Annotated in this window: 91 protein-coding genes, 3 tRNA genes and 19 pseudogenes (2 of these 113 only partly in view); 72 read left to right on the top strand and 41 right to left on the bottom strand. The window is 70.7% G+C overall.

Annotated features, from left to right (window positions below):
• Positions 1-1,000, bottom strand: partial view of a class I adenylate-forming enzyme family protein gene (locus tag MTP03_RS15755; protein ID WP_248489051.1) — the 5' portion only. Its footprint begins 581 nt before the window's first position; only the first 1,000 of its 1,581 coding nucleotides appear in the window; it begins with the start codon at positions 998-1,000; its stop codon lies beyond the left edge, outside the window.
• Between the two features lie 174 nt (positions 1,001-1,174).
• Here MTP03_RS15755 and MTP03_RS15750 point away from each other — a divergent pair.
• Positions 1,175-1,842: pseudogene (locus MTP03_RS15750) on the top strand (TetR/AcrR family transcriptional regulator).
• A gap of 13 nt (positions 1,843-1,855) precedes the next feature.
• On the opposite strand, the pseudogene MTP03_RS15745 reads toward MTP03_RS15750, so the two are convergent.
• Positions 1,856-2,559: pseudogene (locus MTP03_RS15745) on the bottom strand (gamma-glutamyl-gamma-aminobutyrate hydrolase family protein).
• Positions 2,560-2,783: 224 nt separating this feature from the next.
• Here MTP03_RS15745 and MTP03_RS15740 point away from each other — a divergent pair.
• From MTP03_RS15740 to MTP03_RS15695, 10 genes and pseudogenes are all read left to right on the top strand, one after another.
• On the top strand, positions 2,784-4,160 hold the full coding sequence (locus MTP03_RS15740; RefSeq protein ID WP_248489050.1) for an NAD(P)/FAD-dependent oxidoreductase: 1,377 nt from the start codon (positions 2,784-2,786) through the stop codon (positions 4,158-4,160).
• A 49-nt stretch (positions 4,161-4,209) separates the two neighbouring features.
• Positions 4,210-5,133 (top strand): helix-turn-helix transcriptional regulator, encoded by a 924-nt coding sequence (locus MTP03_RS15735; protein WP_248489049.1) that lies wholly within the window; start codon positions 4,210-4,212, stop codon positions 5,131-5,133.
• A complete protein-coding gene (locus tag MTP03_RS15730; RefSeq protein WP_248489048.1) occupies positions 5,130-5,675 on the top strand; it encodes a dihydrofolate reductase family protein in 546 nt (181 codons plus the stop codon). The genes MTP03_RS15735 and MTP03_RS15730 overlap by 4 nt, the downstream gene beginning before the upstream one ends.
• 128 nt (positions 5,676-5,803) lie before the next feature.
• Positions 5,804-7,335, top strand: a pseudogene (locus MTP03_RS15725) (flavin-containing monooxygenase).
• The gene (locus tag MTP03_RS15720) at positions 7,328-8,227 is read left to right on the top strand and encodes an alpha/beta fold hydrolase (RefSeq protein ID WP_248489047.1); all 900 of its coding nucleotides are present in this window, start codon (positions 7,328-7,330) and stop codon (positions 8,225-8,227) included. The pseudogene MTP03_RS15725 and the gene MTP03_RS15720 overlap by 8 nt, the downstream one beginning before the upstream one ends.
• Entirely contained in the window at positions 8,224-8,805 is a 582-nt protein-coding gene (locus tag MTP03_RS15715; protein ID WP_248489046.1) for a hypothetical protein, read from the top strand. The genes MTP03_RS15720 and MTP03_RS15715 overlap by 4 nt, the downstream gene beginning before the upstream one ends.
• A gap of 41 nt (positions 8,806-8,846) precedes the next feature.
• The gene (locus MTP03_RS15710; RefSeq protein WP_248489045.1) at positions 8,847-9,641 is read left to right on the top strand and encodes an APC family permease; all 795 of its coding nucleotides are present in this window, start codon (positions 8,847-8,849) and stop codon (positions 9,639-9,641) included.
• Positions 9,642-9,691: 50 nt separating this feature from the next.
• Entirely contained in the window at positions 9,692-10,336 is a 645-nt protein-coding gene (locus MTP03_RS15705) for a hypothetical protein (RefSeq protein WP_248489044.1), read from the top strand.
• A gap of 138 nt (positions 10,337-10,474) precedes the next feature.
• The gene (locus MTP03_RS15700) at positions 10,475-11,668 is read left to right on the top strand and encodes a glutamine synthetase family protein (RefSeq protein WP_248489043.1); all 1,194 of its coding nucleotides are present in this window, start codon (positions 10,475-10,477) and stop codon (positions 11,666-11,668) included.
• Positions 11,669-11,711: 43 nt separating this feature from the next.
• Positions 11,712-13,175: an aldehyde dehydrogenase gene (locus MTP03_RS15695; RefSeq protein ID WP_248489042.1), complete on the top strand. Its 1,464-nt coding sequence runs from the start codon at positions 11,712-11,714 to the stop codon at positions 13,173-13,175.
• Positions 13,176-13,192: 17 nt separating this feature from the next.
• Here MTP03_RS15695 and MTP03_RS15690 read toward each other — a convergent pair whose 3' ends face one another.
• Positions 13,193-14,413 (bottom strand): helix-turn-helix domain-containing protein, encoded by a 1,221-nt coding sequence (locus tag MTP03_RS15690; protein ID WP_248489041.1) that lies wholly within the window; start codon positions 14,411-14,413, stop codon positions 13,193-13,195.
• Between the two features lie 96 nt (positions 14,414-14,509).
• On the opposite strand from MTP03_RS15690, the gene gatC reads away from it, so the two are divergent.
• Positions 14,510-14,818 (top strand): Asp-tRNA(Asn)/Glu-tRNA(Gln) amidotransferase subunit GatC, encoded by a 309-nt coding sequence (gene gatC / locus MTP03_RS15685; protein WP_248489040.1) that lies wholly within the window; start codon positions 14,510-14,512, stop codon positions 14,816-14,818.
• Between the two features lie 2 nt (positions 14,819-14,820).
• Positions 14,821-16,211 (top strand): annotated as a pseudogene (gene gatA, locus MTP03_RS15680) (Asp-tRNA(Asn)/Glu-tRNA(Gln) amidotransferase subunit GatA); the annotation flags it as partial.
• Positions 16,212-16,340: 129 nt separating this feature from the next.
• On the opposite strand, the gene MTP03_RS23895 reads toward gatA, so the two are convergent.
• From MTP03_RS23895 to MTP03_RS15655, 6 genes are all read right to left on the bottom strand, one after another.
• Positions 16,341-16,772, bottom strand: coding sequence for a carboxymuconolactone decarboxylase family protein (locus tag MTP03_RS23895; protein WP_371820981.1), 432 nt, complete (start codon positions 16,770-16,772; stop codon positions 16,341-16,343).
• A gap of 76 nt (positions 16,773-16,848) precedes the next feature.
• Positions 16,849-17,322, bottom strand: coding sequence for an Rrf2 family transcriptional regulator (locus tag MTP03_RS15675; protein ID WP_248489039.1), 474 nt, complete (start codon positions 17,320-17,322; stop codon positions 16,849-16,851).
• A 144-nt stretch (positions 17,323-17,466) separates the two neighbouring features.
• Positions 17,467-18,378, bottom strand: a complete 912-nt coding sequence (locus MTP03_RS15670) for a DUF559 domain-containing protein (protein WP_248489038.1) — start codon at positions 18,376-18,378, stop codon at positions 17,467-17,469.
• Between the two features lie 112 nt (positions 18,379-18,490).
• Positions 18,491-19,045, bottom strand: a complete 555-nt coding sequence (locus MTP03_RS15665; RefSeq protein ID WP_248489037.1) for an alpha/beta-hydrolase family protein — start codon at positions 19,043-19,045, stop codon at positions 18,491-18,493.
• 314 nt (positions 19,046-19,359) lie between these two features.
• Positions 19,360-20,319: an IS481 family transposase gene (locus MTP03_RS15660; protein ID WP_248489036.1), complete on the bottom strand. Its 960-nt coding sequence runs from the start codon at positions 20,317-20,319 to the stop codon at positions 19,360-19,362.
• Positions 20,320-20,398: 79 nt separating this feature from the next.
• Complete coding sequence (locus MTP03_RS15655) at positions 20,399-20,755, bottom strand: hypothetical protein (RefSeq protein ID WP_248489035.1); 357 nt, start codon at positions 20,753-20,755, stop codon at positions 20,399-20,401.
• 676 nt (positions 20,756-21,431) lie between these two features.
• Here MTP03_RS15655 and MTP03_RS15650 point away from each other — a divergent pair.
• The 6 genes and pseudogenes from MTP03_RS15650 (at position 21,432) to gatB (ending at position 27,279) form a co-directional block, all read left to right on the top strand.
• On the top strand, positions 21,432-21,839 hold the full coding sequence (locus MTP03_RS15650; RefSeq protein WP_248489034.1) for a hypothetical protein: 408 nt from the start codon (positions 21,432-21,434) through the stop codon (positions 21,837-21,839).
• Positions 21,743-22,705, top strand: coding sequence for a sensor histidine kinase (locus tag MTP03_RS15645; protein WP_248489033.1), 963 nt, complete (start codon positions 21,743-21,745; stop codon positions 22,703-22,705). The genes MTP03_RS15650 and MTP03_RS15645 overlap by 97 nt, the downstream gene beginning before the upstream one ends.
• Before the next feature lie 9 nt (positions 22,706-22,714).
• Complete coding sequence (locus tag MTP03_RS15640; protein ID WP_248489032.1) at positions 22,715-23,371, top strand: response regulator transcription factor; 657 nt, start codon at positions 22,715-22,717, stop codon at positions 23,369-23,371.
• Between the two features lie 69 nt (positions 23,372-23,440).
• On the top strand, positions 23,441-24,472 hold the full coding sequence (locus tag MTP03_RS15635; protein ID WP_248492234.1) for an ATP-dependent 6-phosphofructokinase: 1,032 nt from the start codon (positions 23,441-23,443) through the stop codon (positions 24,470-24,472).
• Positions 24,473-24,563: 91 nt separating this feature from the next.
• Complete coding sequence (locus MTP03_RS15630) at positions 24,564-25,736, top strand: hypothetical protein (RefSeq protein WP_248489031.1); 1,173 nt, start codon at positions 24,564-24,566, stop codon at positions 25,734-25,736.
• Positions 25,737-25,771: 35 nt separating this feature from the next.
• Positions 25,772-27,279 (top strand): annotated as a pseudogene (gene gatB / locus MTP03_RS15625) (Asp-tRNA(Asn)/Glu-tRNA(Gln) amidotransferase subunit GatB).
• Positions 27,280-27,374: 95 nt separating this feature from the next.
• On the opposite strand, the gene MTP03_RS15620 reads toward gatB, so the two are convergent.
• Positions 27,375-28,412, bottom strand: coding sequence for a sorbosone dehydrogenase family protein (locus tag MTP03_RS15620; protein WP_248489030.1), 1,038 nt, complete (start codon positions 28,410-28,412; stop codon positions 27,375-27,377).
• A 77-nt stretch (positions 28,413-28,489) separates the two neighbouring features.
• Between MTP03_RS15620 and MTP03_RS15615 the strand changes: the two genes are divergently transcribed.
• Entirely contained in the window at positions 28,490-29,626 is a 1,137-nt protein-coding gene (locus tag MTP03_RS15615) for a DoxX family protein (protein WP_248489029.1), read from the top strand.
• 69 nt (positions 29,627-29,695) lie between these two features.
• On the opposite strand, the gene ilvD is transcribed toward MTP03_RS15615, so the two are convergent.
• The gene (gene ilvD / locus MTP03_RS15610) at positions 29,696-31,537 is read right to left on the bottom strand and encodes a dihydroxy-acid dehydratase (protein ID WP_248489028.1); all 1,842 of its coding nucleotides are present in this window, start codon (positions 31,535-31,537) and stop codon (positions 29,696-29,698) included.
• 125 nt (positions 31,538-31,662) lie between these two features.
• A pseudogene (locus tag MTP03_RS23890) lies at positions 31,663-32,136 on the bottom strand (PH domain-containing protein); the annotation flags it as partial.
• 304 nt (positions 32,137-32,440) lie between these two features.
• Here MTP03_RS23890 and MTP03_RS15605 point away from each other — a divergent pair.
• The 6 genes and pseudogenes from MTP03_RS15605 to MTP03_RS15580 all read left to right on the top strand — a co-directional run bounded on the left by MTP03_RS15605 (position 32,441) and on the right by MTP03_RS15580 (position 38,122).
• Positions 32,441-34,389, top strand: a pseudogene (locus tag MTP03_RS15605) (acetolactate synthase large subunit).
• Positions 34,386-34,889, top strand: a complete 504-nt coding sequence (ilvN, locus tag MTP03_RS15600) for an acetolactate synthase small subunit (protein ID WP_248489027.1) — start codon at positions 34,386-34,388, stop codon at positions 34,887-34,889. Before MTP03_RS15605 ends, ilvN begins: the two are co-directional and overlap by 4 nt.
• Before the next feature lie 39 nt (positions 34,890-34,928).
• Positions 34,929-35,942 carry a ketol-acid reductoisomerase gene (gene ilvC, locus MTP03_RS15595; RefSeq protein WP_248489026.1) on the top strand — a complete coding sequence of 338 codons (1,014 nt, stop codon included), beginning with the start codon at positions 34,929-34,931 and terminating at the stop codon, positions 35,940-35,942.
• A gap of 86 nt (positions 35,943-36,028) precedes the next feature.
• Positions 36,029-36,139 (top strand): annotated as a pseudogene (locus MTP03_RS15590) (TetR/AcrR family transcriptional regulator); the annotation flags it as partial.
• 475 nt (positions 36,140-36,614) lie between these two features.
• Positions 36,615-36,969 (top strand): annotated as a pseudogene (locus tag MTP03_RS15585) (DoxX family protein).
• A 145-nt stretch (positions 36,970-37,114) separates the two neighbouring features.
• Entirely contained in the window at positions 37,115-38,122 is a 1,008-nt protein-coding gene (locus tag MTP03_RS15580; RefSeq protein ID WP_248489025.1) for a diiron oxygenase, read from the top strand.
• A 9-nt stretch (positions 38,123-38,131) separates the two neighbouring features.
• On the opposite strand, the gene MTP03_RS15575 is transcribed toward MTP03_RS15580, so the two are convergent.
• Genes MTP03_RS15575 through MTP03_RS15565 form a run of 3 tightly spaced genes read right to left on the bottom strand, consistent with a single transcriptional unit; the run spans position 38,132 to position 42,819 of the window.
• A complete protein-coding gene (locus MTP03_RS15575; RefSeq protein ID WP_248489024.1) occupies positions 38,132-39,538 on the bottom strand; it encodes an NAD(P)/FAD-dependent oxidoreductase in 1,407 nt (468 codons plus the stop codon).
• Positions 39,535-41,316: a DUF3556 domain-containing protein gene (locus tag MTP03_RS15570; RefSeq protein ID WP_248489023.1), complete on the bottom strand. Its 1,782-nt coding sequence runs from the start codon at positions 41,314-41,316 to the stop codon at positions 39,535-39,537. Before MTP03_RS15570 ends, MTP03_RS15575 begins: the two co-directional genes overlap by 4 nt.
• A gap of 27 nt (positions 41,317-41,343) precedes the next feature.
• Complete coding sequence (locus MTP03_RS15565; RefSeq protein WP_248489022.1) at positions 41,344-42,819, bottom strand: class I adenylate-forming enzyme family protein; 1,476 nt, start codon at positions 42,817-42,819, stop codon at positions 41,344-41,346.
• 148 nt (positions 42,820-42,967) lie between these two features.
• Here MTP03_RS15565 and MTP03_RS15560 point away from each other — a divergent pair, with 148 nt between their 5' ends.
• The 3 genes and pseudogenes from MTP03_RS15560 (at position 42,968) to MTP03_RS15550 (ending at position 46,868) form a co-directional block, all read left to right on the top strand.
• Complete coding sequence (locus MTP03_RS15560; RefSeq protein ID WP_248489021.1) at positions 42,968-44,254, top strand: helix-turn-helix domain-containing protein; 1,287 nt, start codon at positions 42,968-42,970, stop codon at positions 44,252-44,254.
• 13 nt (positions 44,255-44,267) lie between these two features.
• The gene (gene serA / locus MTP03_RS15555) at positions 44,268-45,854 is read left to right on the top strand and encodes a phosphoglycerate dehydrogenase (protein WP_248489020.1); all 1,587 of its coding nucleotides are present in this window, start codon (positions 44,268-44,270) and stop codon (positions 45,852-45,854) included.
• Positions 45,851-46,868 (top strand): annotated as a pseudogene (locus MTP03_RS15550) (3-isopropylmalate dehydrogenase). Before serA ends, MTP03_RS15550 begins: the two are co-directional and overlap by 4 nt.
• 116 nt (positions 46,869-46,984) lie before the next feature.
• Here the strand turns inward: MTP03_RS15550 and MTP03_RS23885 are convergent.
• Together MTP03_RS23885 and MTP03_RS23880 are read right to left on the bottom strand one after the other, a co-directional pair.
• Positions 46,985-47,713: an MFS transporter gene (locus MTP03_RS23885; RefSeq protein WP_371820778.1), complete on the bottom strand. Its 729-nt coding sequence runs from the start codon at positions 47,711-47,713 to the stop codon at positions 46,985-46,987.
• The gene (locus MTP03_RS23880; RefSeq protein WP_371820777.1) at positions 47,671-48,213 is read right to left on the bottom strand and encodes an MFS transporter; all 543 of its coding nucleotides are present in this window, start codon (positions 48,211-48,213) and stop codon (positions 47,671-47,673) included. The genes MTP03_RS23885 and MTP03_RS23880 overlap by 43 nt, the downstream gene beginning before the upstream one ends.
• Positions 48,214-48,303: 90 nt before the next feature.
• On the opposite strand from MTP03_RS23880, the gene MTP03_RS15540 reads away from it, so the two are divergent.
• Positions 48,304-49,077, top strand: a complete 774-nt coding sequence (locus tag MTP03_RS15540; protein WP_248489019.1) for a fumarylacetoacetate hydrolase family protein — start codon at positions 48,304-48,306, stop codon at positions 49,075-49,077.
• Positions 49,078-49,083: 6 nt separating this feature from the next.
• Here MTP03_RS15540 and MTP03_RS15535 read toward each other — a convergent pair whose 3' ends face one another.
• Positions 49,084-49,437, bottom strand: a complete 354-nt coding sequence (locus MTP03_RS15535; protein WP_248489018.1) for a universal stress protein — start codon at positions 49,435-49,437, stop codon at positions 49,084-49,086.
• Positions 49,438-49,465: 28 nt separating this feature from the next.
• Positions 49,466-50,920, bottom strand: a complete 1,455-nt coding sequence (locus MTP03_RS15530) for a sugar porter family MFS transporter (RefSeq protein WP_371820776.1) — start codon at positions 50,918-50,920, stop codon at positions 49,466-49,468.
• A gap of 161 nt (positions 50,921-51,081) precedes the next feature.
• Here MTP03_RS15530 and MTP03_RS15525 point away from each other — a divergent pair, with 161 nt between their 5' ends.
• A complete protein-coding gene (locus tag MTP03_RS15525; RefSeq protein WP_248489016.1) occupies positions 51,082-52,257 on the top strand; it encodes a Gfo/Idh/MocA family protein in 1,176 nt (391 codons plus the stop codon).
• 53 nt (positions 52,258-52,310) lie between these two features.
• Here the strand turns inward: MTP03_RS15525 and MTP03_RS15520 are convergent, their stop codons facing one another.
• Positions 52,311-53,339, bottom strand: coding sequence for a sugar phosphate isomerase/epimerase (locus tag MTP03_RS15520; RefSeq protein ID WP_248489015.1), 1,029 nt, complete (start codon positions 53,337-53,339; stop codon positions 52,311-52,313).
• 22 nt (positions 53,340-53,361) lie between these two features.
• Positions 53,362-54,576 (bottom strand): Gfo/Idh/MocA family protein, encoded by a 1,215-nt coding sequence (locus tag MTP03_RS15515; RefSeq protein ID WP_248489014.1) that lies wholly within the window; start codon positions 54,574-54,576, stop codon positions 53,362-53,364.
• Between the two features lie 114 nt (positions 54,577-54,690).
• Between MTP03_RS15515 and MTP03_RS15510 the strand changes: the two genes are divergently transcribed.
• A complete protein-coding gene (locus MTP03_RS15510) occupies positions 54,691-55,707 on the top strand; it encodes a LacI family DNA-binding transcriptional regulator (protein ID WP_248489013.1) in 1,017 nt (338 codons plus the stop codon).
• A gap of 90 nt (positions 55,708-55,797) precedes the next feature.
• Here MTP03_RS15510 and MTP03_RS22890 read toward each other — a convergent pair whose 3' ends face one another.
• Positions 55,798-55,926, bottom strand: coding sequence for a hypothetical protein (locus MTP03_RS22890; RefSeq protein WP_256465305.1), 129 nt, complete (start codon positions 55,924-55,926; stop codon positions 55,798-55,800).
• On the opposite strand from MTP03_RS22890, the pseudogene MTP03_RS15505 reads away from it, so the two are divergent.
• The 9 genes and pseudogenes from MTP03_RS15505 (at position 55,907) to MTP03_RS15465 (ending at position 64,041) form a co-directional block, all read left to right on the top strand.
• Positions 55,907-56,847, top strand: a pseudogene (locus tag MTP03_RS15505) (substrate-binding domain-containing protein). The gene MTP03_RS22890 and the pseudogene MTP03_RS15505 sit on opposite strands and share 20 nt — an antisense overlap.
• Entirely contained in the window at positions 56,847-57,905 is a 1,059-nt protein-coding gene (locus tag MTP03_RS15500) for an ABC transporter permease (protein WP_248489012.1), read from the top strand. Before MTP03_RS15505 ends, MTP03_RS15500 begins: the two are co-directional and overlap by 1 nt.
• A 4-nt stretch (positions 57,906-57,909) precedes the next feature.
• Complete coding sequence (locus MTP03_RS15495; RefSeq protein WP_248489011.1) at positions 57,910-58,722, top strand: ATP-binding cassette domain-containing protein; 813 nt, start codon at positions 57,910-57,912, stop codon at positions 58,720-58,722.
• A gap of 4 nt (positions 58,723-58,726) precedes the next feature.
• Positions 58,727-59,884, top strand: a complete 1,158-nt coding sequence (locus tag MTP03_RS15490) for a Gfo/Idh/MocA family protein (protein WP_248489010.1) — start codon at positions 58,727-58,729, stop codon at positions 59,882-59,884.
• A gap of 25 nt (positions 59,885-59,909) precedes the next feature.
• Positions 59,910-60,206, top strand: a pseudogene (locus MTP03_RS15485) (Gfo/Idh/MocA family protein); the annotation flags it as partial.
• 265 nt (positions 60,207-60,471) lie between these two features.
• Positions 60,472-61,050 carry a hypothetical protein gene (locus tag MTP03_RS15480; RefSeq protein ID WP_248492367.1) on the top strand — a complete coding sequence of 193 codons (579 nt, stop codon included), beginning with the start codon at positions 60,472-60,474 and terminating at the stop codon, positions 61,048-61,050.
• A gap of 33 nt (positions 61,051-61,083) precedes the next feature.
• Positions 61,084-62,034 carry a sugar phosphate isomerase/epimerase gene (locus MTP03_RS15475; RefSeq protein WP_248489009.1) on the top strand — a complete coding sequence of 317 codons (951 nt, stop codon included), beginning with the start codon at positions 61,084-61,086 and terminating at the stop codon, positions 62,032-62,034.
• A 43-nt stretch (positions 62,035-62,077) separates the two neighbouring features.
• Entirely contained in the window at positions 62,078-63,031 is a 954-nt protein-coding gene (gene iolG, locus MTP03_RS15470) for an inositol 2-dehydrogenase (protein ID WP_248489008.1), read from the top strand.
• Positions 63,028-64,041: a Gfo/Idh/MocA family protein gene (locus tag MTP03_RS15465; protein WP_248489007.1), complete on the top strand. Its 1,014-nt coding sequence runs from the start codon at positions 63,028-63,030 to the stop codon at positions 64,039-64,041. The genes iolG and MTP03_RS15465 overlap by 4 nt, the downstream gene beginning before the upstream one ends.
• Before the next feature lie 35 nt (positions 64,042-64,076).
• On the opposite strand, the gene MTP03_RS15460 is transcribed toward MTP03_RS15465, so the two are convergent.
• The 3 genes from MTP03_RS15460 to MTP03_RS15450 are packed head-to-tail and all read right to left on the bottom strand — an operon-like array spanning position 64,077 to position 67,504.
• On the bottom strand, positions 64,077-65,489 hold the full coding sequence (locus MTP03_RS15460; protein ID WP_248489006.1) for an MFS transporter: 1,413 nt from the start codon (positions 65,487-65,489) through the stop codon (positions 64,077-64,079).
• Positions 65,490-65,528: 39 nt separating this feature from the next.
• Positions 65,529-66,278 carry an SDR family oxidoreductase gene (locus MTP03_RS15455; RefSeq protein WP_248492232.1) on the bottom strand — a complete coding sequence of 250 codons (750 nt, stop codon included), beginning with the start codon at positions 66,276-66,278 and terminating at the stop codon, positions 65,529-65,531.
• Between the two features lie 35 nt (positions 66,279-66,313).
• Entirely contained in the window at positions 66,314-67,504 is a 1,191-nt protein-coding gene (locus MTP03_RS15450; RefSeq protein WP_248489005.1) for a phytanoyl-CoA dioxygenase family protein, read from the bottom strand.
• Positions 67,505-67,646: 142 nt separating this feature from the next.
• On the opposite strand from MTP03_RS15450, the gene MTP03_RS15445 reads away from it, so the two are divergent.
• Positions 67,647-68,675 carry a LacI family DNA-binding transcriptional regulator gene (locus tag MTP03_RS15445; protein ID WP_248489004.1) on the top strand — a complete coding sequence of 343 codons (1,029 nt, stop codon included), beginning with the start codon at positions 67,647-67,649 and terminating at the stop codon, positions 68,673-68,675.
• Here MTP03_RS15445 and MTP03_RS15440 read toward each other — a convergent pair.
• Positions 68,672-69,367 carry a GntR family transcriptional regulator gene (locus tag MTP03_RS15440; protein ID WP_371820775.1) on the bottom strand — a complete coding sequence of 232 codons (696 nt, stop codon included), beginning with the start codon at positions 69,365-69,367 and terminating at the stop codon, positions 68,672-68,674. The two genes, MTP03_RS15445 and MTP03_RS15440, sit on opposite strands and share 4 nt — an antisense overlap.
• A gap of 324 nt (positions 69,368-69,691) precedes the next feature.
• Between MTP03_RS15440 and iolC the strand changes: the two genes are divergently transcribed.
• The 14 genes and pseudogenes from iolC to MTP03_RS23875 form a co-directional block, all read left to right on the top strand.
• A complete protein-coding gene (gene iolC / locus MTP03_RS15435; protein WP_248489003.1) occupies positions 69,692-70,669 on the top strand; it encodes a 5-dehydro-2-deoxygluconokinase in 978 nt (325 codons plus the stop codon).
• Entirely contained in the window at positions 70,662-71,576 is a 915-nt protein-coding gene (locus MTP03_RS15430; RefSeq protein ID WP_248489002.1) for a deoxyribose-phosphate aldolase, read from the top strand. Before iolC ends, MTP03_RS15430 begins: the two co-directional genes overlap by 8 nt.
• A 35-nt stretch (positions 71,577-71,611) precedes the next feature.
• A complete protein-coding gene (locus MTP03_RS15425; RefSeq protein ID WP_248489001.1) occupies positions 71,612-73,120 on the top strand; it encodes a CoA-acylating methylmalonate-semialdehyde dehydrogenase in 1,509 nt (502 codons plus the stop codon).
• A gap of 58 nt (positions 73,121-73,178) precedes the next feature.
• On the top strand, positions 73,179-74,120 hold the full coding sequence (gene iolB / locus MTP03_RS15420; RefSeq protein WP_248489000.1) for a 5-deoxy-glucuronate isomerase: 942 nt from the start codon (positions 73,179-73,181) through the stop codon (positions 74,118-74,120).
• Positions 74,117-76,064: pseudogene (gene iolD / locus MTP03_RS15415) on the top strand (3D-(3,5/4)-trihydroxycyclohexane-1,2-dione acylhydrolase (decyclizing)). Before iolB ends, iolD begins: the two are co-directional and overlap by 4 nt.
• Positions 76,065-76,124: 60 nt before the next feature.
• Positions 76,125-77,069, top strand: coding sequence for a sugar phosphate isomerase/epimerase (locus tag MTP03_RS15410; RefSeq protein WP_248488999.1), 945 nt, complete (start codon positions 76,125-76,127; stop codon positions 77,067-77,069).
• A 55-nt stretch (positions 77,070-77,124) separates the two neighbouring features.
• Positions 77,125-78,147, top strand: a complete 1,023-nt coding sequence (locus MTP03_RS15405; RefSeq protein WP_248488998.1) for a Gfo/Idh/MocA family protein — start codon at positions 77,125-77,127, stop codon at positions 78,145-78,147.
• 8 nt (positions 78,148-78,155) lie between these two features.
• A complete protein-coding gene (locus MTP03_RS15400) occupies positions 78,156-79,031 on the top strand; it encodes a sugar phosphate isomerase/epimerase (RefSeq protein ID WP_248488997.1) in 876 nt (291 codons plus the stop codon).
• Positions 79,032-79,163: 132 nt separating this feature from the next.
• A pseudogene (gene gltX, locus MTP03_RS15395) lies at positions 79,164-80,593 on the top strand (glutamate--tRNA ligase).
• Between the two features lie 92 nt (positions 80,594-80,685).
• Positions 80,686-80,757 (top strand) — tRNA-Gln (locus MTP03_RS15390).
• 37 nt (positions 80,758-80,794) lie between these two features.
• Positions 80,795-80,867, top strand: a tRNA-Glu gene (locus MTP03_RS15385).
• A 68-nt stretch (positions 80,868-80,935) separates the two neighbouring features.
• Positions 80,936-81,011: transfer RNA gene (locus MTP03_RS15380), tRNA-Glu, on the top strand.
• A gap of 301 nt (positions 81,012-81,312) precedes the next feature.
• Complete coding sequence (locus MTP03_RS15375) at positions 81,313-81,534, top strand: hypothetical protein (RefSeq protein WP_248488996.1); 222 nt, start codon at positions 81,313-81,315, stop codon at positions 81,532-81,534.
• 254 nt (positions 81,535-81,788) lie between these two features.
• Positions 81,789-81,905, top strand: a pseudogene (locus MTP03_RS23875) (IS630 family transposase); the annotation flags it as partial.
• Between the two features lie 63 nt (positions 81,906-81,968).
• Here the strand turns inward: MTP03_RS23875 and MTP03_RS15370 are convergent.
• Entirely contained in the window at positions 81,969-82,520 is a 552-nt protein-coding gene (locus tag MTP03_RS15370; RefSeq protein WP_248488995.1) for an SMI1/KNR4 family protein, read from the bottom strand.
• A gap of 1,044 nt (positions 82,521-83,564) precedes the next feature.
• Here MTP03_RS15370 and MTP03_RS23870 point away from each other — a divergent pair.
• A complete protein-coding gene (locus MTP03_RS23870; protein ID WP_371820774.1) occupies positions 83,565-84,242 on the top strand; it encodes an MspA family porin in 678 nt (225 codons plus the stop codon).
• Positions 84,185-84,622 carry an MspA family porin gene (locus MTP03_RS15365; protein WP_371820980.1) on the top strand — a complete coding sequence of 146 codons (438 nt, stop codon included), beginning with the start codon at positions 84,185-84,187 and terminating at the stop codon, positions 84,620-84,622. The genes MTP03_RS23870 and MTP03_RS15365 overlap by 58 nt, the downstream gene beginning before the upstream one ends.
• A gap of 129 nt (positions 84,623-84,751) precedes the next feature.
• Here MTP03_RS15365 and MTP03_RS15360 read toward each other — a convergent pair whose 3' ends face one another.
• Positions 84,752-85,798 carry a substrate-binding domain-containing protein gene (locus MTP03_RS15360; protein ID WP_248488993.1) on the bottom strand — a complete coding sequence of 349 codons (1,047 nt, stop codon included), beginning with the start codon at positions 85,796-85,798 and terminating at the stop codon, positions 84,752-84,754.
• A gap of 142 nt (positions 85,799-85,940) precedes the next feature.
• Here MTP03_RS15360 and MTP03_RS15355 point away from each other — a divergent pair, with 142 nt between their 5' ends.
• From MTP03_RS15355 to MTP03_RS15340, 4 genes are all read left to right on the top strand, one after another.
• Positions 85,941-86,291 carry a MarR family transcriptional regulator gene (locus MTP03_RS15355; protein ID WP_248492229.1) on the top strand — a complete coding sequence of 117 codons (351 nt, stop codon included), beginning with the start codon at positions 85,941-85,943 and terminating at the stop codon, positions 86,289-86,291.
• A gap of 105 nt (positions 86,292-86,396) precedes the next feature.
• Positions 86,397-87,008 (top strand): AmiS/UreI family transporter, encoded by a 612-nt coding sequence (locus MTP03_RS15350; RefSeq protein WP_248488992.1) that lies wholly within the window; start codon positions 86,397-86,399, stop codon positions 87,006-87,008.
• 50 nt (positions 87,009-87,058) lie between these two features.
• The gene (locus MTP03_RS15345; protein WP_248488991.1) at positions 87,059-88,096 is read left to right on the top strand and encodes an aliphatic amidase; all 1,038 of its coding nucleotides are present in this window, start codon (positions 87,059-87,061) and stop codon (positions 88,094-88,096) included.
• Between the two features lie 3 nt (positions 88,097-88,099).
• Entirely contained in the window at positions 88,100-89,233 is a 1,134-nt protein-coding gene (locus tag MTP03_RS15340) for an AAA family ATPase (RefSeq protein ID WP_248488990.1), read from the top strand.
• 53 nt (positions 89,234-89,286) lie between these two features.
• Here the strand turns inward: MTP03_RS15340 and MTP03_RS15335 are convergent, their stop codons facing one another.
• Positions 89,287-90,015: an IclR family transcriptional regulator gene (locus MTP03_RS15335; protein WP_248488989.1), complete on the bottom strand. Its 729-nt coding sequence runs from the start codon at positions 90,013-90,015 to the stop codon at positions 89,287-89,289.
• An 87-nt stretch (positions 90,016-90,102) separates the two neighbouring features.
• Here MTP03_RS15335 and leuC point away from each other — a divergent pair.
• From leuC to MTP03_RS15320, 3 genes and pseudogenes are all read left to right on the top strand, one after another.
• Positions 90,103-91,535: pseudogene (gene leuC, locus MTP03_RS15330) on the top strand (3-isopropylmalate dehydratase large subunit).
• Positions 91,536-91,562: 27 nt separating this feature from the next.
• On the top strand, positions 91,563-92,150 hold the full coding sequence (gene leuD / locus MTP03_RS15325) for a 3-isopropylmalate dehydratase small subunit (RefSeq protein WP_248488988.1): 588 nt from the start codon (positions 91,563-91,565) through the stop codon (positions 92,148-92,150).
• A 168-nt stretch (positions 92,151-92,318) separates the two neighbouring features.
• Positions 92,319-93,038 (top strand): HU family DNA-binding protein, encoded by a 720-nt coding sequence (locus MTP03_RS15320; RefSeq protein ID WP_248488987.1) that lies wholly within the window; start codon positions 92,319-92,321, stop codon positions 93,036-93,038.
• A gap of 28 nt (positions 93,039-93,066) precedes the next feature.
• Here MTP03_RS15320 and MTP03_RS15315 read toward each other — a convergent pair whose 3' ends face one another.
• The 3 genes and pseudogenes from MTP03_RS15315 to cofC all read right to left on the bottom strand — a co-directional run bounded on the left by MTP03_RS15315 (position 93,067) and on the right by cofC (position 96,908).
• Entirely contained in the window at positions 93,067-94,053 is a 987-nt protein-coding gene (locus MTP03_RS15315; RefSeq protein WP_256465289.1) for an NUDIX hydrolase, read from the bottom strand.
• Positions 94,010-96,228 (bottom strand): annotated as a pseudogene (locus tag MTP03_RS15310) (RNA degradosome polyphosphate kinase). Before MTP03_RS15310 ends, MTP03_RS15315 begins: the two are co-directional and overlap by 44 nt.
• A complete protein-coding gene (cofC, locus tag MTP03_RS15305; protein WP_248488985.1) occupies positions 96,207-96,908 on the bottom strand; it encodes a 2-phospho-L-lactate guanylyltransferase in 702 nt (233 codons plus the stop codon). The pseudogene MTP03_RS15310 and the gene cofC overlap by 22 nt, the downstream one beginning before the upstream one ends.
• Before the next feature lie 108 nt (positions 96,909-97,016).
• Here cofC and MTP03_RS15300 point away from each other — a divergent pair, with 108 nt between their 5' ends.
• Positions 97,017-98,048: an NAD(P)H-dependent glycerol-3-phosphate dehydrogenase gene (locus MTP03_RS15300; RefSeq protein ID WP_248488984.1), complete on the top strand. Its 1,032-nt coding sequence runs from the start codon at positions 97,017-97,019 to the stop codon at positions 98,046-98,048.
• A 52-nt stretch (positions 98,049-98,100) separates the two neighbouring features.
• Positions 98,101-99,195 (top strand): D-alanine--D-alanine ligase family protein, encoded by a 1,095-nt coding sequence (locus MTP03_RS15295; RefSeq protein WP_248488983.1) that lies wholly within the window; start codon positions 98,101-98,103, stop codon positions 99,193-99,195.
• Here MTP03_RS15295 and MTP03_RS15290 read toward each other — a convergent pair.
• The gene (locus tag MTP03_RS15290) at positions 99,132-99,695 is read right to left on the bottom strand and encodes a DUF3515 domain-containing protein (RefSeq protein ID WP_248488982.1); all 564 of its coding nucleotides are present in this window, start codon (positions 99,693-99,695) and stop codon (positions 99,132-99,134) included. The genes MTP03_RS15295 and MTP03_RS15290 overlap by 64 nt on opposite strands.
• 111 nt (positions 99,696-99,806) lie before the next feature.
• Between MTP03_RS15290 and MTP03_RS15285 the strand changes: the two genes are divergently transcribed.
• Both MTP03_RS15285 and MTP03_RS15280 read left to right on the top strand, forming a co-directional pair.
• Complete coding sequence (locus MTP03_RS15285; RefSeq protein WP_248488981.1) at positions 99,807-100,820, top strand: thiamine-phosphate kinase; 1,014 nt, start codon at positions 99,807-99,809, stop codon at positions 100,818-100,820.
• Entirely contained in the window at positions 100,817-101,512 is a 696-nt protein-coding gene (locus MTP03_RS15280) for a uracil-DNA glycosylase (protein WP_248488980.1), read from the top strand. The genes MTP03_RS15285 and MTP03_RS15280 overlap by 4 nt, the downstream gene beginning before the upstream one ends.
• A gap of 58 nt (positions 101,513-101,570) precedes the next feature.
• Here the strand turns inward: MTP03_RS15280 and rpmB are convergent, their stop codons facing one another.
• Positions 101,571-101,762, bottom strand: a complete 192-nt coding sequence (rpmB, locus tag MTP03_RS15275; protein WP_248488979.1) for a 50S ribosomal protein L28 — start codon at positions 101,760-101,762, stop codon at positions 101,571-101,573.
• Positions 101,763-101,932: 170 nt separating this feature from the next.
• Between rpmB and MTP03_RS15270 the strand changes: the two genes are divergently transcribed.
• From MTP03_RS15270 to MTP03_RS23865, 3 genes and pseudogenes are all read left to right on the top strand, one after another.
• Positions 101,933-102,736 (top strand): DAK2 domain-containing protein, encoded by an 804-nt coding sequence (locus MTP03_RS15270; RefSeq protein WP_248488978.1) that lies wholly within the window; start codon positions 101,933-101,935, stop codon positions 102,734-102,736.
• Between the two features lie 57 nt (positions 102,737-102,793).
• Positions 102,794-103,597, top strand: coding sequence for a hypothetical protein (locus MTP03_RS15265; RefSeq protein WP_248488977.1), 804 nt, complete (start codon positions 102,794-102,796; stop codon positions 103,595-103,597).
• 56 nt (positions 103,598-103,653) lie between these two features.
• Positions 103,654-105,955, top strand: a pseudogene (locus MTP03_RS23865) (ATP-dependent DNA helicase RecG).
• 10 nt (positions 105,956-105,965) lie between these two features.
• Here MTP03_RS23865 and MTP03_RS15250 read toward each other — a convergent pair.
• The 7 genes and pseudogenes from MTP03_RS15250 to MTP03_RS15220 form a co-directional block, all read right to left on the bottom strand.
• Positions 105,966-106,589, bottom strand: coding sequence for a TetR/AcrR family transcriptional regulator (locus tag MTP03_RS15250; protein ID WP_248488976.1), 624 nt, complete (start codon positions 106,587-106,589; stop codon positions 105,966-105,968).
• An 11-nt stretch (positions 106,590-106,600) separates the two neighbouring features.
• Positions 106,601-107,385 (bottom strand): annotated as a pseudogene (locus MTP03_RS15245) (enoyl-CoA hydratase family protein).
• 8 nt (positions 107,386-107,393) lie between these two features.
• Positions 107,394-108,551 carry an acyl-CoA dehydrogenase family protein gene (locus MTP03_RS15240; protein ID WP_248492225.1) on the bottom strand — a complete coding sequence of 386 codons (1,158 nt, stop codon included), beginning with the start codon at positions 108,549-108,551 and terminating at the stop codon, positions 107,394-107,396.
• 20 nt (positions 108,552-108,571) lie between these two features.
• A complete protein-coding gene (locus MTP03_RS15235; RefSeq protein WP_248488975.1) occupies positions 108,572-110,527 on the bottom strand; it encodes a biotin carboxylase N-terminal domain-containing protein in 1,956 nt (651 codons plus the stop codon).
• Between the two features lie 7 nt (positions 110,528-110,534).
• Positions 110,535-112,124 (bottom strand): acyl-CoA carboxylase subunit beta, encoded by a 1,590-nt coding sequence (locus MTP03_RS15230; protein ID WP_248488974.1) that lies wholly within the window; start codon positions 112,122-112,124, stop codon positions 110,535-110,537.
• Between the two features lie 17 nt (positions 112,125-112,141).
• Positions 112,142-113,314 carry an acyl-CoA dehydrogenase family protein gene (locus MTP03_RS15225; RefSeq protein ID WP_248488973.1) on the bottom strand — a complete coding sequence of 391 codons (1,173 nt, stop codon included), beginning with the start codon at positions 113,312-113,314 and terminating at the stop codon, positions 112,142-112,144.
• On the bottom strand, positions 113,311-114,568 hold the 3' portion of the coding sequence (locus MTP03_RS15220) for an acyclic terpene utilization AtuA family protein (RefSeq protein WP_248488972.1). Its footprint extends 485 nt past the window's final position; 1,258 of the gene's 1,743 nt are visible here — the last part of the coding sequence; the start codon falls outside the window, past its right edge; its stop codon occupies positions 113,311-113,313. The genes MTP03_RS15225 and MTP03_RS15220 overlap by 4 nt, the downstream gene beginning before the upstream one ends.

Genomic DNA, 114,568 nt, shown 5'->3' with positions numbered 1-114,568 from the left:
TGCCCGGTACGGGCCGGCCGAGCCGTCCGGTGCCCACGTCCGCGGTGTCCTCGGGGAGGCTGGCGAGGTCCGCGCCGGACTCGGTCATCCCGAAGATCTCCCGCCACGGCGCGCCCCAACGCTCCTCGAGCTGGGCGTGCAGGCCGGCCGGGATGGCCGAGCACAGCACCAGGCGCAGCCGGTTATCGCGATCCTCGGCGGTGGCGGGCTGTTTGAACAGCAGGGTGGGCATGGAGCCGAGCACGTAGCAGAAGGTGGCGCCGTGCCGGCGCACGTCGGCCATGAATCCCGACGCCGAGAACTTCGGCAGCACCACCAGCGGCGCGCCGAGGGTCAGGCTCAGCGAGGTGTTCCACTGGGGGTCCATGTAGGAGAAGGGTTGCGAGGTGAGGATCACGTCGTCGGCGCCGAGGCCGGCTGTCTGCCTGCAGATCTCGCCGATGCGGGTCCAGTAGCCGTGGGTCAGCATGCAGGCCTTGGGGAACCCGGTGGTGCCCGAGGTGTACTGCAGGTTGGCGAGAGTGTCCGCCCCGACGGCGACCTCCGGTGCGGCAGCAGGGAAGCCGGCGAGGCCGGCGGGGTCGCCGTAGCCGACGACCCGCAGCTCCACGGAGCCGGCCCCGTCGCCGCCCGCGCGGACCTCGTCGACGAGCGGAGTGTGCTCGGCGTCGGTGACGATGACCCGCGCGCCGGAGTCGCGGACCACGAAGTCCAGGTCCGCGCGCCGGTATGCGGAGTTGACGGGCACGACCACGCCGCCCGCCTTGAGGATCGCGAGCCACGCGACGGGCCAGCCGATCACGTTCGGCAGCATGATCGCGACCCGGTCGCCGGGACGGACGCCGTCCTCGGTGATCAACCGGTGCGCGAGCCGCGACGTCCACTCGTCGATCTCGCCGAAGGTCCAGGATCCCTCTGCGAAGCGCAGGAACTCGCGGTCGTGCGAGTCGGTCGCGCGCCGGTGGAGCAGTCCGGTCAGGGTGTTCTCGGTGGGGTGCATCGCGGTCCTCGGATGTCGGGGAGGGGGCTGTGGCGTGGGTCATACGCTAGGCCATCATGGTCAAATGATCAAGACTGTCGACCTAATGAATGGGTGGGCGATGGGTGTAATGTCGCGGTTGACTGAGTCGCAGCGCGCACGAACGTTGGAACAGGTCGAACCAGGAGGTAGTCCATGGCCCGCATCCCCGCAGCTGAGCGGCGTTCGGAGCTGGTCGCCGCGGCCGTGCGCGTCATCGCCGCCCACGGCGTGGACGGTGCCACCACGCGGAAGATCGCGGACGAGGCGAAGGCGCCCCTGGCCACGCTGCACTACTGCTTCTCCTCCAAGGAGGTGCTGTTCGCCGATGTCTTCGAGTACGTCGCGGGCCAGTACCGGGAGGTCCTCGCGCGCAACGATTGTCACGGTGACGTGAAGACGACCGCGCGAACCCTGCTACGCGGCCTCATGGAGTGGTATCTCGACCACGAGGACTTCGGTCGCGCGATCATCGAACTGATCACCTGGGCGCGGAGGCAGGCGGGGAGCACGCCGTCATGGTCTACACCGAGGCGCACCGGACGCTCCGCGGCATCCTTGAGGCCGACGCCGCGGCCGCGGGGCAGACTCTGACCGACGAGGAGTTCGGCGGGCTCGCCTACGTCGTGACCGCGCTGTCCGACGGCTTCGCGCTGAACTGGCTGGTGTTCGCCGACCGCGCGGCCGCCGCCGCGCAGATCGATGTCACGGTCGGTGTGCTCGATACCTGGATGGATGCGAATCTCGTTCTGGATAAGGCGGAACCGACGGTGCCCGAGGGGCCGAGGGAGGGGCGCCTGGTCTCCTGGGTCACCGTCGGCTGAGCCGCCGGCGCGGTCAGCGTGCGCGGGCGGCCTCGCGCACGATCCAGGCGAGCGCCCCGTCATCGGACTCCATCCACTCCGGGTGCCACTGCACCCCGAGGACCCCGCGCCCGGCAGCTCGACCGCCTCAGCGACCCCGTCGGCGGTCCGGCCGGTGACCACGAGCCCGTCGCCGCACCGGTCGACGGCCTGGTGGTGCCAGGAATTGGTCCGGCGCCGGTCGCCGAAGATCTTCTGTGCGAGCGACCCCGGCTCGAACACCACCACGTGGTTCTCGTCGCCGTCGGAGAGGGGCCCCGTGGCCATGAGGTGACGGATCTCCCCCGAGGGCAGGTCGGGCACGAGGGTGCCGCCGAGCGTGACGTTGAGGACCTGCATGCCGCGGCACACGCCGAGCAGCGGTAGGCCCGCGTCGAGAGCGGACCGCACCAGCGCCGTCTCGAAGGCGTCCCGGTTCGCGTCGTGGGCGTTCGGGTCGGCCTCGGGATCGATGTCCCTGACCACGGATTCGTCTCCGCCCCAGTAGCTCGGGTGCACGTCCTGCCCGCCGGTGATCACCACGCCCGAGAGCCATCGGCACAGCTCGGCGGGCTCTGCGTCGTAGGGCAGCATCACCGGCACGCCGCCGGCGCGCGTGATCCGCCCGGCGAAGTCGGTGAAGAAGCTGTCGGTGAGCCGATGTCCGTAGCCGGGATGGGCACCCTCGATCAGGCCCATCCGGAAGCGCCGGCCGGTGAGGCCGATCAGGGGCTTGCGGTCGTCGTGTTCCGGCGCGCGCTGCCCGGTCACGAGGGCTCGGCCTCGGTGGTGGCGGTCATGGCGGCAATCCTTCCATCTTGGTCATTGTCAATCGACTAGATCATATGACTATAATGGTGAGGTGCGGGTCACATTGTCAACGGTCGCCGTACCCGCACGCCATTCGAGGAGAAGAGGACGCCATGACCACACCCCCGATCCGCGAGGAGAACACCCGCGTCGCCGTGATCGGCGCGGGCATGTCCGGCCTGATGGCCGCGACCACGCTGTCGCGGCACATCGACGACGTCGTCGTCCTCGAGGCCGCCGACCGCGCCGGCGGGCGGGTCGAGACTGTGCGCCGGGGCGACTATTGGATCAACGTCGGCACCCAGTTCACCGAGGGCACCGGCCCGCTCATCGAGGCGCTCGAGCGGCACGGCGTCGCCCGCGGCAGCCTCGCGGGCAAGGGCGTCGCCCTCGGGCTGAACGGCGAGGTGATCGACACGTCGAACCCGGTGCAGCTCATGTTCTCCCGGGGGATGAGCCTGAGGGACCGGGTCGGCATGGCGCTCGTCGGCGCTCGCGTCGTCTCCGGTGCGGTCGCGCTCGCGATGAATCCCGACGGTGCCGTCGGCCGTCGGGTCCGCGCCTGGCTCGACCGCAAGCCAGGAACCTCGCTCGTGACCGGCGTCCGCTCGGAGGTTGCCCGCGCGGTAGTCCGTGCATGGGCGGCTCAGTGGATGGGGTGCGAACCCGAGGAGACCGCTGCGACCCAGTTCGTCTTCTCCGTAGGCATCGCCATCGCGGATCCGGAGAAGGTACCGAACTTCTCCCTCCCCGTCGGCGGCAACCAGACCCTCACCGACATCCTCGCCCAGGACCTGGGGGAGAAGATCCGGCTCGGCGCCGCGGTGCGGAAGGTCGAGTGGGGCGACGACGGTGTCGTCATCGACTACGAGGACGCGGACGGACCGGTGCGGCTGCGCGCCGAACGGGCGGTCGTCACCGTGCCCGCCGACATCGCTACGCGGATCCTGCCCGGCCTCCCGACGTCGTACCGGGATGCCTACGACGACATCGACTACGGCCGCTACGTGGTGGTCGGCTTCTTCACCGAGGAGGACGGCGAGCCCCAGGCCTGGGACGACTTCTTCGCCGTCTCGACGCCGCTGCTGCAATTCCAGGCGGTGTTCAACCACGCCGCCGCGCTGCGCGGAGGAGGCCCGCGGAAGCCGGGCGGCGCGCTGGCCTGCTTCGCGGGTGGCGCGAAGGCGGACGCCCTGCTCGACCTGCCCGACGAGGAGATCGCCGAGCGGTTCAGCCGCGACCTCGTCTCGCTCTACCCGCAGCTCAAGGGCAAGCTCGGGACGCCGATCGTCCGCAAGCACCACCGCGTGGTGCCGTTCTGGGCGCCGCACAAGCGCGCCTCGCTGCCGGTGCTGCGGGAGCCGATCGGACCGATCCATCTCGCGGGCGACTTCCTCCTCGACGTGCCCTCGCTCGCGGACGCGGCGGCGTCCGGCGAACGGGCGGCGAAGGCCGTCCTCGCCGGGCTGGGGAGCGCCACAACGAACTGAGCAAGAACGGTCAAGCGGCGTGCAGGCCTGGCGGTCGATACTGGTCGGCATGACCGAAGATCCGCTGCGCCGCCTGCTCGACGCCGTGCTCGCCGATGAGTACGACAGCCTGGGCACCATGGCCTCCGGTGCGCACAGCTCGCCGTTCCACTTCGCCCGGCGAGTGAGCGCCGGCGCGGGCGAATCGCCCGTGGCGCTGCGCCGCCGCGTGCTCCTCGAGCGCGCCGCCTGGCAACTGCAGCGCGGAATGACGGTGACCGACGCCGCCTTCGCCGCTGGGTACGACTCCGTCGAGGGATTCATCCGGGCGTTCGCGCGGGCGTACGGGCACTCGCCCTCGCAACTGCCGCGGACCGTCGGGCATTGGTTGCCGGCGCCCAACGGCCTGCACTTCCACTCGCCGACGGTGCTGTATGTGGAAGGCGGGCAAGAGGATTCGACGGGAAACATCCTGGCGCTCCAGGTCCAGCATGACGCCGCCGACATAGCGGCGCTGCTCGATGCGGCGTCCGCGCTCCAGGGTGAGGAGTACCGCAGGGTGCGGCTGCCGGGCTCGCGGCCGAGGCGCTGGGACGGGCCGGACGAGTCCCTCGCGCAGGTGCTGTGGCACCTCGTGCACAGCACGACGCCGTGGCGCGCGACGATCGCCGGCGAACCCGCGCCGGAGATCGACCCCGACTCCGACCCGGAGGTGTTGCGGCGCGCGCACGAGGAGAACTCGCCGCGCTGGCTGGCGCTCGTCCGCGACGTCGAGCGGCGCGGCGCCTGGGGCGACCGGGTGGTCGATGCGCTGTGCGACCCACCCGAGTCCTTCCTACTCTCGCAGATCGTCGCGCACGAGCTCACCTTCTCCGCACACCGCCGCCTCCTGGCGCGCTGGATGCTCGCCGATGCGGGCGTCGACGTGAGCGTCCCCGCCCTCGACCCGGACCCGATCATCTGGCACCGACGCATCACCGGAGGAGAATCATGACCGCGTACTCGTACTACACCGCATCGACCCTCGACGGTTTCCTCGCCGACGAGAACGACAGCCTGGACTGGCTGCTCAGCCAGCCGATCGACGACGGTGGACCGATGAACATCGAGGAGTACATGACCGACATCGGCGCGATCGTGATGGGCTACACCACCTACCAGTGGGTGGTCGATCGGGTCGAGTCCGGCGACGAACCGTGGTACTACGCCGATTACGCGGTGTTCGTGTTCACCCACCGCGAGCTGGAGCCGATCCACCCCGGTGTGCGCTTCGTGGCGGGCCCGCCGTCCGAGCTCCGCGCGACGATCGAGGAGGCAGCGGGGGAGAAGGGCGTGTGGGTGGTCGGGGGCGGTGACCTCGCCGCCCAGTTCGCCGAGGCGGGAATGCTCGACGAGGTGATGATCAGCTACGCGCCGGCCACCGTCGGGTCGGGACGCCCGTTGTTCCCGCGCGCCTTCGACTTCGAACTCGTCGAGTGGGCGCGCAACAAGGCGTTCCTCTGCGGTCGGTACCGCGTGATCGGTAGCCGACCATGACGATCGGAGCGGGTGTGCACACTGCACCGGTGCCTCACAGAAGAGGGAGCACTGTGCGGTAGCTCACACACGGGCCGGGCGGGCATCGTCGAAGCATCACAGCTTCGCCCTCACGGAAGGCCCTCACGATGAACGCATCGACCACGCAGACCGACGATTTCGACCTTGTCATCATCGGTGCCGGTATCGCCGGCATCGGCGCCGCGAAGTACTTCACCGAGGCCTTCCCCGGCAAGCGGATCGCGATGCTCGAAGGGCGTGCGAACATCGGCGGAACGTGGGACCTGTTCAAGTACCCCGGGATCCGCTCCGACAACGGCCTGCACACCTACGGCTACGAGTTCAAGCCGTGGACGGACCCCGACGCCATCGCCGAGGCGCCGAAGATCCTGAACTATCTGCAGGAGACCGTCGACGAGTACGACCTGGGCGAGCTCATCCGGTTCGAGCACAGCGTGCAGCACGCGTCGTGGTCGTCCGCCGACGCCCGGTGGACCCTCGACGTGCGGACCCCTGAGGGGAGAAGCAGATCACCACGAAGTGGGTCTTCGCCGGCACCGGCTACTACCGCTACGACGAGGGCTACACCCCGCACTTCGAGGGGCGCGAGGACTTCCGCGGCGACATCATCCACCCGCAGCACTGGCCCGAGGACTACGACTACGCCGGCAAGAAGGTCGTGGTCATCGGCAGCGGCGCCACCGCCGTCACCGTGATCCCGTCCATGCTGGGACACGACGGCGCCGCCGCGCACGTCACCATGCTGCAGCGCACGCCGACCTACATCGTGCCGTGGCCCAAGGTCGACTCCACGGCGCTGCTGTTCACGAAGCTGTTGGGCGAGAGGCGCGGCTACGCGCTGACCCGGTTCACCAGCATCTGGGCCGAGCGCGGCCAGGTGAAGTTCATCCGCGCCTTCCCGAAGGCCGCCCGCAAGCTGATCCGCAAGGCCAACGCGTCCTCGCTGCCCGACGGCTACCCGGTGGACACGCATTTCAACCCGCCGTACAAGCCGTGGGACCAGCGCCTGTGCCTGTGCCCCGACGGAGACTTCTTCAAGGCACTCTCCGGCGGCGACGCCTCCGTCGTGACCGACAGGATCGAGCGGTTCACCGAGACCGGGATCGCGCTCGAGTCCGGCGAGCACCTCGACGCCGACGTCATCGTCACCGCGACGGGCCTGAACATGCGCCTGCTCGGCGGGATCGAGTTCGACGTCGATGGTGCGCCCGTCGCCATACCGGACACCGTCGCCTACCGCGGCACGCTGCTGACCGGCCTGCCGAACCTGTCCATCGCGATCGGCTACACAACGTCCGCGTGGACGCTGAAGATCGGCATCGTCGCCCGCTACATCTGCGACCTGATCAAGCACATGGACGCCTTCGGGTACGACAGCGTCCGGGTCGAGGCCGATCCCACGATGGAGCGCCGGCCGATCCTCGACCTCGACTCGGGCTACGCCCAGCGCGCCCGCGACGTGATCCCGAAGCAGGGCACCGGCATGTTCCAGATGTCGATGTCGTACCAGCAGGACGCGAAGATCCTGCGCGGCCCGCTGCTCGACGACGCCCTGCAGTTCGGTTCCACGCGTGACGAGGCCGCTGGGGAAGCGACCAGCGGCGCGGGCGCACCGTCGAAGGAGCGGGTCGATGCCTGAGGATCTCGACCGGTTCGTCGTCCTGCCCGGCGGCACCCGCGTCTGCTTCCGCGTCGACGGCCCCGGCGACGGCGTGCCCGTGCTCCTCGTCGCCGGTCTCGCCGAGGACCTGAGCACGTGGTCCGAGCGCTTCGTGTCGGCGCTCGTCGCGACCGGGCACCGCGTCGTCCGGATGGACAACCGCGACTGCGGGCGGTCCACGTACGCCACCACCCCACCGCCGAACACGCTGCGCCAGTTGCTCGCCCGGCCTCGTCGAGACGCCTACACGCTGGCGGACATGGCCCGCGATGCGGCTCAGCTGATCGAGCATCTGGACGTCGGCCCCGTGCACCTCGTCGGCCGGTCGATGGGAGGCATGATCGCGCAGACCGTCGCCGCCCGGTACCCGCACCTCGTCACGACGCTCACCTCGCTGTACTCGACGACGGGGAACCCGAAGGTGGGGCAACCCGCACCGTCGACCTGGGTCCTGATCTCGGCCCCGCCGGCGCGCGGCCGGGTCGGCGCGGTCCGCGACCACCTGCGGATGACCGCGCACCTGGCCGGTACCGCCTACCCGATCGACGAGGCCGAGGAGGCGGCGCACGCGGTCACCACGTTCGAGCGCACCGCCGGGGACGCGGTGGCCGGGACTTCGCGCCAGCTGCAAGCGATCCAGGCCTCGGGCGACCGCACCGCGGAACTCGCCCGGATCACCGCGCCCACGCTTGTCATCAACGGCGACCGCGACCTCATCGTCGCGCCGTCGGGCGGCGATGCCACCGCGGCCGCGATCCCCGGCGCCCGGCACGTCGTCATCGCCGGTATGGGCCATCACCTTCCGGACGCGCTCGCGCTGCGGATCGCCGACCTGGTGATCGGCCACATCGAGCCGGCGGTCGCGCGATGACCACCGCGGAGGTACCGTCGGCCGCAACCGGTCTGCAGCGGACCCTCGGGGTCCCCCAGATCGTCTTCATGGTCGTCGCGGTGGCGGCGCCCCTGACGGTGTTCGCCGGGTTGATCCCGCTGATGCTGGGCACCGGCAACGGCATCGGGACGCCCGTCGACTTCCTGATCGTGGGCGCGGTGCTGATGGTGTTCACCGTCGGCTACTCCGCGATGACGCCCGAGGTCCGCAGCGCGGGCGCCTTCTACTCCTACGTCCAGCGCGGCCTGGGCACCACCGCGGGGCTCGGCGCCGCGGCGCTGGCACTGGTCACCTACTCGGTCCTCATGATGGCCGTCACCGCCTATCTGGGCGCCGCCGCGGCCACCGTGATCGAGACCATCTTCGGCGTCGCGGTCCCGTGGTGGGTGCTCTCCGCGGTCGGCCTGGCCCTGATCGGCGTCCTCGGGTACCGCAACGTCGAGGTCAGCGCTCGAGTCCTCGGCGTCCTGCTCGTGGCGGAAGTCGGCATCGTCGCCGTGATCGACCTCGCGATCGTGCTGCGCGGCGGCGCGGACGGGTTGTCGGCGGAGCCCTGACCTGGAGCGCCTACACGAGCGGTGCCGCCGGCACCGGAATCATGTTCGCCGTCTTCGGATTCGTCGGCTTCGAGGCGACGGCGGTATTCCGCTCGGAGGCCAAGGATCCCGACCGCACCATCCCCCGCGCGACCTACATCGCGGTGCTCCTCATCGCGGCGATCTACGCCGCATCGTCGTGGGCGATGATCGTCGGTCTCGGCGTCGGCCGCGCCGCCGGCCTGGCCGCCGCCGATCCCGAGGGGCTCGCCGCCGGCCTCGCCACCCGGTACGTCTCGCACGTCGCCCACGACGTAGTGCAGGTCCTGCTCGTGACGAGCTTCTTCGCGTGCATCCTCACCGCGCACAACGTCGTCTCGCGGTACCTGTACGCTCTCGGCCGCCAGGGGGCGGTGTCCAGCCGGCTCGGGGCCGCGCACCGGGTGCACCGCTCCCCGCACGCCGCCTCGCTCCTCACCTCCGCGGTGATCGGGACGCTCGTCGCCCTGACCGCGGTCGCCGGCCTGCACCCCGTGACCCAGGTCTACGCCTGGTTCGGCGGCGTCGGGACGCTCGGCCTGATCGCCCTGCTGACCCTGACCTCCGCCGCGGTCGTCGTGCACTTCCGGCGCCACCGCACTGCGACCGTGTGGCGCGGCACCCTGGCACCGGCACTCGCGCTGATCGCGCTCGGCGCGATCCTCGTCCTCGTCGTCGCCAACTTCGACCTGCTCGTGGGCTCACGGGCGCTGGCGAACGCCTTCCTCGGCGTGATCGCCGCGTCCTTCCTCGCGGGCCTGGCCTGGGCCGCGGCCCTGCAGCGGCGCCGGCCCGGCGTGTACGCCGCCCTCGAGTGACCCACCCCGAGCAGACCCCGCCTCCCACCTCGCAATCCGAAGGAAGATCCATGAGTACCACCACACTTCCCAGTGACACCGCGGCCGCGGTGCGCGTCGAGATCGACGACGACGCCACCCCTGTCGTCCGGCTGATCGGCCGTACCCTGCGCGACGCGGTCCGCGTCGGCCACGCGCCCGACGTCCTCGGCCGCGAGGCCGGCACCGTCGCCGTGCGCTCGCACGCCACCCCGCAGGCCGCCACCGTCACCTTCGCCGACGGTGCCGTCCGTGTCACCGGCGGCGTCTTCGCGCCGACCGACGCGACGGTCACCGTCGACCTCGAATCCCGGTTCGCCGAGACGGCGACCGAAGGGGACGCGGAACTCGCCGACGCGCTCCTGCGGGCTCTGCACGTGCCGCTGCCCGACTGGCGCGAGGCGGCGGACGGGTTCTGGGCCGCGACGCGGGGAATCCGCGGCATCCCGGACGTTCTCGTCGCCGTGGCCGCCGGACCGGACGGTCGCGAGGAGGCCCGCTTCGGGGCGGGTGCGACGCAGTACCGCGTCGTCGGCACCCCCGACGCACTCGCCGGCGTGTTCACCGGCACCGACTATCTGTTCACCGCCCTGGAGCGCGGACTCGGCATCCAGGGCACCATGGCCCAGCTCTCGGCCATGACCGCCGCATCCTGGAAGGTCCGTTACGATGTCTGATCTCAACGCGCCCAAGGCGTACCGCGTGGAGGCCACCAACCACGACGGCAGCTTCATGGGCAAGAACGTGACCCCGCGAAGTTCGCCTCCGGCAAGACCTCCGGCTTCGCCTTCGCCGACGTCCTGTTCGCCATCGACATGGGTACCGACGTCGTCTTCGGCGACGCCTACCCGGAATGGCGCGGGAACCTCTACGACATCTCGCTCCTTCCGGACATGAACACGCTCGTCGAGTGGAAGCCCGGCGTGCACTCCGTGATCGGCGACTTCTGGCTGAAGGACGGCAGCCCCAACCCGATCTGCCCGCGGAACCTGGTGCGCCGGCAGATCGACCGGCTCGCCGACCTCGGGTACACCGCCACCGTCGCCGTCGAGATCGAGACCACGCTGTTCGAGGAGTCGATCCAGGAGGCCCGCGCCCGCGGCTACCGCGACCTGACGCCCCTCGGCGGCGAGACCGGCGCCACCTACAACCTCGCACGCTCGTCGGACTGGATCGAGTACATGGAGGCCGTCGCCGACCGGCTCGATGAGCTGGGCATCGTCTGGGAGGCGTGGACGGACGAGGCCGCGCCCGGCCAGACCGAGCTGAACATCGCCCCGAACGACCCGCTCACGCTGGCCGATTCCTGGGTGCGGACCAAGCAGGTGATGCGCGAGATCGCCTGTGAGAAGGGCAGGTCGGTGACATTCATGGCGAAGCCGACCGCGGGCTTCGGGCAGGGCGCGCACCTGAACGTCTCGCTGCAGCGGGACGGCGAGAATCAGTTCTACGCGCCGGACGGGCCGTCGGAGCTGATGCTCAACGCCGTGGGCGGGCTGATGGCGACGATGGCCGGCAGCACCCTGATCTCGCTGCCGCAGATCACGTCCTACCGGCGCCTCGTGGACGTATCGGGGCCGCCGACCACGATCAGCTGGGGCGTGAACAACAAGACCGCGGCGCTGCGCGCCATCGCCGGCCATCCCAAGTACTCGCGGCTCGAGTACCGGGTGCCGGGCTCGGACGTGAACCCGTACTACTCGCTCGCCGCGGTGCTCGCCGGGATCGTCGCCGGGATCGAGAAGAAGCTGCAGCCGCCGGCCCCGGTCGATGACATGGCCTGGTGCCTGCCCGACGACTGCGGCGTCGACCGGATCCCCGATTCGATGACCAAGGCGATCGCCGCGCTCGACGCCGACGTGTTGCTGCGCGAATACCTCGGCGACGAGTTCGTCGACTTCTGGACCGCCTCCCGGCGTTGGGAGTGGATGCAGTTCCACACCACCGGCGGCGACCCGTACGCGGAACTCTCCGAGTGGGAGTCCCGCCGCTACTTCGAGTTCTCCTGACCCGCACGGCCCCTGGCCCCGACCGACACCCGGAGGTGTACCGATGACCACCCTGAACACCACCCTCGCGCAGCCGCGCAGCTATATCGCCGGCGAGTGGGTCGACTGCACGACGCTCGACGCGTGGAACGTCGACCCGAACACGGGTGATCCCGTGCATCGCATGGTGACCACCACGCCGGCCGACCTCGAGCGCGCGCTGCAACTCGCGGAGCAGGTGTACGAGCGCACCGACTTCACCGCCGACGACTTCCGGCTCGAGCGCGCCGACGCGCTCGAGCGGGCCGCGGCGAAGGTGGAGGAGCGGATCGAGGAGATCGCTCGGATCGACGCGCTCACCAGCGGCACCGCCATCAGCGCCACCCGCAAGGTCGCGGCGTTCCTGCCGTACCGCCTGCGCGGGGCCGCGGCCGAGGCGCGCACCATCGCCCGCGTCACCCCGCTTGCGGCGGACGGCCGGGACGTCCGTCTGCACCGGATTCCGTGGGGCCCGGCGGCGATCCTCACCCCGTGGAACGGGCCCAGCTTCATCCCGGCCGCGAAGGTCGCCAGCGCGATCGCCGCCGGCTGCCCGGTGATCCTCAAGCCCTCCGAGCACGCGCCCGCCAGCGCGCAGATCATCGCCGAGTGCTTCGTCGACGCCGGATTGCCCGACGGCGCACTCCAGCTCGTGCACGGCACCGGCGAGATCGGCGCGGCGCTCACCGGCGACCACCGCGTCCAGGTGGTCTCGTTCACCGGCGGCCCCGGCGCCGGCCGGGCCATCGCCCGCGCGGCAGCGGAGGACTTCAAGGTGCTGCAGCTCGAACTCGGCGGCAACAACCCGGCGATCGTCCTGGACGACGCCGACGTGGACGTGGCCGCCGACGGGATCCTCACCGGCATGACCAACCTCAACGGCCAGTGGTGCGAGGGACCGGGCAAGGTCTTCGCGCCGCAGCGGCTGGTGCAGCCGCTGCGGGAGGCGCTGATCGCGCGGATCGCGAAGCTGCGGATCGGGCACTCGCTGGACGAGGCGACGGACATCGGCCCGATCTCCAACGAGCCGCACTACCGCACGCTGCTTCAGCGGATCGACGGCCTGCGCGCGCTCGGCGCCGAGATCGACCAGCCGGGCGAACTGCCGGGGCTCACGGGCTACTTCCTGTCCCCGACGATCGCCACCGGTTCGGACCCCGATCGCACCACCGCCGAGCTGTTCGGTCCCGTGATCTCGTTGCACGGGGTGGAATCGGACCAGGAAGCGCTGCGCGCCGCGAACGCGCACCCGTCGGGCCTGGACGCCTACGTCTTCGGCACCGATACCGGTCGTGCGATCGCCGTCGGGGCCCGCATCAAGTCCGGAGAGGTGCGCGTGAACGGCGCGAAGGTGGCCGACCTCGGCGACGACTCGGCGCAGAGCTTCTGGGGACCGTCCGGCATCGGCGGGCACGGCCCAGCCGAGTCGGTCCGCGTGTTCTGCGGCGATCGGGTGGTCGGCGTCGATTCGCCGGACCTGCCGATGTGAGTCCGCAGTGGCTGCCCTCAGTCCCGCAACTGCACGAGCATGAGGGCGGCCACGACGCTCGCCGCGTTGTCGGCGAGCGGCGCGGGCAGAAGCTGGTCCACCCGCGCCAGGCGCCGTTCCACGGTGTTGCGGTGCGTGTACAGCTTCTCCGCCGCGGCGGAGGCGTTGAACCGCTCCCGGATGTAGGTGAGCGCGGTGTCCCGGAGTGAGGCGTCCGCGGTGGCGAGATCGCCGAGGGTGTCGCTCACGAACTGGTCGGCCTGTGCCATGTCGGCCGTGATCACCGCGATCAGCGCGACGTCCTCGTACCGCACGACGGGCCTCGTCGAACCGACCCGCGCCAGCATGCGCTGCGCGTTGGCGGCGTCCAGATGGCTGCGCCGGAAGCCGTCGAGATCGTGCCCCGGGCGGCCGTAGGCCACCCGGACCCCGCGATGCGTGGCCACGGCGGCCTCCGTCTCCTCCACGGTCGGCGTCGCGTCGGCCGGAACCCACACCCACAGGGCGGAGGCGCTGGCGTTGAGCGTGAGCCGCCGTGGCGCGCCGCCGATCCGCATCACGGCCTCGGCGGCGGCGTCCAGCCCGCCGGCGTCGTCGGTGGCGTCGCTCCAGATGATCGCGGCGACATGGCTTCCCGTCAGGGCGTAGCCCAGCCGGGCCTCGGCGCGGGCGCGGGCGATCGGGGCGCCCTCGAGTAGTAGCTGGACCGTCGCGTGCCGCTCCGCGCTGGCGCCCCGGGCCAGCTCGGCGCGCTCGCGTTCGACGTATGCATCGAGCGCCGCGATGGAGTCGTCGATGAAGGTCGTCATCGACCGCTCGGAGACCTTCATCAACTCCCGCAGCTCGTCGAGGTCGCTCGTCACCGCGAAGCACTGGTCGACCCACGCCGACCACGCGCCGTGCTGAGCACCTCGCCAGGAGCCGAGGTCGTGCATGTCGAGTCCGCGCCGCACCATGTCGCGGGCCAACTGCAGGATGTCCGGGTCGTTGCTGGGCGCCACCCGCGCGCCCGGGTCCTGCAGATTGGCCGACAGCCAGTGCATCATGTTCGTCTTGTTCATCCGGCGGTCCGCGGCCTCGAGCTGCGGGTCGTCGAGTACGACGCGATAGTCGGCCGATTCGTGGGCGGCTGCGGTGAGCTCGTCGACGGCGGTGTCCGAGTACGCGAGGAAGCGTTCCGCGGCCTCCCGGATCAGCGCGGCGATGCGCCGGTCGGGGCGTGGCCATGACGAGTCCATCGTCGCACTGTAGCGCCGACGGCCGGCTGCGTCGGCCGAGACGGCTCGCGTGACGCCGTGTGCGGACCGCGAACGGCGCCGCCTAGGATTGTTCCCATGTCTGCCATCTCCCGGGACGAGGTCGCCCATCTGGCGCGCCTGTCGCGCCTCGCCGTCACCGACGAAGAGCTCGACGTCTTCGCCACGCAGCTCGATTCGATTCTCGAGCACGTCAAGGTGGTGACCGAGATCGGCTCCGACGGTGTGAACGCGGACGTCGCTCCGCTCACGCTGCCGGTGGGCAACATCAACGTGAACCGGGCCGACACACCGTCGGGAAGCCTGTCGCCCGAGGAGGCGCTCTCGGGCGCGCCGAACCGCGAGGGCGACCGCTTCGCCGTGCCGCGCATCCTGGGGGAGGAGTGACCATGACCGCACCGTCGAACCTGCGCACGGCCACCGAGATCACCGGCGCGACCGCCGCGGACCTGGCCGCGAAGATCGCCTCCGGCGATCTGAGTTCCGCCGAGGTCACCCAGGCCCACCTGGACCGGATCGCAGAGGTGGACGGCGAGCTGGGCGCGTTCCTGCACGTCTCCGGCGAGCAGGCCCTCGCGGCCGCCCGCGCCGTCGACGAGGCACGCGCGCGCGGCGAGCAGCCCGCGTCCGCGCTGGCCGGCGTGCCGATCGCCCTCAAGGACGTGTTCACCACGACCGACGCGCCCACCACCTGCGGCTCCAAGATCCTCGAGGGCTGGACTGCGCCGTACGACGCCACCGTCACTGCGAAGCTGCGCGCCGCCGGCATCCCGATCCTCGGCAAGACCAACATGGACGAGTTCGCCATGGGCTCGTCGACGGAGAACTCGGCGTACGGCGTGACCCGTAACCCCTGGGCCGCCGACCGCACGCCGGGCGGCTCGGGCGGCGGTAGCGCCGCGGCGCTCGCCTCGCACGAGGCGCCGCTCGCCATCGGCACGGACACCGGCGGGTCCATCCGGCAGCCCGCGTCGCTGACCGCCACCGTCGGCGTGCGCCCCACCTACGGCGCCGTCAGCCGGTACGGCCTCGTCGCCTGCGCCTCGTCGCTGGACCAGGGCGGGCCGTGCGCGCGCACCGTCCTCGACACCGCCCTGCTGCACGAGGTGATCGCGGGGCACGACCCGCGCGATTCCACCTCCCTCGACGCGCCGGTGCCCGGCGTGGTGGCCGCCGCGCGGGCGGGCGCTTCGGGCGATCTGAAGGGCGTCCGGGTGGGTCTGGTGAAGGAGTTCGGCGCCGAGGGCACCGCGCCGGGCGTGCAGGCGTCGTATCTGAAGGCCGTGCAGCAACTGCGCGACCTCGGGGCCGAGACGGTCGAGGTGTCGCTGCCCACGCTGCAGTACTCGCTGGCCGCGTATTACCTGATCCTCCCGTCGGAGGTCTCGTCGAACCTGGCCCGGTTCGACGCCATGCGCTACGGCCTCCGGTCGGGCGACGACGGTACGCACTCCGCGGAGGAGGTCATGGCGCTCACCCGTGAGGCCGGGTTCGGCCCGGAGGTAAAGCGGCGCATCATGATCGGCACGTACGCCCTGAGCTCCGGCTACTACGACGCCTACTACGGCAGCGCGCAGAAGGTCCGGACACTGCTGGCCGAGGACTTCGCGCGTGCGTACGAGTCCGTGGACGTCATCGTCTCGCCGACCACCCCCACCACGGCGTTCAAGCTGGGGAGAAGGTCGGCGATCCGCTGGCGATGTACCTGTTCGACCTGTTCACGTTGCCGACGAACCTCGCAGGGCACTGCGGCATGTCGGTGCCCTCGGGGCTCTCGACCGACGACGGGCTCCCCGTCGGCCTGCAGATCCTGGCGCCCGCGCAGGCGGACGACCGGCTCTACAAGGTGGGCGCGGCCTACGAGGCCGCGCGCGCCCCGTCGCCTGACGGTCCGCCGCACCCGGCGCGGTCAGGCCGCCGGGTGCAGGTGGGTGGTGATGCCCAGCATGTTCATGGTGTTGATGGTCCCCACCGCGACGATGAGGTCGGTGCGGCGCTCCTCTCCGAGCAGCCGGCCGGCCTCGTCCCACAATGCGTCGTCGACGGTATCGATTCCGCCGGTGAGGCGCTCGACGAAAGTCAGTGCCACGCGCTGGGCTTCGTCGAAGAAGGGGCTCTCGTCCCACGCCGTCAACCCGTAGAGCGTCCGCGGCGGCACGCCGAGCCGCTCCAGGTCGGTGGAGTGCTTGTCGACGCAGTACGCGCAGCCGTTGATCTGGGAGGCGCGCAGCTTCACCAGGTCGTACAGAACGGCGCCGAGCGACTCGCTCAGCCGCTTGTCCAGCGCGAACAGGGCGCGGTAGGTCTCGGGGGACGACGTGCGTCCGGCGGTGCGGCTCATGGGGATTCCTTTCAATAGGTGGATATTGAATGTCCAGGTATTAGGTCCGACGGTGCGCCCGCCCGGCCGCGGCGGTTCAGCGGAAGTGTGCTCGTGCCCGGTCCGCGACGCGCTCGCCGGTCTCGTCGGCGAGGTCGGCGATCGAGGTCGCGGCCAGCTCGCGTCGCCAGGCCAGCTCCGCGCCGCGCATGGCGTGCGCGATGCCGCAGGGCTTCGAGAACTCGCGACGCGGACGCTCCGCGTTCATGCCCTGCTGCCGGATCTCGGTGCAGGCGAACGCGTCCGACGGTCCGTCGATCGCCGCGACGACGTCCATCAGCGTGATCCGTGACGCCGGGCGCGCCAGCCGGACGCCGCCACGACGTCCCGCCACCGACTCGGTGATCCCCGCCCGCGCGAGCGCCTGCAGCTGCTTGCCGAGGTACGCCGCGGGCAGGTCGTAGGACTCGGCGAGCCGGGCCGCCGGGGCGGGGGTGAGGCCGCCCTCGTCGAGCCAGTGCAGCAGTACGCACACGTGCGCCGCCCACTCGACCCCCTCGTTCATCCGCATGTCTCACTCCTTAAACCCAGACATACAGTATCCGGTTAATTGGCCGCGGGCAATCCCCGCCGCTCCTCACCCCGCCGCCCCGGTCCTGACTTAACAGCGTTAGTCCAGGCAGCTTCCTGGGGAAACGCCTGCATCCGCTGCTTGCTACTCGCTGGTAGCCGAGGTGGCGTCGAAGTCGTGCTCACTCAGCGCCTTGCGGACCCGGCGCAGCAGGATGTCGCCGCGGTTCACCAGCGGGCCGGCGGTCACGATGATGAGGTTCCATCCGAGGTCGTTCTCGAGCACGTTCCACCGCTCGACATCGGCCGCGTGCTGCTTGCCCTCGCGGTGGTGCGCTCCGTCGTACTCGACCGCGACCTTGTGCGTCTCGTCCGCGAGATCGAGGAAGTATTCGCCGTCCAGCACCGGTACCTGGGGAATCATGGTGGTCAGCCCCGCTCGATGGAGTTTCAAGCGGGAGAAGGTCTCCCACGGCGACTGCGCGCGGCCGTCGGCCTCCATGAGCACCTCGCGGATCCGCGCGCCGCGCCACCACTCACGGCGCTCCAGTTCGGCCTCGATCCGCGCGAGCGTCGCCATCGGCGGCCGCGTGACCCACGCCGGACGGTGCGCCGTGGCCGGCCTGCCGTGCACGCGCAGGCACTGGTCGGCCGCGGCGATGGCCTCGTCGCCGGGGACGTACCGCAGGAGGTCCATCGCGGTCCGCAGCGGCGAGGTGCACGGCAATCCGTACCGCACCACCACGTCGGACGGATCGAGCTGAGCGGTTCTGCTGATCACGCCGCGGCGCCGGATCTGCTTGGGCCCCATGATCTCGACCGAGTTCCGCGACTGCGCCATCATGTGCAGGTGCAGTCGCGCCGCGCTCCAGCCGCAGAGGGCGTGGCCCGGGTACAGCCGCACCATCGCGGTCGCCAACTCCGCCAAAGTCGAGCGCCCGTTCCGGCGCGCGCGGATCCCCGGAGTCACGCAGCGGTAGTCCTTCTCCGCCGCATACCTCCCCACCTCGGCGACCAGCTCGCTCGAAACCCGGACCTCGTGCTCGTGCGCCCCCATACCCATTGGACGCGCGAGTGATGTCGCCGGTTCCCTCGCCTGGTTACCGGTGAGTAGCAAGCAGTAGATGCAGGCGTTTCCCCAGGACGTGGTCTGTGCTAACGCTGTTAAGTCAGGGTGGGGGCGGGGGCGGTGAGGTCGGAGACGAGGGCGGAGCCCGGCGCTCGTCGTAGCGGTGGCCCAGCCCGGGCGGCGGTGCGGTCGCGCCCAGCAGGTCGACGGTGGCCTGCACGAAGGAGACCAGCGGGAGCCACATCGGGCGCGGCGTGGTCCGCCCGCCCAAGGCTGTCCGGTCCGGCGGGGCGACCAGGAGTCGGGGCGACCAGATCCCCACGGGGTCGGAGGCGTTGAGCTGCGCGACTCCCGTCACCGGGACGCCGGCGGGCGTGCCCGCCTGCACGACAGCCTCGACCCGCTGCCCCACCTGGGCGGCCCGCTGCCGGGCCGCCACGACCCCCACGGTGCCCAGGCTCTGCCCGTACAGCCGTACCGGGGTCGACGGTGCCCTTCGGTGCAGTTCGTCGATCAGCGCGCGGGCCGCCGCGGCCGCGGCGGCCCGATGCAGCAGGAACGACTGCCAGCTCGGCATCTGCGTGTACTGCACGGCGACGATCGCGCTGTCGCCGCCGAGCGTCTCCTCGACGCCGCGCACGAAATGCGGGTCCACCCAGCCGGATCGGTGGGGACCGCGATGACGACGGCGCGCCGGGCCGGGCCGCCCGCGGCGAGCAGGCGGTCCACCGCGACGGCGGCGCGCTCGGTGGGAGAGGCACCGTCGGACAGGGCGGCGTACACCCGGACGCCCGGCGTGGCGGTGGCGATCGCGGCGAATCGTTCCGCGTACGAGGCGGACGGCGCATCGGACGCCGCCGCCGGCCAGGCGATTCCGGCCACGGCCACTGTCGCCGCGAGCAGCCCGACCTTGGCGCGCCGCCACGCCGCGGCGGTGGCGGCGGCCAGGGCACTAGATGTACCCGGCCGTCACGTTGGTAGCAGGCGGCTGGTCGGCGGGTGGCCTCCGAGTGCGCTGTGACGGCGTTCAGTGTTGTAGAAGGTCAACCACGGTGCAAGGGCTGAGGTGCGGGCATCGCCGCTGAGGTAGACGCGGCGATAGGCCCACTCGGTCGCCAAAGTCCGGTTGAACCGCTCGACCTTGCCGTTCTGCCACGGGCAGTGGGGTTTGATGAACTTCTGCTTGATGTCGTGCCGGGCGCAGACAGCGCGCAGTGAGTACCGGTAGGCCCAGGCGTTGTCGGTCATCAGCCGCTCGATTCGGGTGATGCCGTGCGCAGCGAAGTAGGCGATGGCTCGTTCGAGGAACGCCGCGCAGGTGATGCCCTTCTCGTCGGGCAGGACCTCGCTGTAGGCCAGGCGGGAGTGATCGTCGACGACGGAGTGGATGTAGTCGTAGCCGAGCTTGACCTTCCGGTCGCGGGCGATGCTGCCGCGGCCGTGCGCCCGCCACCCTCCACCATCAGGGATCCGGCCGAGCTTCTTGACATCCATGTGCACGAGTTCGCCTGGACGGCAACGCTCATACCGCTTGGCTGTCTGTTTGGACGAGCGGATCACGTCGCCGGTGATCGGATCACACTCCCGCAAGTACGGCACCTTGTGCCGCCGCAGGATCCGAGAGACGGTCCTCGCGGGCACCCCGACCTTCGGGCCGAGGACATCCGGGCCGTCCCGATGTTCGGCACGCGCTCGGAGAACATTCTGCTCGACCTCGTCGCTGGTCTTGGTCGGCATCGTGTGTGGCCGCGAGGACCGCGTGACAAGACCCGCGTCGCCTTCAGCGGCGTGGCGGTCGATCCAGGTCTTGACGCACTTGCGGGACACGCCCATCGCCGCCGCGATATGGGCTTGACGCCAGCCGGCCTGATGCCGCTTGATGATCAGCCGCCGACCATGAACGGTCAGCCGGGCACTACCGTGGGACACGAGAACCTCCGAGTTGGTGTGGGCCTTAGACAAGCCACATCCCACTCGGAGGTTCTCCCTCGTTCAACCAGCCACGCCGCTACCAACGTGGTGGCCGGGTACAACTAGAGGCGAACGGCGCGGCGCCGAGCACCGCGGCGAGCGCGGTGAACTCCACGACACCCACCTCGGTGACGCCCGCGGCGGCGCGAAGGTGGTTCTGCCACAGCAACCATCCGACCAGCGCTGCCGGCAGCACGTACAGCGCGCACCGGTACGAGGGCGCCACGCCGCGGCGCCGGGCCACCGCGCGTCCGATTAGCGCGCCCACGAGGCCGAACAGCAGGGCCACCGCGGCGGCGACGGCAGCGCTGCGCGGCAATTGATTCGGGAACAGCGCGACCGCCGCTCCCACGGCGTAACCGGTGAGCACCCCGGGCGCCGGCCGCGTGATCACAGCCGGCCCCGGCGGTGAGCCAATCGGCGGCGAGCTCGGCGACGGACTCGGCCCGCGGCGGACCGTCGTGCTGGCGCCAGGTGTTGGCGCGCACCGCGAGCACGGTGATCCCGGCGATCTCGCCGCAACTGCGCCGCGACTCGAGGGGCTGGGCGGCGCAGGAGGCCGCGAGCCGATCGGCGAACGCGTCGTCGAGGAGTCTCCGGGCCCAGCCGCCGAGGGGCCGGCCGAGCCGGTCGGCGTGCCGGAGCAGGTCGTAGCCCAGGTCGTGCGCCCGGCAGGCGGGGGTGAACCCGGCGGGCAGGCGAAGGACGCTCGAGCACTCCCCGTGCGGGTTCACCGCGTATCCCGGCCCCTCGGCCGCGCGGTAGCCGAAGCCGGCGGGCAGCGCGCGCACCTGCGCCGCGGCGGCCACGGACGGGTCGCTGACGGCGCGCACGGCGGCGGCGGTCGAGGCGTCCTCGACCGGAGCGGCCGCGGAAGCGGTGGGGATCGCGGTGGTGAAGGGAATGCCGAGGGACAGGGGCACGGCCAGGACGGCCGCGGCGGCGATCATGCGAGTCATACCGGCGACGGTGCCGCCCGCGGCCGCGGCACCGGATCGGCTGCGCGAGTGGTCCGATATCACCCGGAAGTATGAGGACACCGCGCGCGGCTCACCCCTACGGTTCGGGGCATGAGAAACACGACTCGCAGCATCGAGCGCGCGGCCCGGGCGACAGTGCGCGCCGGCCGCTACCTGGACCGGCAGAGCGCCCTGCACATCCAGGCCCCGGACGGAGCGCTGCACGCGACACCGCTCGGGGTCTTCCTGTCCCGGAAGATCAACTGGCTGTTCCTGGTGGTGGCGCTCATCATGTGGGCCGTCGCCTGGCCGACCCTGAACGAGCAGTTCCACGTGCCGGCCGCGGTGCTGCCGATCATCAGCGGGTTCTCGGTGCTGCCCATCGCGATCGCCTGGGCGCACCCCGGGCCGCGTGGGGGATCGTGGCCGCGACCGCCGCGATCTTCCCGATGCTGTGGTTCGCCCCGAAGCAGGACTGGCAGTGGAACTGGCAGGTCTCGCTCATCATGGCGATGCTGATCACCAGCTGGTTGGTGTTCCTGCGGAGCAAGCCGCTCGACGCGATCGCCGTGGCTGCCGCGAGCTCGGTGCTGTTCTTCGTCAACGCACAGCCGGGGACCGGCGGCGGGTGGGTCGCGGGGATCATGGTCTCGCTCGTGATCATCCTGCTGCTCCGGCTGGCGCTGCAGTCCCGCACCCGGCTCGAGGAGCAGACCGAGGTCAGCGAGCTCGAACGCGGCCGCCGCGCGATCCTCGAGGAGCGCACCCGCATCGCCCGCGACCTGCACGACATCGTCGCGCACCGGATGTCGCTGGTGGTGGTCCAGGCGCAGACGGCGCAGTACCGGGTGCCCGACGTCTCCGAGCGCGCCCGCGTCGAATTCGACGGGATCGCCGCCTCGGCCCGCGAGGCCCTCAACGAGGTCCGCGCGCTGCTCGGGGTCCTCCGCCTCGACAACGCGTCCGCCGAGCTCGCGCCCGCGCCCGGCCTCGGCGGCGTCGACGAGCTGATCGACGGCGCCCGCGCCGCCGGCGTCGTCGTCGAGTACCTGCCGCTGCCGGACCCGTCGGCGATCGGCGAGTCCACCGCCCTCGTCGCGTACCGCATCGTCCAGGAGTCCATCGCGAACGCGACCCGGCACGCGCAGGGAGCGGGCATCACCGTCGCCCTCACGCTGGACGGCGGGACGCTCAACCTGAGCATCGAGAACGGCCCGCGCACCTCCGACGCCGACCTCGGCGGGCCGGGGCTGGGGCAGGGCATTCCCGGCATGGCGGAGCGGGCGCGCACCGTCGGCGGGTCGCTCGCGGCCACGCCGACGCCGGGTGGCGGGTTCGCGGTGCGCGCGTCGCTCCCGGCCCGGCCCGACGGTGCCACCGCATAGGCTGGGACCGTGCCCATCACCGTGTTCATCGCCGACGATCAGGCCATGGTTCGGCAGGGCTTCGGCGCCCTGCTCGGCGCGCAGCCGGACATCTCCGTGATCGGCGACGCGCCCGACGGCAAGGCGGCGGTCGCCGAGGTCGCGCGCCTGCAGCCCGACGTGGTGCTCATGGACGTGCGGATGCCCGAGATGAACGGGCTGCAGGCGACGGAGGAGATCCTGCGCCGCCACCACGACGTCCGCGTGCTCATGCTCACCACGTTCGACATCGACGACTACGTGTACGAGGCGCTGCGCGTCGGGGCGTCCGGCTTCATGCTCAAGGACGCGCCCGCGGAGGAGCTCGTGCGCGCGGTCCGCGTCGTCCACGAGGGGCAGTCCTTGCTCGCGCCGTCGGTCACCCGGCGGATGATCGCGGAGGTCACCGCGGCCCGCGCGCACCGTCGGACCGCGCCGCCCGAGCTCGGGACCCTGACGCCCCGCGAGCGGGAGGTGCTGGAGGCCGTCGCCGCCGGACGCTCCAACGCCGAGATCGCGGCGGCTCTCTTCGTCTCCGACCAGACCGTGAAGACCCACGTCAGCAAGGTCCTGCAGAAGCTGCATCTGCGTGATCGCGCCCAGGCAGTGGTGTATGCGTACGAGACCGGTGTCGTGACGCCAGGGTGAACACGTCGCAGCTACTCGCGGGTTGTCATGACAGGTTGGGTCGGGCGCGGCAAGATCATGGGCATGAGTCTGCGAATCGGAGTCCTCACCGGCGGCGGCGACTGCCCGGGCCTGAACGCGGTGATCCGCGCGGTGGTGCGGACGAGTGATTCCCGGTACGGGTCGGCGGTGGTGGGTTTTCAGGACGGCTGGCGTGGGCTGCTCGAGGACCGGCGGGTGCAACTGTCCAACGACGACCGCAACGATCGCCTGCTCACCAAGGGCGGCACGATGCTGGGCACCGCCCGCACCCACCCGGATGTGCTGCGCGCCGGCCTGGACCGGATCAAGCAGACCCTCGACGACAACGGCATCGACGTCCTGATCCCCATCGGCGGCGAGGGCACCCTGACCGCCGCGTCCTGGCTCGCCGACGAGGGCGTCCCGGTGGTGGGGGTGCCGAAGACCATCGACAACGACATCGACTGCACCGACGTCACCTTCGGTTTCGACACCGCGCTGACCATCGCGACCGACGCCATCGACCGGCTGCACTCGACCGCGGAGTCGCACCAGCGGGTGATGCTGGTGGAGGTCATGGGCCGGCACGCGGGCTGGATCGCGCTGAACTCCGGGCTCGCGTCGGGTGCGCACATGGTGCTCATCCCCGAGGTCCCGTTCGACGTCGAGCAGGTGTGCCGGCTGATCAAGCGCCGTTTCCAGCGCGGGCACTCGAGTTTCATCGTGGTCGTCGCCGAGGGCGCGAAACCCGCCGAGGGCACCATGGAGCTGCGGGTGGGCGGCACCGACGAGTTCGGTCACGAACGGTTCACCGGCGTCGCGCACCAACTGGGTGTGGAGATCGAGAAGCGGATCAACAAGGAGGTCCGCACCACCGTCCTCGGCCACGTCCAGCGCGGCGGCACCCCCACCCCCGCCGACCGGGTACTGGCCACCCGCTACGGCGTCAACGCCGCCGACGCCGCGCACGCCGGCAAGGTCGGCCAGATGGTCTCCCTACGCGGCACCGGCATCGGCCTGGTCCCCCTCGCCGAGGCCGTCAAACAGCTCAAACGCGTCCCACGGGAACGCTACGACGACGCCGCCGAATTCTTCGGCTGATCGGTGCCGGCCCGTCGGGTTCGACGGTGCGCCGCCCGACGGACCAGCCGTCGTGAAGCGTCCCTTAAGCGGCCGCGGCGATGCTGTCGCCATGAACCCGAATCCTCCCTCGAACCCCGGTGTGCCCAGCTTCGGCCAGGACCCGGCGGATCCGCACCAGGAGACCCAGGTGCGTCCCACCTGGCAGTCCGGCGAGAACCTGCAGGCGTCGTACGGCGCACCGTCGTACCCGCAGTACCCGGGCGGACCCGCCCAGACGGCGTTCGGCGGTCCCGGACCGCAGGGACCGACGAAGCCGCGCCCGGCCTGGCTGATCCCCGCCCTGATCGGCGGCGCCGCGGTGCTCCTGGTGATCGTGCTGATCGCGGGGATCGCCCTCGTCAAGAGCGTCGGCGGCTCCGGCGACTCCGGCTCGCCCGGCGCCACGGTCAAGGCGTACTTCGCGGCGCTGCAGGCCGGCGACGCGAAGAAGGCGTTGAGCTACGGCAAGGAGGCACCCGCCTCCACCGAGCTGCTCACCGACGAGATCCTGCGCAAGCAGCGCGATCTGGCGCCGATCAAGGACCTGAAGATCGTCAGCGAGACGGGAGGGTACATGGGACAGGTGCACCTCACCGTCACCATCGGCGAAGTGGCCTACGACGAGGAGCTCAACCTGGAGAAGGTGGGCGACGACTGGAAGCTCAAGACCGCGGCGGTGCAGATCAAGCCGTACCTGTCGAGCGAGAACGACAAGCAGTACCTCACGATCCTCGGCAAGCCGCTGCCCGCGTCGGGCGTGGCGTACGTGTTCCCCGGCGCGCTGGACCTGGGGTCGACCAACAAGAACCTCGCGGCGCAGAAGTCGAAGTACAGCTCGCGTGACGACAAGGGGCAGGCATCGATCAAGGGGCTGTCGGCGTACTCGATCGGGTCGTCGGTGAACGTCGAGTTCGGCCTGAGCGACGCTGCGAAGTCGTCGGTGCGCGAGCAGATCGCCGCGAAGTACTCCGCGTGCGCCGCGTCGAAGGACCGCTTCCCGTCGGGGTGCCCGCAGTCGGACTTCTCGGGTGAGAACGGTACCTACACCTGGACGGCGCCCGCCGTGGACGGGATCGACCTCAGCGAGGCCGTGCGTGACGGGTCCACGACCTTCCGGGACAGCCGGCCCTGGACATTCACGGCGACCGGCCGCGACGGGGCGCCGGTGAGCGGGAGCGACACCGGCAGCGCCTACGGCACGATCACCGTGACCGCCGACGCCGTGGCCGTCTCCATCCGCTGACCGTCCGGTCCGCCCGGACTATTAGTCTGAAGGGCATGAGTGCCGAGCTTGCCGAACTGGATCTCCCCGAGTACGCGGACGTGGTCGCCCGCTACGAGCCCGTGATGGGCATGGAGGTCCACGTCGAGCTCGGCACCGCCACCAAGATGTTCTGCGGCTGCCGCACCGAGTTCGGTGCTGAGCCCAACACCCAGGTGTGCCCGACGTGCCTCGGCATGCCGGGCGCGCTGCCCGTCGTGAACAGCGAGGCTGTGCGCTCGGCGATCCGGATCGGCCTCGCGCTGAACTGCTCGATCCGGCCGAGCTCGGTGTTCGCGCGGAAGAACTACTTCTACCCGGATCAGCCGAAGAACTACCAGATCAGCCAGTACGAGGACCCGATCGCGTACGACGGCTACGTGGACGTCCCCCTCGAGGACGGCGCCACCTGGCGCGTGGAGATCGAGCGCGCGCACATGGAGGAGGACACGGGCAAGTCGACGCACATCGGCTCCGCCACCGGCCGCATCCACGGCGCCTCGCACTCGCTGCTCGACTTCAACCGCGCGGGCGTCCCGCTGGTGGAGATCGTCACCAAGCCCATCGAGGGCGCGGGGGAGGGCTCGAGATCGCGCGCGCCTACGTCACCGCGCTGCGTGATCTGTTGGCCTCGCTCGACGTCTCCGACGTCCGGATGGACCAGGGCTCGATGCGCTGCGACTCCAACGTCTCGCTCAAGCCGAAGGGCGCCACCGAGTTCGGCACCCGCACGGAGACCAAGAACGTCAACTCGCTGCGGTCCGTCGAGGTCGCGGTGCGGTACGAGATGCGGCGCCAGGCCGCGGTTCTCGACGCCGGCGGCACCGTCGTCCTCGAGACCCGGCACTTCCAGGAGGGCGACGGCACCACCACCGCCGGCCGCCCCAAGGAGACCGCGGACGATTACCGGTACTTCCCGGACCCGGATCTCGGGCCCGTCGCGCCCGCCGCCGAGCTCGTCGAGGAGCTGCGCGGCACCATCCCCGAGCTGCCGTGGCTGCGCCGGGCCCGGATCCAGGCCGACTGGAGCCTCTCCGACGAGGTCATGCGCGACCTGGTGAACCTCGGCGCGATCGACGCCATCATCGCCACCGTCGACGCGGGCGCCACGCCCGACGCGGCGCGGTCGTGGTGGGGGAGTTTCCTGCCGCAGCAGGCGAACACCCGCGGGGTGGAGCTGGCGGCGCTGGCGATCTCGCCCGCGCAGGTCGCTCGCGTGATCGCCCTCGTCGATGAGGGCAAGCTCACCAGCAAGCTGGCGCAGCAGGTCATCGTCGGCGTGCTCGACGGCGAGGGCGAGCCCGACGAGGTCGTCGCCGCCCGCGGTCTCGAGGTGGTCCGCGACGACGGCGCGCTGCAGCGGGCCGTCGACGAGGCCCTCGCCGCCAACCCCGACATCGTGGACAAGATCAAGGCCGGCAAGGTCCAGGCGGCCGGCAAGATCGTGGGCGACGTGATGAAGGCCACCCGCGGGCAGGCGGACGCCGCGCGCGTGCGCGAACTGGTGCTCGCCGCCTGCGAGTAGGCGTCAGTCGTCCGTCGCGGTGGAATCGCCGCTCGGAATCGGGATCAGTACCACCCGGTCGTCGGTGGGGGCCTGCGGGTTCGGCTTGTTGGTGGTCACGCCCTGCGGCAGCCCCGGGGGCCGATGGCGAGCCGCCCGAAGACGCCGTACTTCGCGCGGTCGAGCACCTGCACCGGCTCCCGGTCGGCAGTGGCGGAACCGTCGGGCAGCAGCACCATCTCCACCTTGCCCGCCCGCGACTCGCTGACGAAGACGGCACCGTCGGTCACGGCGCACCCGGCCAGGCCCGGCCGGTCCGGCCAACTCCACGACACCCCGACCGGATCGGTCGTGCCGGGCGTGATCACGCGCAGCGTGTCCTGCGTCGCGCCCTGGTCGGCGACGAAGATCGGCCCGCCCTTCGGCGAGCGGCACAGCGAGGCGCGCACGCCGCCCTCGGTGGCCAGCACCTGCGGCCGGACCGGGGAGATCGTGTTCGGGGACGGCAGGCGCAGCACCTTGCCCGCGAGCGATGCGGGATTGCGCGCGGCGGCGGTGTCGCCCGCATTGCCCGTGGCCACGATGAGATCGCGGCCCACGAACAGCAGCGACCCGGCGTTCCCGGTGGCGCCCTTGGGGATCCCCGCGAGGATCACCTTCGGCTCGTCACCGGGCGTCACGCGGACCACCCGGTTGTCGGTCGGGGTGCTCACGTAGGCGTAGAACAGCCGGTCCTGGGCGTACGAGGGTGACAGCGCGATCGAGGTGAGCCCGCCGTCACCCGAGGCGTCCACTCCGATTCGCAGCACCTCGCGGTTGGGCAGATCGGTGGTCGTGTACTGGATCGCGCCGCCGCGCTCCGCCACGTAGGCGTGCGAGAGATCGGACTCGGGGATCACCGCCGTCGGTTCGGTGAGGCAGGTGGCGAGCACCATGGGGTCCTGGTCGATGCACGGCCCCGGTGGCTTCGGGCCGCGGCTCGGTACGGGCGGCGGCGTCTGCGTGGTGGTGGTCGCCCGGCCCGTGGGCGGGCCGGTGAACGGCGCGGCCTCGCTCCCGGAGAAGTCGACGCACCCGGCGAGCAACGCGGCTGCGGTCGCGACCACGACCGCGTGACGCACGCCTGCGCGTGCGCGCCGGGACCCCTCACTCATGCCCGCCACCCTACCGATTCGCCGGTGCCGCGGTTCGTTCCCGGCCGTCCGTGCCGCGGCACTCTACTGTGGGGTGCGTGAGCGATAAGGACGGAACCGAGAACGAGACCGGCGAGGGTGCTGCCGCGTCCCCCTATGACTTCTCGTCCACGGGCGAGCTGCCGCGGTTCGGCGAGCGTCACCCCACGGGCGGCTTCATCCTCGACCCCCACGACGATTCGGACACGGGTATCGGCCCGGTGCTTCCGCGTTACCGTGACGAGCCCGCCACGTCGGCGGGGCTGGCACCGTCGGGCACGGAACCGGCGGGCACGGAGCAGGCGGCTGCAGCGGCCCCGGCACCGGCCACGGAGCCGGTCGGCTCCGCCCCCGACACCTCGGACCTGGCCGCCGCCATCGCGTCCGCGAACGCCGCCACGGCGGCGATCTCCACGTCGGGGACGCAGGGCACGGACGGGACGGGGCTCTCGAGCGACGAGCGCGACGAGTTCGGCAAGCGGTACAACCGCCGACGGGGCCGCGAGCGGGCCGCACAGGCGCGCGCGGAGGCGGAGGGCATCCCCGTCGAGGCCGCGGCCACGCAGGAGATCGCGCCTCCGCAGGGGCGGCGGTTCGGCAAGCCCGTGGGCGACACCGACGCCGAGCTGCAGGAGGCGCGCAAGGCGGCCCGGCGCGGGACCACCGACCTGGGCCTGTTGGTACTGCGGGTCACCGTGGGCGTGATCCTGGCGGCCCACGGCGCCCAGAAATTGTTCGGCATCTGGGGCGGCCCGGGCATCGACGGGTTCGCGTCCTACCTGCAGAACGGCAGCGATCCGTCGCTGGGCTTCGAGAGGTTCACCAAGGTCATCGCCATCGCGACCGGCGTCATCGAGCTCGGCGGCGGCGCGATGCTGATCGTCGGCCTGCTCACCCCGATCGCCGCGGCGGGTGCGGTGGGCGTGATGCTCTCGGCCGGGCTGTTCAAGCTCACCACGGCCGGCCAGGGGTTCGTGTTCTTCGCCCAGGACAAGGGCGTGGAGTTCGAACTGCTGATGATGATGGCGGCCGTCGCGGTGATCCTGGCCGGCCCCGGCAAGCTGTCGCTGGACTTCAGCCGCGGGTGGGCCCGCCGGCCGCACGCCGGCTCGGTCGTGTGGCTGGTCGTGGCGGTTGCCGGCGCGGTCGCGGTGTGGGTGCTGCTCAACGGGGCGAACCCGCTGGTCAGGCGCTGACGCGAGACACGCGAGAAACAACGGAGCCCCGGTCGTGACCGGGGCTCCGTCGTGTCGTCCGGGTACTGGCTACGGGACGTGGCGCACGGCGCCCTTGTCCGCGGAGGTCGCCAGGGCGGCGTAGGCGCGCAGCGCGGTGGTGACGGTGCGCTGCCGGTCCTTGGGTTGCCACGGGCGCTCCGAGGCCTCCATCTTGGCGCGGCGGCGCTCCAACTCGTCGTCGTCGACGAGGACCTCGAGCGCGCGGGTGTGCACGTCGATCCGGATGCGGTCGCCGTCCTCGACGAGGCCGATGACGCCGCCCGCCGCGGCCTCGGGGGAGATGTGGCCGATCGACAGACCGGACGTGCCGCCGGAGAACCGGCCGTCGGTGATCAGGGCGCACACCTTGCCCAGGCCCTGTCCCTTCAGGAACGACGTGGGGTGCAGCATCTCCTGCATACCGGGGCCGCCCTTCGGACCCTCGTAGCGGACCACGACCACGTCGCCGGGCGTGATCTGCTTGCCGAGGATCTTCGAGACGGCCTCCTCCTGGGACTCGACCACCACGGCCGGGCCCTCGAAGGTGAAGAGCTCCTCGTCGATGCCCGCGGTCTTGAGGATGGCCCCGTCGACGGCGATGTTGCCGCGCAGCACGCACAGGCCGCCCTCGACGGTGTAGGCGTGCTCGACGTCCCGGATGCAGCCGCTCACCTGGTCGGTGTCCAGGGTCTCCCACTGGTTCTTCGTGGAGAAGGGCTGCGTGGTGCGGACGCCGCCGGGCGCCGCGTGGAACAGCTCGAGCGCCTCGTCCGTGGCCTTGCCGGAACGGATGTCCCAGTCGTCGAGCCACGTATCGAAGGACGGCTCGTGGACGGTGTGCACGTCGGTCTCGAGCAGGCCGGCGCGGCGCAACTCGCCGAGGATGGCGGGGATTCCGCCGGCGCGGTGCACGTCCTCCATGTGGTAGTCGCTGTTGGGCGAGACCTTGGACAGGCAGGGAACCTTGCGGCTGATCGCGTCGATGGTGGCCAGGTCGAAATCGACCTCGCCCTCCTGCGCGGCGGCCAGCGTGTGGAGCACGGTGTTGGTGGAACCGCCCATCGCCACGTCGAGTGCCATGGCGTTGCGGAACGCGGCGGGGGTGGCGATGTTGCGGGGGAGCACCGACTCGTCGCCGTCGCGGTAGTAGCGCTTCGCGGCCTCGACGACGACGGTGCCGGCCCGCTCGAACAGGGCGCGCCGGGCGGCGTGGGTCGCGAGGGTGGAGCCGTTGCCGGGCAGGGCGAGCCCCAGGGCCTCGGTGAGGCAGTTCATCGAGTTGGCGGTGAACATGCCGGAGCACGAGCCGCACGTGGGGCACGCGGACCGCTCGACCTCACTGAGGCCGGCGTCGCCCACGGCATCGCTCGCCGACGCCGAGATCGCCGTGATCAGGTCGGTGGGGGCCTTCGCGACGCCGTCGACGACGACCGCCTTGCCCGCCTCCATCGGTCCGCCGGAGACGAACACGGTGGGGATGTTGAGACGCATCGCGGCGTTGAGCATGCCGGGCGTGATCTTGTCGCAGTTGGAGATGCACACCAGCGCGTCGGCGGTGTGGGCGTTCGCCATGTACTCGACGGAATCGGCGATGATCTCGCGGCTGGGCAGGCTGTAGAGCATGCCGCCGTGGCCCATCGCGATGCCGTCGTCGACCGCGATGGTGTGGAACTCGCGGGCCACGCCGCCGGCGGCGCGCACCGACTCGGCCACGATCTCGCCCATGTCCTTGAGGTGCACGTGGCCCGGCACGAACTGCGTGTAGGAGTTCGCGATGGCCACGATCGGCTTACCGAAGTCACTGTCCGTGAGGCCGGTGGCGCGCCAGAGCGAGCGGGCGCCCGCGGCGTTGCGGCCGACGGTGGTGGTGCGTGAGCGGAGCGGTGGCATGAGCTTCTCGCCTCGGATCTTCGTGTCGTACGGGCTGAAAACGGGACGCGTCCCCTGTGAACAGGAAGTGCCTGTCCGGGCGGATTATTCCGCCGTGACGTCCGGGATGCGGCCACCCGAGGCGACCGCGACGCGGGGAGCTGGCTGATGGTGACGGCGGGTAGTCGCACCTCGGAACCGTCGGTGCGGACTGCGTACACCGCACCGTTGTCACCGATTCTAATCCCTGCCAGTCCGTCCCACCCGATCGTGGTGGTGCCAGCGATGCGGACCGAGCGCACCCCGTCGGGGCTGATCACCGTCCGGACCCGGAGGATCCACACGGCGGCCAGCACGGGGAACAGCAGCAGGAGCCAGCCCAGAACGACGAGCGCGACGTTCGCGGCGCCACCGTCGACGGAGCGGCCCAGCGTCCACGGTCCGACGATCGGGGCGAGGCACACGGCGAACAGGGCGACGCCGAGCAACGCGATGCCCGGATGTTTGAACACGACGCGGTCGCCGGTCCGGTACGGGACCGCGGTGTCCCACGTGTGATCGGTGGTCACGGTACGGGTCGCGCCGGCGTCGGCGGGGCGGGTGACGGGTCGATCGCTCATAACACCTATTGTCGCACGCGGCAGGGTGATCTCAATATGTGGGAAGGTGGCGCCCACTGGTTTGACTAGGTGCCTCGGGGACGCCTACTTTCACTCATGTGAAACACAGCTACCAGCTCCTCGTAATCGGTCGGCGCGTCGTCGCCTGAACCGGTTTCAGCCGTTTCACACCAGCATCGACGCGCTACCCTCGCTCAGCTACCGCTGACGGGGGTTTTTTGTTGCCCGGATAGTCTTCGGGAGGCGCAGCGCGCGTCGACATGTCCATAGAGCAGAGCACCGCAGAGCACGAGAAGGTCAAGCCGTGAGCGCACCTACCGCTCGGCCCCACCCAGGGCAGAAGCCCGGGGCCCGCAAGCCCGGCGCCGGGATCCCCGGCGCGCATTCCGCCGCCTCGAAGCAGCACGTCGCGGACGTCGCGCACAGCACCCTTGAGGGTGCCCGCACCGTAGCCCCCGAGCGCGTCACCGGCGCCCAGTCGGTGGTCCGGTCGCTCGAGGAGATCGGCGTGGATACGGTCTTCGGCATTCCCGGCGGCTGCATCCTCCCGGTCTACGACCCGCTCCTCGATTCCAAGAAGGTCCGCCACGTCCTGGTGCGGCACGAGCAGGGGGCCGGCCACGCCGCCACCGGCTACGCGCAGGCCACCGGCAAGGTCGGCGTCTGCATGGCCACCTCGGGGCCCGGCGCGACCAACCTGGTCACCCCGCTGGCCGACGCGCAGATGGACTCCGTCCCGATCGTCGCGATCACCGGCCAGGTCGGTCGCCCGCTGATCGGTACGGACGCGTTCCAGGAGGCCGACATCTCGGGCATCACGATGCCCGTGACCAAGCACAATTTCCTGGTCTACGACGCGGCCGACATCCCGCGCGTCATCGCCGAGGCGTTCTACCTGGCGCAGAGCGGCCGCCCCGGCGCCGTGCTCGTCGACATCCCGAAGGACGTCCTGCAGGAGGACACCGTCTTCCGGCCGCCGCAGATCGATCTGCCCGGTTACCGCCCCGTCACCAAGCCGCACGGCAAGCAGATCCGCGAGGCCGCGCGCCTGATCGCCGCGGCGAAGTCGCCAGTCCTCTACGTGGGCGGCGGCGTGATCAAGGCAGAGGCTTCCGAGGAACTGCTCAAGCTGGCGGAGCTGACCGGCATTCCCGTGGTCACGACCTTGATGGCCCGCGGCGCGTTCCCGGACAGCCATGAGCAGCACATGGGCATGCCGGGCATGCACGGCACCGTCGGTGCGGTCGCGGCGCTGCAGCGCTCGGATCTGCTGATCACGCTGGGGCGCGGTTCGACGACCGCGTGACCGGCAAGCTCGAGTCCTTCGCGCCCGATGCCAAGGTCATCCACGCCGACATCGATCCCGCTGAGATCGGCAAGAACCGCTTCGCGGACGTCCCGATCGTGGGCGACTGCAAGGAGGTCATCGCCGAGCTCATCGCCGCGATCTCCGAGGACCGGGCCACCATCGACGCCCCGGACCTGAGCGTCTGGTGGGAGTACCTCGACGGGATCCGCAAGACCTACCCGCTGGCCTACAAGCCGGAGTCCGACGGTGCGCTGAGCCCCGAGTACGTGATCGAGCGCCTCGGCATCGCCGCGGGCCCGGACGCGATCTACTGCGCGGGCGTCGGCCAGCACCAGATGTGGGCGGCCCAGTTCGTCAAGTACGAGAAGCCGCGCACCTGGCTGAACTCGGGCGGTCTCGGCACCATGGGCTACGCGGTCCCCGCGGCCCTCGGCGCCAAGATGGGCGCGCCCGAGAAGGAGGTCTGGGCGATCGACGGTGACGGCTGCTTCCAGATGACCAACCAGGAGCTCGCCACCGCCGCGATCGAGGGCGCGCCGATCAAGGTCGCGGTCATCAACAACGGCAACCTCGGCATGGTCCGCCAGTGGCAGACCCTGTTCTACGAGCAGCGCTACTCGAGCACCGACCTGTCCACGCACTCGATGCGCATCCCCGACTTCGTCAAGCTCGGCGAGGCGATGGGCTGCGTCTCCTTCCGGTGCGAGCGCGAGGAGGACGTCGACGCCGTGATCGCGCAGGCGCGGGAGATCAACGACCGCCCCGTGGTCATCGACTTCATCGTGGGCGCCGACGCCCAGGTGTGGCCGATGGTGGCCGCCGGCACCAGCAACGACGAGATCATGGCGGCGCGGGACATCCGGCCGCTGTTCGACGAGGACGACGCGGCCGACGAGCCGGCCGTCATCCACGCGGCGATGGACCGTCAGGAGGGGCAGAAGTGAGCACCACGCATACGCTCAGCGTTCTGGTCGAGGACCGCCCGGGCGTGCTCGCCCGCGTCGCCTCGCTGTTCTCGCGCCGCGGGTTCAACATCGAGTCCCTCGCCGTGGGCGGGACCGAGCTCAAGGGCGTCAGCCGCATGACCATCGTCGTCACGGTCGACGAGCTGCCGCTCGAGCAGGTGACCAAACAGCTGAACAAGCTCGTGTCCGTGCTCAAGATCGTCGAGCAGGACTCGGCCTCGTCGGTGGCGCGCGAACTCATGCTGATCAAGGTTCGCGCGGATGCGACCACGCGCGGCCAGGTGACCGATACCGTCGATCTGTTCCGTGCCAAGATCGTGGACGTCTCGCCCGACTCGGTGACCATCGAGGCCACCGGTACGCCGGACAAGCTCGACGCGCTGCTGGCGGTCCTGGATCCCTTCGGGATCCGTGAGATCGCGCAGTCCGGCGTGATCGCGCTGGGACGCGGTCCGAAGTCGATCACCGCGACCCGCTAACTTAACTACTGCAAAAACCAGAAGGGACACCGAACCACAGTGGCAATCGAACTGTTCTACGACGAGGACGCCGACCTCTCCATCATCCAGGGCAAGAAGGTCGCGGTCATCGGCTACGGCTCGCAGGGCCACGCGCACTCGCTGAGCCTGCGTGACTCCGGCGTCGACGTGCGCATCGGCCTCAAGGAGGGCTCGAAGTCGCGCGCGAAGGCCGAGGAGCAGGGCCTGACCGTGGGCACGCCCGCCGAGGTCGCCGAGTGGGCCGACGTGATCATGCTGCTCGCGCCCGACACCGCGCAGGCCGAGATCTTCAAGGCCGACATCGAGCCGAACCTCAAGGACGGCGACGCGCTGTTCTTCGGCCACGGCCTGAACATCCACTTCAAGCTGATCGAGGCCCCGGCCAACGTCACGGTCGCGATGGTCGCCCCCAAGGGCCCCGGCCACCTGGTCCGCCGTCAGTTCGTCGACGGCAAGGGCGTCCCCGCCCTCATCGCCGTCGACCAGGATCCGACCGGCAACGGCCAGGCGCTCGCCCTGAGCTACGCCGCTGCGATCGGTGGCGCCCGCGCCGGCGTCATCAAGACCACCTTCAAGGAGGAGACCGAGACGGATCTCTTCGGCGAGCAGGCCGTGCTCTGCGGTGGCACCGAGGAGCTCGTCAAGGTGGGCTTCGAGGTGCTGGTCGAGGCGGGCTACGCCCCGGAGATGGCCTACTTCGAGTGCCTGCACGAGCTCAAGCTCATCGTGGACCTCATGTACGAGGGCGGCATCGCCCGCATGAACTACTCGGTGTCCGACACCGCGGAGTTCGGCGGCTACCTCTCGGGCCCGCGCGTCATCGACGCCGACACCAAGAAGCGTATGCAGGACATCCTCTCGGACATCCAGGACGGCACCTTCGTCAAGCGCCTCGTCGCGAACGTCGAGGGTGGTAACAAGGAGCTCGAGGGCCTCCGCAAGGAGAACGCCGAGCATCCGATCGAGGTCACCGGCAAGAAGCTGCGCGATCTGATGAGCTGGGTCGATCGGCCCATCACCGAGACCGCCTAGGTCTCCGAGTACGCCCGAGCCCCGTCGAACCCCCGTGGTTCGACGGGGCTCTTGCGTTACCGGGGGCGGACGGATACTTTTTGAACATGTTCAATGAACGTGTTCAGTCGCGCGCAGAAGGAAAGGCGGAGACCCGCGTCCGGGTGCTCGCCGCGGCCGACCGCCTGTTTCGCGAGCACGGATTCGCGGCCACCACGGTGCGGCGCATCGCGGCCGAGGCCGAGGTCAGCACGGGTACGGTCATGGGCGTCGGCGACAAGGACGGTCTCCTCGTCGCCATCGTCGACGACTGGATCGCGGCGGTCCACGCCACCCGGGAGGCTGCGGCGCCGTTGCCCGGGCTCACCGCGGACGACGCTGTGGAGCGGGTGCTGGGTGCGGTGGCGCCGTTCGTCGCCTACTTCCTGTCCGACGGTGACCTCTCCCGCGAGTACGCCGCCATCCTCGCCCGCGGCAGGCATCGGTCCGGCACGTTCGGCGCCCTCGCCGACGAGCTCACCGCCGAGTTCGAGCGCATCCTGCAGGCCGCGGGGCACGATGCCCCGGCCCCGGCGCCCGGACCCTGTACCTCGCCTACATCGGCGTCCTGTTCGCCGCCTCCGGCGGCTCGTTCGACCAATCCGAAGCCGGTGCCCGCTTCGCGGAGGCGGCCCGCCAGATCCTGGGAGAGAAATGATCGACACGCCGAACCTGCCCTGGCTCACCGTCGCGCTCGCCGTCGTGGTGCTCGGCGACGCCCTGATGTCGTTGCGGCCACCGCGGTTCATCCAGGACTGCCTCGACGGGGTGCGATTCCCCGGGACTGGTGGTGGATCCTCATCGTGGTCAAACTGCTCGGGGAGCGGGGCTGCTCGCCGGCCTGCACTACCCCGGAGTGGGGTTCGCGGCGAACGCCGGAGTGGTCGCCTACTTCGTCTGCGCCGCGATCGCGCACGTGCGCGCCCGCTTCACGGGTGCCACGTTCTGGGTGAATTGCCTGGGCATGCTGGCGTTCTCCACGGGCGTGCTGCTCCTGTCGTACCTCTGATTCGTCCCGGCGGCTCCGTGGGGGTCGAGGAGCGGGGAATCTGATGTTCGATCGAGGCAATAAACCAGCGCTGCTGATTGATAGTGATAGTGTGAGGCTCATCGGCTATCAACAGTGTGAGGCCGCGGACGAGAGGAGAGGTGCGATGCGATTGGCGTTGACGCACATGAGCCGGACCCAGGGCGATCCGTTCCCCGGGCAGGCGGAGTACGAGCAGACGCTGACCGACCTCTCCGAGGCGTCGGTGCGCCGGAACTTCGATCCCTACGTCGACATCGACTGGGACGCACCGGAGCTGACGATCGTCCCGAACGATCCGCGCTGGGTGTGCGACTCCCGTTTCGATCCGATCGGCCGTCACCCCTGGTATCAGGCGCAGCCGCTGGCGAAGCAGATCGAGATCGGTATGTGGCGCCAGGCCAACGTGGCGAAGGTGGGGCTGCAGTTCGAGTCGATGCTGATCCGCGGGATCATGCAGTACACGGCGGCCCTGCCGAACAACTCGCCGGAGTTCCGCTACGCGACGCATGAGGCGAAGGAGGAGTGTCAGCACACGCTGATGTTCCAGGAGTTCGTCAACCGCGTGGGCATGGACGTCCCGGGCGGAAGCTGGTTCCTGCGCCGCATCTCGCCGATCGTGCCGCTGTTCGCGACCATGACGCCGCTCTACTTCTACATGATGGTGCTCGGCGGTGAGGAGCCGATCGACCACCTGCAGAAGCAGTTCCTGCGCTCGGGCTCGGAGCAGCACCCCGCGATGAGCTCGATCATGCAGATCCACGTGGCCGAAGAGGCGCGTCACATCGGCTTCGCGCACCAGCTGCTCGAGCACCGGATCCCCACCCGCGGTGCCTTCCCCCGGCTCGTGCTCTCGCTGATGCTGCCGATCACCATGCGCGTGATGGTCACGATGATCATGATGCCGCCCAAGGAGTTCTGGGAGACCTTCGACATCCCGCGTTCGGTGAAGAAGGACATCTTCTGGCGCTCGGACGAATCGCAGCAGATGAAGCGCGACGTCTTCGGCGACGTGCGGATGATGGCCGAGAAGTGCGGCCTGATGAACCCGCTGAGCAAGCTGATGTGGCGGATCTGCGGCATCGACGGCCGCGTCTCCCGCTTCCGCAGCGAGCCCGCCTACGCCGCGCAGTAGTCGGCCGAGTCACATCCGGGCCAGCGCCCGCGTGGCGGCGTGGTAGCCGCACATGCCGTGGGCGGCGGGTCCCGGTGGGGTGGCTGCGGAGCAGAGGTACATGCCGGGGACGCCGGTGTCGTAGGGCTGCAGGGTGATCCGCGGGCCGAAGACCAGCTGGAGCGGGTCCTTGGATCCGGTGTTGATGTCGCCGCCGACGAAGTTGGCGTTGTAACGGGACATCTCGGTGGTGGTGCAGACTGCGGTGCCGATGATGCGATTGCGGAAGCCCGGGGCGAAGCGTTCGATCTGGGCGATGATCGCCTCGGTGGCGTCGCCGGTGTAGCCGTGGGGGACGTGGGCATAGGACCAGATGGGGTGCACATCCCCTGCGCTGCGCGACGGATCGGCGAGATACTGCTGTCCGACGAGGACGAAGGGCCGCTCCGGCATCCGGCCGGCCGTGATGGCCCGTTCTGTGGCGGCGACCTCGGCGAACTCCCCGCCGAGGTGGACGGTGCTCGAGCGGCGCGCGTCGGGATTGGTCCAGGGCACGCCGTCCTCGACCGCGAAGTCGACCTTGAAAGCGCCGGGGCCGCGGCGGAATCCGCTGAAGGCGCGTCGGATGCGGGGAGGCATGCGGTCGCCGACGATGCGCGCGACCTGCGCGGGATCCAGGTCGAACAGGGTGACATCGGAGGCCGGGAGGTCGCCGGCACCGACGGTTACGCCCGTCTCGATCCGCCCGCCCAGAGCGAGCAGTTCCGCCGCCAGGGCCGCGGCGATCGCGCCGGAACCGCCCTCGGCCACCTGCCAGCCGAACGCGTGCCCCGCCGTGAGCATGCCCTTGCCGATCGCCGAGCTCATCGGTTCGTGCAGCGGCCGGAATGCGTGCGCGGCCACCCCGCCCCACAGACCTCGCGCCTGCGGCGTGCGGAAGGCGCGGGCCAGTGCCGCGGCGGGCAGGGGAGTAGGCGCGCCGAATCCGGCCAGCGCCAAGGGATGCCGCGGCATCCGGAGCAGCGGCCCCAGCATCGACGGGCCGATCTTGTCGAAGTTCCGCACCGGCCGGCCGAACAGGGCCCGCCAGGCGGCACCGTCGGGCCCCAGGCCGCGCGCGGTGTCCTCGACCGAACGGCGGAGCACCCCGGCGGAGCCGTCGTCGAGCGGGTGCACGCATTCGAGTTCCGCGGAGAGCCAACGCAACCCGTGTCGTTCCAGGTTCAGTGAGCGGAGGAACGGCGATCCGACGGCCATCGGGTGGATGGCGGCGCAGTGGTCGTGGATCAGGCCGGGCACGATCGCCTCGAACGATCGCACGCCGCCGCCGACGGTGTCGCCGGCCTCCAACAGGGTGGTTTCGACGCCCGCGCGCGCCAGGGTGATCGCGGCGGCGAGCCCGTTGGGTCCACCGCCGACGACGGTGCCGGTGGTCATGCCCGCGAGCCTAGTCCGGTGCCGAGCGGGAAGCGGGCGTGGTCCGCTGACCAGGTGATCTCGCAGGCGACGGGGCCGTCCGGCAACCAGGGCTGGGTCGTCACGCACTCCGTGACGCTCCACCGGCCGCGTGCCACCACGCCCAGGGCTGCATCGATGATCTTGAAGTCCTGGCGCAAGCGCGTGATGGGCTGCGACTCGGCCCAGACCACGATCAGTTCGCCGGGTTCGAAGTGGGCCTGCTCCTGCACCGCGGCGATGAGATTCTCGTCGTGCAGGTGGCCGTCGCCGAAGTTGAAGCCGATCATGGTGTTGCACACCAGCTCCCCCTCACGGAGGGTGCGCTGCTCGACGTCGGGGACGTGGCTGAGCAGCGTCGAGAACAGGCCGCGGCCGTTGCTGTGCATTGCCCGCCAGCCGAGGCCCATGTTCATGAGCGTCTCGGCCCACTCGCGGTCGACGCCGGTCGCCACGAACTGGTCGACGGTGTTCGTCGTCTGCCGCTGCACCCGGTTCAGCTTCTCCTCGGCGCCGGGCGCGAAGGCCCACATGCCCGTCGCCCAGTTGCCGGCGTACTGCCGCAGCGAGGGCAGGAAGGACACTTTGTCGGGCCGGATGTTGCCCAGCACGGGGAAGGCGAGGAGGGCGGCGAGGACGAGCAGGATCAGCCACGACGGGGACATGTCCAGCACCGAATAGCCGTCCTGCGCGGGGAACCCGACGAACAGGACCAACGCGGTGTACGCGAAGAGCAGGTTCCACTCGAGCGGAACCGCCAGGGGGAAGGTGGAAATGATGAACAAGTGGTAGCACACCATGAACACGGCGCAGACCACCGTCACGGTACGGTTCATGGAGAACAGCAGGATGAGCGGCGCGACGATCTCCACGAAGGTGCCGAGTCCCTCCGCCATGAACCGGGCGAGCCGCGACGGCAGCAGGTCGTGCGGGGCGTTCCGGTAGTGGGCGCGTCGCAGGCCCTTGAAGGGCATGCACGGCGAGTTCGACACCATCACGGGGATCACGTTGATGAAGTGCTTGCCGATCTTCGAGAGGCCGGCGCAAACCCAGACCACCACGATGAGGAGCTTGAGCCCGACGATCATGGTCGCGAAGGAGAGCAGCGGCAGGAGCCCGAACATGATCAGCGCGGGCATGTACTGCTCGCCGCGGGCGGCGAGGAAGATCGTCTTGTCCCGCAGGCCGACCAGCACCAGCAGGGCGACCGGGGCGATCATGAGCCACGGTGCGACGAGTCCGTTCGACGAGTCGGTCACGATCACGCCGGGGAGCGCGATGCCGAGCACCAGTGAGGCGAGCAGCAGCCAGTACAGGCCGACGTCGAGCGCGGTGCGCCGGGTGCCGGCGGTGCCGGGAACCCATGTGTAGGGGCGCAGCCGGATGGTTCCCGTGCGGGCCCAGAATCGGATGCCCCCGGTCATCGGCTTGATCTTGAAGGTCAGCGGGCCCCAGGCGCCCGCGACGCCGATCGCCTCGAGCAGGGTGGTCCACAGGACCAGCTTCTGGTAGACGATGGGCTGGTTCCACCAGGCGGAGACCTCCCAGAGGTGCAGGCCCGAGGTGGCGGTGGCGACGAGAACGCCGCCGAGGGCGTACAGCACCACCAGCTTCACGACGTAGATGACGAACGCGACCTTCTGCGTGCCGAAGCCGTGATCCACCCAGCGCTGGGTGGCGAAGCGGAGCCGGTCCTGCAGCGGGCGGGTGATGAACTCGGCCGGATCGACCTCGGGGAGGTCGGGTTTCATGAATCCCATGATGAGAGTCCTTACGGGAGAGCGGGATCAGGCGGACTGAGTGGCGGCGGCATCGAGCCTGCGGAGGGCGGGCTTGTCGATCTTGCCGACGGGGTTCTTCGGCAGCGTGTCGAGCACCGTGATCGATACGGGCTGCTTGTACTTCGCGAGGCGCTCGCCGGTGTGCGCGGCGATCGCTTCGGGGTCGAGGTTCACGCCCGGGGCCGCTGACACGTAGAGCACCGGAAGCTCGCCGTACTTCGCGTCGGGGCGGCCGATGACCGCGGCCTCCGCGATGCCGGTCACGCCGTACACCGCGGTCTCGATCTCCTTGGGGTAGATGTTCTCCCCGCCGCGGATGATCATGTCCTTTGCGCGGTCCACGAGGCGGAGGTAGCCGTCCTCGTCGAGCAGTCCGACGTCGCCCGTCCGCAGCCAGCCGTCCACGATCGTCTTCGCGGTCTCCTCGGGGCGGCCGAGGTAGCCGCGCATGATGTTCGGCCCCGAGAGCAGGACCTCGCCCGGCTCTCCGGACGGGAGGTCGGCACCGTCGGGCCCGACGACCCGGACCTGCTGCCCGGGGAGAGGCAGGCCCACAGTGCCCACCTTGCGCACGCCGTCGAGCGGGTTGCACGTCGCGGCGCAGGTGCACTCGGACAGGCCGTATCCCTCGATCAGCGGGAATCCGTAGCGGGCCTCGAAGTCCTCCAGCAGTTCCTTGCTCGCGGGTGCCGCTCCGCACACGCCGAAGCGCACCCTGGAGAGGTCCGGCGCGACCTCGGCCGGCAGGCCCGCGAGCATCGTGTAGATCGTGGGCACCGCCGAGAAGTACGTCGCTCCGGTCTCCTCGAGGAGCTGGAAGAAGGTGCGCGGATCGAACCGGCCGGCGATCGTCACCCGGCCGCCGCCGCGCAGCGGGTTGAGCGTCGACACCACGATGGCGTTGACATGAAACAGCGGCAGGATCAGCAGGCTGTGGTCGTCCGCGTCGAACTGGAAGGCCGCCGAGGACATCTCGCTCATCGCGGTCAGGTTCGCGTGGTCGAGCATGACGCCCTTCGGGCGGCCCGTGGTGCCGGAGGTGTAGATGAGCAGGGCCAGGTCCTTCGGCGCGGCGGCCGGCTCTGCGCCGTCGGGCGCGTGGTCGAGCAGGGTGCCGGCGGCGATCACGGGGGTGCCGGCGGGGGCGTCGCCGTCGGTGATCAGGACCGACGCGCCGGCGTCCTGCACCTGGTAGTCGACCTCGGGCGGCGCGAGGTACGGGTTGATCGGCGTCGCCGCGGCGCCCAGGTGCCAGGAGGCGAAGAGCGTCACCACGAGCAGCGCGGTGTTGGGCAGCTTGACGGCCACCACGTCGCCGGGCCCGACCCCGGCCTCCCGGAGAGCCGTGGCGGCGCTGCGCACAGCACCGTCGAAGGCGGCGTTGTCGAGGTCGAGCGCGTCGTCGGCGACGGCCGGCGCGTGCGGCGCGGTGTCGGCGCGCAGGGCGGGGAGGTGGGCGAAGGTGGTGAATTCGAAGGTCACGGTGGCTCCTCGTCGGGTGGGTTGCTCCACGGTAGGCCGGGCGTGACGGTCGTCACATCGTCCACCGGCGACGAGATGTGACGCTGGGTTCGTCCGCAGAAGACGAATTTCGGCGCCCGTGGGGCGGATGTGTCGCTAAGATTTGGCGATGGATCCCGATGCGCCGCGCCGGCTGATCGCGCGGGTGCTGAGCGCCGCGCCACGGCGCGCGGTGTCCGACGCCATGACCGAGCGGATCGCTGCCGACCTCCCGGATCTGCGGGCGGACGAGGCGATCTTCGGGTCGCTCGCCGCGAGCGTCGAGGCCAACGTCGAGAACGTGACCCACGCCGTGGTCCTCGACGTGCCGGTGGCGCGGATCGAGGTCCCGCTCGCCGCGCTCGAGTACCCGCGCCGCGTGGCCCAGCGCGGGATGGCGGCGACGTCGCTCGTCCGCGCCTACTATCTGGGGCAGCAGACGATGATCGGCCTGATCGGCGAGGCCCTGGACGCGGACACCGAGGCGGGGCAGGAACTGCGCGAGGCGGCCATGCGCTGGCTCGTGGGGTGGTCCTTCGACTACAACGACGTCGTCACCCGGCGGGTGCTCGACGAGTACGAGGCCGAGCGCGCGGCGTGGGTGGACGCGCGCAGCGGGGCCCGGACGGTGCGCGTCTTCGAGGTGCTCGAGGGGGAGGTGCCGAGCGTCGCCGCCGCGTCGGCGAGCATCCGGTACCCGTTGCGCGCGACCCACATCGGGATGGTGTTGTGGTACGCCGAAGGCGTTGACGAGGTGGAGCGGATCGAGCGCTTCCTCCGCGAGCTGGCCGCGGCGACCGGCGCGACGGCGCCCCCGCTGTCGGTGGCGATCGACCGGCTCACGGTCTGGGCCTGGCTGCCGGTGGACGACGGAGACGCGGCCCTCGCCGCGGCGCGGGCGTTCGTCGTCGCCGACCAGGAGGCGCCGCGAGCGGTGATCGGTCCGCCCGCGGACGGGCTGGAGGGCTTCCGCGCGACGAACCGGTCGGCGCGGGAGGTGCGCCGGGTCGCGGACGCGACCGAAGCGCGGTTGCTCGTCGCGACGGATCCCGGGGTCGGCCTGGCGGCCCTCGTCGCCCAGGACGTCGGTGCCGCGAGGGCGTGGGCCGACGGCGTGCTCGGAGAGCTCACGGGGGAGAGCGCGGCCGACGCGCGGTTGCGGAGCACGCTTGAAGTCTTTCTGCGCACGGGCGGCAGCTTCAAGGCGACCGCTGAGAAACAGCTCATGCACGCGAACTCCGTCAAGTACCGGGTGCGGCGCGCGGTCCTGCGCCGCGGCAGGGCGATCGGCGACGACCGGCTCGACGTGGAGGTGGCGCTGGCGGTGCGCCGGATCTTCGGCCCGCATGCTCCCGGCAACCCGGCGCGGAAGGCCCCGACGCAGGTCACTAAGCTGACCGTGCAACCGGCACCGTGAATGAGGAGCGCAAGTGACCCGTCCCGTGGTATTGATCGCCGACAAGCTGGCACCGTCGACAGTGGAGGCGCTCGGTGACGACGTCGAGGTGAAGTGGGTCGACGGCCCCGACCGCCCCGCCCTGCTCGCCGCGGTCCCCGAGGCGGATGCGCTGCTCGTGCGCTCCGCGACCACCGTCGACGCGGAGGTCCTCGCCGCCGCCACCAAGCTCAAGATCGTGGCCCGCGCCGGCGTCGGCCTGGACAACGTGGACGTGCCCGCGGCCACTGAGCGCGGCGTCCTCGTGGTCAATGCGCCCACGTCGAACATCCACACCGCGGCCGAGCACGCCGTCGCGCTGATGCTCGCCACCGCCCGCCAGATCCCGGCGGCGGACAAGACCCTCCGCGAGCACACCTGGAAGCGCAGCGCCTTCAACGGCGTCGAGATCCTCGGCAAGACCGTCGGCGTCGTCGGCATGGGCCGCATCGGCCAGCTCGTCGCGCAGCGCCTCGCCGCGTTCGAGACCAAGATCGTGGCGTACGACCCCTACGTCAGCCCGGCCCGTGCCGCGCAGCTCGGCATCGAGCTGCTGAGCCTGGACGAGCTGCTCGAGCGCGCCGACTTCATCTCGGTGCACCTCCCGAAGACCCCGGAGACCAAGGGCCTGATCGGCCGCGAGGCGCTCGCCCGGACCAAGAAGGGCGTCGTCATCGTCAACGCGGCCCGCGGCGGCCTCATCGACGAGCAGGCCCTCGCGGACGCGATCACCTCGGGCCACGTCTTCGGCGCCGGCCTCGACGTCTTCGAGACCGAGCCCTGCACCGACAGCCCGCTGTTCGAGCTGCCGCAGGTCGTCGTGACCCCGCACCTCGGCGCCTCCACCTCCGAGGCGCAGGACCGCGCCGGCACCGACGTCGCCAAGAGCGTCCGCCTCGCCCTGGCCGGCGAGTTCGTGCCGGACGCCGTGAACGTCAAGGGCGGCGCCGTCGACGAGGAGGTCGCGCCCTGGCTCGAGCTCACCCGCAAGCTGGGCGTGCTGCTGGGCGGCCTGCCCGGCCAGCTGCCGGAGAAGATCGGCGTCACCGTCCGCGGCGAGCTGGCCAGCGAGAACGTGGACATCCTGCAGCTCTCGGCGCTGCGCGGCCTGTTCTCCGCGGTCATCGAGGACGCCGTCACCTTCGTCAACGCCCCCGCCCTGGCGGAGGAGCGCGGCGTCACCGTCGAGCTGGAGAAGGTCTCGGAGAGTCCCAACCACCGCAGCCTTGTCGACGTGCGCGCCGTGTACGGCGACGGCACCGTCCAGAACGTCGCCGGCACCCTGTCGGGCCTGAGCCGCGTCGAGAAGGTCACCAACATCAACGGCCGCAACTTCGACCTGCGCGCCGAGGGCCTCAACCTGTTCATCGCCTACGGCGACCAGCCGGGCTCGCTCGGCAAGATCGGCACGCTGCTCGGCGACGCCGGCATCGACATCCAGGCCGCAGCGCTCAGCCAGGACGCCGAAGGCCCGGGCGCGACGGTGCTGCTGCGCGTCAGCCAGCCCGTCTCGGCCGACCTCCAGCAGGCCATCGCCGACGCGGTGTCCGCCACCACGATCGCGCAGGTGGACCTGTCGTGAAGCTCGCGGTGATCGGCGGGGACGGCATCGGCCCCGAGGTGACGGCGGAGGCGCTCAAGGTGCTGCGCGCGGTGGTTGGCGAGATCGAGACCACCGACTACGACCTGGGCGCGCGCCGGTACGAGCGCAACGGCGAGCTGCTCACCGACGAGGACCTGGCGTCGCTGCGCGAGCACGACGCGATCCTGCTCGGCGCCATCGGCGACCCGCGCAAGGTCCCGCCGGGGGTGCTCGAGCGCGGCCTGCTGCTGAAGATGCGGTTCGCCCTGGATCACCACGTGAACCTGCGGCCGTCGAAGCTCTTCCCGGGCGTCGAGTCGCCGCTGAAGAACCCGGGCGAGATCGACTTCGTCGTGGTCCGCGAGGGCACCGAAGGCGCGTACACCGGCAACGGCGGCGCCATCCGCGTCGGCACGCCGCAGGAGGTCGCCAACGAGACCTCGGTCAACACCCGGTTCGGCGCGGAGCGCGTGGTGCGCTTCGCCTTCCAGCTGGCGCAGTCCCGCCGGAAGAAGCTGACGCTGGTGCACAAGACCAACGTGCTGGTGCACGGTGGCGGGCTGTGGCAGCGCACCGTCGACGAGGTCGCGACCGAATTCCCCGACGTCGCCGTGGATTACAGCCACATCGACGCGGCCACGATCTACCTGGTCACCGACCCGTCGCGGTTCGACGTGATCGTCACCGACAACCTCTTCGGCGACATCCTCACCGACGAGGCCGGCGCGATCTCCGGCGGCATCGGCCTCGCCGCGTCGGGCAACATCGACGCGACGGGCACCAACCCGTCGATGTTCGAGCCCGTGCACGGCAGCGCCCCGACATCGTCGGCCAGGCGTCGCCGACCCCACCGCGGCCATCCTGTCGGCCGCGATGTTGCTGCGGCACCTCGGAAACGAGGAGGGGGCGAAGCGGATCGAGGAGGCCGTGACCGCGGACCTCGCCGCCCGCGGCGACGCCCCGATCCGCACCACCGAGGTCGGCGACCGCATCGCCGCCGCCCTCAGCGCATAGCATCCGAAGATCATTGCGAATGCCCGCTCCTGCTCTTGCAGGGGCGGGCATTGCTCACTTAACAGCAGTAGAGCCCTGCTCTTTTGGGCGTGTTGCGCTGAGCTAACGCTGTTAAGTCACGTGCGGGTGCCCGACGGTGCCGCATCCGGCAGCTCCGGTGCGTGCTCGGGGTTCGCGTCGGAGGGCACCAGGGGGTAGGCGAGCAGCGGGGCGAGGGCGACGATGGCGAACGCGGCGCCGAAGCTCGTCGCGTGGATCAGGGCGCCGAGGATCGGCCCGGATGCGGTGGTCGCGACGAACTGGCCGGTGTTCTGGATGCCGAGGGCGCGGCCGCTGTAGTAGGGCCCGGCCTTCTCGGCGATCGCGGTGAACGCCAGGCCGTTGTCGGCGACGGTCACGACCGACGCGACGAGGAGCACCACCACCGCGATGGGCGAGCCGACTGCGGCGAGCGCGCCGAGGCCTCCCATCGAGGCGGCGGCGGCCAGGGCGATCCACTTGATCGGCGCCGTTCTCGAACCCAGCCGGTCCGACCAGGCGCCCGCCAGGATCCGCCCGCCCGCCCCGAGCAGCTGGCTCGCCGAGATGAGCAGCCCGGCGGTCGAGGGCGCCCAGTGCAGCCCGACGATCAGCCAGGTGATGCCCCAGGTCCAGAGCGCGCCCTGCGGCAGCACGAGGAGCAGCGAGACGGCGTGGATGCGGACCAGGAAGGAATCCTCCCGGTACGGGTTCACGCGTGCGTCGACCGCCGCGGGGCCGGTCTCGGGCCGCGGCGGATCGACGATGAACGCCCACACCAGGATCACGGAGACCACCGCGACCGCCGGGGCACCGTCATCGCCCATACCAGGCCCGCGCGGCTGGCGAGGAGTGGCATCGTCACCGACAGGATCGCGATGCCCAGCGGCTGCGAGGTCTGGCGGATGCCCATCGCGGTGCCGCGGCTGGACGCCGGGAACCAGCCGACCACGATCCGGCCGCTCGCGCCGTTGCCGCTCGCCGCCATCGCGGACGCCACGAACAGGCCGAGGGCGGCGAGCGGCAACGGGGCGTCCGTCGCGAAAGCGCCGACGGTGCCGGACAACCCGGCCACCGCACCCGCCATGCTCACGAGCAGCACGCGGCGCTCGCCGTAGCGGTCGATGAGGACGCCCCACGCGATGGTGGTGAGCAGGAGGCCGGCGGGCGCCGCCGCCGCGAAGAGCCCCGCGCGCTGCACGGAGAGGCCATCGCGGATGAGCTGCGGGATGAGGAAGGCGACGCAGTTCACGGCGGCGGTCGTGGTGATCGCGGCGGTCATCGAGACCACCAGGATCCACCAGCGGCGGGCGGCGGACATCTCCATCGCTACTCCCAACTAGTGAGATCAATTGCTTACTATTTGAGACGAAGCCTAGTCGATCGAAGTATCGGAGTCGAACGGTAGGCTCGTCCCATGCGCCTTGCACGAATCGCCAGCAGTGACGGGGTCGCGTTCGCGGCCATCGAGGGTGACCCCGAGGACGGTGCGCGGGCCCGCGAGATCGCTGAGCATCCGTTCGGCACACCGGAGTTCACCGGCCGCAGCTGGGCGCTCGACGACGTGCGCCTGCTCGCCCCGATCCTCGCCAGCAAGGTGGTCTGCATCGGCAAGAACTACGCGGCCCACGCCGCGGAGATGGGCGGCGAGGCGCCCAAGGATCCCGTGATCTTCATCAAGCCCAACACCTCGATCATCGGCCCGCTCGCGCCGATCAAGCTGCCGCGCAGCTCGGAGCAGGTGGACTACGAGGGCGAGCTCGCCGTCGTCATCGGCCAGCCCTGCCGCGACGTGCCCGCCGCGCGGGCGAAGGACGTCATCCTCGGCTACACCGTGGCGAACGACGTGACGGCGCGCGATCAGCAGCGCCACGACGGCCAGTGGACCCGCGGCAAGGGCTATGACACCTTCTGCCCGCTGGGCCCGTGGATCGAGACCGAGTTCGACCCGTCGGACGCTCGGATCTACACCGAGCTCGACGGCCAGATCAAGCAGGATTCGCGCACGTCGCTGATGATCCACTCGATCGGTGACATCGTCGAGTGGATCTCGTCGGTCATGACCCTGCTCCCCGGCGACGTCATCCTCACCGGCACCCCGGAGGGCGTCGGCACGATCACCGCCGGGCAGCACGTGGCGGTCACCGTCGAGGGCATCGGCACGCTCACCAGCCTCGCCGAGGATCGCTGACCCGGCTCAGTCCGACTTGACGGCGAGGACGGGGATCGGCGAGTTCAGAATCAGTCGCTGACTGACGCTGCCGAGAACGGCTTTGCTCACCAGCGACCGGCGTCGGACGGCGATCACGAGCCGGGTCGCGCCGCGCTCGTCGATCTCGTCCAGTACGGCGTCGACGGGGTCGCGGTCGCCGCGCCCCGTCCGCTCCACGACGGTGATCGGCACCTCGCCCTCGACCTCTGACACGTCGAGTGTGGCGATGCCGAGATTGACGGCCACGAGATCGGTGCCGAGGGCCTTCGCCTCCTCGACGCCGGCGCGCAGGGCGACGGGTCCTTCGGTCGTTCCGGGGACCGCGACGATGATGGTCATGATTCTCCTCGTGTCGTAAGTGGCGCGGTCAGCGGAAGTCGCCGCGGGAGAAGGACTCCTCCAAGTCCTCCAGTGAACGGCCGCTGGTGTTGGGCAGAGTCTTGTAGATCAGGAATCCGAACAGCGCGCACACGACGAAGAACGTCCCGTACGTGCCGACGATGCCACCGACCTTGATCAGGGTGGGGAAGAGCTGCCCGACGAGGGCGTTCGTCAACCAGAGGACGAGCACCGACAGGCCCATGCCGAAGCCGCGCAGCCGCAGCGGGAAGAGCTCGGACAGGCACACCCAGACGGGCACGTTGAGGGCGGTCTGCATGGCGAGGACGAACAGCGCGACGAAGATCAGCACCGCGTAGGCCTGGACCTTGCCCTCGGGCAGGATCAGTGCCGACAGCACCGTGAGGCCGTGGCACACGGTCACGCCGATCATGCCCATGATGATCAGCTTCCTGCGGGGAATGCGGTCGATGAGGACGAACAGGCAGATGGCGCTGCCGATGACCGCGGAGACGCCCATGAAGATGTTGGCGATCGGGGCGGCGCTGTCGCTGAAGCCCGCGGTCTTGAGCATCTCGGTGCCGTAGTACATGACCGAGTTGATGCCGGTGAGCTGCTGCGCGATGGCCAGGATCACCGCGGCGAGCATGATCCGGCGGACCCACGGGATGGCCAGGTCGACCCAGCCGCCCGTCTGCGCGGCCTCCTCCTCGCGGGCGAGGTGTTCGACCTCGGCCATCTCGGCGCGCGCCCGGTCCTCCGTGCGGACCTGCATCAGCACCGCGAGGGCTTCGGCATCGCGTCCCTTGGAGATGTACCAGCGCGGAGATTCGGGCATCCGCAGCATGCCGAGGAACAGGAAGACGGCGGGGACCGCGCACACCGCGAGCATGATCCGCCACACCCCGGGGTGACCGTCCGGGTTGGCCTCGGTGAGCGGCGGCCACACCCGCGCGATGATCGCGTTGATGACGAAGGCGAGGAGCTGTCCCACGACGATCGCGAGCTCGTTCCTGCCGCCCAGGGCGCCGCGGCGCTCGGTGGGCGCCAGCTCGGACAGGTAGACGGGGACGACGACCGACGCGCCTCCGACGGCCAGGCCGAGGACGAAGCGGGCCGGCAGCATCACCGCCAGGTCGTTCGCGAAGACCGCGCCGAGCGTGCCGACGAAGAAGATGATCGCGAGGATGATCATCGTCTTCCGGCGCCCGATGGCGTCGGCGAGGCGGCCGCACACCAGCGCGCCGAGGGCGGCGCCGATCAGCAGGGTGCTGACCACAAGCCCCTCGGTCGTCGTGGTGAGGCCCAGGTCGTGCTTCATCGGCTCGAGGGCGCCGTTGAGCACGCCGGTGTCGTAGCCGAAGAGCAGTCCACCGAAGGTCGCGACGACCGCGACCAGGTCCATCCGCCGCTGGTGGGGACCCGGTCTCAGGGCCGGCAACGCTGTTCCGCCCTCCGGCGTGCTGGTGCTTCCGTGCGTCATTGTCGAAGTCCTTCCCGCTGATCTCGTGAGGAACATCACACCAAACCTCAGCCCGTTTGGCAAGTAGATCGGATGAGATTGAACGAATGTAAGGACATGACGGTCGGAGTGTGGAATTCTGGTGGTGTTCGCTCGGCGGGATACGACGGAGGTGGCACACGATGCACGACGAGATGCAGCAGGACCCGACCCCGGTGCGGGTGGCCGTGATCGGCATGGGCTGGATGGGCCGGGTGCACGCGCAGGCGTACGCCCGTGTGCCGCACCACTACCCGGACGGCCTCGCGGTGCCCGTCCTCGCCGCGGTGGCGGACGACGTCCCCGGGCGCGCGGAGGCCTTCGCCGCCCGGTTCGGGGCGGCCTCCGCGTACACCGATTGGCGCGGCGTTCTCGGCGATCCGTCGATCGACGCCGTCTCGGTGACGGTGCCCAACTTCCTGCACCGCGAGATCGGCGTCGCGGTGCTCGATGCCGGCAAGCACCTGTGGATCGAGAAGCCCGTCGGCCTGACCGAGGCCGACGCGGCCGCGGTCGCGGAGGCCGCGGCACGGAACGATCGCCGCACGGCGGTCGGCTTCAACTACCGCAACGCCCCTGCCGTGCAGGCCGCCCGGGCGATCATCGCCGACGGTCGGCTCGGTGCCGTCACGCACGCGCGGTTCCGGCTGTTCAGCGACTACGCCGCCCATCCCGACGGTGCCCTCACCTGGCGCTACCAGCGCGACCGCGGCGGCAACGGCGTCCTCGGCGACCTGGGCTCGCACGGCGTCGACCTCGTCACCCACCTGCTCGGCGACATCGACGCCGTGGTCGCGGACACGGCGATCTTCATCCCCGAGCGTGCCGAGCCCACGGGTGCCACCTCGGGGCACCAGCTGGCCACGTCCGGCGTGCGCGGCCCCGTCGAGAACGAGGACTACCTGTCGGCGCAGCTGCGGCTCGCGTCCGGGGCGCGCTGCGTGCTGGAGGCGAGCCGGGTCGCGGTGGGGGAGCAGAACTCCTACGGCTTCGAGATCCACGGCACGTCCGGCATGGTGCGCTGGGACTACCGCCGCATGGGCGAGCTCGAGGCCTCGCTCGGAACGGACTTCCAGGACCAGCCCGTCTCGACGGTGCACGTCGGGCCCGGCAGCGGCGACTACGCCGCGTTCCAGCCCGGCGCGGCGAATCCCATGGGCTACGACGACCTCAAGGTCATCGAGGCCCAGCGCTTCCTCCGGTCGGTGGTCACCGGCATCCCCGAGGGCGCCACCGTCGACGATGCGGTGCGCAGCGCCCGCGCACTCGACGCCATGACCCGCTCGGTCGACGAGGGGCGCTGGGTGACGGTCGCGTAGTCCGCGTGGAACGAGTGCCGACGGTCCGCGGACCGTCGGCGCCCGTCGTCCCGTCACCCGCGCGCCGGTTCCGTCCGCAGGGATGCCGTGAGCGCGGCGTCCGCCGCGAGCAGGACCTCGGCCGCGACGGCGACGCCCTCCTCCCGGCCCAGCTCGGTGTCCTCGTGCTCGATGTTGACGAGCATGTCCGGGTCCACCTCGTGCAGGGCGCGGAGGAACTCGGTCCAGTACGCGACGTCGTGGCCCTTGCCGAGCGCCACGAAGTCCCAGGCGGACTCCGTCGGCCACTCGTTGGCCCACTCGTCGCCCCCGAGGTTGGTCCGCGCCTCGTCGACGCCGAGGCGGCGGAAGGAGTTGTCCAGCACACCGTTCAGCGCCGCGTGCTCCGGGTTGATCCGGACGTCCTTGGCGGCCGCGTGCACGACCAGCTCGCCGAGGTGCCGGACCACGGCCACGGGGTCCATCTGCTGCCAGAACAGATGCGAGGCGTCGAGTTCCACGCCGAGGTGCGTGGACCCTGTCCGCTCGACCAACTCGTGCACCGACGCGCTGTTGAAGACGATGTTCTGCGGGTGCAGTTCCAGGGCGACCTTGACGTCGTGGTCGCGGGCGATGCGGTCGGTTTCGCGCCAGAACTCGGTGGCGACCTCCCACTGGTGGTCGAGGACGTCGAGCGCCGCCGAGTTCCAGGCGTTCACCACCCAGTTGGGATGCGCTGCTCCGGGATCGCCGCCGGGTAGCCCGGACATGGTGACGACGCGGTGCTGGCCGAGCCGGGCGGCGAGCCGGATGGACCGGTGGATGTCGTCGGCGTGCCGGCCGCCGATCGCCCGGTTGGGGTGCAGCGGGTTGCCGTTGCAGTTGAGTCCGGCGATGGCGACGCCGGTGCCTTCGAAGATCCCGAGGTAGTCGTCGCGGGCGGTGTCGCTGGCGAGGATGTCGGCGATGTCGGGCACGTGCACCGGCGGCAGGAAACCACCGGTGTTCAGTTCGATACCGGTGAGGCCGACGTCGGCGATCGCGCGGAGCGCCTCGGGCAGCGGGCGGTCGTGGAAGACGGCGTTGTAGAGGCCGAGTTTCATGGGGATTCTCCGTCGGTATGTGTCAGGACTGAGGGAGGAGCGCGGGCACGTCCACGGGTGCTCCGCCGGCGGCGGCGGACCGGGCGACGGCGTCGATGATCTCCATGTTGTGCAGGCCGTCGGCGAAGTCCGCGTTGCGCGGGAGGGATTCGTCGGCGGGCAGGCCGGCGACCTCCTCGAGGAACGCTCGGGCCTGGAAGACGAATCCGTCGTTCTGGCCGATCCCTACGCCGGGCGCGTCCATGGCGAGGCCCCCGCGCCAGTACGGGTGGTCGGGGCCGAGCGTCACGGTTCGCGGCCCATTGAGCCCGTGGTCACCGTCGGCGAACACGACCTGGACCTGCCCGGGGTGGCGGAAGTCGAACGAGGCCGAGCCGCGCTCGCAGAAGACCTCGAACTTCAGGGTGTTGGGGTGTCCGGCCGCCACGCGGGAGACCTGCAGCGCCCCGGTCCCGCCGCCGGCGAAGTCGACGAAGAAGCCGGCGGTGTCGTCGTTCTCGACGGTGTCCCGCTCGGTGCTGACCTCGCCGTGCTCGTGGCCGATCACCCGGCCGAGCGGCTCGGGGCGCGTCGGGAACGCGGTGTGCAGCGTCGCGCCGCGGACGGTGGCGACGGCGCCGCCGAAGAGTTCCGCGATGTAGGTGAGGTGACTGCCGACGTCGGCGAGGGCGCCGGAACCCGCCGGGCCCTTGAACCGCCAGCTGATGGGGCCGTCGGGGTCGCAGGCGTAGTCGGTCCAGTAGGCACCGTCGAAGTTGATGAGCCGGCCGAGGCGCCCGCTGCGTACCAGTTCCCCGAGCAGGGCGATGCCCGGCGAACGGAGGTAGGTCAGGCCGATCCGCCCCAGGACGCCGCGCTCGGCCGCCGCGTCCGCGGCGGTCACCATCGCGCGCGCGTCGTCGAGGGTGTCGGACAGCGGCTTCTCGCAGAGCACGTGCTTGCCGGCGGCGAGGAGCGACTCGACGATCTCCCGGTGCAGGGCGTTGGCCACCACGACGCTGACCACGTCGATGTCGTCCGCGGCGGCGATCGCCTGCCAGGAGGTGTCGTGCCGCTCGAAGCCGAATCGGCGGGCGGTGTCCTGCGCCAGCGGCTCGTAGGCGTCCGCGATCGACACCAGGCGCACGTCCGGCAGCCCGGGGCCGTAGACCGCGGTCGCCGATCGGTAGCCGGCCGCGTGCGCCTTGCCCGCCATCCCGGCGCCGATCACGGCGACGCCGATGCTGGTCCTGCTCATGTTCCCTCCTTCACGGGGTTGCTGCGATCTCCGTCACGACCTAGTGTCGATGTGAGTTGGAGCGCTCCAATAATCATGGGCAATGTTCATATGTCCTGTCAAGAGGGAGGCGGCATGGCGGCACGGAGGCCCACGATCTACGACGTCGCGACGCGAGCGGGTGTGTCGAAATCCCTGGTCTCGCTGGTGCTGCAGGGGTCGCCCCGGGTCGGGGAGGGGTCGCGCCGCGCGGTCGAGGAGGCGATCGCGGAGCTCGGGTACCGTCCCAGTCGGGCGGCGGCGAATCTCGCCGCCCGGCGTACGCGCACCGTCGGGGTGCTGATCGACGACTACACGAACCTGTGGTTCGTCGACCTCGTTCGCGGCCTGCACGCCGCGCTCGGCCCGGCCGGTTACCGGCTGGCGGTCGTCGACGTCGCGACCGCGGACCAGGCCGAGGACCCCGTCGAATCCATGCTCTCGATGCGGGTCGACGGCCTTGTGCTCGGCATGGACCCGCCTCGATCGCTGCTCGAGCGCGATGATCTCTCGCTGCCCCCGGTGGTGGTCGCGGGCACCCGGGCGGTGCGGGACGAGCGGTTCGACGCGGTGGCCAACGACGATGCGGCAGGGGCGCGCCTCGTTGCGCGCCACCTCGTGGAACTCGGCCATCGCACGCTCGGGCAGGTCTGCGCCGGCGGCGGAGCGGGCGCCGCGCGCCGCGCCGCGTTCGCCGCCGAGGCCGCTCGGCTGGGCGTGAGCGTGGCCGAGGCCTCGTGGCGCGACGAGGCCTCGGACGAGGCCGGTTTCCGCGCCGCGACGGAGCTGCTCGCCGCGTCCCCCGGGGTCAGCGCGGTGTTCGCGGCCAACGACGTCCTGGCCGTCGGCGTGCTCGGCGCGGCGCGGGAGCGCGGCCTCGACGTGCCGCGCGACCTCTCCGTCGTCGGCTACGACGACACCTCGCTGGCCTCCACCCGGCTGGTGGGGCTGACGACGGTCGACGACCGCAGCTTCGAGGTGGGTCGCCGTGCGGGTTCTCTCCTGTGCGACCGAATGGGGGCGGACGGTGGCGCGCCGGCCCCGTCGGGGCGTGAGAGTCGGGTTCTCGCACCACGACTGGTCGTCCGGCGTACCACGGCGCCGCGTGGGTGAGCGGCGGAGGAGTGCAATGTGCGTATGTCTGAACAAACACTAGGCAAGCGGTGTGATCTGTACTACATTCAGCTCAGCGAGTGGGTCGTCTCACTCGGTGAGGTCGAAGGATACAGCAATGAAGAAGACCACGCAGCGGCCGCGGAGGCTCCGCAGCCTGCTCGCCGCGACGGCGGCCGGCACGGCCGCGCTCATCACGGTGGTGGGGTGCTCGAGCACCGGCGGCGCACCCGCGACAACGGTGACGGTGGCGCCGGGGTCGGCTCGGCCGGCACCAAGCGCCTGACCATCGCCATGGTCACGCACCAGCAACCCGGCGACACCTTCTGGGACCTCATCCGCAAGGGCGCGGAGATGGCGGCCAAGAAGGACAACGTCACCCTCCGCTACTCCAACGATCCGCAGGCGCCCAACCAGGCGAACCTGGTGCAGGCGGCGATCGACAGCAAGGTCGACGGGATCGCGCTCACGCTCTCCACGCCGAACGCCTTCCAGGCCGTCGTGCAGAACGCGCAGAAGGCCGGGATCCCGGTGTCCGCCTTCAACGCCGGGTACAACGATTACGCGCGGATGGGGATCCAGCAGTACTTCGGCCAGGACGAGACCACCGCCGGCGTCGCTGTCGGCGAGCGGCTCGCCGAGGAGGGCGCGAAGAAGGCCATCTGCATCATCCAGCAGCAGGGCCAGGTCCAGCTCGAATCGCGCTGCGCGGGCGTGCGGACCGGCCTCGCGGGCGGCACCGTCGAGAACCTCAACGTCAACGGTGAGGACATGACCGACGTGCAGTCGAAGGTCAACGCCAAGCTGCAGCAGGACCCGAGTATCGACACCGTCGTCGCGCTCGGTGCGCCCTTCGCGCTGACCGCGACCCAGGCGGTCGAGGGGGCGGGGAGCAAGGCGCGCATCGTCACCTTCGATACCAACGCGGCCCTGGTCGGCGCCATCCAGAACGGGAAGGTCGCGTGGGCCGTCGACCAGCAGCCCTACCTCCAGGGATACCTCGCCATCGACTCGCTGTGGCTGCAGATCATCAACGGCAACACCATCGGCGGCGGCCAGGCCGTGTTCACCGGCCCGGCCTTCATCGACAAGACCAACGTCGACAAGGTGGCCGAGCTCGCCAAGGGCGGTACCCGCTGATGACCACCGACGAGGCGCTCGACCTCAGCACACACACGCCGGTCACCGATGAGCGGGTCAAGAAGCAGAAGCCCCTGCAGCGGCTCATCCTTCGCCCCGAGGTGGGCGCGCTGATCGGTGCGATCGGGATCCTGATCTTCTTCCTGATCGTCGCCCCGCCCTTCCGGAGCCCGGAGGCCTTCGCCACCGTCCTCTACGCCAGCTCGACGATCGGCATCATGGCCTGCGGCGTCGCCGTGCTCATGATCGGCGGCGAGTTCGACCTCTCGACCGGGGTGGCGGTGACCTTCTCGTCGCTCGCGGCGTCGATGCTCGCTTACAACCTCCACCTGAACACCTGGGTGGGATCCGTACTCGCCCTGGGGCTGTCGCTCGCGGTCGGCGCGTTCAACGGCTACATGGTGATGCGCACCAAGATCCCGAGCTTCCTCATCACGCTGGCCACCTTCCTCATGATCACCGGCATCAACCTGGCGGTCACCAAGATGGTCACCGGCCAGGTCGCCACCCCGACCATCGCGGACATGGAGGGATTCGGTTCGGCGCAGGCCGTCTTCTCGTCGACGATCCACGTCTTCGGTGTCGGGATCAAGGTGACGGTGCTGTGGTGGATCCTGTTCACGGTGGTCGCCACGTACGTTCTCATGCGCACCCGCGTGGGGAACTGGATCTTCGCCGTCGGTGGTAACCAGGATTCCGCACGGGCCGTGGGCGTCCCGGTCACCAAGGTCAAGATCGGCATGTTCATGTTCGTGGGCTTCTGCGCCTGGTTCGTCGGGCAGCACCTGCTGTACGCCTACGACACCGTCCAGTCGGGGCAGGGCGTCGGCAACGAGTTCCTGTACATCATCGGCGCCGTCATCGGTGGCTGCCTCCTCACCGGCGGGTACGGCACTGCGGTGGGCGCGATGATCGGCGCCTTCATCTTCGGCATGGTCAACCAGTGCATCGTCTACGCCGGCTGGAACCCCGACTGGTTCAAGTTCTTCCTCGGCATCATGCTGCTGTTCGCCGTGATCGCCAACAACGCATTCCGCAACTTCGCCGCGAAGAGGTGACCCCATGACCACGGACGACATCACGGCCGAGACCCCCGAGACCGGCGACGACAAGGTCGCGCTGATCGAGCTCAAGGACGTCGGCAAGCAGTACGGCAACATCATCGCGCTCAAGGGGATCAATCTCCGGGTGTTCCCCGGCGAGGTCACCTGCGTGCTCGGTGACAACGGCGCGGGCAAGTCGACGCTGATCAAGACGATGGCCGGGCTGCACAAGCCCAGCGAGGGTGAGGTCCTCGTCGACGGCGAGGTCACCACCCTCGACTCGCCGAAGGACGCGCTCGCGAAGGGCGTCGCCACGGTCTATCAGGATCTCGCAGTCGTGGGCCTGATGCCGGTGTGGCGCAACTTCTTCCTCGGGCAGGAGCTGCGTTCGGGCTTCCTCAAGAGTCTCGACGTGCAGACCATGCGCGCGACGACGAAGGAGGAGCTGTTCAAGATGGGCATCGACCTGCCCGACGTGGACGCGCCGATCAGTTCGCTGTCCGGCGGCCAGCGGCAGTGCGTCGCGATCGCCCGGGCGATCTACTTCGGTGCGCGGGTGCTGATCCTCGACGAGCCCACTGCGGCGCTGGGCGTCAAGCAGTCCGGCATGGTGCTGCGATACATCACCGCGGCGAAGGAGCAGGGCTTCGGGGTCGTCTTCATCACCCACAACCCGCACCACGCGTACATGGTGGGCGATCACTTCGTCCTCCTCAACCGAGGCCGGCAGAAGCTCGACTGCACCTACGACGAGATCAGCCTGGAGGAGCTCACGTCGCAGATGGCGGGAGGCGACGAGCTCGAGACGCTCAGCCACGAACTGCGTCGGTGAGCGCATGACGGAAACACTCCTCGAACGCTTCGGCCGGCGGCTGCGCGTCGCGATGATCGGCGGCGGGATCGGCAGCTACATCGGTGAGACCCACGCCATCGCGCTGCGCGCCGACGGACTGTGGGATCTGGTCGCGGGGGTCTTCTCCCGGAACCCGGAGACCAATGCGGCCACCGCCCGGTCGTGGCTGGTGCCGCCGGACCGCACCTACGCCGATCACCGCGCCCTCATCGCGGGTGAGTCCGCGCGCGCGGATCGCGTCGACGCGGTGATCGTCGCGACCCGGCCGTCGAGCCACGCCGAGATCGCCTGCGACCTCCTGGCCGCCGGTTTCCACGTGATCTCCGAGAAGCCGCTCACCGACACCGGCGCCGCCGCCGGCCGAGTCGCGGCCGCGGTCGCGGAGTCGGGCCGCAGGCTCCTGCTCACCCATTGCTACAGCGGCTATCCCATGGTGCGCCAGGCGCGGGAGATGGTCGCCCGCGGCGACCTGGGCCGGATCACACTGGTCGAGAGCCGGTTCGCCGGCGGGATGTACGCGGCGAGCACGCCGCCCGGCTCGTGGCGCGTGGACGGGACCGAGGGCGGGGTCACCGCGCTCATCGCCGACCTCGGCACGCACGCGCTGCACCTCGCCGAGTTCGTCGCGGGCCGCCGCATCACGACGGTGCGCGCGGACCTCGCGCGGATCGACCCCGCGCACGCGGCGTTCGACAACGCGTACCTGACCCTCGGATTCGACGGCGGCGCGCGCGGGCGCTGCTGGAGCACCTCCCAGGCGGCCGGGGCGACGCACGGCCTCGCGGTTACCGTCTACGGCGACCGCGGCAGCCTGGCCTGGGACCACGACACCCCGGAGACCCTGTGGTGGCGCGCGGACGGCGAGGCCGATCGTCTGCTCACCGAGGCCGGCCCCGGGGCGAGCCCGGCCGCGCTCGCCGCGGCGCGGTTCACGGCCGGACACCCGGACGGGTACGCCCTCGCCTTCGCGAACCTATACCGCGACTTCGCATTCGCGCTGCTGGCAGAGGAACTCGGCGACGACCCCGCTCCGTACCTGGCCGATCTCCCCGACGTCGACGACGGCGTCCGCACCCTCGCCGTCGTCGAGGCCGCCGTCCGGTCCGACGAGGCCGGGCGCGAGGTCGTCGTCGACGCCTGACCACCCCGATCCGAATCGAGAGAACATGACAGAGCCGATCCGCGTGGCCCTCGTGGGCTGCGGCAACATCGCCCTGGGCTTCCACATCCCCGCATATCTCGCCGCCGACGACCGGTTCCGCATCGTCGGCATCGCCGATCCGACGCCCGAGCGGCTCGAACTGGGCCGCGCGGCCGCGGGACTCACACCCGAGCAGGTGCACGCCGACGTCGCGGAACTGCTGGCCCGCGACGACGTCGACGCGCTCGACCTGTGCACGCCGCAGCACCTGCACCGCGATGTCGCGGTCGCCGCGGCCCGCGCCGGCAAGCACGTGCTGTGCGAGAAGCCGATCGCCGCCGTCCCCGCCGACGCCGAGGCCATGCGCGCCGCCGCAGCGGAGGGGGCACGGTGCTCGCCGTCGTCGCGAACTACCTGTTCTTCCCGGAAGTGGTCGCGCTCAAGGCGATCATCGACTCGGGCGAGCTGGGCGAGATCCGCACGGCGCGGGTCGACATGCTCGGGGTCCTCGACCTGCCCGGCGCGGCGGGCTACCGGCCCGCGTGGCGGCACGATCCCGCGCAGGCGGGCGGGGAGTCCTCGTCGACATGCTGCACGGGGTCTACCTCGCCGAGGCCCTGCTCGGTGCCCGCGCGGAGCGGGTCTCGGCGTTCGTGGACAGCGCGACCGACGGCGACGCCGTCGAAGGACTCGCACTGTGCCGTCTGGAGGCCGGTCGCAGGGCGGCGCTGGTGAACATCGCCTGGGGCATGGGCCAGGGCGGGATCGCGGTCGAGGGCGACCGCGGCCGCGCCGTCGCGCACTACCGGGCGGACGGGACGATGCCGTGGGCGCCGTTCGAATCCCTCACCGTCACGACGGAATCCGGGACGCGGATCGTCGATCTCCCGGCGGGCGCCGAACTCGAGCCGCTCATCGCCGCGTCGATGCGGGACACCGTGCTCGACTTCGCCGATGCGATCGAGGGCGACCGTGCGCCCGTCGTCGACGCCGCGGTGGCCCGCCACATCCTGGAGATCACCGTGGCCGCGTACGCGTCCGGTGCGCTCGGCGCGACCGTCCCGCTCCCGCTCGACGGTGCGCTGTTCGCCTCGGGGTCGCGGGGCTCACCGAGATCGGCGTGCCCGACGACTCCTTCGTCCGTCGCCGCGGTCTGTTCGGCCTGACGGCGCCGGCGGTGTCCGGGATCGAGGTCTGACGTGCAGATCGGACTACTCACGGACAGCCTCTCGGAGCTGACCCGCGCGAAGGCGCTGGACACCGCAGTCGAACTCGGCGTCGAGACCGTCGAGATCGGGCTCGGCGGGGCGCACGGCGGATGGTCGCCAGCGCCGCACGCCGATCTGGCGGAGCTGCTGGACGACGGCGCCGCCCGCACGACCCTCGCGCGCGACGTCGCCTCGCGGGGGCTGCGGCTCGAAGCGTTCAACGCCGCCGGGAATCCGCTGCGCCCCCGGCACGGCGAGCGCGACGCCGCCGTGCTGCGCGGCGCTCTGCAACTGGCCCAGGAGTTCGAGATCGGCACGGTGGTCACGATGTCCGGCCTCCCCGGCTATCCGGGCGACACCGTTCCGCCGTGGATCACCACCGTCTGGCCGCCCGAGAACCTGGAACTGCTGGATTACCAGTGGGAACGCGCGATCGACTGGTGGGGTCCGATCGCCGACGACGCCCGCGCCCGCGGCGTGCGGATCGCCGTCGAGATGCACGCGAACCAACTCGTCTACAGCGTGCCGGGGCTCCTGCGGCTGCGCGCCGCGGTCGGTGACGTCGTGGGCGCGAATTTCGACCCCAGCCACCTGATCTGGATGGGCGCCGATCCGCTCGCCGCGATCCGCGCTCTGGAGGGCGCGATCCATCACGTGCACGCCAAGGACACCCGCATCGAGGACCGCGCCGCGGTCGCATCGCGGCTGGAGACCGTCCCGAACCCGCGCACCGAGGACCGGGCCTGGAACTACGTCGCGGTCGGCACCGGGCAGCCCGACGGAGTCGATTTCTGGGTGCGGTTCATCGCGGGCCTGCGCCACGCGGGCTACGACGGTCCGCTGTCCATCGAGAACGAGGATTACACGCTGGGGCAGCGCGAATCGGTCGCGCTGGCCGTCGAGACGCTGCGTGCCGCGCAGAACCTGGAGGAGGTGCGATGACAGGACCCGCATCGCGGTGTTGGGCTGCGGCCGGATCGGGCGCGTGCACGCCGATTCCGTCGCGGTCACCCGCCGCGCCGAGCTGACGTGGGTGTTCGACCCGGTCGAGACGGCTGCGAAAGAGGTGGGCGAGCGCTACGGCGCCGCCTGGACCACCGACGTCGAGGAGGTCCTCGCGGCCGATGATGTGGACGCCGTCGTGGTCGCCTCGCCGACCCCGACGCACGTCGACCTGCTGACCCGCGCGGTGCGTTCGGGACGGACCGTGCTGTGCGAGAAGCCCATCGACCTCGACATCGCCCGGGTCGATGCCTGTCGCGCCGATCTCGGGGAGCTCACCGACAAGGTGATGCTGGGTTTCAACCGGCGGTTCGACTCCTCGTTCGCCGAGGTCCGCGACCGCGTCGAGGCGGGGGAGGTCGGCCCGCTGGAGCAGCTGACCATCGTCAGTCGCGACCCCGCGCCGCCGCCGACGGAGTACGTCGCCTCATCGGGTGGCCTGTTCCGGGACATGATGATCCACGATCTCGACCTTGCCAGGTTCTTCCTCGGCGAGGTGGTGGCCGTGTCGTCGCTGGGATCGAACCTGGTCTCCGAGGAGATCAGGGCTGCCGGCGATGTCGACGGCGCGATGGTCGTGCTGCGCGGCGCCGGCGGGCAGTTGGCGACGATCACCAACTCCCGGCGTTGCGCCTACGGCTACGACCAGCGGCTGGAGGCGTTCGGCACGTTGGGCGCGCTGTCCGTGGCCAACCAGCACGCGACTTCCGTGTCGTTCTCGGGGGCTGCGCACACCGGCGCCGCGGGGCCGGCGCTGAACTTCTTCCTCGACCGCTACACGCCGGCCTATCGTGCGGAGCTCGATGCCTTCGTCACGATGACCGAGACCGGCGGCGCGGCGTCACCGGGGTTCGACGACGGCCGCGCGGCCCTGGTGCTCGCCGACGCCGCCGCGGAGTCCCTCCGCACCGGAGCCGTGGTCGAGGTCCGGGCATGACGGTGCGCTGGGGCCTGCTGTCGACGTCGGGGATCGGTCGGGTCGCGGCCCGCGCGATCGCCGCCGCCGACGCGGCCGTGCTCGCCGCCGTCGCCGGCCGGGATTCCGGCCGCGCCGCGGCGTACGCGGCCGAGGTCGGGGCGCCCGTCGCGTACGGGACGTACGAGGAACTGCTGGCCGACGCCGGCATCGACGCGGTCTACGTGCCGCTGCCGATCACGCTGCACGCCCAGTGGGCGATCCGGGCCCTGGAGGCGGGCAAGCACGTGCTGTGCGAGAAGCCGCTCACCCTGGATCCGGCTGATGCGGTAGCGGTGTTCGACGCCGCGGAGCGCGCGGGGCGGCGCGCCATCGAGGGCTTCATGTGGCGGCTGCACCCGCAGACGTCGCTCGTCCGCAGCCTGCTCGCCCAGGGCACGATCGGTGACCTGACGCTCGTCCGCGCCGCGCTCAGCGTGAGCGCGCCCGTGGGCGACATCCGGCGCACCACCGCGCTCGGCGGCGGCGCGCTCGCCGACCTCGGCGGCTACTGCGTCAGCGCGGTCCGGCTGTTCGGCGGCGAGCCGTCGACGGTGCGCGCCGTGCGGGTCGCCGACCCCGCCGGGACGGGCGACGGCCACGACCTGCGCGCGTCCGCGATCTTCGAACTCGCCTCCGGCGCAATCGGACTGATCGACGTCGGCCTCGACCTCGAGCGCCGCGACCAGCTCGAGCTCGTCGGTACGGACGGGCGGATCGTCGTCGACGACCCGTGGCTGTGCCGGTTCGGCACCGTCGAGCTGATCCGGGGTGAGCGGTCCGAGCGCCGGCCCGTGGATCCGGACGGTGCCTTCCGGCTCGCCGCAGCGGGTCCGGACAACGAGGACGCCTACCGGATCGAGTTCGAGGCCGCGAGCGCCGCGTTCGCCGGGGCGGCCCCGGCCTTCGGCCGCGACGACGCGGTCGCGCAGGCGCGCGCTCTCGCCGCGACGCGGCGCTCGGCCGCGGAGTCCGTCACCGTCGCCCTGTAGCGAGGGGCGCGGCAGCATCCGGCCCGACGGTGCCGTCACCGTCGGGCCGTGGCGTGTCCGCCCGCGGTCGCGGGGAGCCGGAGCGCGCCCGCGAGCGGGACCAGCAGGAGCGCGGCGAAGGGGACGAACGCCACCCGGTAGCCGAGTTCGACGGCGTCGGGCCCGGCGACGCTCGTGCCGAGTCGCGCCGCCGCGGCGGCCGCGGCGACGCCCAGGGCGGTGCCCACCTGCTGCAGGGTCGACGAGAGGCCGTTCGCGGCGGGCAGCAGGGGCGCGGGCACGTCGGCGAACATGACGGTGTTGTACGCGCTGAAGCCGATCGACCGGACAGCCCCGGAGAAGACGAGCAGCGCGGCGATGACCGGCGTCGGCGTCCCCGCGTGGACCCAGGCGAAGGCGAGCAGCGTCGCCGCGCCCGCGATGATCGACCACACCAGGGTGCGCCGGAATCCCAGCAGCCGGATGATCGGCGAGGTGAGCGGCTTGATCCCCAAGTTGCCGGCGAAGACCGCGGTCACCATGGCGCCGGCCGCCGTCGCGCTCCACCCGAAGCCGGCCTGGAAGAGCAGGACGAACAGGAACGGAGCTCCGGTGATCACGAGGCGGTACACCGAGCCGCTCACGTTGCCCGCGCGGAAGGTCTTGATGCCCATGACGGCCGGGTCGAACAGCGGATGCTCGCGCCGGATCATGCCCCGCGCCGCAGTGGCGCCGAGGAGCACGGCCGCCCCGAGCAGCGCCGTGACGGCCCACGGCCGGTCTCCCTGCAGGAGTTCGACGCCGCCGGTCAGGCACACGACCGCGCCTGCCGTGCACAGGTAGCCCCAGCGGTCGAGCGCGGTCCGGATCCGTACCTCGTTCCGGGGGATCAGCCACGCGCCGCCCACCGCCAGCGCGACCCCGATCGGCACGTTGACCAGGAAGATCCACCGCCAGCCCAGGGCGTCGGTGATGGCGCCACCGAGGGACGGCGCGATCACCGGCGCGATCAGCGAAGGCCACGTCAGATAGGCCATCGCCGCGAGCAGGTCGACCGGTCGCACCGACCGCAGGACCGCGATCCGGCCCACCGGGATCATCAGCGCTCCCGCGACGCCCTGGGCGATGCGGAAAAGGCACAGCCACAGCAGGTCCGGAGCGAGGGCGCACGCCACCGAGGCGACCGTGAACCCGGCGACCGACCACAGGAAGACGCGCCGCGTGCCGTACCGCTCCGCGATCCATCCCGCGGCGGGGATGGCCACCGCAACGGCCAGCAGATAGCCGACGATCGCGGGGCTCACTCCCGCCGGAACGACCCCGAACTCGTCGGCGACGGCGGGCGCAGCGGTTTGCAGCACCGTCCCGTCGAGGTTCTCGAGGAACAGCGCGCCCGCCACGAGGAGCGCGAGCGGGCGGCTGAAGCTCGTCGCCTCGCGCGGCCCGAGCCGCACACCGATCTTCGACATGTCCATATGTTCGGTCAAATGAAGCTGAGGTGCAAGTTCTCAGTCGTACGCGCCGCACACCTGCTGGTCCCAGTCGATCACCGAGCCGGTGACCACGCCACTGCGGTCCGAGAGCAGGAAGACCACCGCCGCCGCGGCGTCCGCGGTGGATGCCAGGCGACCTGCGGGCAGGCCGGCCCCGGCGCGCTCGGCCCAGTCGTCGGGGGCGTCGTGGAACCTCTTCTGCACCAGGGCCTCGCCCTCCGTCTCGGTCCAGCCGATGTTGAGGCCGTTGATCCGGATCCGGTCGAAGCGGTGCGCGTGCGCCGCGTTCTTCGTGAGCCCGATCAGCCCGGCCTTCGCGGCGACGTACGGGGCCAGGTAGGGCTGTCCGCCGTGCGCCGACATCGAGATGATGTTCACGACGGTGCCGGGTGCCCGCCGCGCGCGCATGTCACGCACCGCCGCGGCCATGGTGAAGAAGGGCGCGCGGAGATTGATCGCGATGTGCTCGTCGAAGAGCTCGGGAGTGGTCTCGGTCAGGGTGCCGCGCGACGTGAGACCCGCAGCGTTGCACAGACAGTCGACCCGTCCGAAGGCCGCCACGACCTCATCGACCGATCCCGTCGCCTGCGTCGGATCGGCGACGTCGGCGCGCACGAACAACGCCTGGGCGCCGTTGTCGGCCAACTCGGAGCGCAGCGCCTCCCCGGTGGCGGCGTCCCTCCCGGTGAAGGCGACGCGAGCTCCCGCAGCGGCGGCCTCCCGGACGACCGCGGCGCCCACGCCGCGGCTGCCGCCCGACACCATGACCACCTTGTCCGCCAACTCGGCGGGCCGCGCGATCACGGGCGGTGCCGCTCGTCGAGGGCCGCGAGTTCGGCCGCGAACGCCGCCGGCGCGAGGCCGGCGTCGAGTGCCCGGCGGGTCAGCTCGGCCTGCGTCTCGCCGTGCATGCCGCCCAGCGGCTGGTCCCGGTCCAGGTTCGACGGGAAGGCGTACCCCTCCGCGGAGGCGGCGATGAGGTTCTCCACGCCGCGCGAGTCCCCGCTCGCGGCGAGTGCCACCAGCTCGGGGTAGACGGCACGCAGGATCGCGGAACGGTCCACGGCGTCCATGGCGCGTCCGAACGCGGAGCTGATCTGCAGCAGGTTCGCCATCCGACGGATGCCCGTCGAGCGGTTGGACCCCGCGGCGTGGAACAGCGCGGGGTTGAAGAACACCGCGTCGCCGGCGTGGAGCTCGAGCTGGACGTGGTTGGCCTCGAAGTACTCCCGGAACTCCGGCAGATTGAAGGCGAGGTAGCCGGGCTCGTAGCGCTGCGAGTACGGCAGGTACAGGGTGGGGCCCGAGGAGACGGGCATGTCCACCTGCGCAACGGCGCCCTGGAGGGTGAGCGCGGGGGAGAGCAGGTGCGTGTGCCGTCGGAACCGCTTCGCCGTCTCCGGGGCCATGAAGCCGAGGTGGTAGTCGCGGTGCGGGGACTGCGCGGTCCCGCCGGGGTTCACCACGTTGATCGCGGAGGTCACCTGGTACATCGGGCCCAGCCACGCGGTCGCGACCAGCGCAAGCACGTCGTTCGCGTAGTAGCGGGCGAACGACGCCGGGTCGCGGAGCGCGTGCTTCTGGAGGGCGTTCCAGATCCGGTCGTTGGCCCCCGGCGCGGCGAAGTGGTCGCCCCCGCCGGCACCGGTCGCCCGCTGCGCGGCGATCATGGCGGTGAACAGCTCGGTCGACGCCCGCAGACCGTGCCGGTCGTCGAAGGCGCGGTCGAAGACGACGATGCCGGGGCCCGTCAGGAGTGCCTGGGCGATCTCGTCGGACAGCTCCTCGCGCGCCACCGGATCCGCCGCGGCGTCGACGGCCGCGGCCCCGTAACAGAGGACGCCGCGGACCGCCCGGTCCGCGTACGGGTACAGGCCCAGGTCGGTCTCGGTCTCGAGGAGGGCGGTGAACTCGTCGAGGCGGCAGTCGGCCTCGGTGAACCGGCCCGCGCGGCCGGGTGCACCGGCCCGAGGCGGGAAGGTGGTGGACATATCGGTCATCCTGACGTCGATGTGAAGCGGGAGTGGGGATTCGGTGTCTTCGGTGTCGCGCCCCGGAATCATCGTGGCAAGCTGTCGGGGTCCCCGATACCCCGCAAATCCCTCAAGAATCCCTCAGCGCGGAGGTCCTGCGATGGCGCACTCGCATCCGGTCCGTGAGATCGCGCGGCAGGCGGGCGTCAGCGAGGCCACCGTCGACCGGGTGCTGCACGGTCGCGCCGGGGTGCGCGAGGGGACGGCGGCGCAGGTCCGCCAGGCCATCGCGGATCTCGACAGGCAGCGCTCGCAGCTGCGGCTGTCGGGGCGGCGATTCATGCTCGATCTCGTCATGGAGACCCCGCGGCGGTTCTCGGACCTCACCCGCGCCGCTCTCGAGGCCGAGCTCCCGGCCCTGCGCCCCGCCGTGTTCCGCGCCCGGTACCACGTGCGGGAGGTGTGGGAGCCCGGGGAACTGATCGCGGAACTCGACGGTATCGCGCACCGCGGCAGTCACGGCGTCGTGCTCAAGGCGCCCGACACCCCCGGCGTCGCGGCGGCGATCGGACGCCTCACCGCGCGCCGCATCCCCGTGGTCACGGTGGTCACCGACGTCCCGCAGAGCACGCGGATCGCATACGTGGGCATGGACAATCACGCTGCGGGAGCGACGGCGGCGCACCTCGTCACCCAGTGGACGGGGGAGTCCACCGGAACTCTGATGGTGGTCACCAGCGGCCGGCTGTTCCGGGGCGAGGAGGAGCGGGAAACGGGCTTCCGCGCCGAGATCGCGCGGGTGGACCCGGCGCGGCGCGTCGTCGGCATCGACGACACGGGCGGACTCGACGCGGTGTGCCGCACGGAGACGGCCGCGGTGCTCGCCCGCGAGCCCGACATCGCCGCGGTCTACTCGCCCGGCGGAGGCAACCGGGGGATCCTCGCGGCCTTCGACGACGCCGGGAGGGCCTGCCGCGCCTTCATCGCCCACGACCTCGCCGAATCGAACCGCGAACTGCTACTGGCGGGCAGGATCTCCGCCGTCCTGCACCACGACCTGCGTGCGGATCTGCGCGGCGCGGCGCACGCCGTCATGGCGTTCCACGGCGCGATCGACGGACCGCACCGGCCGCGGCCCACCGCGATCCAGATCGTCGTGCCGACCAATCTGGCCGCGGTGGACGGCTAGCGGCTGAACACCGAGACGTCGAAGAAATAGCGCGACGCGCGGTACACGTGGCGCCCCAGCTCGATCGCGGTCCCGGACTCGTTGAAGGCGACGCGCTGCATCGTCAGCACGGCGCCGCCGGCCGGTTCGTCGAGCAGGCGCGACTCGTCGTCGTCGGAGATGCGGGCGCCGATTCGCTGCTGCGCCTGGGCGATCGTGAGGCCGCGCCCTCGGAGGCACTGGTACAGGCCCTTGCTCTGCAGCTCGTCGGGGGCCGGGGCGAGCTCGGCGGGGATGTAGTTGGTCAGGATCGCCAGCGGCACGTCGTCGGCGCTGCGGAGGCGACGGATCGAGACCACCTGCGCGTCGTGCTCGATGCCCAGCTCGTCGGCGATCTCCTCGTCGGGCCGGCCGAGACGGTAGTCGAGCAGCTCCGTCGAGGGGGTCTGACCGGCGGCGATCAGATCCTCGTAGAGGCTGGTGAGTTCCACCGCGCGGTGCACCTCGTTGCGCACCACCTGCGTGCCGACGCCGCGCTTGCGCACCAGCAGGCCCTTGTCCACGAGGGCCTGGATCGCCTGTCTGGCGGTCGGGCGGGACAGGGTGAGCCGCTTGGCGAGGTCGATCTCGTTCTCGATCCGGTCACCCGGCACCAGCTCGCCGTTCAGGATGGAACGCTCGAGGGCCTGGGCCAGCTGGTAGTACAGCGGCACGGGGCTGGTGCGGTCCAGTTCGACCGAGACGGGGCAGGTGACATGCGATGCATTCTAGTGCACCGGCGGCGCTGTCGCGGTCGATGATCGGTGTTTGTTCGTACAATCATCCCTTGCCGCTCGGCCGCGGTTATGTCCGCACATATGAATCGTATGTCGCCTCGCTGCTGGTGCGCGCTCCGAGCGTCTGATGCTCTCGACGGATGAGTCATCGCAGGTAGAAGCCTATTGAAGAATGTCGCCTCCTTCTGTTAGATTGACAGGACAAACGAGCGGGAGTGATCCACGTCTCGTCCGGGACCAGGGCTAAGGAGGGCCTCCCACATGACTGACGCCGGTACCCACGGTGCGCCGTTCGACCTGATCACCATCGGGCGGGTGGGGGTCGACATCTACCCCCTGCAGGACGGAGTCGGGCTCGATCAGGTCGAGACCTTCGGCAAGTATCTCGGGGGCAGTGCGACCAACGTCGCGGTGGCCGCCTCGCGCCACGGCCGACGGTCCGCGGTCATCACCGCGACCGGCGCGGATCCGTTCGGGCGGTTCGTCCATCGGGAACTGGTGCGCCTGGGCGTCGACGACCGGTACGTCGGCGAGGTCCGCGGCCTGAATACGCCCGTCACGTTCTGCGAGATCTTCCCGCCGGACGACTTCCCCCTGTACTTCTACCGCGACCCGATCGCGCCGGACCTCAAGCTCGACGACGATGCGCTCGACCTCGAGGCGATCCGCGCCGCGAAGATCTTCTGGGCCACCGTCACCGGCCTGTCCCGCGAGCCGAGTCGCTCCGCCCACCACACCGCGTGGACCGCCCGCGGCCGCGCCCCGCTGACGGTGCTCGACCTCGACTACCGGCCGATGTTCTGGGAGTCCCCCGAGGTCGCGAGCCAGGAGGTCGGCAAGGCGCTCGAGCACGTCACCGTCGCCATCGGCAACCGGGAGGAGTGCGAGGTCGCGGTCGGCGAGGCCGAGCCCGATCGCGCCGCGGACGCCCTGCTGGAACGCGGCGTCGAACTCGCCGTGGTCAAGCAGGGCCCCAAGGGAGTCCTGGCGAAGACCCGCGATGAGCGCGTCGAGGTCGCGCCGCACTTCGTCGACGTGATCAACGGGCTCGGCGCCGGCGACGGCTTCGGCGGCGCCGTCTGCCACGGCCTGCTCGCCGGGTGGCCGCTCGAACGGGTGCTCCGCTTCGCCAACGTCGCGGGCGCCATCGTCGCCTCGCGGCGCGAATGCTCCACCGCCATGCCCACCACCGCCGAGGTGGAGACCGTCATCGAGGAACGGGACACCGATCATGTCTGATATCGCCCGCCCGACGACCGGGCCGCTCACCGCCGACGACTTCGCGCGCCTGCGCTCCGCGCGACACGAGAACCCCGACGCCATCGCCGACGTCCTCGGCGCCCGGATCCGCCGCCCGCTGGTCCGCGGCGACCGCCGGCTGCTCATCGTGGCCGCGGACCACCCCGCCCGCGGCGCGCTCGGCGTCGGCTCCGACGCCATGGCCATGGCGGACCGGTACGAGCTGCTGCAGCGGATGGCCCTCGCGCTCTCCCGCCCCGGGGTCGACGGCGTGCTCGGCACTCCCGACGTCATCGAAGATCTGGCCCTGCTGGGCCTGCTCGACGACAAGATCGTGGTCGGCTCCATGAACCGCGGCGGCCTCCGCGGAGCGGCGTTCGAGATGGACGACCGGTACACTGCCTACGACGTCCCGTCGATGCGGCGCGACGGTCTCGACTTCGGCAAGCTGCTCGTGCGCGTCGACCTCGACGACCCCGGCACCGTCGCCACCCTCGAGGCGACCGCCCGCGCGGTCGACGCCGCGGCGGCCGCCAAGCTGCCGATCATGCTGGAGCCCTTCATGAGCCGGCGCACCGACGGCAAGATCGGCAACGACCTGTCCACCGAGGCCGTCATCAACTCGGTCGCCATCGCCTCGGGCCTCGGCAACACGTCCGCGTACAGCTGGCTCAAGCTTCCGGTGGTCGACGACATGGAGCGCGTGATGGCCGCGACCACGATGCCCACGCTGCTCCTCGGCGGCGACCCCGGCGGCGATCCCGCCGCCGTCTACGCCTCGTGGGCCAAGGCCCTCGCTCTGCCCGGCGTCCACGGGCTCGTCGTCGGCCGGACGCTGCTCTACCCGCGCGACGGTGACGTGACCGCCGCCGTCGACACCGCCGCCGCCCTCGTGCACGGCGCCTGAACCCGAACCACCACTCCCGCAGAAGGACACGCTCCATGACCACCACCGAGACCCTGACCGTCGTCCCGCACTGGATCGACGGCAGCGAGTACCCGTCCACCAGCGGCCGCACCGCCGACGTCTACGACCCGGCCCTCGGCGTCGTCACCAAGCGCGTCGCCCTCGCCGACCGCGCCGAGATCGATGCCGCCGTGGCCTCCGCGAAGAAGGCCTCCGCGAACTGGGGCGAGCTGTCCCTCGCCAAGCGCCAGGCGGTGCTGTTCTCCTTCCGCGAGCTCCTCAACGCCCGCAAGGGCGAGCTCGCCGAGATCATCACCAGCGAGCACGGCAAGGTGCTCTCCGACGCGCTGGGCGAGATCAGCCGCGGCCAGGAGGTCGTCGAGTTCGCCTGCGGCATGGCAGATCACCTCAAGGGTGAGTACAGCGAGCAGGTCTCCACCGGCATCGACGTCTACTCGACCCGCCAGCCCCTCGGTGTGGTCGCCGTGATCAGCCCGTTCAACTTCCCGGCCATGGTGCCCGCGTGGTTCTTCCCGATCGCCATCGCCGCCGGCAACGCCGTCGTGCTCAAGCCCAGCGAGAAGGACCCGTCCGCCGCGATCTGGATCGCCGAGCTGTGGCGTGAGGCAGGGCTGCCCGACGGCGTGTTCACCGTCCTCAACGGCGACAAGGAGGCGGTCGACGGGCTGCTGACGCATCCCGACGTCGCCGCCGTCTCGTTCGTCGGCTCGACCCCGATCGCCCGCTACGTGTACGAGACCGCCACCGCGCACGGCAAGCGCGTGCAGGCCCTCGGCGGCGCGAAGAACCACATGCTGGTGCTGCCCGACGCCGACCTCGACCTCACCGCCGACGCCGCGATCAACGCCGGCTTCGGTTCGGCGGGCGAGCGGTGCATGGCGATCTCGGTCGTCGTCGCCGTCGAGCCCGTGGCCGACGCCCTCATCGAGGCGATCACCTCCCGCATGGCCGGACTGCGCATCGGCGACGGCCGGCGCGGCTGCGACATGGGACCGCTGGTCACGCAGGCGCACCGCGACAAGGTGGCGTCCTACATCGACGTCGCCGTCGAGGACGGCGCCGACGTGATCGTCGACGGGCGCGACGTGAACCCCGACGGTGACGCGGCCGGCTTCTGGCTCGGCCCGACGCTCATCGACCGGGTGCCCACCAGCTCGCGCGTGTACACGGAGGAGATCTTCGGTCCCGTCCTCGCGATCGTCCGCGTCGCCTCGTACGAGGAGGGCGTGGAGCTCATCAACGCCGGCGCGTTCGGCAACGGCACCGCGATCTTCACCAACGACGGCGGCGCTGCGCGGCGGTTCGGCAAGGACATCCGCGTGGGCATGGTGGGCATCAACGTACCCATCCCGGTCCCCGTGGCCACCTTCAGCTTCGGTGGCTGGAAGGACTCGATGTTCGGGGACACCAAGGCGCACGGCGCCGAGGGCGTGAAGTTCTTCACCCAGCTCAAGGCGATCACCAGCCGCTGGCTGGACCCCAGCCACGGCGGGATCAACCTGGGATTCCCGCAGAACGACTGACGCGAACGGCGTGCGGCAGCACCATCGTCCGCGAGGACACCGACACGAGAGGACGACGATGACGACGCCCAACGAGTGGTTCCACCGCCGCAGCGCCCTGGCGCGCGACGGGTGGGAGTCCGTGGTCGACGGTTCCCTGCCCGGCTGGGCGCACACCGGGATCCGGGTCGCGGATCTCGGCGACGCGCCGATGACGCTGCCGGGCGGCGACATCGAGCGCATCGTCGTGCCTCTGTCGGGGAGCGTCGTCGTGGAGCTCGACGGTGCCGCCGCGGCGGGCTTCGACGGGGGCACCGTCGTCGCCCTGCCCGGCAGAGCGTCGGTCTTCGACGGCCCCACCGACGTCCTGTACGTGGGTGCCGGCGGCGGGTTCACCGTCCGTGGGCCCGCGCGGGTGGCGATCGCGGAGGCGCCCACCTCCGAGCGCCGGCCCACACGGCACGTCGCCGCCGCGGAGGTCCCCGTCGAGGTGCGCGGCGCCGGCCGGGACACCCGGCAGGTGCACAACTTCGGCACCCCCGGGGCGCTCGACGCGGCCGCCCTCATCGTGTGCGAGGTGATCACCCCGGGCGGGAACTGGAGCAGCCACCCGGCCCACAAGCACGACGAGCACGTCGCGGGCCACGAGTCCCGGCTCGAGGAGATCTACTACTTCGAGGCGGCGCCCGCCCGCGGCCTGCCCGCCGGCACCGTGCCCGAGACCGCCGACGCCTTCGGGAGTTTCGTCACCTACTCGTCGGCGGCGGGGGAGATCGACACCAACGCCCTCGTGCGCACCGGCGACATCGCGCTCGTGCCCTACGGATACCACGGCCCCGCGATGGCGGCCCCCGAGTACGACCTCTACTACCTCAACGTCATGGCCGGCCCCGACCCCGAGCGGGTGTGGTTGATCAGCGACGACCCGCGCCAGGCTTGGCTGCGGGACACCTGGCCCGCGCAGGGCCCCGACCCGCGGCTGCCCTACACGGCCGCACCGACCGAAGGAGACGAGCGATGAGTACCCGGCGGATGACCGTGGGCCGCCCTCATCGAGTTCCTGGCGCACCAGTGGACCGTGGACGAGACGGTGCACGCCGACGGCACCGTGAGCACCGTGCGCGAGCGCACCGTGCCCGCGACCTTCGGCATCTTCGGCCACGGGAACGTCGCCGGGGTCGGGCAGGCGCTGCTGCAGTACGCGGCCACCGACGCCGGGCTGATGCCCTACCACCAGGCCCGCAACGAGCAGGCGATGGTGCACCAGGCCGTCGGTTACGCCCGCATGCACCGCCGGCGGGGCACCTACGCGTGCACCGCCTCCGTGGGCCCGGGCGCCGCCAACATGCTGACCGGCGCCGCGCTCGCGACCGCGAACCGGCTACCCGCGCTGCTCCTGGTGTCCGACACCTTCGCCACCCGCGTCGCCGACCCGGTGCTGCAGCAGCTCGAGCACCCGCACGACATCGGGCTGCAGGTGTCCGACGCGTTCCGCCCGCTGTCGAAGTTCTTCGACCGGGTGCAGCGGCCCGAGCAGCTGTTCTCCATCGCGCTCGCCGCGATGCGCGTTCTCACCGACCCGGCCGAGACCGGCGCGGTCACCATCGCGCTGCCCGAGGACGTGCAGGCCGAGGCCGTGGACGTCCCCGAGGAGTTCCTCGCCGACCGCGAGTGGCACCTCCGCCGGCCCCTGCCCGAGCGCGGCCCGCTCGCCCGCGCGGCCGCGGCGATCCGGGAGGCGAAGCGCCCCTTCATCGTCGCGGGCGGCGGCGTACTCTACGCCGGTGCCGAGGACGAGCTGCGCCGGTTCGCCGAGGCCACGTCGATCCCCGTGGGGACCACACAGGCCGGCGGCGGCGCGCTGCCCTGGGACCACCCGCTCAACCTCGGCGGCGTGGGGGCCACCGGCACCGCGGCGGCGAACGCGATCGCGGCGCGGGCGGACGTGGTGATCGGGATCGGCACGCGGTACAGCGATTTCACCACCGCCAGCCGGACCGCCTTCCAGGACGCGGGCGTGCGCTTCGTGAACCTCAACGTCGCCTCCTTCGACGCGTACAAGCACGGCTCCCAGCTGCCGCTCATCGCCGACGCCCGTGAGGGCCTCGCTGCGCTGCGCGCCGAGCTTGCCGGCCACCGCGCTCCCGCGGAGTCCGTCGCGACGGCCGCGACGGCCAAGGCGGACTGGGACGCGGTCGTCGACGCGGCGTTGGCACCCACCGGCGCCGACCTGCCCGGCCAGCCCGAGGTGATCGGCGCGGTGCACGCGGCGATGGACCCCGCGGACGTCGTCATCCAGGCCGCCGGCTCCCTGCCCGGTGACCTGCAGAAGCTGTGGCGCGTGCGGGATCCGCTGGGCTACCACGTCGAATACGCGTTCTCCTGCATGGGATACGAGATCGCGGGCGGCCTCGGCGCCAAGCGCGGGCTGCTCGCCCTCGGTGACGACCGCGACGTGGTCGTCATGGTCGGCGACGGCTCGTACCTCATGCTGAACAGCGAGCTGGTGACCGCCGTCGCCGAGGGCATCAAGCTCATCGTCGTCATCGTCGAGAACCAGGGGTACGCGTCGATCGGACACCTCTCGGAGACCGTCGGCTCGCAGCGTTTCGGCACGCGGTACCGCACTGCCGACGAGTCCGCCGGCGTCCCCGCGCCGGACCTCGAACGCGGCGAGTTCCTGCCCGTCGACCTGGCGGCGAACGCGCGCAGCTACGGCGCGCGGGTCATCGACATCGCGCCCGGCCCCGAGTCGGTCGCGGAACTCACCGAGGCCGTCCGGGCCGCCAAGGCGGCGGCGGGTCCGACCGTGATCCACATCCACAACGACCCGTTCGTGTACGCCCCCGAGGGTGACGGCTGGTGGGACGTGCCCGTCGCCGCGGTGTCCACGATCGACAGCACCGTCACCGCGCGTGCCGAGTACCTCGACCAGCAGAAGGCGCAGCGGCCCCTGCTCGGCTGAACTGCGCCCAGACCCCGGCGCGCCCACCACTTCACACGACCCGACGCAAGGACCACCATCATGACCGACACCCTGGGCACGACCGCCCACGCCGCCGCCCACACCGAGGGCCTGCGCATCGGCACCGCCCCCGACTCATGGGGCGTCTGGTTCCCCGACCACCCGCGGCAGACGCCGTGGGAGCGCTTCCTCGACGAGGTCGCCGAAGCCGGTTACCACTACATCGAACTCGGGCCCTACGGCTACCTGCCGACCGATCCCGAGCAGCTCAAGGACGAGCTCGACAAGCGCGACCTCGAACTGTCGGGCGGCACGATCTTCACCGGCTTCCACAAGGGCGCGGACCAGTGGGACCGCGCCTGGAAGCAGGTGAGCGACGTCGCGACGCTCGTGGGTGCGCTCGGCGCCGAGCACATCGTCGTGATCCCCGACCTGTGGCGCTCCGACCTGACCGGTGAGGCCCTCGAGTCCCGCACGCTGGACGACGAGCAGTGGAAGGCCCTCGCCGCCGGCCACGACCGTCTCGGCAAGGCGCTCGCCGAGGAGTACGGGATCAAGCAGCAGTTCCACTCCCACGCGGACAGCCACGTGGGCACCACGGGCGAGGTGGAGCGTCTGCTGGCCGAGACGGACCCGCGCTACCTGAACCTGTGCCTGGACACCGGCCACTTCGCCTACTACGGAGGCGACAACGTCGCTCTCATGCAGCGCCACCCGGAGCGGATCGGCTACCTGCACCTCAAGCAGATCGATCCGGCGCTGATCTGGGAGGTGCTCAAGAACGACACCCCGTTCGCCGACGCCGCGTCGGCGATCATGGTGGAACCGCCGAACGGGATCCCGGACTTCGCCCCCGTCATCGAGGCGGCGCTGCAGATCAACCCCGACCTGTTCGCGATCGTCGAGCAGGACATGCCCGGCTGCGACATCGACCTCCCCGCGGGCATCGCCACCCGCACCCGACAGCACATCTTCGGCTGCCACCCGCTCACCCGCACCCACTGATCCCGATCCCGGCCGCCGAGCCGGAACCGAAAGACCTGCAAGGAGACCCAGCACCATGACGAACGACCTCCGCGTCGCCGTGGTCGGCGCCGGCCTGATGGGCGCCGACCACGTGCAGCGCATCGCCACCACCATCGCGGGGGCGAGCGTCTCCGCCGTCGTCGAGCCCGACGATGCCCGGCGCGCCGCCGCCCTCGACCTCGCGCCCGGCGCAGCCGGTTTCACCGATCTCGACGGTGCGCTCGCGTCGGGCGTCGTCGACGCCGTGCTCGTCGCCACGCCCGGACAGTTCCACGAGGAGGCACTGCTGAAGATCCTCGCCGCGGGTCTTCCCGTGCTGTGCGAGAAGCCGCTCACCCAGGACCCCGAATCCTCCTGGCGCGTGGTCGAAGCGGAGATGGCCGGCGGACGGCAGCTGATCCAGGTCGGCTTCATGCGGCGCTTCGACCGCGAGTACGAGGAGCTGCGGAAGGTGGTGGCCGCCAAGCCGGCCGGCGAGCTGATGATGCTGCACGCCCGCCACCGCAACGCGTCGGTGCCCGACAGCTACGTGCAGACCATGCTCATCAACGACTCCGTGGTGCACGAGTTCGACGTGGTGCCGTGGCTGGCCGGTGGCGTCGTGACCTCGGTCGAGGTGAAGTACCCGCGCCGCAACAGCCGCAGCCCCGAGCACCTGCGCGAGCCGATCCTGGTGCTCATGGAACTGGACAACGGCGTGCTCGTCGACGTCGAGATGAACGTGTCGATCGAATTCGGGTACCAGGTCGAGACCGAGGCCGTCTTCGAGCGCGGCGTCGCCCGGATCGGCGAGCCCGCCGGCCTGCAGATGTGGCAGCAGGGCCGGTTCTCGGTCGCCGACCACGCGGACTTCACCACCCGGTTCCGCGAGGCCTACGACCGCCAGGTGCAGGCCTGGGTCGACGCCGCGAAGGCGGGCACCATCGCCGGGCCGTCGGCCTTCGACGGCTACAAGGTGGCCGTGTGCTGCGCGGCCGGGGTGAAGGCCCTGGAGACGACGGGACCCGTGCCGGTCGAGCTCCCCGAGATGCCGGCGTTCTACGCCGAGCGCGCCTAGGAGGCACCGTGGTCCGCATCGCTCTCGACCCCACGCCGTACCACTCGACGCACGACTTCGAGGACTTCTTCGACGTGGCCGCCAAGGCCGGCTACGAGTGGATCCAGCTGACGCCGCACGCCGACTTCATCCCGTTCTTCGCGCACCCGCGCGTGGACCGGGCGCAGCTCGCCCGGGTGCGCAAGCGCGCCTCCGATGCTGGCGTGGGGATCACCTCGCTCCTTCCCGTACAACGCATCTCGTGGCCCGACGAGCCGCAGCGGGAGACGGCCGTGCGGAACTTCCGGCGCATCATCGCGATCGCCGCCGAGCTCGAGGTCCCCGTGATCAACACCGAGTTCAGCGGCCGGCCCGAGCGCGCCGAGGAGTCCGAGGCCGGCTTCTACCGGAGCATGGAGGAGCTCGTCCCGCTCCTCGAGCGGGAGGGCGTCACGCTCAACATCGACCCGCACCCCGACGATTTCGTCGAGGACGGCCTCGAGGCGTGGCGGATCATCCGCGGGCTGGACTCGTCCGCCGTCGGCTTCGTCTACGTGGGCAGCCACACCTTCCACTACGGCGACCGCGCGACCTCCCTGATCCCGCAGCTGGGGGAGCGGCTCGGCGCCGTGTACGCCGCGGACACCTTCGACCACCATCGCTCGCACGGCCTGCGGTACATCACCAATCCGCCGGGGAACGCGGTCCGCGTGCACCAGCACCTCACCATCGGCGACGGCGATGTGGACTGGGACGAGCTGTTCGCCCAGCTCGGTGCCTCCGGCTTCCTCGCCCGCGAGGACGCGATCATCTGCTCCAACGTCTTCGCCGAGGACGAGCGTGCCGATGAGGTGTCCGCGCTCCAGCTGGAGAAGATCCGGACGCTGGTCGCGGCGCACTCGTGAACGGGTGCGCCGCGCGCGGCGACTACCCTGGACGCCGTGACTGAGTCTTCCGCCGTACCGTCTGCCGCCGCCGCGCCCGGGGCCGTCCGGGTGCGCTTCTGCCCGTCGCCCACCGGCACGCCGCACGTCGGCATGGTGCGCACCGCGCTGTTCAACTTCGCCCACGCGCGACACACGGGCGGCACCTTCGTGTTCCGCATCGAGGACACCGACGCCGCTCGTGACAGCGAGGAGAGCTACGCCGCGATCCTCGAGTCGCTGCGCTGGCTCGGTCTCGACTGGGACGAGGGGCCCGAGGTCGGCGGCCCGTACGGCCCCTACCGGCAGTCCGAGCGCAAGGACCTGCACCGGACGTCGTGCGGCGCCTCGTCGAGGGCGGCTACGCCTACGAGGCCTTCTCGACCCCGGAGGAGGTGGAGGCGCGGCACGTGGCCGCCGGCCGGAACCCGAAGCTGGGCTACGACAACTTCGACCGCGATCTCACCGACGAGCAGCGCGCGGCGTACGTGGCTGAGGGCCGCAGCCCCGTCGTGCGCCTGCGGATGCCCGATCACGACTTCACCTGGAACGACATGGTGCGCGGCGAGACCACCTTCGCCGCGGGCAGCGTCCCCGACTTCGCCCTCACCCGGGCCAACGGGGACCCGCTATACACCCTCGTGAACCCCGTCGATGACGCGACGATGAAGATCACGCACGTGCTGCGCGGCGAGGACCTGCTCAGCTCCACGCCGCGGCAGCTCGCGCTGTACGAGGCGCTGCAGGCGATCGGCGTCGCCGAGTGGACCCCCGAGTTCGGGCACCTGCCGTTCGTGATGGGAGAGGGCAACAAGAAGCTCTCCAAGCGCGACCCCGAGTCGAACCTCTTCCACCACCGCGACCGCGGTTTCCTCCCCGAGGGGCTGCTCAACTACCTCGCGCTGCTCGGCTGGGGCATCTCCGCCGACAACGACGTGTTCAGCCTGGACGAGATGATCGCCGCGTTCGACGTGCACCGGGTGAACTCCAACCCCGCCCGGTTCGACCAGAAGAAGGCCGACGCGATCAACGCCGAGCACATCCGCCTGCTGACGGCTGAGGACTTCGAGGCCCGCCTGCGGGCCTTCCTCGTCGAGCGGGGCTACGTCGACGGTGCGCGGCTCGGGCCGGAGTTCCCGGCCGCGGCCGAGTTGGTGCAGACCCGCATCGTCGTGCTCTCGGACGCGTGGGACCTGCTGAAGTTCCTGTACGTCGACGAGGCCGAGTTCGCGGTGGACGACGCTGCCGCGGCGAAGAATATCAAGGCGGACGCGGGCCAGGTGCTCGACGAGAGCATCGCCGCGCTCGAGGGGCTCACGGACTGGACCACCGAGGCCATCGAGGGTGCGCTGAAGGGCCGGCTCATCGACGAGCTGGAGCTCAAGCCCCGCAAGGCGTACGCCCCGATCCGCGTGGGCGTCACCGGCTCGCACATCAGCCCGCCCCTGTTCGAGTCGCTGGAGCTGCTCGGTCGCGAGCGCACCCTGGGTCGCCTCACGTCCGCCCGCGCGCTCGTGCCGTCCGACGGTGCTTCGCCGCAGTAGGGGATGACCAGGCGATTTGGCGTTCCGAGTGCCGCTGGGTAAGCTAGATCGCGGCTCAAAACGAGGTCGGAGACGGTCTCGGAGCGAGTCATTGGCCTATGGTGTAATTGGCAACACAGCTGATTCTGGTTCAGCCATTCTAGGTTCGAGTCCTGGTAGGCCAGCGTGACAGCGCCCTCCGTCCGCGGAGGGCGCAGTCCTAGCCCCGTCGTCTAGCGGCCTAGGACGCCGCCCTCTCACGGCGGTAGCGTGGGTTCGAATCCCATCGGGGGTACGTTTCGGTGCAGGTGTGCTACCTTCATCGGACGGCTGCGGCGCTTCGGCGCGGTGGCGAAAGTTCTAGCCCCCGTCGTCTAGCGGCCTAGGACGCCGCCCTCTCACGGCGGTAGCGTGGGTTCGAATCCCATCGGGGGTACCAGAGTAGCGTTATTAGAACCACCGTCCGAAAAGAACGAGGTAAGGCTTACCTCGTCGGATAGCCGGTTCACGGAAGCCCTCGCATTGCGGGGGCTTTTCGCGTTCCCGGGGGTTTGGGCCGTTGTCTGGGGCGTGCCACCCTTCCCGTCCGTACGCGCCCACAGGGCACGGTGGAAGTCGGCGAAGGGGTCGGTAAGGGCAGACGCCCGGACGCCGTCCTGGTCGACGTACAGGGCCGTGTAGAAGGTGCCGTCCATATAGCGGCGGACTGAGTCGTTGGCCTTGGCGTATAGCTCGTCGGGATGACGGAGTTGCTCGAGTGCCTTCGTGAGGATGTTTCGCCCGATCTTCAGCTCGGCGGTGATGTCTTCCAGGTTGGTCGACGCGCGTTCACGCTCCACTTGGATGGCGCGGAGGCGATCGCGGATCTTGGCTTGCGGGATGGTGCCGTCGGCCGCGAGATCGATCAGGCGCTCTTCTTTCTCGTTGAGTTCCTTGAGGCGCTTCTCGATCTGGGCATGTGAGGTGCGGGTGGCCGTCGTCTCGGATTCGAGCGCCTTGCTCAGGGCGGTATCGACGTCGTCGATGAAGGCGTCGGACAGCCTGGTCGTGCGGTAGGGCGATTCACCCACCCGCGGAGTTGGAGACCGCGTACTACGCTGCGAGGACACCCCACGATCAGGTGACGGTGACTGTTTGAGTCAGTCTCCGGACTACCCGGGGCGGGTTCATGCCGGACCAGCCAGGTATCACACTTACAGGCGATTCAAACACCAAGATCCGGGCGTTCACCGACGGCCGGAACCCGCGAGCCCACCCGTTCGTTTGGACAAAAACCGCCGAGCAGATCCTGGAGAAGGCCAACCGTCCAACTATTTCAAACCCGCGCCACTAGACCGTGCGAGTCCGCGCTCTACGGTGCGGGTCGACTCCATATGTTGTGTGGCTCACGCTGGGCCTACAAATTCTTTACCGTGTCAATTATTTGAACAATCAGATCTGATACGGAACCAACTGGCTCGAGAGTGCCTTGCTCGAAGGCGTAAACTCGTCCTGAAATATCTCGCCCTGGCGCCTCGGAAACAATAAAGTGAAAATCTCCCGTTACCGGTGACGCTGTGACCGGAATGCAGTCGTCTATCTCGAGCTGTTCGGTGAGCATGTTTTGTGCTTCGTCGAACATTACCTCGAGTGATTCTCGCGCCAAGCCCCATGTCGTTTCAGGATAGGTAGATGGATACCCAGGAATGCCGGGCCTGATTCCGACGCCCTTGGTTCCGAGGATATCCAAGCCTGCGCCCGCATCAGGCCACCCGTTGGTAAAGGCAAGCAATTCTCGTAGCTCGAAGGGGTAGTGTCTGTTTAGGACCTTCTCAGCGGCCTGTAGCTCCGATTCCGAAGCCCCTCGCGAAGGCGCGACGCCGCAAATCACTGATCCGTCCGCATCCGAGACTATATGAAGTGGAAATGTGTCTGGCAGGCGTTCCGACAGTCGATGCCGCTCATCCACGAGGACTCCAACCAGGACGTCCAGTGAGACATTCATCAAACATTCACTCCTTCTTGAGGCAGACGAGATACTTTCTGGTTTCATGGGTTATGCTGGGATCTTGCCCGCACACCTTCTTGTTGATCTCGTCGGAGTGAATCTCACCCAGGCGATACCCAGGGCCCGACGCGTTCCGGCTGCGCTGACCGCACACATAAGAGTACGCATCGTGTGGTCCGATTGCAATACAAAGGTTGTCTCGCCAGTTGTAGTCGAGGCAAAGAGTGAACGACCTACCGTCAGGAAAACCTCGGTAGTACCGGCGGTCCACGTCGGCGACACAGCCTTCGGGACGGGTAGTAACCTGAACAATTCGGTATGCTGACTCATTGTCTACGCAGTCTGATTGCACGAACGCCTCAGTTCGCGGCTCGCCAACAACTGTCCCGCACTGGCCGACTTCTGGACTGCCATTAATAGTAGGGCTCGGAACGAGCTGATTCGGGATATTGTACGGTGCTCCGAGAGTAAGAACCGAGGTTGGCGACGCGGAGGCCGAGACAGGCCCTTCTTTCGCCTGGCGGTCGTTGTTGCATCCGCTAAGGGGCAACGCTATGCAGATACCAACCACCCCGACCGTATGAACGTTTCGTCTGCGCCTCGTCATAGTCCGTACTCTCCACAGGTACCAGATCCGTCGCGTACCAATGGTACGCAGGCGCTGCCGGCCCACTTGCCAAAAACGAACCTCGTCGCCCGGTATCCAACAGGATATTGTGTGTTCCGTCTCGCCATGAATGCGAGCTTTTCGATCGAGAACTTAGCACGGCTGCCAACCGGTTGGGAGCTGTTCCCGTACTCGTTTACCTGTCGTGATGGCGTGATCAGCGGCCGCCGGTAGCTGCTCGCGGTGTCCGCTTGTTCCGATATTCGCTGGTCAGCGCTTCGGGCGGGTCTTCAGCGCATCGGGTGATGGTAACGACTTGGTAACGAATCGTCTGGCGACTTGCGATCCGCTGCAGTGAATCGTTGTGAGTCATGAGACGTATGTTGCAAATGTGACGAATGAGGTCGGCCGTCACAGACCAAAGGAGCCTCCGTATGACCCAGCGCACGCCTCGATCCCCGCTTCGCCGCGGGTTTCTCGAGCAGAAGACCCGCGACAGGTCTACTCGCCGCCGTCTGCGGCGCGCTGGCGTCGGGGTCGTCGCCTCGGGTGTCGTGCTAGCGGGTGGTGTCGTCACTGCGGCACCGCTTCCTGCACCGGATGTTCCGAAGCAGTTCGGCCAGACTCGGACCGGTCTATTTGCGGATACGACCCGTGCGGTCACGACGCCGGATGGGTGGATTATCCGCGCCTACATCTACGGGATGGACCTACGGTCGGTGATCCCGCTGGGGCGTGGGCTCAACAGCTATGAGAGCTTCGTGAGCGTGTCCGGCAAGGCGACGATCGATCCGGTCGATCCGAAGAAGCCGCCGAAGACGAATGTGAAGGCCGCGACGATCACTGTCGGCATGACGCTGGCGTGCCCGGTCACGCCCCAGTCCTTGCAGCTCAGCGGTACTGCAAGCAATGCGGTGAATGGGTCGGTAACGCCTGGTTTGTCTGGAACGGTCGGGGGAGCGGCACCGGCGGCTCGAGTGGAGGCAGCGGCACCGTCAATGCTTCGGTCACGCCCAGCATTTCAGCCACACTCGGCGATACCGTCACCACGAGCGGTACGATCAGCGGCACGCTAGCTCCTGGCACGGCGAAGGACTTCCCAATCGCCAAGAAGAGCCTCGAAGGAATCAGCGGCTACGTCACCACTCGCGAGACTCGTGCCGCGGTCGACGGCTGCATGGGCGGTGTCCAGGTTCGTATGTATGCCACCGCCAGCATCTCCACCCAGCTCGGTGACTCGGCGACGACCACCTACGGCACGCCGATCTTCATCGAGCGTGACAACCCGGGGCCGGCCCGCAAGCCTCCTACGGTGAGCGTCAAGGAGGACCCGAATCCGGCGCCGATCCCTGGCCAGGCGGCCGCCAAGCCGGAGTCGACGCCAGTGGCGTCGGCGCCCAAACCGGTGCCTGCAGCGAAACCTGCCGGTTCGACTGCGGCTCCCGCGGGTCGATAGCTCCGAGCGATTGGAATGTTTGACCCCGCCACGATCACGAGGCGGCGGGGTCAAGCCCGGATCACACGATCCGGGCTTTCGTCGTCGTCGAACCGTCATCGCGGGCCATCGGGTCGGGAGGGTGACGTCTCAGAGTTGGTCGATCACGTCGAAGTCGCAGCCGTCCGCGCGGGCGAGGTACATGCGCTGGCGGGTGTGCCCGTCGCGCAGTGCCATGTCGCCGCGGGCGCCCTCGTAGCGCACGTCGCCGACGCCGGCCATGATGTCGCGCACGTCGGTGCTGCGCACGGTGGACAGCAGCGACTCCAGGAGCAGCATGCCCTCGAAGCACGACTCGCCCATCGACGTCGGCGTGATCGCGTCGGGCCCGAAGCGGTCGAAGTAGTGCGCGCCGAACGCCATCGACTCGGACGTGACCACCGAGTCGAAGTAGCCCGCCGAGGCGTACAGGTCGCCCGTGGCGTCGGCACCGGACGCCATGAGCATGTGCTCGTCCATCAGCGGCGAGTAGCGGGGGAGGAGCCCGTCGAGCCCGGCCGCGGCGAAGGCGCGGTTGAACTGCACGGCGTCCTGCCCCAGCAGGAGCATCAGGACACCGTCGGCGTCCGAGCGGGCGATGTCCGCGATCACCCCGGAGAAGTCCTCCGTTCCCAGCGGGACGAACCGGGTTCCGGCCACGTCCCGACCCAGCCGGCGCGCGAACCGCACGCACGCCGTGGCGCTGCCGCGCGCCCAGAGGTAGTCACTCCCCACGATCCACCAGCGGCGCACGCCGCGCTCGCGCCACAGCCAGTCGAGTGCGGGGCGGATCTGCGCCTCGGGCGTCTCGCCGGTGAGGAAGACACCGGCGGTCGATTCGCCGCCCTCGTACAGCGCCGTGTAGACGTACGGGACCCGCAGGTCGAGGCGGGCGGACAGAGCGCGGCGCACGTCGGAGGTGTGCCAGCCGACGACGGCATCGATCTTGCCGGCCGCGATGAGCGACTCCACCTCGCTCGTCACGTTCCCCACGCCGGTGGCCGAATCGATCGGCCGCACTGTGAGTTCCCGGCCGAGGATGCCGCCGCGCTCGTTGATGTCGTCGGCGGCGAGGGTGGTGCAGCTCAGGCATGACGGACCGAACAGTCCCGCGGGGCCGCGCTGTGGGTACAGCAGCCCAACGGTGTACTCGCTCATTTTCAAGTCCGCTCGTCGTTCGCGTCCAGCACCACGGACCGGGTACACCACGAACCCTACGCCGACCGGCTTCGCCCGACGATCGATTCGCGATACAGTGAGCGCGGATCACGATGACGGACCACAGGATCGAGGCGTGGGCATGGACGGGCAGGTGGACGCCGTAGCGGCGGGTCTCGCCGGGTTCGAAGCCGTGTGCGCCGCAGACGATCTGGTGCTGGGCGTGCTGGTTCCCGCCCTCGCCGAGCACGAGCTCACCGTCGAACACTTCCGGGCCCTGCGGCTCCTGGCGGCCGTGGACGGCGCCACCGTCGGCGAGCTCGCCGCCCGCACCGGCACCACGCCGTCGTCCACCACCCGCCTCGTGGACCGCCTCGTCGAGCGGAACCTGGCGTACCGTCGGCCCGCCCCGGGCGACCGTCGCAGCGTCCTGTTGACGATGTCGGACACGGGTCGCGACGTGTGGGAATCCCTCGTCGCGCGCCTCGCATAGCGCCTGCCACCTGCGTTTTCACCGATTCCGCTGACGCGCCCCAGCGGGCGCGCGAATACTACCGATCAGAGATAGTGCCGAATCGGTAATAAATCGGGAGTCGCGATGACCACGCTGGGCCTGCTGTTCGTCGGAGCCGTTCTGTTCGTCAACGGGGCGTGGTTCCTCGGGGCGATCTCCGCCCGCGAGGCGGGGGTGTTCAACCTGTTCGTCGGGGCGATGCAGGTGGTGCTCCCGACGCTCGCGGTGGTGGCCGCCGACGGTGACCTCGCCGGGGTCTTCGGGGCGGGCGCCAGCTACCTGTTCGGATTCACCTACCTCTACGTGGGCATCAACAACCTCATGGGCAACGACGGGCGCGGCCTCGGCTGGTACTCGCTGTTCGTCGCCGCGATGGCGCTGGTCTTCGGCTCGTTCTCGTTCGCCGACGATCCGGTGTTCGGCGTCATCTGGTTCGTGTGGGCCGTGATGTGGCTCCTGTTCTTCCTCATCCTGGCCTGCGGGACGACCTCGCTCATGGCGTTCACCGGGTGGCTCATCCTGATCGGCTCGCACCTCACCTGCACCATCCCGGCCCTGCTGGGCTGGCGGGGTGCGTGGCCCACCAGCACCACCGCCGCGCTCTGGGCGACGGTCATCGCGGTCGCGCTGGTGATCGTCAGCGCGGGCGCCGCCAAGGTGCTGCCGCGCCTGCCCATGCCCGAACCCGCCGCGTAGCCCCTGCGCGGCCCATCCGTCACGAAGAACTCCATCGAAAGGACACCATCATGCGTCACGGAGACATCTCCTCGAGCCCGGACACCGTCGGCGTCGCCGTCGTCAACTACAAGATGCCCCGCCTGCACGACAAGGCGGGCGTGATCGAGAACTGCCACAAGATCGCCGAGATGATCGTCGGCATGAAGGCCGGCCTGCCGGGGATGGACCTCGTCGTGTTCCCCGAGTACTCGACGCAGGGCATCATGTACGACCCGGACGAGATGTACGCGACCGCCGCCGCCATCCCCGGTGAGGAGACGAAGATCTTCTCCGACGCGTGCCGCAAGGCGGGCACGTGGGGCGTCTTCTCGATCACCGGCGAGCAGCACGAGGACCACCCGAACAAGCCGCCGTACAACACCCTCATCCTGATCAACGACCAGGGCGAGATCGTGCAGAAGTACCGCAAGATCATCCCGTGGGCGCCGATCGAGGGCTGGTACCCGGGCGACTCGACCTACGTCGTGGAGGGCCCGAAGGGGCTGAAGATCTCGCTCATCGTGTGCGACGACGGCAACTACCCCGAGATCTGGCGCGACTGCGCCATGAAGGGCGCCGAGCTCGTGGTGCGCTGCCAGGGCTACATGTACCCGTCCAAGGAGCAGCAGGTGCTCATGGCCAAGGCCATGGCGTGGGCCAACAACGTGTACGTGGCCGTGGCGAACGCCGCCGGATTCGACGGCGTCTACTCGTACTTCGGGCACTCGTCGATCATCGGCTTCGACGGCCGGACGCTCGGCGAGACCGGCGAGGAGGAGTACGGCATCCAGTACGCGCAGCTCTCGGTCTCGACGATCCGGGACGCGCGCAAGCATGACCAGTCGCAGAACCACCTGTTCAAGATCCTCCACCGTGGCTACACCGGCATCCATGCCGCCGGCGAGGGCGACAAGGGCGTCGCCGAGTGCCCCTTCGACTTCTACAAGCTGTGGGTCACCGACGCCGAGGCCGCGCGCGAGCAGGTCGAGTCCTTCACGCGCGACACGATCGGCGTGGCGGAGTGTCCCGTGGGCACCATCCCCAACGAGAAGACCCACGAGGCGTAGGCCGTGCCGTTCATCACTGATCGCCTGGCCGCCGAGGGAGTCGATCTCGGCGGCCGGTCGTCCGGTCCGGACGGCGCGGCGTCCCGTCCCACCGACGCCGAGTTCGCCAAGGCGGCGGTGGGTAGGGTCGACGCGGCGCGGATCCTGGCGCAGCTGCGCGCCAACGTGTTCGGCCAGGACCATGCGATCGAGTCGATCTTCACGACTCTGTCGGTGGTGCAGGCGGGACTCACCGATAAGACCCGGCCGTTGGCGAGCCATCTGCTGGTGGGCCCCACCGGCACCGGCAAGACCGAGATCGTGCGGCAGCTCGCCGCCGCGTTGCGGACCGGGCCCGACGACTTCTGTCAGGTGGACATGTCGGCGATGGCGCAGGAGCACTACGCCGCGTCGTTCGCCGGAGCGCCGCCGGGGTATTCGGGCTCGAAGGAGGGGCTGAGCGTCTTCGACCGGGACCGGGTCGAGGGAACCGTCACGATGCCCGGGATCGTGCTCTTCGACGAGGTGGAGAAGGCGCACACCACGGTGTTGCGTGCGCTGTTGCACGTACTCGACCGGGGACAGCTCACCCTCGCGAACGGCCAGCAGCGCTACGACTTCCGGAACTGCCTCGTGTTCATGACGTCGAACCTCGGCAGCCGGGAACTGCGCGCGGAGCAGGAACGCCCCTGGCATCGCGCCGGGCGCTCCGTGTCGCGGCTGCTGCCGGCCGTGGCGGGGACACGGCTCGACCGGGCGCTGGAGGGCCGGCTCGACCGGATCTCGGAGCAGTCAATCGCCCGGTTCTTCGATCCCGAGTTCCTCAACCGGATCGACGAGGTGACGCTGTTCGAGGAACTCTCGGCGGACACCGCGGTGGAGGTCGCCCGGCACGAGCTGGACGTGTTCGCCGAGCGCGCCCGCAAGCGCGGCGTGGATCTGACGATCGACGACGCGGTCGCGGTGCACCTCGTGGCGACAGGGTTTGATCCGGTGTACGGAGCGCGTTCGGTGCGCCGCACGATCCGGCACGACGCCTGGCCGCTCGTCGCGGAGGCGGTCATCGCGAACCGCGCTGCGCGGATGAGCGATACGAGCAGCCGGGTCGCCGCGGTCCTCGAGGTCGACTCGGCCGGTCTGCGCTGCCGGGTGGAGTAGTGCGTCGCGGGCGGCTGTTCGCGGCGCTGTCGCGGGGCGCGGTCAGGGGCCGGCTACAAGCGGCGCTGCAGCGCGTCGGCGGCCTGCGCGAGGTCGGCGGCCCAGCGGGCGCCGTGCCGCCGGCCCATCCGGTCGATGGGGCCGGACACCGAGATCGCGGCGACCACCTCGCCCCGCGGATTGCGCACGGGGGCCGAGACACTCGCCACGCCGGCCTCGCGCTCGCCGGAACTCTGCGCCCAGCCCCGCTTGCGGACCTCGGCGAGAGTGCGCTCGCCGAAGGCGGAGTCAGCGGGGGAATCGGCCCACGCCGCGAGCACTTTCGCACCCGAGCCCGCCGTCATCGGGAGCCGGCTCCCCACGGGGACGGTGTCGCGCAGGCCCGACGGCGGCTCGGCGGCGGCGATGCACACCCGGTGGTCGCCCTCGCGCCGGTACAACTGGACGGATTCGCCGGTGATCTCGCGCAACCGGGGGAGCACCATCGCGGCGGTCTCGACGAGCGCGTCCGAGGTGCTGGCCGCGAGCTCGCGCAACGCGGAGCCGGGCCGCCACAGGCCGTCCCCGTCCCGGGTCAGCATGCCGTGCAGCTCCAGTCCCACGGCCAGACGGTGCGCCGTTGCCCGCGGGAGCCCCGTGCGGCCGCACAGGTCCGCGAGGCTCGCCGGCTCGGCGGCCGCGGCCCGGAGTACGGCGACGGACTTGTCCAGTACGCCGATGCCGCTCACCGGCGCGGGGGTGAGGCTTTCGGGGTCGTGCGGCAGTGCGCTATCCTGTCCCATAGTTCGATACTAGGCTCTCGCATGGTGGGATTCAACGCCCAGCCCGCGCCCACCGGCAGAGCGAAGATCATGGAGCAGGTGACAAGCATGCAACCGCGCACAATGGCCGAGAAGGTCTGGGATCAGCACGTCGTCGTCAAGGGGGAGGGCGAGGAGCCTCGCGCGAGCCCGACCTCATCTACATCGACCTGCACCTGGTGCACGAGGTCACCAGCCCGCAGGCGTTCGACGGGCTGCGGCTCGCAGGCCGGCCCGTGCGCCGGCCGGACCTCACCATCGCGACCGAGGACCACAACGTCCCCACCGACACGCTGGTCCAGCCCATCGCCGACGAGGTCTCGCGCACCCAGGTGGAGACGCTCCGTCGCAATTGTGCCGAGTTCGGTGTGCGCCTGCACTCGATGGGCGACGGCGAGCAGGGCATCGTCCACGTCATGGGGCCGCAGCTGGGGCTCACTCAGCCCGGGATGACGGTGGTGTGCGGCGACAGCCACACCTCCACGCACGGCGCGTTCGGCGCCATCGCGATGGGTATCGGCACCTCGGAGGTCGAGCACGTGCTGGCCACGCAGACGTTGCCGCTCAAGCCGTTCAAGACGATGGCCATCAACGTCTCCGGTGAACTGCAGCCGGGGGTCACGTCCAAGGATCTGATCCTCGCGATCATCGCCAAGATCGGGACCGGCGGTGGTCAGGGCTACGTCCTCGAATACCGAGGCAGCGCCATCGAGAAGCTGTCGATGGAAGCGCGGATGACCATCTGCAACATGTCGATCGAGGCCGGTGCCCGCGCCGGCCTGATCGCACCGGACCAGACCACCTACGACTACATCCGCGGTCGCGCACACGCGCCGCAGGGCGCCGAGTGGGACGAGGCGGTCGCGGCATGGGACGCGCTGCGCACCGACGAGGGCGCGGTTTTCGACGCCGAGGTCGACATCGACGGATCCGCGCTGACCCCGTTCGTCACCTGGGGCACCAACCCGGGGCAGGGTGCGCCGCTCAGCGCCTCCGTTCCGGATCCGGAGTCGTTCGGGTCGGACGGCGAGAAGGAGACCGCGGCGAAGGCGCTGCAGTACATGGGGCTCGAGGCGGGAACGCCGCTGCGCGACATCGCGGTCGACGCCGTCTTCGTGGGGTCCTGCACCAACGGTCGCATCGAGGATCTGCGCGCCGTCGCCGAGATCCTGCGCGGCCGCAAGGTGGCGGACGGGGTGCGGATGCTCGTGGTGCCCGGCTCGATGCGGGTACGCGCGCAGGCCGAGGAGGAGGGTCTCGGTCAGGTCTTCGTAGATGCGGGCGCCGAGTGGCGGCAGGCCGGGTGCTCGATGTGCCTGGGCATGAACCCGGATCAGCTGGCGTCCGGGGAGCGTTCGGCGTCCACGTCGAACCGGAACTTCGAGGGGCGCCAGGGCAAGGGCAGTCGGACGCACCTGGTCTCGCCCGCCGTCGCGGCCGCGACTGCGGTGCGCGGCACCCTGTCCGCCCCGTCCGACCTGGCCCCCGTCGCCGGCGCGTAACGCGCCCTCAGCCGAAGGAGTACCGATATGGAAGCCATCGTCACCCACACCGGGATCGGCGTGCCGCTGCGCCGGACCAACGTCGACACCGACCAGATCATCCCCGCGGTCTACCTGAAGCGGGTCACCCGCACGGGATTCGAGGACGGGCTGTTCGCGGCCTGGCGTGCGGATCCGAACTTCATCCTCAACACCCCGCCGTACGACCGGGGCTCCGTCCTCGTCGCCGGGCCCGATTTCGGCACGGGCAGCTCCCGCGAGCACGCCGTCTGGGCGCTCATGGACTACGGCTTCCGTGTGGTGATCTCCTCGCGGTTCGCCGACATCTTCCGCGGTAACTCGGGCAAGGCGGGCCTCGTCGCCGCGCTCGTGGATCAGGAGAACGTCGAGTTGCTGTGGAAGCTGCTCGAGAACGAGCCCGGGCTGGAGGTCACCGTCGACCTCGAAGAGCGCACCGTGACAGCCGGGGACTTGGTAGTTCCCTTCACGATCGACGACCCGGTCCGACACCGCCTGATGGCGGGTCTGGACGACATCGGCATCACTCTGCAGCAGGCCGACGCGATCGCCGAGTACGAGAATGCAAGGCCCGCATACAAACCCGTGACGAAGTAGCGTTCTCGAAGGATCGTGGCGGCACCGGATCGAACCGGTGCCGCCACTTGTCATTCCGAGACATCTTCGATCAAATCTGGCGTGGCTCTTGGATTGAATGCAATTCTGCGTTTACGGTGTCCCTAGTTGGCTCAGCGGTGAGCCTCCGACTGCAGAGGAAAAGTGTTCATGAACAAGGCAGAACTGATCGAGGCGCTCACCGAGAAGCTGGGCGCCGACCGCCGTACCGCCGGTGCCGCCGTCGAGGCGATCGTGGACACGATCGTCCGTGCCGTGCATGCCGGGGAGTCCGTCACCATCACCGGTTTCGGTGTCTTCGAGCAGCGCAAGCGCGCCGCTCGCGTCGCCCGCAATCCCCGCACCGGGGAGACCGTCAAGGTCAAGCCCACCTCGGTGCCCGCGTTCCGCCCCGGCGCCCAGTTCAAGGCCGTGATCTCGGGTTCGGCGAAGCTGCCCTCCTCGGGCCCCGCCGTTCGCCGTAGTTCCGCCACCGCCGCCAAGGCGCCCGCCAAGAAGGCCGCCGCGAAGAAGACCGCCGCCAAGAAGGCGCCGGCCAAGGCGGCCAAGGCCGCCGCCACCAAGGCGACCGCCGCCAAGAAGGCGCCCGCCAAGGCCACCAAGGCGACCGCGACCAAGGCCACCGCGGCGAAGAAGACCGCGGCGAAGGCGCCGGCGAAGAAGGCTCCGGCCAAGACCACCGCCACCAAGGCGACCGCCGCCAAGAAGGCTCCGGCCAAGGCCACTAAGGCCGCCGCCAAGAAGACGGCGGCGAAGGCGCCCGCGAAGAAGGCCCCCGCCAAGACTGCGGCCAAGAAGACCGCAGCCAAGGCGCCCGCTAAGAAGGCTCCGGCGAAGAAGGCCCCAGCCAAGAAGGCCGCCAAGAAGTAGATCCCCGATGCCGCTGCCCCTGGAAGCCTCAGTGCTCCAGGGGTAGCGGGCTGTCGATGTGGTCCATCGTGAGCAATCTGCCGCCCTCGGTGGTGAGAACCCACACGCTCGCCTTGCGGTTGCGGGCGGCGGGCAGGCGCACACCGTCGGCGCTCGACCACCACGCGGTGAGGTCCGGGATCACCCCGCCCTGACTGCACACCACCGGGACGGTGTCCGATTCCTCGCCGCGCAGCGCGATCTCGCGGATCCGGCGGTGCGCCGCCGCGGGATCGCGGGCGTACGCGGTCTCCGACATCGTCGGCTCCTCCACCAGCGGGAGCGACGTCTCCGCAGCCAGCGGCTCCAGCGTCTGCGTGCACCGCACCGGCGGAGCGGACAGCAGGCGCCCCGGTGCGAACGCGCCCAGCAGATCCACCAGTGCTTCCGCCTGCGCTCGTCCGTTGCGGTCGAGGGGCCGCGCGAGATCGTCGCCCTGGTACCCCTGCTTGCGACCGGCCTTCGCGTGCCGGACGATCAGCATCGTCGCCGTCGACCGCGGCTGCTTACCGAAGACGCGCAGGATGCGCTTGTCGATCGGGTACGTCAGAATCTTCGTGGCCTCCTTGACCGGAAGCCACCGCAGTTCGTCGGTCTCCTCGTTGGGCACGAACACCCCGCCCGTCGAGAGCGCGGACCAGTAGCCGACCCGTTTGCGGACCATGTCGCCGCCCGGGCCGTGTTTGCGGCGCCGGGGGACGTCGTACGCGACCTGGCCGACGGCCCGCACGAACCGCGCATTGAACCCCGTCTCCTCGACCACCTCGCGCAGGCCGCCCACGACCGGGTTCTCGTCCGGCTCCACGTGCCCCTTGGGAAGCGACCAGTCGTCGTACCGCGGGCGGTGCACGACAGCCACTTCCGGCCCCGTCGGCCCGGGGCGCCAGAGGACGCCCCCGGCGGCCGGACCACGGGGCCGGCGCCGGCCGAGCTCACCGCTGGCTCGCGCGGTGCGCGCGCATGAGTTCCCGCTGATGATCGCGGACCGTCTCGCCCGGGACGGGGAGGCGTTCCAGTTGCCGTCGCCGTCGAGCACCCAGCAGCGGGTCGCCGGATCGAGCGCCGACTCGAACATCTCGCCCAGCTGGCGGGCCAGGCGCGGATCCTTCACCTGCGCCATCACTTCCACGCGGCGATCCAGGTTCCGGTGCATCATGTCGGCGCTGCCGATCCAGTACTCGTCCGCCCCACGGAAGTGCAGGATCCGCGAGTGCTCCAGGAACTGGCCCAGGATCGACCGCACGGTGATGTTCTCGCTGACGCCGGGCACCCCGGGGCGCAGGGCGCAGATGCCCCGGACCACGACCTCGACGGGGACGCCCGCCTGGCTCGCCCGGTACAGCGCGTCGATGATCTGCTCGTCCACGACCGCGTTCGCCTTGAGTTGAACGCCCGCGGGCTTGCCGGCGCGGTGCAGCTCGATCTCGTTCTCGACGCGATCGACGATGCCCGAACGGATCCCGTGCGGAGCGACCATGAGGTTGCGGTACTCCTCCTTGCGCGAGTATCCCGTGAGCCGGTTGAACAGGTCGGTCAGGTCGGCGCCCAGGTCGGGATCGGCGGTGAACAGGCCCACGTCCTCGTACAGGCGCGCGGTCTTGGGGTTGTAATTGCCGGTGCCGATGTGGCAGTAGCGGCGGATGGTCGAACCCTCGCGCCGCACGACGAGGCAGGTCTTGCAGTGGGTCTTGAGACCAACGAGACCGTAGACCACGTGGACGCCGGCCTGCTCGAGCTTGCGTGCCCACTTGATGTTCGCCTGCTCGTCGAACCGGGCCTTGATCTCGACCAGAGCGACCACCTGCTTGCCGGCCTCGGCCGCGTCGATCAGCGCATCGACGATCGGCGAATCACCCGACGTGCGATAGAGCGTCTGCTTGATCGCGAGAACATTCGGATCGTTCGCCGCCTGCTCGATGAACCGCTGCACGCTGGTGGAGAACGAGTCGTACGGGTGGTGCACCAGCACGTCGCCCTCGCGGAGCGTGGCGAACACGCTCTTGGGCGTCTCGCGCTCGCCGAACGCGGGGTGAGTGACGGGGACGTACGGCTTCTCCTTGAGGTCCGGCCGGTCCACTCCGTACAGCTCGAACATGCAGTTCAGGTCCAGCAGCCCCGGCACCGTGATGACGTCTGCAGGGTCCACGTCCAGCTCGCGCAGCAGCAGCTCGAGCATGTGCTCGGACATGACCTCTGCCACCTCGAGCCGCACCGGGGAGCCGAACCGGCGGCGCGCCAGCTCCCGCTCGAGCGCCTGCAGCAGGTCCTCGTCGCGGTCCTCCTCCACCTCGAAATCCGCGTTGCGCGTGATGCGGAAGACGTGGTGCTCGGCCACCGTCATCCCCGGGAACAGCACGTCCAGGTGCGCCGAGATGAGGTCCTCCATCGGCAGCACCGCGTGGTCCTGCCGCTCCGATCGCACCGGGACCATCCGGTCAACGTTATCGGGAACCTTGACCCTGGCGAAATGCTCACCGCCCGTGACGGTGTCGTGGACCGCGATCGCGAGATTCAGCGACAGGCCGCTGATGTACGGGAACGGGTGCGCCGGATCGACCGCCAGCGGCGTGAGCACCGGGAAGACCTGTGTGTGGAAGTACCGGGTGAGGCGCTCCTGCTCGTCCCCGGCGAGCTGGTCCCAGCTCAGGACCGAGATCCCCTGCTCCGCAAGCTCGGGGCGCACGGCATCGCTGAAGACGAGCGCGTGCTTGCGGGACAACTCGCGGGTCCGCTGCGAAATCATGCGCAGCTGCTCGCGCGGCGACAAGCCGTCGGCCGAGCGGACCGACAGCCCCATCTCGTCGCGCCGCTTGAGCCCCGCCACCCGCACCATGAAGAACTCGTCCAGGTTCGACGCGAAGATCCCCAGGAACTTCGCGCGCTCCAGGAGCGGCAGCGACGCGTCCTCGGCCATCGCGAGGACTCGGGCATTGAAGTCGAGCCAGCTCAACTCGCGATTGAGGTACCGGTCGTCGGGCAGGTCGCCCGGATCGTCGGCCGGGGCGGCCGGCGGCGCCGTGGGAATCGCGGTGGTGCGCCCGGGAAGCGGTGCCGGCGCCTCGGCAGCGGGGGCCGGTGCGGGGTCCGATGCGGTCGCCGGATCGGAGGCGGGAGTGGCAGGCGGAGTCGTCACCGTTCCATTCTGGCGCATAGCGGACGCGAGTTCGACGCGACTGCGCGATCGGCGTCGGCGAGTGCCGCCGCGGTGTGCTCGCCCAGGACCGGCGCGGACCGCAAGTCCTGCGGGGTGTCGATATCGGTGCGCAGGCCGGGCCATGGCCCCGCGTGCTCGGTGGCACCGTCCGCGCGGTGCGCGGCCGCCGATTCCGGGCCGAACCGCGGTCGCAGGGGCGTGCCCGCCGGTGCGTACAGCGCGGCGGTCCCGGTGCCGGCGTGGTCCGGGACGAATCCCCGACGGTGCGCCGTCGCCGCGAGGAACGCACTCAGTTCGGCGGCGCTGATGCCCGGGAGGTCGGCCTGGAGTGCGACGACCGCGACGGGCCGCCCGGCGTCGGCGCGCGCGGCGTCCGCGCCCGCCTCGAGTGCGGCGTTGAGGCCGCTCTGGGCGGGCTCGTCAACCGCGAACGCCCCGGCGGCGCAGGCGGCCGCGCGCACCGCGGGATCGGGTGAGACGACGTAGACCCCCGCCACCTCCGGCGCGGCCAGTGCGGCCGCGAGCGTGTCGCGGAACATCGCGAGAACGAGGCCGCGGACGGCGCCGCGCCCTCCGTCGCCGGACGCGGCGAACCGGGATTTCGCGGAATCCAGTGACTTCACGGCGGTCACCACCACGACGGCGGGGGACGCGGCGTCGCCGCGCTGTGCGGTCATATCACCAATCTAGGCGTGCGGAACGCGGCGTGCCGCGCCCGGGCGGGGGATAGGCTCGTCGCGATGCCCGCACCCGCGGGCGGTCGCGCGGATGCGAGGAGGGGCCGGATGGTCGACGTTGCAGTGATGGGCGCCGGTTCCTTCGGCACGGCGATGGCCAAGGTCTTCGCCGAGGCGACGAGGCCCGAGCCGCACCGCGTCCGGATGTGGTGCCGCCGTCAGGAAGTGGCCGACCAGATCAACAGCACCCGCATCAACGCGCAGTACCTGCCGGAGGGAGTGCTGCCGGAGAACCTCAGCGCCACGCACGATCCCGAGGAGGCGATGCGGGGCGCGGGGCTGGTGGTCCTCGCAGTGCCGTCGCAGACGCTGCGGGCGAACCTTCAGGATTGGGGGCACCTGATCCCGCCGGACGTCACCGTCGTCAACCTCGCCAAGGGCATCGAGATCGGCACGCTGGACCGGATGAGCGAAGTCGTCGTGGACGCGGCGGGGATCGATCGCGACCGGCTGGCGGTGCTCACCGGTCCGAACTTCGCGAAGGAGATCGCCAAGGGGCAGCCCACGCTCGCCGTCGTCGCGTCCGACAACGCCCAGCGCGCGTCCCGCACCCAGTACCTGGTGCGCACCGACTACTTCCGGCCGTACACGAGCGACGACGTGGTGGGCTGCGAGATCGGCGGCGCCACTAAGAACGTGATCGCCCTCGTGTGCGGCATCGCGTCGGGCATCAACCTCGGCGAGAACTCTCGCGCGGCCATCATCACCCGCGGCCTTGCGGAGACGCTCCGGCTCGGCACCGCGCTCGGTGCGCAGCCCCTCACGCTCGCCGGTCTGGCCGGCGTGGGCGACCTGGTGGCCACGTGCAGCTCCCCGCAGTCGCGCAACTTCAGCTTCGGCGCGCGCCTCGGCCAGGGGATGACGGTGGAACAGGCGCAGGCGGCGGCGCACGGCCAGGTCGCCGAGGGCGCCAAGTCCTGCATCTCGATCGCCGACCTCGCGCGCCGCGCGGGCGTCGAGATGCTCCTCACCGAGGCCGTGCGCGCCGTCTGTTACGACGGTGTGCCGGTGTCGCGGGCCATGGACGATCTGCTCAATCGCGACGTCGGCGGCGAGTGGCGGCCCAAGGACGCCGAGTAGGCCAGGGCAACCGCATGGCCCCGCTCCGGGCCGCAACGTAAGGTGGGCGACCGTGACGGAGCGAATCAGGGTGGCAGTGGTCTTCGGCGGGCGCAGCAGCGAGCATGCGGTCTCGTGCGTATCGGCGGGCAGCATCCTCGCCCATCTCGACCCCGACCGCTACGACGTCGTGCCCGTCGGCATCACCCGGGCCGGCTCCTGGGTGCTCTCCCACGCCGACTCGAAGGCGCTCACGTTCTCCGGCCGGAGCCTCCCGAGCGTGCCGGAGGGGCCGAGCGACCTGACGCTGCTCCCCGGTGCCGCGGGTGCCGAACTGGTATCGGTGGACGCGGACGCCGCCGGCACGGTGCTCGGCGACGTCGACGTGGTCTTCCCCGTCCTGCACGGCCCGTACGGCGAGGACGGCACCCTGCAGGGGCTGCTGGAGATGGTCGGGGCGCCGTACGTGGGCGCGGGCGTGCTCGCCTCCGCAGCCGGCATGGACAAGGAGTTCGCGAAGAAGCTGCTCGCGGCCGAGGGACTGCCCGTCGGAGACTTCCACGTGCTGCGCCAGCGCGACACCGAGGTGCCCCCCGAGGTGTTGCACCGGCTGGGGCTGCCGCTGTTCGTCAAGCCCGCCCGCGGCGGCTCGTCCATCGGCATCACCCGCGTGACCGACCTGGCGGAGCTCGGCGCCGCGATCGCGGAGGCCCGCAGGTGGGATCCGAAGGTGATCATCGAAGCCGCCGTCATCGGCCGCGAGGTCGAGATCGGCGTCCTCGAGCGACCGGACGGCACCGTCTGCGCCTCGGCGATCGCCGAGATCGAGATGGCCGCCGACGCGGAGCACGCCTTCTACGACTTCGAGACCAAGTACCTCGACGACCGCGCGCAGTACACGGTCCCGGCGAACCTCACCGAGCACGAGGCGGCCGTGATCGGCGACCTCGCGGTTCGCGCCTTCCACGCCTTCGACTGCCAGGGGCTGGCCCGCGTGGACTTCTTCCAGACCGCGGACGGCCCGGTGATCAACGAGGTGAACACGATGCCCGGGTTCACGTCGACGTCGATGTACCCCCGGATGTTCGCCGAATCCGGCGTGGCCTACGCCGAACTGCTCACGGTGCTCATCGACACGGCGCTCGCCCGCGGCACCGGCCTGCGCTGATCAGCGCCCCAGGTCGAGGACGCTGCGGTCAGGTGCGCAGTGATCGCGTCCGATGCCGCCTGCACGGCGGCGGTGCCGGCACCGTCGGGCACCCAGAGCGTCACGTACGGGCGGTGGTCCACCGCGGTCCAGTAGCTGCCGCCGTCGGGGGCGGGTGCGCCCTGCGGGACCGCCTGGAGCCACTGCACGCCGTTGACGATCTGCAGCTTGGCCGTGGCGGTCAGTTCGGCGGGGCGCTCGGTGCCGCAGCGTACTTCGACATCGCCGGCCTTGTCGGCGCGCCAGCGCGCGAACCCTGCCGGAGCGGTGGTGTCGGTGCGCTGGAAGCCGCCGAGATCGGCGGGGAGCGCGCCGAGCAGCGCGCCGCACGCCGCGTCACCCGACGACGGTGCCGCGACCGACTTCAGATGCCCGGCCTCGGCCGTCGCCCGCGCATCCTCCTGGCGCTGCTGGGCCAGGATCAGGAACGCGACGAAGCAGGCGAGGACCGCCACGGGCACGGCCACGGCTGTGGCGAGGAACGCCGGGCTGCGGCGCCGCCGGGTGGTCGGGTCCTGGGGCCCGGGGTGGTCTCGTCGTCTGCATCGCTCACGTCCGATACCGTAGCCGCGATGACCACACCCGATCCGGCCCGCCCCGCGCGCCCCGCCGTGCGCACCGCGGCGCAGCTGGGTGAGGACGGCGTGATCGCGCTGGCGACCAGCGGCGTGCGGCCGGACCTGCGGGTGCCGGTGGGCCCCGGCGACGACGCCGCGGTGGTCGTCGCGCCGGACGGCCGGGTGGTCGTCTCCTCGGACGCACTCGTCGAGGGCCGGCACTTCCGGTTCGACCTCACCACCCCCGAACACGTGGGGCGGCGCGCGATCGCGCAGAACGCCGCCGACATCGCCGCGATGGGCGCCGTGTGCACGGGCTTCACCGTCACGCTGGGCTGCCCGGCCGGCACCGGCGAGGACGTGATCGCCGGGATCGCCCGCGGTATCACCCGAGGCGCCGCGGACGCGGGCGGAGCCATCGCGGGCGGCGACGTGGTCCGCACCGAGCAGGTGTTGCTCGCCGTCACCGTGCTGGGCGACCTGCAGGGACGCGCGCCGGTCCTGCTGTCCGGCGCCCGGCCGGGTGACGTGGTCGCGGTGTGCGGCACGCTGGGGCACTCGGCGGCGGGGCTGGCGGTGCTGCTCGCCGGGCTGCCCGGCTTCGAGGGCCTCGTGGAGACTCACCGCTGCCCGGTGCCGCCGCTCGTTGCGGGACCGCAGGCCGCCGTCGCCGGGGCCACCGCGCTCACCGACGTCTCGGACGGCCTGCTCCGCGACGCGCGGGCCGTCGCGCGGGCCTCCGGCATCGTCATCGAGCTCGACGGTGCGCGGCTCGCCCCCGACACCGACCTTCGCGCGTGCGCCGCCGCACTGGGTGCCGACGCCGACCAGTGGGTCCGCACGGGCGGCGAGGACCACGCCCTGCTCGCGACCTTCCCCGCCGGGGCGGAGCTCCCGGCGGGGTGGCGGGCGATCGGCACCGCGGCCGGGCCCGGCGCCCTGCCGGTGGGCACGGTCACCGTCGACGGCGAGACGGGGCCCGAGGTGGGCGGCTGGAACACGTTCGACGAATCCGGGGAGGGCCGATGACGGCGAGACCACTGGCGGAGACCGTCGAGGCGGGCTGGGCGCGGGCACTCGAGCCGGTGGCGGGCGACATCGCCGCGATGGGGGACTTCCTGCGCGCCGAGATCGCGGCGGGCCGCGAGTACCTGCCCGCGGGCGCGAACGTGCTGCGCGCGTTCAAGCAGCCGTTCGACGACGTGCGGGTGCTGATCGTGGGGCAGGACCCGTACCCCACGCCGGGGCACCCGGTGGGCCTGTCGTTCTCCGTGGACGCGTCCGTGCGGCCGATCCCGCGCAGCTTGCAGAACATCTTTCGTGAGTACTGCGAGGATCTCGAGCTGCCGCTTCCCGCGAACGGCGACCTGTCGCCGTGGGCGCGCCAGGGGGTGCTCCTGCTCAACCGCGTGCTGACGGTACGCCCGGGCGAGGCCGCCTCGCACCGCGGGAAGGGCTGGGAGAAGGTCACGGAGCGGGCGATCGACGCGCTCGTGGAGCGCGACGCGCCCCTGGTGGCGATCCTGTGGGGGCGCGACGCCGCGTCGCTGGGGAAGCGACTCGGCGCCGTGCCGCGGATCGAGTCGGTGCACCCGTCGCCGCTGTCCGCCGCACGCGGATTCTTCGGCTCGCGGCCGTTCTCCCGCGCCAACGAGGCGCTGACGGCGCTCGGCGCCGAGCCGGTCGACTGGCGCCTGCCGCACCTCGCGCAGGTCCGCTGACGCGCAAGAAGCCCGTGGCCGGACGGCCACGGGCTCCTTGCGAAAGCGTTCTCGCGAACTAGCCGCGAACGACCTTGCCAGCCTTGATGCACGAGGTGCACACGTTCAGGCGCCGGGTCTGGCCGGGCGCGATCTGGGCGCGCACGGTCTGGATGTTCGGGTTCCACCGGCGGTTGGTACGCCGATGCGAGTGCGAGACCGACTTACCGAAGCCGGGGCCCTTGTCGCAGACGTCGCAGACGGCAGCCATAGTCGTGTACTCCTCGTATCGTTGAAAACTGTGTTTCGCCCCGCCGGTGCGGACATGTCGATCACACGCCCGGACGCGAGGCAACCCTGCAAGCATAGCGGAGCGCAGGGTATCGACCAAACCGCGCCGGGCGCCGGTCCCCGTCGGACGTGCCCACTAGGCTGGCGGGCGTGACGGGACCGAATCCGGAGGACGGCCGTGTGGTGGTGGCCTGGCTCCGCCGTGCCGTGCTCGGGCTCGAACGCGCCGTCGACGAGATCAACGCCCTCAACGTGTTCCCGGTCGCCGACGCCGACACAGGCACGAACATGCTGGTCACACTGCGCGCGGCCGCACGCGCCGCGGAAGAGGCGGACCGTCGGGAAGGGCCGCACGCGGTGGCCCGCGCGACGGTGGCGGGTGCCGTCGCCGGTGCCCGCGGCAACTCCGGCGTGATCGTCTCCCAGATCATGCGCGGCGTCGCGGCGCAGCTGGGGGAGGACGCGGACCTCACCGCGGCGGGCCTGGCGGAGGGCCTGCGGTCGGCCACCGAGCTGGTGACCGCGGCCGTCGCCGCGCCCGTCGAGGGCACCATCCTCTCCGTCCTGCGCGGCGCGTCCGACGGTGCCGGCGCGGCCCTCGCCGCCGGGGGCGACCTCGGCGCGTGCGCGCGGCGCCGCGGACACGGCCTTCGACGCGTTGTTGCGCACCCGGGAGCAGTTGTCGGTCAACGCCGACGCCGGCGTGGTCGACGCCGGGGGCCGCGGCCTGCTCGTGCTGCTCGACGCGCTCGTCGAGGTCACCGCGGGCGCGGCGGCCGAGCGCCCGCGCTTCACCCGGCAGAGCGCCCCGCACGTGCACGTGCACGTCGCGCCCGACGGCACCGTCGGGCATGCGCACGGCCACGAGGATCCGCCCCGCGGCCCGCACGCCGACTACGAGGTGATGTATCTGCTGCCCGACGCCACGGAGGCTGCGGCCACCCGGCTGCGTGACGAGTTGCAGACCTTCGGCGACTCGGTGGTCGTCGTGGCGGCCGCGGACCCGGACCCGTGGCCACCTGGTCGGTGCACACCCACACGACGGAGCCGGGCCGCGCCATCCAGGCCGGCCTCGCGCACGGGAAGCTGCGGAGCATCGCCGTCAACGTGTTGCAGGAGACCGGCCACACCGAGACGCCGCTGCAGGCACTGCTGGACGCGCCCCGCGCGATCGTCGCGCTCGTCTCGGGCGACGGTGCCGCCGACCTGTTCGCCGAGGCGGGCGCCGAGGTCATCCGGTGCGACGCGGGGATGACCCACGCGGAGCTGCTGGCGGCGCTGCACCGGTTCGAGGGCCGCGAGGTGCTGCTGATGCCGAACGGTGCGCTGCCCACCCCCGAGCTGCTGGCGGTCGCCGCACGCTCGCGCGAATCGGGGGTGCTGGTGACGCTGCTGCCCACGTCGTCGATGGTGCAGGCGATCGCGGCGCTCGCCGTCCACGAGCCGAACGGTCACGCCGCCGACGACACCTACTCGATGGCGGAGGCCGCGGCCGGCGCGCGGTGCGGCTCCGTCGTGGCCGTCACCGAGGACGCACTCACGATCCTCGGCCCGTGCGGCCCCGGGGACTACCTCGGCATGGTCGGCGGCGAGGTGGTGGTGCTCGAGGAGGATCAGTACTCGGCGGGCGAGGCCCTGGCCGAGCTCCTGCTGGCCACCGGCGGCGACATGGTGACGGTGCTCCTGGGCGACGCGGGCGACGGCGACTTCCCCGACCGGGTGAGCGCCGCCCTGCGCCCGGACCGACCAGAGGTCGAGGTGATCGGCTACCGGGGCGGACAGACCGCGAGCGTGATGGAGATCGGCGTCGAATGAGCGCTGCGCGGGACCTCGCACTGCACACCCCGCTGGCGGAGGCGATCCACCCGGAGATGGCGGATCTCGCGGCCGCCGAGCTCGGGCTGGTCACTGTGGGGGACCTGCTGCGGCATTTCCCCTTCCGGTACGAGGGCGGGGCGGTCGAGGACGACGGTACGCGCCGCTCCGAGCCCCGCATCGGCGACGAAGTGGTGGTGATCGGCACCGTCACGGCGATCACGCCGCCGCGTGCGCACCACCGCGGCAAGAAGATGTGGAAGGCGCAGGTGGTCAACAAGGTCCGCGCCTACGAGGTGACGTTCTTCAACTACCTCCCCAAGCCGATCCAGCCGGATCGTCAGCTGCTGCTGATCGGCAAGCTCGGCGAGTTCAACGGGAAGCTGCAGCTGACCCACCCCGACTGGATCCTCCTCCCGGACAGGACGATCACGTCCGCGCAGGCGCTGGCGGAGAGCGAGTCCGGCACCACCAAGGCAGGGTCGAAGCGGCTCAAACACGCCGACCTGAGCCTGCTCATGCAGCCCACCGTGCCGATCTACCACGGCACCAAGAACCTTCCCACCTGGCTGATCCTCTCGCTGGTGGACAGCGTCCTGGGGCGGCTCGCGCCGGTGCCCGAATCGCTGCCGCCCGCGTTCCTCGCGCTGCACGGGCTCATGAGCCTCGACGACGCGGTGCGCGCCGCGCACAAGCCCGACGGCAGGGCTCAGGTCGAGCAGGCCAAGCGGCGGCTCGCGTTCGACGAGGCCGTCGCCATCGAGACGGCGCTCGCGCGCCGGGCGCACGACGTCGGCACCGTCGGTGCGCCGCCGCTGCACGCCCCCGACGGTCCGCTGCAGGCCGGCCTGCGCGAGCGGCTCCCGTTCGCGCTCACCACGGGCCAGGAGGACGTGCTGGCCGAGATCCTCGGCGACATGGCCCGCGATCACCCCATGACGCGGCTGCTGCAGGGCGAGGTCGGCTCCGGCAAGACACTGGTGGCGCTCCTGGCGATGCTCGCCGCCGTGGATGCCGGCTACCAGGCCGTGTTGCTGGCGCCCACGGAAGTGCTTGCGACGCAGCACCTCCTGTCGATCACGAAGATGCTGGGCGATCTCGCCGAGGCGGGTCAGTTGGGCGCCGCGGACGCGGCGACGACGGTGACCCTGCTGACGGGTTCGATGACCGTCAAGCAGCGACGGGCAGCGCTCCTGCGCATCGTGACCGGCGAGGCCGGGATCGTGATCGGCACGCACGCGCTGCTCGAGGACACCGTGGAGTTCTTCCGCCTCGGGCTGGTGGTGGTCGACGAGCAGCACCGGTTCGGCGTCGAGCAGCGCGACCGGCTGCGGCGCAAGGGTGCCGGAGAGGGTAGTCGGGAAGAGTCGATGCCGCACCTGCTGGTGATGACGGCGACGCCGATCCCGCGCACGGTCGCGCTCGCGCAGTTCGGCGACATGGCGACGTCGGTGCTGCGGGAGCTGCCGCGCGGCCGTCAGCCGATCCAGACGTCCGTCGTGCCGGTCGAGAAGCCCGGCTGGCTGGACCGCGCGTGGGCGCGCGTCGACGAGGAGGTGCGCTCCGGCCGGCAGGTGTACGTGGTGTGCGCCCGCATCGGTGACGACGCCACGGGGGAGCAGGCCAAGGCCTCGTTCACGGACGAGGACTACGACTTCGACAAGGTCGCCGCGCCCGGCGGCGACGGCGGAAGGGCCGCCGGGAGTGCCTCGGGGCGTGGTGAACCCGAGCCCGACGAGGAGAAGAAGCCGCAGTCGGTGTCCGCGATCGAGATGTACGACGAGCTGGCGGCGGGTCCGCTGGGAGCACCGGATCGCGCTGCTGCACGGGCGGCTTCCCGCCGAGGAGAAGTCGGAGATCATGGCGGCGTTCGCCGCCGGCGAGATCGACATCCTGGTGGCCACCACCGTGATCGAGGTCGGCGTCGACGTCGCGAATGCGACCACGATGGTGGTCCGCGACGCCGACCGGTTCGGCATCAGTCAGCTGCATCAGCTCCGCGGCCGCGTCGGCCGCGGCGGGCTACCGGGGCTGTGTCTGCTGATCACCGCGAGTGGGTCGGAGCGGACCCTGGGGCGGCTGCACGCGGTCGCGGACACCGTGGACGGGTTCGCCCTCGCCCAGCTGGATCTCGAGTACCGGGGCTTCGGCGACATCCTGGGCGTCGACCAGTCCGGCCTCGCGCGGCGGCTGAGCTTCCTGGACCTCGCGCAGGACGGTGACGTGCTCGCCGCAGCCCGCGATCTCGCGTACGAGATCGTCGGTGAGGACCCGGAACTGGTGGATCATCCCGCTCTGCGTGCGATGAACGAGGTCATCCTCGGCGGGGACCGGGGCGACTACCTCGACAAGGCGTAGCCGAGCGGTATCAGCGCGAGGCGCGGTCGGCGGCCAGGGCGGCGAGCTGGCCACCCCAGAAGTTCACCACCTGCTCACGCCGGGCGGAGTCGTCGGACAGCAGGTCGGCCAGGCCCAGGCCACGTGCCAGGTCGAGCGTGGCCTGCACGGCCTGCCGTGCCTCGGCATCGTCCTTGTCGAACCCGAGGATCCCCATCGAGAGGCCGAAGACCTCGCGCGAGAACTTGTTCTCGAACGGGAGAACGCGCGAACGGAGATCGTCGTCGCTGGCCGCAGCGGTCCACACGTGGAGCGCCGCCTTGAACAGTTCGTCGGTGTAGTACTCGACGATCAGCCGGGCGACCGCGTAGGGCCGGTCGGGACCCTCGGGCACTGCGGCGCCGGCGAGCCGGGCCTGCGCGATCCGCTGCTCGCCCATGTACTCCAGCGCCGCGGTGATCAGATCCTCGCGGGTGGGGAAGTGGTGCTGCGCGGCGCCGCGCGACACCCCGGCCTGACGCGCGACGCTGCCCACGGTGGTCGCGCCCCAGCCGCGGACGGCCAGGGACGCGATGGTGGTCTCCAACAGTCGCTGCCGGGTCTCCCGGCTGCGGGACTGCTGGGGCGCACGGATGGGCGGGCGGAGGGGACTCATCGGAGCGAATCCTAACCGGCCGAGACCGGTTCGGCCCAGCTCGGCGCGCGCTTCTGCAGGAACGCGGTGATCCCCTCGACGGACTCCGCGGAGCCGAACAGGCGCGCCGACTGTTCGGCCAGCGCCTCGGCGCGCTCGTCGAACGACGCGAGCACGTCGTGCCACAGGATCTGCTTCGTCTCCCGCAGGCCCTGCGGGCTGCACAGCTGCAGCTCGGCGAGCTGCTCCGTCACCGCGGCCGCCGGATCCTCGACCGCCGCGGTGATCAGCCCGTAGCCGGCGGCGGCGGCACCGTCGAACTTGCGGCCCGTGAGCAGCAATGTGGAGGCGACCCGCGACGGCAAGTGCGGCAGCAGGACCAGCGAGACCATCGCCGGTGCGACGCCGATCCGCGTCTCCGTGACCGCGAACGACGCCCCGGGGCCCGCGAAGACGAAGTCGCACGAGCCGATCAGGCCGAAGCCGCCGGCCCGGACGTGCCCGTCGACCCGGGCGATCACCGGCTTGGGGCACTCGATGATCCCGCGCATCGCGCCGATCATCGCCAGGGTGCGGGACTTCGGGTCGCTCCTGCCCCATTAGCGGCCGCTTCCTTGAGATCGGCGCCCGCGCAGAACGTCGTCCCGGTGTGGGTGAGCACCACGGCGCGCGCGGCGTCGTCGGCGGCCGCCCGCTCGAGGCCGGCGGCGAGATCGGTGAGCAACCGCTGCGAGATCGCGTTCCGGTTGTGCGGGCTGTCGATCGTGAGATACGCGGCACCGCCGCGGGTCTCGTACCTGACCAGGGGTTCGGTCATGCGGACTCCTAATAGCTCTTGGGCAGGCCGAGGCTGTGCTCGGAGATGAAGTTGAGCACCATCTCGCGGCTGACCGGCGCGATGCGGAACAGGCGCGACGCGACCAGCATCTGTGCCAGGCCGTACTCAGTGGTCAGGCCGTTGCCGCCGAGCGAATGGATCGCGCGGTCCACGGCCTTGGCGCCGGCCTCGCCGCCTGCGAACTTCGCCATGTTCGCGGCTTCGGCCGCGGCGAACTCCTGGCCGGCGTCGTACAGCGTGGCGGCCTTCTGCAGCATCAGCTTCGCCAGTTCGGTCTCCACTTTGAGCTCGGCGAGCGGGTGGGCGATGGCCTGGTGGGCGCCGATCGGGACCTTGAAGACGGTGCGCTCCTTGGCGTACGCCACCGCGCGGTCGATCGCGTAGCGGGCCGAGCCCACGGAACCCGCTGCGGCCATGATGCGCTCGGGGTTGAGGCCGGCGAAGAGCTGCGCGATGGCCGCGTCGGGCTCGCCGACGAGCGCCTCGGCGGGCAGCCGGACGTCGTCGAAGAAGAGCGTCCACTGCGACTCCGGCAGTCCCACCTCCATCGGGATCTTCGTCTTCTGCAGGCCCGGCGAATCGGTGGGCATGAGGAACAGCGCGGGGCGCAGCTTTCCCGTCTTGGCGTCCTCGGTGCGGGACACCACCAGGATCACGTCGGCCAGCTCGATGCCGGAGATGAACGTCTTCTGGCCGGAGAGGATCCAGTCCGCGCCGTCGCGCCGGGCGGTGGTGGTGATCCGGTGGCTGTTGGAGCCTGCGTCGGGCTCGGTGATCGCGAACGCGGCGATGGTCTGGCCCGAGGCGATCCCCGGCAGCCACCGCTGCTTCTGCTCCTCCGTGCCGAACTTCGAGATGATCGTGCCGTTGATGGCGGGAGAGACCACCAGCATGAGCAGTGAGGAGCCGACCGCGGCGAGCTCCTCGCCGACGATGCCCAGTTCGTACATGCCGGCTCCGCCGCCGCCGTACTCCTCGGCGATGTTGACGCCGATGAGGCCGAGATCACCCGCGGCCTTCCACAGCTCGGTCGGGCCCTCGCCCGCCGCGATCTTCTCGCGCATGTACTCGGGGCCGAACTTGCGGCCCAGTTCCGAGACCGTCTTGCGAAGCGCCTGGCGCTCCTCGGACTCGATGACGTCCATGGAAATGCTCATGTGGGTTCCTACTCCGTATCTTCCAGCACGGCGACGACGGCGCCGGCATCGATGTTCTGGCCCACCTCGACGGCGATGGTGGTGATGACGCCGTCGGCGGGCGCGGAGATGGCGTGCTCCATCTTCATCGCCTCCATCCACAGCACGGGCTGCCCGGCGGTGACGGAATCGCCCTCCTGGGAGCCGATCCGGGTGATCACGCCGGGCATCGGCGCGAGCAGTGAGCCGGCCGCGGCGGCCGCGTCGGCCGACGGGAGGGGGTCGACGAGCGTCAGGGTCGCCGCGCCGCGCGCGGTCTCCACCTCCACGACGGTGCGGTCCCCGGGGTAGGCGGTGACGGCGACGGTGCGCCGGATCCCGTCGCGCTCCACCGCGACGCGCGCGCTCACGCCATCGTCGGTAACGGTTGCGACCTGCCCTCCGTCGGCGCGGAACTCCCGCTCGTCGGCGGTGCGGAACGCCGGCACCAGGGTGCGGGAGCCGAGGTTGCGCCAGCCGGGTGCGACGTGCGGCAGCGGGCTCGCGGCCGCGCCCCGCCGGTCCAGCACGGCGCCGGCCGCCGACGCGGCCTCCGCCAGCTCGGCCTCGTCGAGCAGGGGCGCGGCGAGGCGCTCCAGACGGTCGCCGGTGAGGAAGTCGGTCGCGAAGTCGCCGGCCTTGAAGTCGGCGTCGGCGAGGATCCGCACCAGGAGGTCGCGGTTGGTGGTGATGCCGTGGATGGCCGCTTTGCGCAGCGCGGCCTCCGTGATCGCGAGGGCCTGCGCGCGGGTCGGCGCGAAGCCGATCACCTTGGCGAGCATCGGATCGTAGAAGACCTCGACGACGCTGCCCGCGGGCGCGAGCGCGCTGTCGAGGCGGATGCCCGGGCGGTCGGGTCCCGAGAACTCGGCGATCACGCCCGGCACTTCGAAGCGGTGCACGGTGCCCGCGGCGGGGCGCCAGTCGTTGGCGGGGTCCTCGGCGTAGAGGCGCGCCTCGATGGCCCAGCCGCGCGTGGCGGGCGGCTCGGCGGACGGCAGCGGCAGGCCGGCGGCAACGTCGAACTGCAGGCCGACCAGGTCGAGCCCGGTGGTGGCCTCGGTGACCGGGTGCTCCACCTGGAGCCGGGTGTTGACCTCGAGGAAGAAGAACTCGCCCTCGTCGGTGGCGAGGAACTCGACGGTACCGGCGCCCGTGTAGCCGATGGCCTTGGCGGCGTTGGCCGCCGCCTCGTACAGGGCGGTGCGCATCGCCGGGTGGCGCTCCACGAGGGGCGACGGGGCCTCCTCGAGCACCTTCTGGTGGCGGCGCTGGATCGAGCACTCGCGCTCGCCCACGGCCCAGACGGTGCCGTGCGCATCGGCCATCACCTGGACCTCGATGTGCCGGCCCCGCTCGAGGTAGCGCTCGCAGAACACGGTGCCGTCGCCGAACGCCGACGTCGCCTCGCGCTCGGCCGCTTCGAGGTTCTCCTGCAGCTCGGCGCGGGTGCGGACCACGCGCATGCCGCGGCCGCCGCCGCCGGCGGAGGCCTTGACGAGGACGGGGAAATCGCTGTCGGACACCTGGTCCGGCGTGAGGTTCGTGAGCATCGGGACGCCGGCCTCGGCGAGGCGGGCCTTCGCCGCGACCTTGGAGCCCATCGCGGTGATGGCCTCCGGCGACGGACCGATCCAGACGAGGCCCGCGTCCTGCACCGCGGCGGCGAATTCGGCGTTCTCGGAGAGGAAGCCGTAGCCGGGGTGGATCGCCTGTGCGCCGGTGGCCTGCGCGGCGGCGATGATCCTCTCGCCCTGCAGGTAGGTCTCGGCGGGGGTCTGCCCGGGCAGATGCACGGCCTCGTCGGCCTCGGCGACGTGCGGGGCGTCGGCGTCGGGATCGGAGTACACGGCCACCGCGCGCAGGCCCCGAGCGTGGGCCGCGGCGATGACGCGACGGGCGATCTCGCCGCGGTTCGCCACGAGAACGGAATCGAACGAAGTCATGCTTTCCTCACATCCGGAAGACGCCGAAGGCGTCGGTGCCGTGGACGGGGCCGTTGTGGATGGCGGACAGCGCCATCCCGAGCACCGTGCGGGTGTCGCGGGGGTCGATGATGCCGTCGTCGTAGAGCATCCCGGACATGAAGGCGGGCAACGACTCCTTGTCGATCTGGGTCTCGATGGCGGTGCGCATCCCGTCGACGAACGCGGGATCCATGGCCTGGCCGCGCGAAGCAGCGGACGCCGCGGCCACCTCGGTGACCACATCCGCGAGTTGTTTGGCGCCCATCACCGCGGAACGCGCGCTGGGCCAGGAGAACAGGAACCGCGGGTTGAAGGCGCGGCCCGCCATGCCGTAGTGCCCGGCGCCGTAGGAGGCGCCCGCGATGAGCGACAGGTGCGGCACCTCCGAGTTGGAGACGGCGTTGATCATCATCGAGCCGTGCTTGATCATGCCGCCGCGTTCGTACTCCGCGCCCACCATGTAGCCGGTGGTGTTGTGGATGAACAGCAGCGGCGTGTCGTAGCGGTTCGCCAGCTGGATGAACTGCGTCGCCTTCTGCGCCTCCTCGGAGAACAGAACGCCGCGGGCGTTGGCGAGGATGCCGATGGGGTAGCCGTGCAGGTTCGCCCACCCGGTGGTGAGCGAGCCGCCGTAGAGCGGCTTGAACTCGTCGTAGTCGGAGTCGTCGACGATGTGGGCGATGATCTCGCGCGGGTCGAAGGGGATCTTCAGATCGTCCGGCACGATGTCGAGCAGGCCCTCGGCGCCGTAGCGCGGGGGCTTGACCAGGCTCGACGGTGCCGTGCCCTGCTTGCGCCAGTTGAGGCGCTTGACGATCGACCGGGCGATCCGGGCCGCGTCCAGCTCGTCGTTCGCCATGTAGTCGCCGAGGCCCGAGGTGCGCGAGTGCATCTCGGCGCCGCCGAGCGTCTCGTCGTCGGAGATCTCGCCCGTCGCGGCCTTCACCAGGGGCGGGCCGGCGAGGAAGACTTTGGAGCGCTCCTTGATCATCACCACGTGGTCGCTCATGCCGGGGATGTAGGCGCCGCCCGCGGTGGAGTTGCCGTAGACCACGGAGATCGTGGGGATGCCCGCCTTCGACAGCTGTGTGAGGTTGCGGAACATCGCGCCGCCGGGGACGAACACTTCCTTCTGCGTGGGGAGGTCGGCGCCGCCGGACTCGACCAGCGAGAGCACCGGCAGCCGGTTCTCCCGCGCGATGTCGTTGAGGCGCAGCGACTTGCGCAGCGTCCACGGGTTGGAGGTGCCGCCCTTCACGGTGGGGTCGTTGGCGACCACCATCACCTCGACGCCCTCGACAACGCCGATGCCGCCGACGAGCGAGGCGCCCACCTGGAAGTCGCTGCCCCAGGCGGCGAGCGGCATCAGCTCGAGGAACGGGGAGGCGGGGTCGAGCACGCTGTCGATCCGCTCGCGAGCGGTGAGCTTGCCGCGTTTGCGGTGTCGATCGACGTACTTCTCGCCGCCGCCGGCGAGCGCCTTGTCGAATTCTTCGGTCAGGTCGGCGAGCTTGCCGAGCATGGTCTCGCGGTACTTGCCGGCGTCGGACGCCGGCGTGCTGCGGAGCACCGTCATATCGGAGTCCTTCCGGTCTACTTGTAGCCCAGGCGGTTCGCCGCCAGGGTGGTGAGGATTTGAGTAGTGCCGCCGCCGATGCCGAGGATGCGGACGTCGCGGTAGTGCCGGGACACCTCGTACTCGGACATGTAACCGTGGCCGCCGAACAGTTGCACGGCCTCGTTCGCGACCCACTCGCCGCATTCGACGGCGGTGTTCTTCGCGAAGCACGCCTGGGGCACGAGCTCAGCGGCCGCCGCGGGGCCGCCGGATTCGAGTGCCTCCGCGTACTGGTCGGCGACGTGCCGGCTGTAGACGCGGGCCACCTCGATGCGGCGTCGCATCTCGGTGACGGTGTTCTGCACGGCCTGGCGCTTGATCAGCGGCTGGCCGAAGGTCTCGCGGGTGCGGACCCAGTCGAGCGTGAGGTCGAGGCACCGCTGCGCGTGCGAGTATGCCTGCACCGCGAGAGCGAGCCGTTCGGTGACGAAGGCGGCGCCGATGAGCAGGAAGCCGCTGCCCTCGGGGCCGATGAGGTTCTCGGCGGGGACGCGGACGTCCGTGAAGGACAGCTCGGCGGTGTCCGAGGCGTGCCAGCCCATCTTCTTCAGCGGGGCGCTCACCTCGAAACCGTCCAGGCCCTTGGGGATCACCAGCAGGCTGATCCCGCCGGCACCCTCGCCGCCGGTGCGGACCGCGGTGACCACCCAGTCCGCGCGGATGCCGGAGGTGATGAACGTCTTGGCGCCGTTGACGATGTAGTGGTCGCCGTCCTTGCGGGCGGTGGTCGTGAGGTGTCCCACGTCGGAGCCGCCGCCGGGCTCGGTGATGCCCAGCGAGCTGATCCTGTCGCCGGCGAGGACCGGGGCCACCCACTTCTGCTTCTGTTCGTCGGTGCCGGCGAGGATGATGTGCGGCACCGAGATCCCGCAGGTGAACAGCGACGCGAACAGGCCACCGGAGCCGCCCGCCTCGTGCAGCGCCTCGCACACGATGAGCGCGTCGCGGGGGTCGCCGCCCCCGCCGCCGACGGACTCGGGGAACGAGACGCCGAGCAGGCCGAGGTCGCCGGCCTTCTTGTGCAGCTCGCGGGGGAGCAGTCCACCGGCCTCCCACTCGTCGAGGTGCGGCAGGATCTCGCGTTCGGTGAACGCGGTCACCGTCTTGCGCAGCGCGAGTCGCTCCTCGGACTCCCACAGGCTGGTCATGCGATCTCCTTCGTGCTGTGGCCGGCGGGGAGCAGGCCGGTGGGCAGGTCGACGTAGCGGCCGCGAAGCCACTCGCCGACGCCCTTGGCCTGCGGGTCGAACCGGTAGCCGTGCGCGACGCCCTTGCCGAGCAGGTCCTCGATGACGAAGTTGACGGCCTTGAGGTTCGGCAGTTCGTAGCGGCGGACGGGGAGGTCCGCCGTCTCCGGGAGGAGTTCGCGCAGAGCCTGTTCGGTCAGATTACTGCGGAGCCATTCGTAGCCGGCGTCGGACTCCGCCCAGACGCCGACGTTGGCGCTGCCACCCTTGTCGCCGCTGCGCGCGCCGAAGACGGTGCCGAGGGGGACGCGGACCGTCGGGCCTGCGGGGAGAACGTCGTCGCCGCCGGGCTGGGACGGGTCCGCGGGGAGTTCCTGGACGACCGCCGGCGGGGCGATGTCGACAACGGTGCCGTCGGGGCGGTGCGCGCGGTGCGGGACGTCGCCGTTGGGGACGTACACGGCCTGGTACACCCCGTACGGGCCGCCGCTGGACGGCGGGGCCATGGGCGAGGCGCCGGGGTAGGTGGCGAGTGCGAGTTCCACTGCGGCGGAGCTGAAGGCGCGTCCGACGCGGTTCGGGTCGGCGTCCCACGCCACCGCGGTGAGGGTGGCAGAGGCGGCCGCCTCTGTCGGGGCGTCGGGGTGGTCGGTGCGCGCGAGGCGGAACTGCAGGTCGGCGGGAGCCGGATCGAGCGCGTCGCGCAGCTGTGCCTCGAGCAGCGCGGCCTTGCGCTCGATCTCGATTCCCGTGAGCAGGAAGGCGATCTCGTTGCGGAAACCGCCGAGCGTGGTGGTGGCGACCTTGGTCGTCTCGGGCGGTGCCTCGCCGCGCACGCCGGTGACCGCGACCCGGTCGGGGCCGTCCTGGGTGAGGGTCATCGAGTCGAGAAGCAGGGTCACATCGGGATTCGCGTAGCGCTGGCCGGTGACCTCGTAGAGGAGCTGGGCGGTGACGGTGCCCACCTCCACGACGCCGCCGGTGCCGGGCTGCTTGGTGATGGCGAAGGAACCGTCGGCGGCGATCTCGGCGATGGGGAAGCCGGGGTGCAGCAGCTGCTCGATGGGGTGGCGGTCGAAGAACGCGTAGTTGCCGCCCGTGGCCTGCGTGCCGCACTCGATGATGTGCCCCGCGGCCACCGCGCCGGCGAGCGCGTCGAAGTCGGTGCGCTGCCACCCGAATTCGGCGATCGCGGGGCCGAGGATCACCGAGGCG

The organism is Tsukamurella sp. PLM1, from assembly GCF_023168325.1.
Taxonomy (GTDB): Bacteria; Actinomycetota; Actinomycetes; order Mycobacteriales; family Mycobacteriaceae; genus Tsukamurella.
Note: the sequence above shows the minus strand (reverse complement) of the source record. Positions and strands in the feature narration are given on the sequence as shown.

What these genes read in the sequence shown, in the direction of transcription:
- cofC (WP_248488985.1), bottom strand. Translation starts at nt 96,908, where the DNA reads ATGACCGCACAGCGCGGCGACGCCGCGTCCCCCGCCGTCGTGGTGGTG.
- MTP03_RS15620 (WP_248489030.1), bottom strand. Translation starts at nt 28,412, where the DNA reads ATGAGTGAGGGGTCCCGGCGCGCACGCGCAGGCGTGCGTCACGCGGTC.
- MTP03_RS15450 (WP_248489005.1), bottom strand. Translation starts at nt 67,504, where the DNA reads ATGTCCACCACCTTCCCGCCTCGGGCCGGTGCACCCGGCCGCGCGGGC.
- MTP03_RS15705 (WP_248489044.1), top strand. Translation starts at nt 9,692, where the DNA reads ATGAGTACCACCACACTTCCCAGTGACACCGCGGCCGCGGTGCGCGTC.
- MTP03_RS15355 (WP_248492229.1), top strand. Translation starts at nt 85,941, where the DNA reads ATGGACGGGCAGGTGGACGCCGTAGCGGCGGGTCTCGCCGGGTTCGAA.
- ilvD (WP_248489028.1), bottom strand. Translation starts at nt 31,537, where the DNA reads ATGCCACCGCTCCGCTCACGCACCACCACCGTCGGCCGCAACGCCGCG.
- MTP03_RS15460 (WP_248489006.1), bottom strand. Translation starts at nt 65,489, where the DNA reads ATGTCGAAGATCGGTGTGCGGCTCGGGCCGCGCGAGGCGACGAGCTTC.
- MTP03_RS15575 (WP_248489024.1), bottom strand. Translation starts at nt 39,538, where the DNA reads ATGACCACCGGCACCGTCGTCGGCGGTGGACCCAACGGGCTCGCCGCC.
- MTP03_RS15740 (WP_248489050.1), top strand. Translation starts at nt 2,784, where the DNA reads ATGACCACACCCCCGATCCGCGAGGAGAACACCCGCGTCGCCGTGATC.
- MTP03_RS15530 (WP_371820776.1), bottom strand. Translation starts at nt 50,920, where the DNA reads ATGACGCACGGAAGCACCAGCACGCCGGAGGGCGGAACAGCGTTGCCG.
- MTP03_RS15560 (WP_248489021.1), top strand. Translation starts at nt 42,968, where the DNA reads ATGGATCCCGATGCGCCGCGCCGGCTGATCGCGCGGGTGCTGAGCGCC.
- gatC (WP_248489040.1), top strand. Translation starts at nt 14,510, where the DNA reads ATGTCTGCCATCTCCCGGGACGAGGTCGCCCATCTGGCGCGCCTGTCG.
- MTP03_RS15455 (WP_248492232.1), bottom strand. Translation starts at nt 66,278, where the DNA reads ATGGTGTCGGGCGGCAGCCGCGGCGTGGGCGCCGCGGTCGTCCGGGAG.
- MTP03_RS15350 (WP_248488992.1), top strand. Translation starts at nt 86,397, where the DNA reads ATGACCACGCTGGGCCTGCTGTTCGTCGGAGCCGTTCTGTTCGTCAAC.
- MTP03_RS15520 (WP_248489015.1), bottom strand. Translation starts at nt 53,339, where the DNA reads ATGAAACTCGGCCTCTACAACGCCGTCTTCCACGACCGCCCGCTGCCC.
- MTP03_RS15570 (WP_248489023.1), bottom strand. Translation starts at nt 41,316, where the DNA reads ATGGGATTCATGAAACCCGACCTCCCCGAGGTCGATCCGGCCGAGTTC.
- MTP03_RS23880 (WP_371820777.1), bottom strand. Translation starts at nt 48,213, where the DNA reads ATGGAGATGTCCGCCGCCCGCCGCTGGTGGATCCTGGTGGTCTCGATG.
- MTP03_RS15720 (WP_248489047.1), top strand. Translation starts at nt 7,328, where the DNA reads ATGCCTGAGGATCTCGACCGGTTCGTCGTCCTGCCCGGCGGCACCCGC.
- MTP03_RS15650 (WP_248489034.1), top strand. Translation starts at nt 21,432, where the DNA reads ATGAGAAACACGACTCGCAGCATCGAGCGCGCGGCCCGGGCGACAGTG.
- MTP03_RS15490 (WP_248489010.1), top strand. Translation starts at nt 58,727, where the DNA reads ATGACGGAAACACTCCTCGAACGCTTCGGCCGGCGGCTGCGCGTCGCG.
- MTP03_RS15695 (WP_248489042.1), top strand. Translation starts at nt 11,712, where the DNA reads ATGACCACCCTGAACACCACCCTCGCGCAGCCGCGCAGCTATATCGCC.
- MTP03_RS15735 (WP_248489049.1), top strand. Translation starts at nt 4,210, where the DNA reads ATGACCGAAGATCCGCTGCGCCGCCTGCTCGACGCCGTGCTCGCCGAT.
- MTP03_RS15480 (WP_248492367.1), top strand. Translation starts at nt 60,472, where the DNA reads ATGCTGCACGGGGTCTACCTCGCCGAGGCCCTGCTCGGTGCCCGCGCG.
- MTP03_RS15525 (WP_248489016.1), top strand. Translation starts at nt 51,082, where the DNA reads ATGCACGACGAGATGCAGCAGGACCCGACCCCGGTGCGGGTGGCCGTG.
- MTP03_RS15690 (WP_248489041.1), bottom strand. Translation starts at nt 14,413, where the DNA reads ATGGACTCGTCATGGCCACGCCCCGACCGGCGCATCGCCGCGCTGATC.
- MTP03_RS15235 (WP_248488975.1), bottom strand. Translation starts at nt 110,527, where the DNA reads ATGACTTCGTTCGATTCCGTTCTCGTGGCGAACCGCGGCGAGATCGCC.
- MTP03_RS15465 (WP_248489007.1), top strand. Translation starts at nt 63,028, where the DNA reads ATGACGGTGCGCTGGGGCCTGCTGTCGACGTCGGGGATCGGTCGGGTC.
- MTP03_RS15500 (WP_248489012.1), top strand. Translation starts at nt 56,847, where the DNA reads ATGACCACCGACGAGGCGCTCGACCTCAGCACACACACGCCGGTCACC.
- MTP03_RS15250 (WP_248488976.1), bottom strand. Translation starts at nt 106,589, where the DNA reads ATGAGTCCCCTCCGCCCGCCCATCCGTGCGCCCCAGCAGTCCCGCAGC.
- MTP03_RS15240 (WP_248492225.1), bottom strand. Translation starts at nt 108,551, where the DNA reads ATGGACGTCATCGAGTCCGAGGAGCGCCAGGCGCTTCGCAAGACGGTC.
- MTP03_RS15425 (WP_248489001.1), top strand. Translation starts at nt 71,612, where the DNA reads ATGACCACCACCGAGACCCTGACCGTCGTCCCGCACTGGATCGACGGC.
- MTP03_RS15320 (WP_248488987.1), top strand. Translation starts at nt 92,319, where the DNA reads ATGAACAAGGCAGAACTGATCGAGGCGCTCACCGAGAAGCTGGGCGCC.
- MTP03_RS15670 (WP_248489038.1), bottom strand. Translation starts at nt 18,378, where the DNA reads ATGGGGGCGCACGAGCACGAGGTCCGGGTTTCGAGCGAGCTGGTCGCC.
- MTP03_RS15230 (WP_248488974.1), bottom strand. Translation starts at nt 112,124, where the DNA reads ATGACGGTGCTCCGCAGCACGCCGGCGTCCGACGCCGGCAAGTACCGC.
- MTP03_RS15580 (WP_248489025.1), top strand. Translation starts at nt 37,115, where the DNA reads ATGCGATTGGCGTTGACGCACATGAGCCGGACCCAGGGCGATCCGTTC.
- MTP03_RS15375 (WP_248488996.1), top strand. Translation starts at nt 81,313, where the DNA reads ATGACGGAGTTGCTCGAGTGCCTTCGTGAGGATGTTTCGCCCGATCTT.
- MTP03_RS15675 (WP_248489039.1), bottom strand. Translation starts at nt 17,322, where the DNA reads ATGCGGATGAACGAGGGGGTCGAGTGGGCGGCGCACGTGTGCGTACTG.
- MTP03_RS15360 (WP_248488993.1), bottom strand. Translation starts at nt 85,798, where the DNA reads ATGAGCGAGTACACCGTTGGGCTGCTGTACCCACAGCGCGGCCCCGCG.
- MTP03_RS23870 (WP_371820774.1), top strand. Translation starts at nt 83,565, where the DNA reads ATGAGGTCGGCCGTCACAGACCAAAGGAGCCTCCGTATGACCCAGCGC.
- leuD (WP_248488988.1), top strand. Translation starts at nt 91,563, where the DNA reads ATGGAAGCCATCGTCACCCACACCGGGATCGGCGTGCCGCTGCGCCGG.
- MTP03_RS15285 (WP_248488981.1), top strand. Translation starts at nt 99,807, where the DNA reads ATGACCACACCCGATCCGGCCCGCCCCGCGCGCCCCGCCGTGCGCACC.
- MTP03_RS15630 (WP_248489031.1), top strand. Translation starts at nt 24,564, where the DNA reads ATGAACCCGAATCCTCCCTCGAACCCCGGTGTGCCCAGCTTCGGCCAG.
- MTP03_RS15710 (WP_248489045.1), top strand. Translation starts at nt 8,847, where the DNA reads ATGTTCGCCGTCTTCGGATTCGTCGGCTTCGAGGCGACGGCGGTATTC.
- MTP03_RS15225 (WP_248488973.1), bottom strand. Translation starts at nt 113,314, where the DNA reads ATGACCAGCCTGTGGGAGTCCGAGGAGCGACTCGCGCTGCGCAAGACG.
- MTP03_RS15515 (WP_248489014.1), bottom strand. Translation starts at nt 54,576, where the DNA reads ATGAGCAGGACCAGCATCGGCGTCGCCGTGATCGGCGCCGGGATGGCG.
- MTP03_RS15535 (WP_248489018.1), bottom strand. Translation starts at nt 49,437, where the DNA reads ATGACCATCATCGTCGCGGTCCCCGGAACGACCGAAGGACCCGTCGCC.
- MTP03_RS15540 (WP_248489019.1), top strand. Translation starts at nt 48,304, where the DNA reads ATGCGCCTTGCACGAATCGCCAGCAGTGACGGGGTCGCGTTCGCGGCC.
- MTP03_RS15280 (WP_248488980.1), top strand. Translation starts at nt 100,817, where the DNA reads ATGACGGCGAGACCACTGGCGGAGACCGTCGAGGCGGGCTGGGCGCGG.
- MTP03_RS15730 (WP_248489048.1), top strand. Translation starts at nt 5,130, where the DNA reads ATGACCGCGTACTCGTACTACACCGCATCGACCCTCGACGGTTTCCTC.
- iolB (WP_248489000.1), top strand. Translation starts at nt 73,179, where the DNA reads ATGACGACGCCCAACGAGTGGTTCCACCGCCGCAGCGCCCTGGCGCGC.
- MTP03_RS15335 (WP_248488989.1), bottom strand. Translation starts at nt 90,015, where the DNA reads ATGGGACAGGATAGCGCACTGCCGCACGACCCCGAAAGCCTCACCCCC.
- iolC (WP_248489003.1), top strand. Translation starts at nt 69,692, where the DNA reads ATGACTGACGCCGGTACCCACGGTGCGCCGTTCGACCTGATCACCATC.
- MTP03_RS15405 (WP_248488998.1), top strand. Translation starts at nt 77,125, where the DNA reads ATGACGAACGACCTCCGCGTCGCCGTGGTCGGCGCCGGCCTGATGGGC.
- MTP03_RS23885 (WP_371820778.1), bottom strand. Translation starts at nt 47,713, where the DNA reads ATGGGCGATGACGGTGCCCCGGCGGTCGCGGTGGTCTCCGTGATCCTG.
- MTP03_RS15715 (WP_248489046.1), top strand. Translation starts at nt 8,224, where the DNA reads ATGACCACCGCGGAGGTACCGTCGGCCGCAACCGGTCTGCAGCGGACC.
- MTP03_RS15410 (WP_248488999.1), top strand. Translation starts at nt 76,125, where the DNA reads ATGACCGACACCCTGGGCACGACCGCCCACGCCGCCGCCCACACCGAG.
- MTP03_RS15430 (WP_248489002.1), top strand. Translation starts at nt 70,662, where the DNA reads ATGTCTGATATCGCCCGCCCGACGACCGGGCCGCTCACCGCCGACGAC.
- MTP03_RS15345 (WP_248488991.1), top strand. Translation starts at nt 87,059, where the DNA reads ATGCGTCACGGAGACATCTCCTCGAGCCCGGACACCGTCGGCGTCGCC.
- MTP03_RS15510 (WP_248489013.1), top strand. Translation starts at nt 54,691, where the DNA reads ATGGCGGCACGGAGGCCCACGATCTACGACGTCGCGACGCGAGCGGGT.
- MTP03_RS15700 (WP_248489043.1), top strand. Translation starts at nt 10,475, where the DNA reads ATGGGTACCGACGTCGTCTTCGGCGACGCCTACCCGGAATGGCGCGGG.
- MTP03_RS15495 (WP_248489011.1), top strand. Translation starts at nt 57,910, where the DNA reads ATGACCACGGACGACATCACGGCCGAGACCCCCGAGACCGGCGACGAC.
- MTP03_RS15445 (WP_248489004.1), top strand. Translation starts at nt 67,647, where the DNA reads ATGGCGCACTCGCATCCGGTCCGTGAGATCGCGCGGCAGGCGGGCGTC.
- MTP03_RS23895 (WP_371820981.1), bottom strand. Translation starts at nt 16,772, where the DNA reads ATGAGCCGCACCGCCGGACGCACGTCGTCCCCCGAGACCTACCGCGCC.
- rpmB (WP_248488979.1), bottom strand. Translation starts at nt 101,762, where the DNA reads ATGGCTGCCGTCTGCGACGTCTGCGACAAGGGCCCCGGCTTCGGTAAG.
- MTP03_RS15300 (WP_248488984.1), top strand. Translation starts at nt 97,017, where the DNA reads ATGGTCGACGTTGCAGTGATGGGCGCCGGTTCCTTCGGCACGGCGATG.